The sequence below is a fragment of the Rhizobium sp. AN80A genome (genome assembly GCF_030053015.1).
Taxonomy (GTDB): Bacteria; Pseudomonadota; Alphaproteobacteria; order Rhizobiales; family Rhizobiaceae; genus Rhizobium; species Rhizobium metallidurans.
The window spans coordinates 396,066-510,165 of the sequence record NZ_JASJPX010000003.1; the positions used below are offsets into that span (position 1 = coordinate 396,066).

Consider the following 114,100-nt stretch of genomic DNA (forward strand, 5'->3'; position numbering starts at 1 on the left):
TGCATCATCCACCGGTTCCTGAGCGGTACGAGCGCAACGCCGTGGGAGTTCGACCGGAATGGCGAGACGCTGATGATCACGCCGACGGGGCAGGTGTCGGCCAATGCGATCGAGATCGAGGTTGGCGCGGCCGTCGCCGGTCTCGGCGTCATGCGCACCTTCGAGGAGTTGCTGATGCCCGAAGTCGAGGCCGGGCGGCTGCAGCTCATTCTGGAAGAGTGGGTGACGGAATTCTCCGGGCCCTTCCTCTATTACGCCAGCCGCCGCCACATGCCGGCGGCCTTGCGCGCCTTCGTCGACTTCATAAAGGCGGAGCCGCAAAAAGGGCGCTGAGTGCGCGATTTGTTCCGCTTCGCCATCAACGGAAGTCGTGAGCCTATCAAAACAATTGAAATGTTCACGTATTGTTTCGCCTGCTTGCGTGCGGTATGTAGCTTGTGCGGCGATGAGATCGTCTTTCCAGAAAACAAACCGCTGTAGAGACCTCGCATGCTCGACCCCAAATTCGTCCGCCGTGGGCTTTTTCTCGTTTTCATGATCCTGTTTCTCGACGTGATCGGGATCGCGATCATCATGCCGGTGCTGCCCGCCTATCTGGAGCAACTGACAGGCGGTTCGGTCAGCGATGCGGCGCTCGATGGCGGCTGGTTGCTGGTCGTCTATGCCGGCATGCAGTTCCTGTTCGCGCCGCTGCTCGGCAATCTCAGCGATCGCTTCGGCCGGCGGCCGATCCTGCTGCTGTCCGTTCTGACCTTCGCGATCGACAATCTGATCTGCGCGGTGGCGACCAGTTTCTGGATGCTGTTCATCGGCCGCATGCTTGCGGGGCTGAGCGGCGGCAGCTTCGCCACCTGCTCGGCCTATATCGCCGACATCAGCACCGAGGAGAACCGCGCCAAGAACTTCGGGCTGATCGGTATCGCCTTCGGCGTCGGCTTTACCGTCGGCCCGGTCATCGGCGGCTTTCTCGGCGAGTTCGGGCCGCGCGTGCCATTCTATGGCGCCGCCGCCGTCTCCTTCCTGAATTTCGTCGCCGCATGGTTTCTCCTGCCGGAAACGCTGGACGCCAAGAACCGCCGCGCATTCGAATGGAAGCGGGCCAATCCGCTCGGCGCGCTGAAGCAGATGCGGCATTATCCCGGCATCGGCTGGGTCGCCGCCGTCATGTTCCTGTTCTGGCTGGCGCACGCCGTCTATCCGGCCGTCTGGTCGTTCGTCACCAGCTACCGCTACAATTGGAGCGAGGGCGAGATCGGGCTTTCGCTCGGCATATACGGGATCGGCGCTGCCATCGTCATGGCGCTGGTGCTGCCGAGGATCGTGCCTGTTCTCGGCGAGTGGAAGACGGCGGTGGTCGGGCTCTGCTTCTCGGTCGTCGGCCTGACGGGCTATGCCTTTGCCTGGGAGGGATGGGTGGTCTATGTGGTCATCGTGCTCACGGTGATGGAAAACATCGCCGATCCGCCGCTCCGCAGCATTGCCGCCGGCAAGGTGCCGCCCTCGGCGCAGGGTGAGCTGCAGGGGGCGCTGACGAGCCTCAGCAGCATCACGACGATCATCGGGCCGCTGATCTTCACTCAGATGTTCGGCTATTTCACCAAGCCGGATGCGCCGGTCACCTTCGCGGGCGCGCCCTTCCTGATGGCGGCGGTCTTCATCCTGATCGCCACGCTGGTGTTCCTGCTGCGGGTGCGGATTTCCAAGACCGGCAAGGCGTTCGGCCAGGCGGCGGAGTGATCGATCAGAATTGATGATGTGATGATGAATATTTCATCACCTGCATGTTTTCGGGTGTCACTTCATCGGGATTTCCGCTAGAGGCTGGTGATATTGTCGCGCTTTGCGACCATTCACATCAGTTCACGGGACACCGTCATGGATACGCCGATCGACGCGCGAAAGCTGGCGCCGACAACCGATAACCGTTGGAGCGCGCATTTCCGCGCGACGCTGGCGCTCGGCGTGCCGCTGATCGGCGCGCAGCTGGCGCAGCTCGGCATCAATACCACCGACGTGATGATCGTCGGGCGGCTCGGGGCCGAGAATCTGGCGGCCATGGTGCTGGCCGGCCAATTCCTGTTCACGATCCTCGTCTTCGGCTCCGGCTTTTCGATCGCCGTCATTCCGATGGTGGCGCAGGCCTATGGCCGTGGTGACGTCGTCAGCGTGCGCCGGTCGCTGCGCATGGGCCTGTGGGTGGTTCTCGCCTATTGGGTGCTGATGCTGCCTGTTTTCCTCAACTCGGAGCAGATACTGCTTGCCGCCGGGCAGAAGCCCGAGGTGGCGGCGCTGGCGCATGGCTACATCGTCATCGGTCAGTTCGCGGTGCTGCCGGGGCTGCTCTACAACGTGTTGCGCGCGCTGGTCAGCGCCATCGGCAAGGCAGCCGTCGTCCTCAATGTCACGATCGCCATGCTGGTGCTGAACGCCGCCTTCGCCTACCCGCTGGTGCTCGGCCATTTCGGCCTGCCGGCCATGGGGCTGCGCGGGGCGGCGATCGTCTCGGTGGTGGTGCAGACGGCGGGCTTCTTCTTCATCCTGGCCTATGTCCAGCGCCGGCCGGAGACCCGGCGCTACGAGATACTAGTTCGCTTCTGGCGGCCGGACTGGAAGGCCTTCTTCGAGGTCGTGCGCCTGGGGTTGCCGATCAGCGTGACCATCCTCGCGGAGGTCAGCCTGTTCACCATGGCGTCGCTCTTGATGGGGCGGATCGGCACGATCGAGCTTGCCGCGCACGGGATCGCGCTGCAGTGGGCATCGATCGCCTTCATGATCCCGCTCGGCCTGTCGCAGGCGGCGACCGTGCGGGTCGGCGTCGCGCACGGGCAGGGGGATCGCGTGGCGCTGGTGCGCGCGGCCGTGTCGGTATCGGTGCTCGCCTGCGTCATTTCGGCGATCGGCGGGGTGCTGTTCGCGATCATGCCCGGTTTCTTCGCGGCCTGGTTCCTCGATACGCAGTCGGCGGAAGCGCCGCAGGTGCTGGCCTATGCCGGACCGCTGATCGTGATTGCCGGGCTTTTCCAGCTGGTGGACGGACTGCAGGTGATCGCCAACGGCCTGTTGCGCGGGCTGAAGGATGCGCGCGTGCCGATGATCCTGGCGCTAATCGCCTATTGGCCGATCGGTTTCTTCCTCGCCTGGGCGCTGGCGTTTCCGCTCGGCTTCGGCGGAATCGGCATCTGGCTCGGCTTCCTGATCGGCCTGCTCGCGGCGGCCGTCATGCTCTGCGCGCGGTTCTACATCCTGATGCGGCGCGAGGTCTAACGCCGTCGCTCAGACGCGGGTGTCGGGCTGCGGGTCGGCGATGACCTTCGATCCCCGTTCATGCCAGAGCGATACCAGCGCCCGGCGGGCCGGGGTCTCGATGCATTCGTAACTGATCCAGGCAATGATGAGGGTCGCGACCAGTGCCGCCGGTGCGACGACGTAGAGCGGAAGCACCGACGACAGGGCATTGCCCATCAGGAACATCACCGGCACGTGGAAGAGATAGAGCGAGAAGCTGATCTTGCCGAGGAAACGCATCGGGCGGGCGGCGAAGAAGGCTGCCGACAGCCGGTGCTCGCGCGCCACCAGCAGAACGGCCAGCGCGCCCGCGAAGGCCGGCGCCAGTCCCCAGGCGTTGTCCGCATTGGGAAACAGCTGGTTCGACACCAGGATGATGAAGGGCAGCGTGAGCGCCAGCACACCCGTGGCGAGGCCCGGCGATTGCCGGTTCAACAGCGGCTGCATCCGGCCGACGGCGGCGCCGAACAGGAAGAAGGCGAGCTTCGAGACCAGCAGGATGCCGGGGCCGGGGAAGCCGGCGAGCGCATCGAGCGCGAGAAAGCCGGCAAGCAGCACGCCGATCACCTGGTAGCGTTTCGTGTCGCTGAAGAGCAGCCAGATCAGCGGAAAAAGCAGATAAAACTGTATCTCCGGCGGCACCGACCACAGGACGCCGGTGGAGCCGAATAGCAGGACGTGGCGAAGGATTTCCCTGGCGCCCTGGATGGGGTTGATGAAATCGAGGCCGGGAATGTTCGACAGAACCACGACCACAAGCACGGCGACGAGATAGACCGGGTAGATGCGCGAGAAGCGGCTGACCAGGAAGTCGGCCACGGCCTTGCGGCTGATCGGCCGGTCGCCATAGAGATAGGCCATCAGGAAGCCGCTGAGGGCGAAGAAGATCGCCACGGCGCGGCCGCCGATCCCCGTTATCATGAAGGGGGCGAGGGGCGGGAAGATCAGGTCGAGGTGCGAGAAGACCACCGCCGCGGCGGCCATGCCGCGCAAGCCGTCGAGACTGGCTATGTGCTTCTTTTCTGGCATCGGTGGCACCTGAAGCCGGCACTGCCCGCGGGCTTGGGCGCCGATGATGAGATGGCGGCCTTAACTTGCGATTAACAGGAGACTGCAAGACCATGCCCAGGGGCCGGACATGAAAAAGCGGCGCCGGGGTGTCCGGGCGCCGCTCTCTTTCAACCTTTATATGCGCTTAGCGTTCGGCCAGCGCCGCTTCGCCCTTCTTCTCGCGCACCATGTTGATGAAGCGGCGGAAGAGATAGTGGCTGTCCTGCGGGCCGGGAGAGGCTTCCGGATGGTGCTGGACGGAGAAGATCTGCTTGCCGGAAACACGCAGGCCGCAATTGGTGCCGTCGAAGAGCGAAACGTGAGTCTCCTCAACGCCTTCAGGCAGCGACTTCGTGTCGACAGCGAAGCCGTGGTTCATCGAGACGATCTCGACCTTGCCCGTCGTATGGTCCTTGACCGGATGATTGGCGCCGTGGTGGCCCTGGTGCATCTTTTCGGTCTTGGCGCCGAGCGCCAGGCCCAGCATCTGGTGGCCAAGGCAGATGCCGAAGACGGGGATATCGGTCTTGATCAGCGACTGGATGACCGGAACGGCGTACTTTCCTGTTGCGGCCGGGTCGCCCGGGCCGTTCGACAGGAAGATGCCGTCGGGCTGCATGGCGAGCACTTCCTCGGCGCTCGTCGTTGCCGGCATCACGGTGACCTTGCAATCGAGGCCGGCAAACAGGCGCAGGATGTTGCGCTTGACGCCGTAGTCGAGGCAGACGACGTGGTACTTGGCGTCCTCGGCCTTCAGTTCGCCGTAGCCTTCGTTCCAGATCCACGGGGTCTGCGACCACTGCGACGACTGGCCGGAGGAGGCGATCTTGGCGAGGTCAAGGCCTTCGAGGCCGCTCCAGGCCTTGGCTTCGGCCTTCAGCGTGTCGATGTCGAAGACGCCGTTCGGGTCATGGGCGATGACGGCGTTCGGCGCGCCGTTCTCGCGGATCCAGGCGGTCAGCGCGCGGGTGTCGACGCCGCAAAGGCCAATGACGCCGCGGGCCTTCAGCCAGGCGTCGAGATGCTTGACGGCGCGGTAGTTGGACGGGTCGGTCATGTCGGCCTTGAAGATGACACCGACCGCGCCATGGCGTGCCGCCGGCGTCAGGTCTTCGATGTCTTCGTCATTGGTGCCGATGTTGCCGATATGCGGGAAGGTGAAGGTGACGATCTGGCCGAGGTAGGAGGGATCGGTCATGATCTCTTCATAGCCGGTCAGCGCGGTGTTGAAGACCACTTCGGCCTGGACCTTGCCGGTCGCGCCGATGCCCTTGCCTTCGATCACTGTGCCATCCGCCAGAACGAGCAGGGCGGTCGGCTTTTCGGTTGTCCAGGGTGCTGTCGCGGTCATCTTCATCCCGTTTCCGGCCGCCAGACGTCCTTGGGCAACGTTGGCCAGCCATTTTGGTTCGCAAGCGTGTACGCGCGGCAAGGCGCGCGCTCTCAGGCCTGATCACGAATTTTGGTGCAGGTGGCGGTAAATACCCACGCTATGTCTCAAGGTCAATCTTTGTACCGCAGATTCCAGGGGTTTTCTGCCGCTTTATGGCCCGCGTCTCGCAATTTATTTGATCCCATGCATTCGTCTGGTTTATGAAGCGGCATTCAATAGGAGTGTTTATGATGTTGCGCGATCAATTCGCCGCCGCCCTCAAGGATGCGATGAAATCCAAGAATGCCGAGCGTCTTTCGACGGTTCGCCTTATCCAGGCCGCGATCAAGGACCGGGATATCGCCAATCGCGGCGCCGGCAAGGAAGAGGCCAGCGACGACGAAATCCTGCAGATCCTCGCCAAGATGGTGAAGCAGCGCGACGAATCGGCGAAGATCTACGAAGAGAATTCCCGTCCGGAACTGGCCGCCAAGGAGCGCGCCGAGATCAAGGTCGTGCAGGACTTCATGCCGAAGCAGCTTTCCGATGCGGATGTGCGCGCCAACATCGCGGCGATCATCGCCGAGACGGGCGCCGCCGGTCCGAAGGACATGGGCAAGGTGATGGCGGTGCTGAAAGAGCGCTATGCCGGCCAGATGGATTTCTCCAAGGCATCGGGCGCCGTCAAGGAACTCTTGAACTGATCGATCAAGCGAGGCGCGCGGTCCTTGGGACCGCGGGCCCGAGCACGCTTTCGGTGGCCGCGTCGATCACGGCGAATTTCGCGGCCTGATAGCCCCAATATTCCCGCACGAACTTCATGGAAAGCCAGGTCTCGCCCTTGAACGAGGCTTCGGACCAGCCGATACTGTCCATCTCGGAGGCCTGCGACAGCAGCCGCTTCAGATGCGTGTTCGAGATCATGAACTGGTCGCGGATCTCCTTCAGCGACAGCCTGCCGATCGCGACGCGCTCCATCGAGATGTCAAGCGAGGTGATCCGCGTCATCAGCAGATCCATGACGAGACCGCCGGAGTTCGCCCAGTTGAAGAGATTGTAGGTCTTGCCGGGATCGCGCACCGCGTCGCTGTCGATGATGCCCTTGGCGATCAGCGGCTGCATGCGGGCGAAGATCGTCGGATCCTTCATCGCCGCCTCGAGGCGATGGCCGCCATCGAGATTGTCGAGGATCATCAGGTGAGCGGCGAGCCACTTGTGGAAGTGTTCGAACGCGGTCTCGGTGGGCTCCAGCAGTCGCGTGCGTTTGTCGGACGGGCTTTCGACCGGGCGCAGGAAGCGATAGGCGAGCATTTCCTGCATGAAGGCGGCGGCCGTGTTGCGGCTGGCGATCTTCTTTTCGATGGCGAAGGCGATGAAGCGGCCGGAATAGAGGCCGCCCTTCGGATCGTCGGGATAGCCGAAGTAGAGCGCGAATCCGAGCTGGGCCATCAACCAGCGTTGCTGGGCGGCGAATATCGATGCGATGCGCGGGCTTTCGCGGTAGATCGCGAGCATTTCGCGCGCGAATTCCAAAACCAACGCGAAAAACGCGTCACTCTCTAAAAATTCTTCAACCTTATGTGGCATTCCTGGCAACCATCCGAAGTTGCCGCCTTCATTGGACTCGAGACCAACGGCTGTCAATCAATTGCTGGTGGAATCTGCTTGAGATCGACAGATCCGGCCAAAATATAAAACGTCAGGTAGAAATTAGAGAAGGCAGGAACTGGGGGCGTTCCTGCCTTCTTGCTCTTTGCTCCGGCTGACGACGCAGGACCTGGGTCCACATCAGCGGGTATTTGCAAAGGCACCCTTGCAAGGCGGCGCCGGGGGTAGGGATGGTGCCTTGCGAGGGGATCGCTTTGTTGAGTTAGACGTTATTGCGATGCGGCATCGGATTCAAATTACAAAAATATAATAATTGGCGGGCATCGCCGCCTTAAAGCGAACACCAGTTAGGGTGTCCGGCTCGCGATCGGATTCGAGTCTCGACCGTAAGGCTTTGTTTTATTTGCGAGGCGCGCGGTTCTACATCGCGGATGACCTCGTCTGGCCTGTAAATAGGGCGCCTGCCTGCTCGCGCCGGGCTCCGACAGTCGCTCTCGGTCGAACGGATGGGATGGCCGCGTCGTCAGGCGTCGTCCGTCGAGCAAGCTGTGTATAGCGGGGCTATCGGCCGAAGTTCGTGGCATGCGCGGGATAAGCTGTTTATATGGAGGATAGCCAAGAGGTATAAATGCGCTTTTCAAATTCCTTTCTCGACGAGATACGCGACCGCGTCCTGATTTCGGACGTGATCGGCCGCCGTGTGAGCTGGGACAAGCGCAAGACCAACGTCTCGCGCGCCGATTACTGGGCGTGCTGCCCGTTCCATGGCGAGAAGTCGCCGAGCTTCCACTGCGAGGACCGCAAGGGACGCTATCATTGCTTCGGCTGCGGCGTAACCGGCGACCACTTCCGGTTCCTGACGGAGCTCGAGGGCTTGAGCTTTCCCGAGGCGGTGCAGACGATCGCCGATATGGCCGGTGTCGCGATGCCCGTCGCCGATCCCGCCATGGAGAAGCGCGAGAAGGAGCGGACCACGCTTCTCGACGTGATGGAACTGGCGACGCAGTTCTTCCAGGACCAGCTGCAGACGGCGAACGGGGCGCGAGCACGCGCCTATCTGCGCGACCGCGGGCTGACCGGCCGGACGATCGAAACCTTCCGGCTCGGCTTCGCGCCCGACAGCCGCAATGCGTTGAAGGAGCATCTGGCGGGCAAGGGGGCTTCCAAGGAGCAGATCGAGGCCTGCGGGCTGGTCGTTCACGGACCGGAGATCCCGGTTTCCTACGATCGCTTCCGCGACCGCATCATGTTTCCGATCCTATCGTCGCGCGAGAAGGTGATCGCCTTCGGCGGCCGCGCCATGTCGCCGGACGCGCCGGCCAAATATCTCAATTCCAACGAGACGGAGCTCTTCCACAAGGGCAACGTGCTCTACAATTTCGCCCGCGCGCGGCGCTCGACGCAGGGCGCCAATGGCGAAGGCACGATCATTGCCGTCGAAGGCTACATGGACGTGATCGCGCTCTATCAGGCGGGCGTCGAGAACGCGGTCGCTCCGCTCGGTACGGCGCTCACCGAAAACCAGTTGGAGCTCCTCTGGAAGATGACGCCGCAGCCGGTGCTCTGCTTCGACGGCGACGGCGCCGGCATCCGCGCCGCCAACCGCGCGGCCGATCTGGCGCTGCCGCATATCAAGCCCGGCCGCACCGTGCGTTTCGCGCTGCTGCCCGATGGCAAGGATCCCGACGATCTCGTGCGCAACGAGGGCCGGGCGCCGTTCGACAAGGTGATGAGCCAGGCCAAGCCGCTGGCCGAGATGATCTGGGGCCGCGAGCTGAAGACCGGCTCGTTCGAGACGCCGGAGGCGAAGGCCGAGCTCGAGGCGCGGCTGAGGCAGCTGGTGGCCGTCATCGCCGACGAGGATGTGCGCCGGCACTACCAGCAGGACATGCGCGATCGGCTGAACGGCTTTTTCCGGCCGCAGTTCCAGAACCGCGACGGCGGCGAGCGGCGCAATTTCGATCGCGGCGGCTTCGAACGTGGCGGTGGGCAGGGGCGGGGACGCGGCAACGATGGCCCGCGCGGCGCGCGCGTTTCCGGCGGCGGTATTTCGGATCGGCTGGCTCGCTCCGGGCTGGTGCGCGGCCATCAGGAAACGCCGGCGCTGCGCGAAAGCGTGCTGGCGCTGACCGTCGTCAACCATCCGGCGCTGATGCAGGACGAGTATGACGAGATCGCCTCGATCGATTACGACAGCCGCGAGCTACAGCGGCTCTGGTCGGGCATGCTCGGGGCCGCGGCCGCCGTCGCAGGCCCGCATCTGACGCGCGATTATCTGGTCGAGCGGCTGGAAGAGCAGGGCTTCGGCGGGCTGATCCAGACGCTGGAGCAGCAGATCCGCAATGCGCGGCTGTGGATCGCCACCGAGCAGGCGGCGATGGAGGATGCGCGCGAGGGCTATCGGCAGGCGCTTGCCTTCCACAAGCGCGCCAAGGCGCTGCGCTGGCAGAAGATCGAGCTGGAGAAAGAGATCGCCGAGGCCACCGAAAGCGGCAATGAAGAGGTGATCGACCAGCTGATGCGGGCGTTGCAGGAGGTTCACTTCGAGGGGCTGCGGCTTGAGAACCAGGAAGCGATCATCGATGGCTTCGGCGTGCTCTCGGGTCGCGTCAAAGGGGCTGCGAGCCATTGATGGACGCGGCGGATACACGGTTTTCGGCGGGTGACGCGCTGTTTGGCGCCGAGCGCACGCCGCTCGGCATCCTCAACCACGTCTACGGCTACCCGGCCTTTCGCGGCAAGCAGCAGGCGGTCGTCGAGCATGTGGTCGATGGCGGCGATGCGCTGGTGCTGTTTCCGACAGGCGCCGGCAAGTCGATCTGCTTCCAGATCCCCGCACTCTGCCGCGATGGTGTCGGCATCGTCGTCTCGCCGCTGATCGCGCTGATGCGCGATCAGGTGGAGGCGATGAAACAGCTCGGCATCCGCGCGGCCGCGCTCAACTCGTCGCTGACGCGCGAGGAATATGTCGAGGTTCGCCGGGCGATCTCGTCGGGCAATCTCGACCTGCTTTATGTCACGCCCGAGCGCATCCTGATGGAGGGGTTTCGCGATATCATCGGAAATGCCAGGATCGCCTTGTTCGCGATAGATGAAGCGCACTGCGTATCCCAATGGGGCCACGATTTCCGGCCCGAATATCGTGAGCTCGGCAAGCTCGGCGAGCTTTATCCCGGCGTTCCCCGCATCGCGCTGACGGCGACGGCCGATCCGCATACGCGCGACGATATCGCAGCCCGGCTGGGTCTCAATGGTGCGAAGATCTTCACCACCAGCTTCGACCGGCCGAACATCAGTTACGAAATCGTCGAGCGCGACCAGCCGCGCCAGCAGCTCCTGCGGTTTCTCGCCGGCCACAAGGGCAATAGCGGCATCGTCTACTGCCTGTCGCGCGCCAAGGTCGAGGACACGGCCGAGTGGCTGAACGGCCAGGGTATTCGCGCGCTCGCCTATCACGCCGGCATGGACCGCGCCGTGCGCGACGCCAACCAGGATGCCTTCCTCAAGGAAGAGGATCTCTGCCTCGTTGCGACAGTTGCCTTCGGCATGGGGATCGACAAGCCGAACGTGCGCTATGTCGCGCATCTCGACCTGCCGGGTTCCGTCGAGGCCTACTACCAGGAGACCGGCCGCGCCGGGCGCGACGGGCTGCCTTCCGAGGTCTGGATGGCCTATGGCATGGCCGACGTGATCCAGCGCGGACGGATGATCGACGAAGGCGGTGCCGCCGACGAGATCAAGCGGGTGGAACGCTCCAAGCTCAACGCGCTCTTAGCCATCTGCGAGACGGCGTCGTGCCGGCGGCAGGCTATTCTCTCGCATTTCGGCGAGAGCCATGCCGGCAATTGCGGCGGCTGCGACACCTGCCTGAAGCCGGTCGAGACCTGGGACGGGACGGATGCGGCGATCAAGGCGCTGGCGGCGATCTATCGCACGGGAGAGCGTTTTGGCACCGGGCATGTCGTCGATGTGCTTGTCGGCAATGTCAGCGAAAAGACGGAGCGTTTCGGTCACACCGAAATGCCGGTTTTCGGCGCGGGCAAGGATATCGCCGCGCGCACCTGGCAATCCGTGTTCCGGCAGCTTCTCGCCATGGGCCTGGTGCGCGTCGACCACGGCGCTTTCGGCGCGCTGAAGCTGGAGGAGGGCGCGCGCGCCGTGTTCAAGCGCGAGCGCGAGGTGTTCTTCCGCAAGGACCGCCCGGCTTCCGAACGGCGGCCGAAGAGGGCGGCGCAGGCCGAGCGGCGCTCGGTCCTGTCGGGCTCCGACGACGCGCTGTTCGAGGCGCTCCGCGCCGAGCGCACCGCGATCGCCCGCTCGCTGAGCGTCCCACCCTACGTCGTCTTCCCCGACACGACGCTGATCGCCTTCGCCACCGAGCGGCCGCGCACGCACAAGGAACTGCTCGGCATTTCCGGCGTCGGGCAATCGAAGCTGGAGCGCTATGGGGATGCGTTTCTGGAGGTGATCTTGGGGTTTGATGGGTGATCCGGTGACGGACTGGCTTTGGTCTCGCCAAGACAAACCGGTGCCGATGTGCTAGTGCGATGGCATCGGGAAGTTTCAAAGAAGGGCCACCAATGACCTCGCAGTTCCTCTCCCATTTACGCACCGAGCTTGCCGGCCTGAAGGAGGCCGGGCTTTACAAGGCGGAGCGCGTCATCACCTCGAAGCAGGCCGGTGAGATCGCGATTGCTTCAGGCGAGCGGGTGCTGAATTTCTGCGCCAACAACTATCTCGGCCTTGCCGACAACGAAGAGCTGGCGGAGGCGGGCAAGCAGGCGCTCGATCGCTATGGTTATGGCATGGCGTCCGTGCGTTTCATCTGCGGCACGCAGGAGGAGCACAAAGAGCTTGAGGCCAGGATTTCGTCGTTTCTCGGGATGGAAGACACGATCCTTTATTCCTCCTGCTTCGATGCCAATGGCGGCCTGTTCGAGACGCTGCTTGGCGAAGAGGATGCGATCATCTCCGATGCGCTGAACCATGCCTCGATCATCGATGGCGTGCGTCTCTCCAAGGCCAAGCGTTTCCGCTATGCCAACAATGACATGGCGGCGCTCGAGGAGGAGTTGAAGAAGGCCGAGGGCAGCCGCTTCAAGCTGATCGCCACCGATGGCGTGTTTTCGATGGACGGGATCATCGCCAATCTCAAGGGTGTCTGCGATCTCGCCGAGAAGTATGGCGCGATGGTCATGGTCGACGACAGCCATGCGGTCGGGTTCGTCGGCAAGCATGGTCGCGGCTCGGCCGAGCATTGCGGCGTCGAGGGGCGGGTCGATATCATCACCGGTACGCTCGGCAAGGCGCTGGGCGGTGCATCGGGCGGTTATACGTCGGCGAAGGCGGAGGTGGTGGAATGGCTGCGACAGCGGTCCCGGCCCTATCTGTTTTCCAACACGCTGGCGCCCGTCATCGCGGCGGCGTCGCTGAAGGTCTTCGACCTGATCGATCATGGCGATGCGCTGCGGGCGCGGTTGTCCGCCAACGCGGATCTGTTTCGTTCGGAGATGACGAAGCTCGGCTTCACGCTGGCGGGCGAGGGGCACCCGATCATTCCCGTCATGCTCGGCGACGCGAAGCTGGCGCAGGACATGGCGGCGCTGATGCTGAAGAAGGGCGTCTATGTCATCGGCTTCTCCTTCCCCGTGGTGCCGAAGGGGCAGGCGCGCATTCGTACGCAGATGTCGGCGGCGCATTTGCGCGAGGACGTCGAGCGAGCGATTGCGGCATTCGCCGAGGCCGGGCGGGAGTTGGGTGTGATTTGAGCCGCTGCGAGCGTTCCCCCTTCTCCCCTGTGGGAAAAGGGGGGAACGCGGCAATTGGGAGGAATTGAATGTCGAACATGATGAAGGCGTTGGTGAAGTCCAAGCCTGAAGCCGGGCTCTGGATGGAGCACGTACCGGTGCCGGAGGTCGGGCCGAACGATGTGCTGATCAAGGTCCGGAAATCGGCGATCTGCGGGACAGACGTGCATATCTGGAACTGGGACCAGTGGGCGCAGAAGACCATTCCTGTGCCGATGGTGGTGGGGCATGAGTTCTGCGGCGTGATCGCCGAGGTGGGCTCCGCCGTCACCAAGTATCATGTCGGCGAGCGGGTCTCGGGCGAGGGGCATATCGTCTGCGGAAAATGCCGCAACTGTCGCGCCGGGCGCGGGCATCTGTGCCGCAATACGCAAGGCGTCGGTGTCAATCGTCCCGGTTCCTTCGGCGAGTTCGTCTGCATTCCGGAAGCCAATGTCGTGCCGATCCCCGACGATATCCCCGATGAGATCGCGGCGATCTTCGATCCGTTCGGCAATGCCGTGCATACGGCGCTCTCCTTCGACCTCGTCGGCGAGGACGTGCTTGTGACCGGCGCCGGACCGATCGGCATCATGGGGGCGCTGGTCGCCAAGCGGTCCGGCGCGCGCAAGGTCGTGATCACCGATATCAATCCGCACCGGCTCGATCTCGCCCGCAAGCTCGGCATCGATCATGTCGTCGATGCATCGAAGGAGAACCTCTCCGACGTGATGACGTCGATTGGCATGACCGAGGGCTTCGATGTCGGGCTGGAGATGTCCGGCGCCGCACCCGCCTTTCGCGACATGATCGACAAGATGAACAATGGCGGCAAGATCGCCATTCTCGGCATCGCGCCCGCCGGCTTCGAGATCGACTGGAACAAGGTGATCTTCAAGATGCTCAATCTGAAAGGCATCTACGGCCGCGAAATGTTCGAGACCTGGTACAAGATGATCGCCTTCGTGCAGGGTGGGCTGGACCTGTCCGGCTTGATCACTCACCGCATCGGCATCGACGATTTCCGCGAGGGTTTCGAGGCAATGCGGTCGGGTAACTCAGGCAAGGTGGTGATGGACTGGTAATGGGAGGAGAATGACATGATTTATGAAGGAAGCTGCCACTGCGGCCAGATCGCCTTCGATGTCGAGGGCGATTTTACGTCGGCGATCGACTGCAACTGCTCGCTCTGCCGGCGCCGAGGCGGGTTGCTCGCTTTCGTGCCGCGCGACAAGTTCAGCCTTAAGACGCCGCGCGAGGCACTGTCGACCTACACATTCAACGCCCATGTGATCCAGCATCACTTCTGCGGCAATTGCGGCGTCGGCCCGTTCAGCGAGGGCAAGATGCCCGATGGCACGGAGATGGCCTGCATCAATCTGCGCTGCGTCCCCGCCGTCGATCTTGCGGCGATCGAGATCCAGCCATGGGACGGCAAGTCGCATTAGCTTGCTTGGAGGTGCGCGCACAGCGTGCGCAGCCGGCCGTTTCACAAGAATGGCGCACGCTCTTGTCTTCCCGTGGTGACATCCTATCTATGCTTGGCAACCGCTTTGGCGGCTTGCGGCTTGCGGCCTGTGGATAAGGCTTTTTCCAAGTTTTCTCGCGCTTTTTTGCTGGAAAAGCTTGACGAGAACTAAAATTGTGGGAATCACCGTTCGACTTGAATAGCGGTGAACTGGGTCAAGGGCAGATCGCACAACCATGGCCGGACATTTGGTGACATATGAACTCTGTCGTCCGGCGCCGGCAATCGTGGTTAATCAGGCATTAAATGTCATCCCGTTATTTGGGATCAGGTGATTCGAGACGGCCGTTTGCGGCGCGCCGGCCTTGATAGGGCCGTTTTACCGCAGCGAGTTTGAATAGCGTCAGGAAGGCGACGATATACATGGCAACGAAGGTCAAAGAGAACGAAGAAGCGGAAGTCGAACGCGACGGCGGTACCGACGGCCCTCTTCTCGATCTTTCCGATGACGCGGTCAAGAAAATGATCAAGGCCGCCAAGAAGCGCGGCTATGTGACGATGGACGAGCTCAATGCCGTTCTGCCGTCCGAGGAAGTGACGTCCGAGCAGATCGAAGACACGATGTCGATGCTGTCGGACATGGGCATCAACGTCATCGAGGATGAAGAAGCCGAAGAAGCCGGCGGCAACGACGCCGGCGACGACGATTCCGGTTCGGACGAGGAAAGCGAAGGCGGGGAGCTTGCTCCCTCCGGCGGTACCGCGCTCGCGACCGCCAAGAAGAAAGAGCCGACCGACCGTACCGACGATCCCGTGCGCATGTACCTGCGCGAAATGGGCTCGGTGGAGCTTCTGTCGCGCGAAGGCGAAATCGCCATCGCCAAGCGCATCGAGGCCGGCCGCGAAACGATGATCGGTGGTCTCTGCGAGAGCCCGCTGACCTTCCAGGCGATCATCATCTGGCGCGACGAACTCAACGAAGGCACGACGCTGCTGCGCGAGATCATCGATCTCGAAACGACCTATTCCGGTCCCGAGGCGAAGGCTGCGCCGCAGTTCCAGAGCCCCGAGAAGATCGAGGCCGACCGCAAGGCCGCCGAGGAGAAGGAAAAGACCCGCCGCACCCGTTCGGGCGACGACGACATCACCAATGTCGGCGGCGAGGGCCTGCCTCCGGAAGAGGAAGAAGAAGACGAGGACGAATCCAACCTGTCGCTGGCCGCCATGGAAGCGGAACTGCGTCCACAGGTCATGGAAACGCTCGACATCATCGCCGAGACCTACAAGAAGCTGCGCAAGCTGCAGGACCAGCAGGTCGAGCAGCGGCTGGCTGCAACCGGCACGCTGTCTTCCGCGCAGGAACGCCGCTACAAGGAGCTCAAGGATGAGCTCATCAAGGCGGTGAAGTCTCTGTCGCTGAACCAGAACCGCGTCGACGCCCTCGTCGAGCAGCTCTACGATATCTCCAAGCGACTGATGCAGAACGAAGGCCGCTTGCTGCGTCTCGCCGAATCCTACGGCGTCAAGCGTGACTCGTTCCTGGAGCAGTACCAAGGCGCCGAGCTCGATCCGAACTGGATGAAGTCGATCGCCAACCTTGCCGCACGCGGCTGGAAGGAATTCGCCAAGGGCGAGAACACCACGATCCGCGACATCCGCCAGGAGATCCAGAACCTCGCAACGGAAACCGGCATCTCCATCGCCGAATTCCGGCGTATCGTGTCGATGGTGCAGAAGGGCGAGCGCGAAGCGCGTATCGCCAAGAAGGAAATGGTCGAAGCGAACCTTCGCCTCGTCATCTCCATCGCCAAGAAGTACACGAACCGCGGCCTGCAGTTCCTCGACCTCATTCAGGAAGGCAATATCGGCCTGATGAAGGCGGTCGACAAGTTCGAATACCGCCGTGGCTACAAGTTCTCGACCTATGCGACATGGTGGATCCGTCAGGCGATCACCCGTTCGATCGCCGACCAGGCCCGTACGATCCGTATTCCTGTTCATATGATCGAAACGATCAACAAGATCGTCCGCACCTCGCGCCAGATGCTGCACGAGATCGGCCGCGAGCCGACGCCGGAGGAACTGGCCGAAAAGCTCGCCATGCCGCTCGAGAAGGTCCGCAAGGTCCTGAAGATCGCCAAGGAGCCGATCTCGCTCGAAACGCCTGTCGGTGACGAAGAAGATTCGCACCTCGGCGATTTCATCGAGGACAAGAACGCGCTTCTGCCGATCGACGCGGCCATCCAGGCGAACCTGCGCGAGACGACGACCCGTGTTCTCGCTTCGCTCACGCCGCGCGAAGAGCGCGTGCTGCGCATGCGCTTCGGCATCGGCATGAACACCGACCATACGCTCGAGGAAGTCGGCCAGCAGTTCTCGGTTACCCGCGAACGTATCCGTCAGATCGAAGCGAAGGCGCTGCGCAAGCTGAAGCATCCGAGCCGCTCGCGCAAGCTGCGCTCGTTCCTTGACAGCTAAGTCGGGGACAACGTCATTCGAAAAGCCGGGCCCTGGGTCCGGCTTTTCGCGTTCTTGACGGTCTCGGGCTGGGGATTGTGCGCCTGGTGTTCAGGTGCTTGCCAGATGATCGTGTTTTTTGCCTTTAAGGCTTGATGATGCCTTCTTGAAAGGCCACATCGACAACTTGTCGTTCAGCATCGCGTGGGTATGGCCAAGGCACCTGAAAAGCAATTGGGAGTGTTCGGCTGGGGCGTCGTCGCCTCGGTGCTGCTTCATGTTGCCATCGTCGCCGGCTTTCTCGTCAGGCTGCCGCAGCCGACGCCGCCTCCTCAGGAGGAGACGGTCAATGTCGAGATGGTGCCGCCACCGGAGGAAAAGAAGCCCGAGGAGAAGAAGCCGGAGGAACAGGCAGCGCTGAAGGTGCCGGAAGAACCGAAGCCCGAGGAGAAGAAACCCGAGCAGCCGGCGGCGGCGCAAAAGCCCGCCGCCGAGCAGAAGCCGGAAGAACAGAAGGCCGAGCAGAAGCCGCCCGAACCGCCGAAGGAGGAGGCCAAGGCAGAGCCGCCACCTCCGCCGCCGTCGCCAAAGCCGCCGGAGGAGAAACCACCGGAGGCGCCCAAGCCGCCTGAAGAGAAGCCGGCTGAAGAGAAGCCGCCGGAGCCAAAGCCACCCGAGCCGCCGCCGCCTGAAAAGCCTCCAGAAGAAAAGCCGCCCGAGGAGCAGAAGGCCGAGGAGCCGCCGAAGCCCGACCCCGCCGAACAGGCAAAGGCCGACCAGCAGCCGAAGGGACCCGACGGCAAGCCGCAGCCGATCCGTCCGCTGCGCCCCGTCTTCGAATTCGGTGACAAGGCGAGCGGTCCGAGGAAGGCGGAGGATGGCGACGCATCGAGCGAAGCGGGCAAGCCCGCCGGCGCGCCAGATGCGGAAAAGCCCACCGACGATCCCGTATCGGCCGGAAAGCCCGAGGCCGACGACAAGCCGCCGGCCAAGCCGATACCCGACGATATCAACCTGCCGCAGGTCGATGTCGCCAACACGCTTCAGCAAAACAACGGGCCGCCCGCCGAGGCGACAGGCGTTGTGACGACCGATATCATGCAGGCCAAGCCGACCGAGACCGCCAAACCGGACCCCGCCGCCACGGCCACGCCGGCGGCCGATCAACTGACCAAGGTCAAGAAGCTCTATTCGCAGAACGACACGGGCGGTGCCGTGGCGAGGACGGCGATCGACGGCATGCCGCGGGGTATGCGGATCGCCGAGCTCTGCACGACGGAACTGCGCGAACAGTTGAGGCGCTCGCCGCAGGGGTTCCGGCCGGAGCTTCTGCCATCCTATCGCCTGCAGCAGGGCAATGTGCTGGAGATCAAGCGCGGCGCGTTCCGCGCGAGTTCGCGCTGGTACGATATGAGCTTCCGCTGCGAGGTCGATACCGAAGGCACCAAGGTTGTGTCCTTCGCCTATGATGTCGGCGCCGCGATCCCGAAGTCGCAGTGGCGCAGCCGTGGGTTCCCGGAATTCTGACGGGTACGTTTCGACCAGGCTTCGCACGAAATGATGAGGCAGGATGTTAGGGAAATAACGGAAGTTTTGCTTAACGGTCTGGAAGCGTTTTCGAAATGCGCTAGATTGGTTGTGTCGAAGTGAAACGGAATCGTTGATCCGCTCCGCTCCAGTCCGACGCAAGCATGACCGCTTAGCTTTGTCCCATCGCCGGATGTTAGCGGCACAAGAGGGGACAATGACATGTCGAACGAAATCGAGCGCTTTTTCGAGCAGCAGGACGAAGCCACCAAGGTGGCGATCATCGAAAGCCGTGGCGACGAGTTGACCGACATTCTGGTGTCAGCGCTGGAAGACGCGCTTTCCATCCTCTACGGCGAAATGCAGCCCGAAACAGTACACTGATCGCCGCGGCCTCGATCGAGGCGGGCCAACCGTGTGAGACCTCGCTTGGCTCATCCCGCTGCACTGGACAGCTTCATCGCGGGTTATTCCTGGGATCGTGATTCTATCGGGCGGTCGACCTCCGAGGTGTTTCGCCTCGAGCGTACGGGCGCACCGACGTTCTATCTGAAGCGCGAGGCTCGCAGTGCACATGGCGAGTTGGCGGACGAGGCGGCGCGTCTGCTGTGGTTGTCGAACCAGCGGCTGCCGTGCCCCGATATCATCGCGTCCGTCACCGAGGATGGCTGTGAGTGGCTGCTGATGAGTGCCTTGCCTGGCCGCGATCTTGCGTCCGCCTCGACGTTTTCGGTCGAGGCGCGGGTGGTGATGCTGGCTTCGGCGTTGCGCGCGCTGCATTCCCTCGACATCGCTTCATGCCCCTTCGATCACCGATGGTCGAAACGGCTTGCTGCCGCCGAGCGGCGTATGCGGGCCGGGTTGGTCGACGAGGGGGATTTCGATGGCGAGCGGCTGGGGCGAAGCGCTCACGATCTGTTTTCGGAGCTTCGCCGGATGCCTGCCGGCGATGAGGACCTTGTCGTCACGCATGGCGATGCCTGCCTGCCGAATTTCGTCGCGTCCGATGAGAGCTTCGCCGGTTATATCGATTGCGGTCGGCTTGGCGTGGCCGACCGCTACCAGGATATCGCGCTTGCCTGCCGCAGCATCGTTGGGAATTTCGGCGAGGCGTTCGTCGAGCCGTTTTGCCGACACTATGGGCTCGTCTCGCTGGATGCCGTTAAAATGAAGCGCTATCAGATCCTTGACGAATTCTTCTGAGCGGTTGATTCAAGCCGGTCTCGGCGTCCGGCCGATCGATCACCGCATCGTTATGCCATCCGTCCTGCAAACAGCCGTCGTGCGCTCCATATTGATGCCTTCAGCATCATGGGAGTTGCCGATGTCCGCTCAACCGATGAAGATACCCGGCCCGGATCATCCGATCACGATTACGCCAAACCCGAAGCGTGTGGTCGTCACATGGAATGGCCGCGTCGTTGCCGATAGCCGCAAGGCGCTGACGCTGAAAGAGGCGCGCTATCCCGCCGTCTCCTATATTCCTCGCGGCGATGTGGATGTGGCGCTGCTGGCGCGCAGTCCTCACAAGAGCCACTGCCCGTACAAGGGCGAGGCGTCCTACTACACAATCGTGTCGGATGGAAAGCGTTCGGAGAACGCGATCTGGAGCTATGAGGATCCCTCGGATGCCGTCGGCGAGATCAAGGGCTATGTCGCCTTTTATCCCGATCGGGTCGACTCCATCGAGGAGCTGACGATCCAGGGAAGGCGAGACGCCGACGGCGCTTGATAAGAGCTGGATTCGGCGATCGATCGCGGCAAATCCGTCCTTGAATGGCAAGGATTGGTCCAGCAGGGAAACCGGACCAATCCCCGTAACTGATCGGAGGTCAATCGGATCAGAAAACGCAAACTTGTGAGAGGTGCCCCGGCCTAAACCGGGGCGCCGATAGTCAGATTAGAAAGCGCGCTGCAGGCGGAAGAAGCCCTTGGTTACGCCATCTTCGTCATCGACGTCCGTGTAGTCGACAGTTGCCTTAGCGTAGAGGTTGTCTACGATCTGGTAGTCAACCGTCAGACCTGCGCGCCAAGCGTCGTTGGACGAGAAGTCGGTGTCGGTTGCGTTGTGGCCGTAGTTGCCGAAGTACTGAACGGTCGGGGTGACCGTGAACTTTTCAGTTGCCTTCAGAGCGTATTCAGCAGCAACGGTCCACTCGGACTCGTCGTAGTAGCTGTTGATGCCGGTTGCATAAGCAGCGGCCAGGCCGAGCGTGCCAGGTCCGATGTCAGCGAAGAGCATGCCGCGAATTGCGCCGTCTTCGGTGTCGGTGTCGTAGCCGCCGATCAACTGATAGGAGAAGCCGCCGACCTTGCCGCCAATCGCAGCAGCTACGCCCAGGGCGTTGCCGTTGTTGGTGCCGCGGTCCGCGCCAGCGCCGTCTTCCAGTTCGTCAAGCGAAACGCCAGCGTAGAAGTCGCCGGATTCGTACTGGTAGCGAATGGAGTTGTGGAGGGTCTGGTAGCTGGACAGGAGTCCGGCTCGCCGCTCAGATCGTCATCCCACCAGCTGTAGAACAGACCAGCGCGGACGCCGGCGATGTCGATGTAGGCGGAGTCCAGCGTGGACGTCGTGGAAGCGTTGTCGCCGTTGTTACGGAGAACGATAACGCCGGTCAGAGGACCATACTCGGTGTCGCTCTTTGCGGTGAACTGAACCTGGGCGCGCGTACGAGCGTTCCAGTCCGAGTTACCCTTCTGGTTGGAACCGCCGTATACTTCAAAACGGAGGTAACCGCCGATCTTGAGGCAGGTTTCGGTGCCCGGGATGTAGAAGTAGCCAGTGCCGTAAGCGTCGCAGACGCGAACGTATTCTACTGCTTCAGGCTCGGCTGCAACGATCGCGTCAGCAGCGAAGACTGGGGACGCGGCGGCAGCCATGGCTGCTGCAGACGTCAACAAGACCATCCGAATGTTCATTTGAAATCCATTTCCTTTTAGAAGAGACCGTCACCACACACTTGAAAATGATGGCAACCGTTCCGGTAAACAGCCTTTCGGCACGCGGATCAGCGAACCGCTGACTCTTCTTTCTCATCCCTTAGTAAATCTATCAATTCAGATGGTGGCTAAATCGTTGTTTGTGAAACTTGTTAGGCAGATCATGTGGCGAATTTGCCACAATATCAATGACTTACGCAAAGCGCGCAATGCCCCGGCAGCTGCGGAGCAACACAATTCAGCGATCATTTCGGGTGCTCCGGGGAGCAACAGGGCACCGTCAAGATACGCGGTGACGGCAATGTCGGCGAGATAGTACCGCGTTGCAGCAAAATGAAGGGGGCTCACTGGAACGCTATGTTCCAAATTTGGAACGAAAAGTTTGAAGTCGCAGTTGGCATATTCGATTTCGCGGCGTATGCGACTGGCCGGGGGGAGTGTTTTAGGACCTTGTTGTCGAGGAGGTGGCTAGTGCCAGCGTCTGAAACTATTTTCCCGGATATGAACGACTTTGCTTATTTTGCAGCGGTTGTACGCCATGGCGGCTTCTCCGCGGCGGGTCGCGTGCTGGGTCTTCCGAAGTCGAAACTCAGCCGGCACATCACGGCGCTCGAGGATCGGCTCGGTGTCCGATTGATCGAAAGAACGGTGCATCGGTTCCGTGTCACCGAGCTCGGTCAATCACTATATGTTTACTGTGAGAACATGCTCCGTGAAGCGGAACGGGCGACGAAAGCGGTGAATGACGCCAATGGCGAACCGCAGGGAACGATCAGGCTCAGCGTTCCGACCGGCCTGCTCGAGGGTTCGCTCGGCGCGATCTTTCCGGAATTCCTGCTGCTCCACCCGAAGATCCAGCTGCAGATTCTCGCCACCGACCAGCGGGTGGACATCATCAACGACCGACTCGACCTTGCCATCCGGGCGCAGCTGACCGAGGAAACCGATGCCGAGCTGACGATGCGTGTCCTCAGCAAGGTCGATCTCATCCTTGTGGCCAACAAGGAGATGGCGGCGCGGCTGCCCAAGGGGGAGGGTATCGAGATCGCTGACCGACGTGCCGACGGTTTCGTTTACCAGCGGCCTGATCGACTGGCGCGAGGTCGACGTCTGGGATTTCACCGGGCCGGATGGCGCGCTATACCGGCACGAGCATCGACCGCGCATGAGCTGTCGCAGCGTGCCCGCCGTTCTGGAAGCGATCCATGCGGGCGTCGGCGTCGGGCTGCTTCCCGATATCGTCTGCGCGGAAGGCTTGCGCCATGGAACGCTGGTCCGCCTGCTTCCCGATTATCAGATGTCGCAGGCGACGATCTATCTGGTGTTCACGGCATCGCGCGGCCTGCCGACGGCGGTGCGCACGCTCGTCGATTTCCTCGTCGAGCGTTTCCGCACCTTCAACGCCGCGATCGAGGGTGATCGCGCGGACGCGGTCTGACGCGGTCAATCCACCGTCTTGCAGAATCCGGCATTTCGCCTATCTTCAAAGGTGTGTCGGTTCAGGCCCGCCTTGTTCGTCCTTGAAGCGATGCCAACGTTCAAGGGAGAGACATCATGTCCTATGTCGACGGCTTTATCGTTGCCGTGCCGAAGAAGAATATCGAGGCCTACAAGGCGCTCTCGGCCAAGGCCGGTGCCATCTGGAAATCATACGGTGCCAGGGATTATGTCGAATGCGTCGCGGACGACGTGCCCTATGGCGAGCTGACGTCGTTTCCACGGGCGGTCCAGGCGACCGATGACGAGGTCGTGGTGTTTTCGTGGATTACCTATGATTCGCGCGAACAACGCGACGAGATCAATGCGAAGGTCATGGCCGATCCTGAACTGCAGGTCACCGAATGCCTTGATATCTTCGATGGCAAGCGGATGATCTATGGTGGCTTCGTTCCGCTGCTTTGGTTTTGACGCGGACCGATTACCGGCATTGACAGGACGGCGGGTGCGCGCGACCTCTGGGCGGAGTTCATGTCCGGAGGTGCTGCCATGCCACAAAAGATTCTAAGCCTGCAGACGCGCGGGCAGGGCCTTTATGAGTTTACCGATCAGATCGCTGCGTTCGTGCGTTCCGCAGACATCGAATCCGGGCTGCTCACTGTTTTCGTGCGGCATACATCGTGCTCGCTGCTGATCCAGGAGAATGCCGATCCCGATGTTCGGACCGATCTCAACGGTTTCTTTCGCCGTCTGGTGCCGCCGTCGTCCGACCCGTCGATGCGCTGGATCGTGCATACGATGGAGGGTCCCGACGATATGCCCGCGCATATCAAGGCCGCGCTGACGCAGGTTTCAATCGGGATTCCGGTCATGGACGGAAGGCTCGTACTGGGCACCTGGCAGGGGATCTATCTGTTCGAACATCGCGAAAGCCCGCATCGGCGCGAGGTCGTGCTGCATCTCGGCAACTGAACCAGATGTGAACGGCCGGTTCGAACATCGTTCATTTTCAGGCGTTTATCGTTTGTCCAATCCCGCAAGGGAGACCATCGACAAGCAATGAGAGTATGATCATGAACCGTTTTATCGCCAAAGCTTCGTTTGCCGCCATTCTCGCGCTCGCGTCCATTCCCGCGACGACTTCGGTTGCCGCCGCCGCCGGTCCCGAGCGTGCATCGATCATCGACGTTCAGTACCGCCCGGCGCCCGCTCGCGCATGCTCGCCGGTTCGGGCTGTCGAGAAGGCCCGCTACGCCGGTCTGCGCAATGCGCGCGTTACCGATATCACGCCCCGCCGGGTCATCGTTTCCGGCCGCGGCTATCGCGGCTATTGGGACCGCATGTACTTCGCGAATGTTCGCGGTTGCCCGGAAATTCGCCGTTGATCCATCCTTGATGAGCCCGGCGAACTCAAGCGATGACATCGCCTTGGGAGTGCCATTTTCAGCCTGCTTTGTGCAGAATCGCATAACAATGCGTTTATCCGGCAGGTCGTTCTTCCTACCGGCCGAGAGAATCGAAAAAGGAGCGCGGTCGCAACCGCGCGATATGGAGATTTCGATGATGCAGTTTCTGACCAAGGCGGGTATTGCCCTGGTACTGGGCGCCGGCACGCTTGCCGGCGCCACGGTCCCGGCATCCGCTCAGGTGGACATCTATATAGACGGCGGTCGCCCGCCACCACATCCGGGCTATGGACGCCCACCACCGCCTCCGGGCTACGGCCGGCCGCCACCGCCGCCGGTTTACGGCCGCCCGCCGCCTCCGCCGCCGTATTATGGCGGCCGGCCGCGCGGTTGCGATCCGCGTCTGGCAGAGGACAAGGCGAGCGACTACGGTTTCCGCCGCGCGCGTGTCGTGGATATCACGCCGCGCCGGGTGATCGTGCAGGGCTTCACGCGTCGTGGACCCGACGAGATCACCTTCGGCAACGTTCGCGGTTGCCCTGTCCTGCGCTGACGGACCGGCCTTCCATCGTCTGAAATGAAACCACCCCTGCCTGCGTGGAGACGCGGGCAGGGGTGGTTGCGTTTTGGGGTGATGTCCGGTGCGCGACGACGCCGGTCAGGCGTTCGGCACGGTTGCGCTCTCGCCGGCAGCGGAGGTCGCGAGCGGCGCCTGGCTGTCGGAGGAGACGACGGATGTCGGCAACGGCGTGCCGCGCTTGCGTTCGCGGGCAAGCGTGAGAAGGCCGGAGCAGATGATCAGGAGAATGCCGCCCGCCATCGGCAGGTCGATCGTGTCGTCGAAGATCAGGTAGCCGAAGGCGATCGCCCACAGCATCTGGCTATACTGCGGCGGCGCGACGAGGTTGGCGGGGGCGATGCGCGCGGCGGTCATCAAGAGCACGTTGCCGGCGGCGCCGAGCAGGCCGTAGCTTGCGATGAACAGCCACTGCCGCGGTGTCGGCACGACGAATTGCGGGATCATCAGCACGCCGCTGACGATGATGGTGCCAAGCAGTGCGGCTCCATAAAGCGACAGGCGCTTTTCGGCCGGTCCCATCTTTCTCAAGACAACGATCGAGATCGCCGCCGACAGACCGCCGATCGCCGCGGCGAGATGGCCGATCGACAGTTCGCGGAAGCCGGGACGCAAGACCACCAGCACCCCCAGGAAGCCGACGATAACGGCGGCCCAGCGCTGCCAGCGAACGTCTTCCTTGAGGAAGATGACGGAGAGGATGGTGACGAAGGAGGGCAGCAGGAACAGCAGGCAGAAGGCTTCGGCCATCGGCAGCAGCGTGAAGGTGATGATCGAGGCAATGGCGCCGACCGCGCCGCAGACGAAGCGCAGAAGCCAGAGCGGGCGGTTCGTGGTGCGCACGATATCAAGCCAGGAATCCTCCTTGGCCTTGATGAAGGGCAGGGCGGCGGTGCCGAAGAGCGCGCCTATGAAGGCGATCTCGTAGGAAGGGATGCTGCCGTGGAGGATCTTGATGGATGCGTCGCTGAACGCGAAAACGGCATAGGCGGCGAACGCGATGAGAACGCCGCGCGCTGGCGAATGGAGAGCAGTCATGGGAGCGGTTTCGATTTGAAGAGAGCTTGGGGCGTCGGAAGCATCGTTGCCGACCAGAGGCGGTATAGTTCAGAATGCTGCCCCGCACAATTGCGCAGCACGTCGCGCCGGTCTTAAAGCCAATGGTGTGATTGCCGCGCCACGCCATCTCTCGCGTGGCGGCGATCCGCCACCACGCTTCATTATCCGATCAGCTCAGTTGGAGCCGCGTCGGAGCGCCGGTCCGTAATCGCGATAGATGCTGAGGCAATCGGTGTAGCTCAGCGATTCGTTGGCGCCGTAGATCACGTGCGCGCTCGATGCATTGGTGGAGGCTTCCTCGGATACGAAAAGGATGGCTTCGCCAAGCGACTTGCCCGTTATCGGCGCATCGGTGCCATCATCGAGCGTTATTCCCTTAATGACCGCGGCAATCTCGCGATGGCTGAAAACGGCCTGTCTGTCTTCCGGTGTCATTGTCTTTACCTCGAACTGAAAATGGATGGTTCTATCGTTGCCGGTCAATTACGGCGCTGGCGTTGTGCGATGGCATAACCTCGCAACAGCCTTGCAAGCCCGTTGGCTAGCACGGCCTTTTCGCGTCTGCATTCGCCGGACGGATGCCGCTGGCGGCCGCCAGCGCCGGATAATCCGATCGACATATTATGGACATATGGCCCGATCGCCGGTGGACAAGATCGCGTCCGTCAATCCGCCGTGAATTTGAAGAGGCCGCCGTGAATTCGCGACGGGGGATGCCCGCGACACCTGCACGGCGGTGGAATTGGCAAGTGCCGGGCGGATCGCTATATCAGGCCTGACGAGCGCTACGCATTGCTGGAAGGTGAACGGACATGTTTCAAACGGCGAAAATCGATCAGGCCGACAAGGCGGAATTCTATCGCGAGCTCGGCCAGCAGCTGGCGGGGCTGCTTCACGGCGAGCGTGACGTGATCGCCAACGCGGCCAATACCTCGGCCTTGATGTTCGAGATGATGCCGGAGCTGAACTGGGCCGGCTTCTACTTCCTGAAGTCGAAGGAGGAGTTGGTGCTCGGGCCGTTCCAGGGACGCACCGCCTGCGTGCGGATCGCGGTCGGGCGCGGGGTCTGCGGAACGGCGGTCGCAAAGGGCCAGTCGATCCTCGTCGAGGACGTTCATGCCTTTCCCGGCCATATTGCCTGCGACGCCGCCTCGCGCTCGGAGCTCGTCGTGCCGCTGCGCCACGACGGCGAGATTTTAGGCGTCATCGATCTCGACAGCCCTGTTGCCTCGCGCTTCGATGCCGACGATCAGGCGGGGATCGAGGCGCTGGCCGATATCTTCGTCAAGGCGAGCTACTGACGGTCATTTCGATGCATGAAAAGAAAGAGGCTGCGCCCGGATCGAGCGCAGCCTCTTTTCGTTATCCTGTCATTCAGGACTTCTTCTTTTTCTTGGTTTCATCGTCGACCAGCTCGTACCACATGGCGTTGAGGACGGCGAAGGCGGCCGCGAGCGGCAGACCAAGGATCCATGCGAAATACCACATGCCATTTCTCCTTTAATACGCGTGACCGCTTTTGTCGGTGACCTGCTTCTCGTCGACCTTGCCCCAGAGCACCTTGTAGACCCAGGCGGTGTAGGCGACGATGAGCGGCAGGAAGATCGCCGTGACGACAAGCATGATGAACAGTGTCAGATGGCTCGATGACGCATCCCACACCGTCAGGCTCGACTTCGGGTCGATCGAGGAGGGCAGGATGAAGGGGAACATCGAGACGCCGACGGTCGAGATGATGCCGAAGATCGACAATTTGCTGAACAGCAGCGTTCCGATTTCCAGTCTGGCGCGGATGGCGATCAGGGTGGCGATCGCTCCGAGGAAGCCGGCGACAGGTGCGATCAGCATCCAGGGATAGGTGGCGTAGTTGGCCAGCCACGAGCCGTCCTGCGCCGCCGTCTTCAACAGCGGGTTCGAGGGGCCATCGGTGACGATGGCGCTCGAGATCGTGTAGCCGCTGACGCCGAAGGCCAGGAAGACGCCGCCGAGCGCGAAGAGCACGATGACGAGGAGGGCAGCGACGCTGCCATAGCCGCGGGCGCGCTCCGCCACCGGACCGCTCGACTTCAGCACCAGCCAGGCGGCGCCGTGCATGGTCAGCATGGCGACGGACAGCAGGCCGCAGAGCAGGGCGTAGGGGTTGAGCAGGCCGAAGAAGGTGCCTTCATAGAAGATGCGCATGTCGGCCGGATCGAAGCGGAAGGGCACGCCCTGCAGCACGTTGCCGACGGCGACGCCGAAGATCAGCGACGGGACGAAGCCGCCGATGAACAGCGCGATGTCCCAATTGCCGCGCCAGCGGGCGCTTTCACGCTTCGAGCGGTACTTGAAGGCGACCGGCCGCAGGATGAGCGCCAGGAGAACGGCGAACATGGCGAGGTAGAAGCCCGAGAAGGAGACCGCGTAGAGTGGTGGCCAGGCGGCGAAGACGGCGCCGCCCCCGAGGATCAGCCACACCTGGTTTCCTTCCCAGACCGGGCCGATCGTGTTGATGGCGACGCGCCGCTCCGTATCCTTCCTGGCGACGAAGGGGAGCAGCATGCCGACGCCGAGGTCGAAGCCATCGGTGACGGCGAAGCCGATCAGCAGGACGCCGAGGATCAGCCACCAGATCAGGCGCAGGGTTTGATAGTCGATGAGTTCGTGCAGGATCATGATCGATCACTCCGCGGCAGGAACGAGGGTTTCGGAAATAAGCTCGGCTTCCGGCTCGTTGTCCGGTTCCGGGCCCTTCTTGATGGCCTTCACCATCAGCGTCATCTCGATGATGATGAGCACCGTGTAGAGGGCGGCAAAGCCGATGATGGTCATGAGCACGGTGCTGGCCCCGAGGCTGGAGACGGCCGCCGCCGTCGGCAGCACGCCCTCGATGATCCAGGGCTGGCGTCCGACCTCGGCAACCACCCAACCCATTTCGATGGCGATGAACGGCAGCGGTATCGAAAAGACCGCGATACGCAAAAGCCAAGGATGAGCATCGAGACGTCGGCGGGCGGACAGCCAGAAGAAGGTCGCCGTCAGCAGAATGAAGAAGACGCCGAGCCCGACCATGATGCGGAACGACCAGAAGAGGACCGGCACGTTCGGGATGGTGTCGCGGGCGGCCTGTTCGATCTGCTGATCGGTGGCGGTGCGGGGATCGTCGACATAACGCTTCAGGAGAAGGGCATAGCCGAGCTGGTGGCCGAGCGTCTCGAACGTGGTCCTGTTTTCAGGCGTGATCTTGTCGGGCGAGCCGGCGGCGCGGATTTGCATCAGCGCGTCGTAGGCCTTGATGCCTTCCCGAATCCGGGTCTTCGCGCCTTCCTCGAGTTCGTTGATCCCCGGAATGGCGGTATCCAGCGAGCGGGTGCCGATCAGGCCCATGAGCCACGGGATCTGGACGGCGAAGTGCGTTTCGCGCGCTTCCTGGTCGGGGAAGCCGATGGCGGTGAAGGCCGCCGGCGCCGGCTCCGTTTCCCACATGGCTTCGATGGCAGCGAGCTTCATCTTCTGGTTTTCGGTTGCACGGTAGCCGCTTTCGTCGCCGAGAACGACGACCGACAGCGCCGAGGCCAGGCCGAAGGACGCCGCGACCGTCATCGAGCGCTTGGCGATCTCGATGTGCCGGCCCTTGAGCAGGTACCAGGCCGAGACGCCCAGCACGAAGAGGGAGGCACAGACGTAACCGGCCGAGACGGTGTGGACGAACTTCGCCTGGGCGACCGGGTTGAAGACGACGTCGAAGAAGCTGGTCACTTCCATGCGCATGGTCTGCGGGTTGAGCGCCGATCCGGCCGGGTTCTGCATCCAGCCGTTGGCGACGAGGATCCAGAGCGCGGAGAAGTTCGATCCGATCGCCACGCACCATGTCGCGATCAGGTGCCCGACCTTGGAGAGCTTGTCCCAGCCGAAGAAGAACAGGCCGACGAAGGTGGCTTCGAGGAAGAAGGCCATCAGCCCTTCGATCGCCAGCGGCGCACCGAAGATATCGCCGACATAGTAGCTGTAGTAGCTCCAGTTCATGCCGAACTGGAATTCCATGACGATGCCGGTGGCGACGCCGATGGCGAAGTTGATACCGAACAGCACGCCCCAGAATTTCGTCATCTGCCGCCAGATCTGGCGGCCGGTCATGACGTAGACGGTCTCCATGATGGCCAGCAGCACGGAGAGGCCAAGCGTCAGCGGCACGAATAAAAAGTGGTAGAGCGCTGTCAGCGCGAATTGAAAACGCGATAAATCGACGATGTCTAGTTCCATTGTCTTTCTCCCAGCCCCATGGGGGTACGAAGATTCTCCGCCGGCCCGATTGCCTGGCGGTCATGCATTGCTCAGTCCGGTCTCAGCCGGTTCAGAGCGTCTTCGAACGCCGTCTCTCCGCGGCGCGAAATGCTTGCGATGCGGCCGCCATCGAGCGTGGCGATCACATCCGTGATCTCCGCCTCGCGGCGGATATGCGTGGCGATGACAAGCGTGCGGCCTTCCGCCTTCTCCGACAACCGGGCCATGACATCTCGCGCGGTGGCGCGGTCGAGGCCTTCCGTCGGTTCGTCGAGCAGCCAGAGCCGCGTGTCGCGCAGGAAGAGGCGGGCGAGCGCAAGCCGGCGTGCCTGGCCGCCCGAAAGGCCCATGCCGCCTTCGCCGAGCCGGGTGCCGAGATTGGCGGGGAGCGCGACTATATCGGCCAGCAGGCCAGCGGCGGCGAGCGCCGCCTTGAGGTCGTCGACAGTCGCCCGCGGATGGGCCAGACGCAGATTGCCGCCGACCGTGTCTTGGAAAAGCTCGGTGCGCTGGGTCATCAGCGTTCCCGCGTCGTTGGCGATCATGCCGTGAAGCGGTGCGATCTCGCCGGCGAGCAGGGCCAGCAGCGTGGACTTCCCGGCGCCGCTGGCGCCGATCAGCGCCAGCTTCTCGCCTGCTTTCAAGGTGAGGTTGATATCGACGAGGACGGGGGTCGCGGCCGCGTCATAGGCGGCGCTGACACCGGCGAGTTCGATCGCGAATTCGGTGGAAGGGGCTGCGTGCCGGCCCGCCGGCTGCTCATCGGTGAGGCGCGGACCGATGCGCTTGGCCGCCAGAAGCGTGCGTCCGAGTTCGAGCGCGCCGCGACGAAGCGCGCCGAAGGGCTCGACGGCGGCGAAGGCGATCAGGATGCCGAGGGCGGCAACCGGGGCGGTGATCGTACCGGCGCCCGCGAGTGCTGATACGGCCAGCAACGCGCCGGTGAGCAGGAGCGTCGAGGCGGCGCCGAAGCCGAGGGTGACGATGCTCTCGATGCGGTTCAGCCGGTCGTCGGCATCGGCCGCATAGCGGTCGGCTGCCGATATGGCTGTCGCCTGCTCGTCGATCCGTCCGGCCATCAGCAGGTCCGACTGGCCGGCCACGAGGTCGATGGTGCGCGCGCGCAGCGCCTCGATGCCATAGGCGCGGCGCCGGGCGTGGGCGGCGGCAAGTCTGCCGGCGCAAAGGGGGATGCCGAGGCCGGCGGCGAAAAGAAGCAGCGCCGCCGAGAGGCCGAAGAGAGGATGCATCAGGCCGAGCGCGATGCCGGTGGCGAGCGCGGCCAGGATGGCGACGCCCGCCGGCACCAGCACGCGCAGATAGAGGGAATCGAGCGCATCGATATCGCCGGTCAGGCGAAACAGCAGGCGGGCCGGGCGTCTGGCGAGATCGCGGGCGGCGCCGGCCTTCGCCCAGCCGCGAAACAGGCGTTCGCGCAAGGCGGCGAGAACGCTCAGCGTCGCGTCATGCGTCGTCAGCCGCTCGCCATAGCGCGAGGCCGTGCGGCCGATCGCCAGCAGGCGGATGCCGGCCGAGGGAGCGAAGACATCGAAGGTGATGGCGGTCGCTGCCGCCGTGCCCGCAATGGCGGTTGCCGTGATGAACCAGCCGGAGAGACCGAGCAGCGCGACGCCGGCGGCGGCCGTTGTCGCCGACATGACGGCGCCGAGGAGCAGGCCGCGTTTCTTCTCGCGGACGAAGAGCTTGAGGATCGGTTTCAGATCGGTCAGCGACGCGCTCATTCCGCGGCCTCCCTTGCGGGTTCCGGATTGATATGGATGGTCCTGCCCATGCGCGCGGCAAGGCGGGGATCGTGGGTGGCGACGAGCAGGGTCCTGCCCTTGGCAAGGATCAGCAGGCTCTCGGTGATGTCGTCGGCCGTCGCGATATCGAGATGGGCGGTGGGTTCGTCGGCAAGGACGATCAGCGCTCGCGGGTCGGCGGCGGCGCGCGCGATGGCAAGCCGCAGGGCCTCGCCGCCCGAAAGGCCGGCTCCGCCGTCGCCCAGCGGACGGTTGCGGTAGGCGCTCGCGAGGTTGCCGAGGTGGGCGGCATCGAGAGCGGCCGCGGCCTGTTGAGCGGAGACGTGCGGCCGGCCGAGCGAGACGTTGCGGGTGATGCTGCCGGCGAAGATATGCGGCTTCTGACCGATCCAGGCGATCCGCGACCGCGACGCCTGGCCGGCCGGTTGCCCGCCGATCTCGATCTGACCGGTTTCACAGGGAGCGAGACCGGCGGCGAGCGCCAGCAAGGTCGACTTGCCGGAGCCGCTCGGGCCCAGCAGGGCGACGTGCTCGCCGGCGCGGATGTGAAGGTCGAAATTCTCGACGGCGGATATGTCGCTGCCGGGATAGCGAAAGCCGACCGCATGGAAGAGGATGTCGGCGCCAAGCGTGCCGGGAGCCGGTTCGGCTTGCGGCAGCGGCATGCCGTCCTCGCTCAGCGCATCGAGCGCCTTCATCGCCGCTTCGCCCGAGGCGCGGTCGTGCCAGACGGCCGAGAGTTCGCGCAGCGGCTCGAAGAAGGCGGGCGCGAGCAAGAGCACGAAGAGGCCCGATGTGAGGTCGAGACCGCTGGCCCAGGCGCCGAACCTGATCTGGCCGAGCAGCGAGAAGCCGACGTAGACGGCCAGCATGGCGACGCCCAGGGCGGCGAAGAGCTCGAGAACCGCCGACGACAGGAAGGCGATGCGCAGCACGGCCATGGTGCGGGTTTTCAGGTCCTCGGCATCGGCGCGCAGACGCGTCGCCGTGGCATCGACGGCGCCAAGGGCGCGGATGGTGGCGAGGCCGCGCAGGCGGTCGAGCAGGAAGCCGTTGAGGCCGCCAGTCGCCTGGAGCTGCCTTTCACTGGCCGCCTGCGCGCGCCAGCCGATCAACGCCATGAACACGGGAACGAGCGGCATGGTGAAGAGCAGCACGAGGGCCGCGATCCACGAGATGGGGAAGACGCAGGCGAGAATGAAGAGCGGCACGGCGCTGGCCTTGAAGCGGCCGGGCTGGAAACGCGCGAGATAGGGCACGATCAGTTCGGCCTGCTCGCCGACGATGCTGGCGGCCTCGCCGGATGTGTGGCGGGTGCTGTCGACGGGCGAGCGGCGCGCCAGGGCCTCGACGGCGCGGACCCGCCTTTTCGTCAGTTCAACCCGCGCGGCGCGAAAGGCAAGCCGGCCCCCGGCCGCGTCGAGACAGCTCTTCGCGACGCCGAGCAAGGCAATGGCGACCGCCGGCCAGATTGCGGCATCGAGGCCGCCGCCATCGGCGATGCGGCCGACCGCGATCGACAGCAGGCCGGCCTGCGGAATCCAGAGGAGGGCGGCGAGCGTCTGGATCAGGGCCGCGGTTCGAAGGCCCGCGGGCTGACGGGCACGCCTGCGCCGTGCCTTCCTGGTCTTGTCATGCGTGGCATCGAGATAGGCACTGGTCATGGCGCTAACTCTTGTTCGCAGGATTGGGACGGCGGCCACGGCCGAGCGAGATGACCCGGTCCTTGGCCTCGAGCAGCTTCGTCACTTTCGCGCCTAGCGAGAGTAGCGTCGCCAGTCTTTCGGTTTCAAGTTGTTTCACATCGTCATACCAATGTGTCAGCTGTTCAATCAGTGCATGCATTTCGCCCATGCGTTGCTGGGCGTGGCGCTCGGCTTCGCTGGCCGGCTTCTGCATGAGGATCTCGCGCAGCATCGAGAGGGTCGGATCGACCTCGCGCTTCTTGCGCTCCTCGGCGAGCGTGCGCAGGATCAGCCAGACATCGTCCGGCGTGGTGAAAAAGTCGCGGCGATCGTCCGGCCGGTGTCTCAGCAGCACCAGGTTCCAAGTCTGCAACTCGCGCAGGCTCATCGAGACGTTCGAGCGCGAAATGCCGAGCGCGTCGGCGATCTCCTCGGCGCAGAGCGGCTGGGGCGAGACGTAGAGCAGCGCGTAGATCTGGCTCACCGTACGGTTGATACCCCAGCGCGAGCCCATTTCACCGAAGTGCAGGACGAAGGATTGGACGAGCGGCACAAGATTCATGATCGGGCTTTCGTTATGACTGTGATTTCAGAAATTTCTGAAATTACTATAACTGGCAGTAGACGACTGACAATCGGCGAGCCGGGGCTGCGACAATTGGTGCCGGAACTGACGATAATCAGGTTTTCGGCCGGGCTTATTGATTCAGATCAAATCGCGGAAGAATGTTTGCCCTTGCCCCGATCGAGGTAGCGATCAAACCTGGCGGCGATGGTGCGCACGAATGGGCGGCCTTCCTCGGTGATGGAGAACCTGTCGCCGTCGAAGGAGACGAAGCCGTCCTCGTTGAAGCTCGCATGCAGGGCGTCGTTGCAGGCATCGTCGGCGGCTCCGCCGAAGCGCGCGCGCAGCTCCGCGACGGAGAAGGCGTATTGGCACATCAGCGCCTCGATCGCGCAAGCGCTGGCGCGGTCGGCATCCGAGAGCGCGAAGCCTCTTGCGACGGGAAGGCGGCCTTCCATGACCGACCGGCAATATTGTCCCGTCGCGACGATGTTCTGGACATAGCCCTGTGGAAGCTTGCCGATCGAGGAGGCGCCAAGGCCGATCAGCGTATCGGCGCCATCCGTCGTGTAGCCCTGGAAATTGCGCCTGAGCGCGCCGTCGCGCAGCTTGCGGGCCATGCTGTCGTCGGGTCTCGCGAAGTGGTCGATGCCGACGGCGTCGTAACCGGCGGCGAGGATGGCGCCAGCGCCGGCCGCGGCCATCGTGAAGCGGTCGACCGGGCCGGCAAGCGTGGCGGTGTCGATCACCGACTGGTGTTTCTTGACCCAGGGGACGTGGGCGTAGCCGAACATGGCGATGCGATCGGGCTGCATCGACAGCGACAGCTCGATCGTTCGCAGCAGCATGTCGCGGTCCTGATGGGGGAGGCCGTAGACGATGTCGAGATTGATCGAGCCGATGCCGAGATCGCGCAACGTCCGCACCACCATCGCCGTCTCGTCAAAGCTCTGCGGCCGGTTGATCGATGCCTGGACGACGGGTGCGAAGTCCTGCACGCCGACGCTTGCCCGCGTCATGCCGAGATCGCGCCATGCCCTGAGCTTGTCGGCATCCACATGCGTTGGATCGATCTCGACGCTGATCTCGCACTCCGGACCGATCTCGAAATGGGCATCGAGCGTGGCGCGCAGGCGGCCGAGGTCATCGGGGCTAACGATCGTCGGCGAACCACCGCCGAAATGGATGGCTGCGACCTTTCGCCGTAGCGGGAGATGTTTTGCAACGAGCGCGATCTCGCTATTCAAGGCTTCCAGGTAGGTCGCGATGGGGTCGTAGCGGCGCACCTGCCTGGTATGGCAGCCGCAGTAGAAACAGAGCCGGTCGCAGAACGGGATATGCACGTAAAGCGATAGTGCGCCTTGTGAACTTGCTTCGAGCCACCGCCTGTAATCCACCTCGCCGATGCCCTCGTGAAAGTGCGGCGCGGTCGGGTAGCTGGTGTAGCGGGGGACGGGGGCGGAATAGCGGGCGATGAGATCGGCGGTCATGGGGGTGTCCTTTCCAGGACGGGGAATAATGGGGGTTTTCGATGACTGCCTTGATCTCGATCAAGAAACCGCTGTTCTCCGACGATGGCCTTGGCTATGGTCCGGGTGGAGCCGGGTCTATGCGAAAAGATATCCATAATTCTAATATTCCAGTACGTTGCGTCAGCTGCGAGGTCCGCCACAAGGGGATGTGCGGGGCGCTGACGGCCGACGAACTCCTGTCTCTTTCCGCCCATACGCGGCTTGTCACCCATGACGCCGGGGAGGAGCTGGCCGGCGAGAAGATGCCCGTCGAATCCTACGCCACCGTCATCAGCGGCGTGGTGAAGCTGACGAAGACGCTCGAAGACGGCCGCCAGCAGATCGTCGGCCTGCAGTTCGCGCCCGATTTCCTCGGGAGGTTGCATGCCGATGAAAACGGCGTCTCGGCGGAGGCCGCGTCCGACGTTCATCTCTGCCGTGTTCCGAAGGCCGCCATGGAGCGGCTGGTCAAGAGCACGCCGGCGCTCGCCGAACGGCTGATGAACCAGACGATGCGCGAGCTCGACGAAGCCCGCGACTGGATGGTGACGCTGGGGCGCAAGACGGCGGCGGAGAAGGTCGCGAGCTTCCTGCTTCTGATCGCGACGCATCTCGATCCCGAAGCCGCCGGCCAGAGCCGCCGCTTCGACCTGCCGCTGTCACGCGCCGATATCGCCGATTTCCTCGGGCTGACGATCGAGACGGTGTCGCGGCAGATGTCGAAGCTCAAGGCGGATGGGGTGATTTCCATCGTCGCCAACCGGCATATCGAGGTGCCGAAGCTTGCAAGGCTCAAAGCCTGCTGCGGCGCCTGACGTCGCGCTGTCTTGTTTTGACGCCTGACGGCGTGCTGGCGCGCGTTCAGCGAATGCGTGTTGCCGAGGCGGGGTGTTTTGTGCAGGAGTGATGGTTTCCATCATCGATTTGAGAGCCTCCATGCCCGCCGCTGAAGCCAATCTCCTCGTATCCCGCCTCTCACCGCCGCCCATCCCCTCGGTGCTTGCCTGGGCACGCGAATACAAGGGAAACAAGGGGCCGCTGGTCGATCTCTCGCAGGCGGTTCCGGGCTACCCGGCGCATCCGGAGATGCTGCGGCTGCTGGGCGAGGCGGCGGCATCGCCGGCGACGACGGGCTACGGGCCGATCGAGGGCGAGGGCGTGCTGCGCGAGGCCTATGCCCGGCAGATGTCCGAGGTCTACGGCGCGCCGGTCGCCGCCCATAACATCCACATCACCGCCGGCTGCAACCAGGCCTTCATGGCGGCGGCCATCGCGCTTGCCGGGGCGGGGGACAGCGTGGCGCTGACCAATCCCTTCTACTTCAACCAGGAAACGACCCTGTCGATGCTCGGGATCAACAGGGTGCTGGTCGAATGCGACGCCGGGAACGGCTTCCTGCCGGATATCGCCTCGGCCGAAAAGGCGCTGGCCTCGGGCGCCAAGGTGCTGGCGATCGTGACGCCGAACAATCCGACGGGCGCGATCTATCCGCCGGATCTGTTGCGCGCCCTCTTCGATCTCTGCCGCGACCATGGGGCGTGGCTGATCGTCGACGAGACCTATCGCGACTTTCTGCCGGAGACCTACGGCGCGCCGCATCCGCTGCTTGCTATCCCCGGCTGGGAGGAGACGCTGATCCTGCTCTACAGCTTCTCCAAATCCTTCTGCATTCCCGGCCACCGGCTGGGCGCGATCACGGCGGGGCAGGGCGTCATCGCCGAGATCACCAAGGTGATGGACAACATGCAGATCTGCGCGCCACGGGCGGCGCAGGTGGCAGTCGCCGATGCGATGCCCGTTCTCGCCGGCTGGCGGGCCGAAAACCGCCTTGAGATCGCGCGCCGGGCTGATGCGCTGCGGGCGGTGATGGCTGAGCTGCCGGGCTGGGAGATCGGCGCGCTCGGCGCCTATTTCGCCTTCATCCGGCATCCGTGCGAAGACATGAGCTCGTCCGCCGTTGCCGAGCGGCTGGCCAGGGAGGCCGGCGTTGTCTGCCTGCCGGGGAGCTATTTCGGGGTGGGGCAGGAGCGGTATCTGCGGTTAGCGTTTGCCAATGCGGATGCGGTGTCGATCGGGCGGTTGGTGGAGCGGTTGCGCTAGGGTTGTTTTTGGGGTGGGGCGCCTGAGATTGGACGCGGCGCCCTGGGATACCCCCCTCTGCCCTGCCGGGCATCTCCCCCACAGGTGGGGAGATTGGCTGGGCGCATCCGCTCGCTCAAGGCTCATTGTTTGGTTGGGGAGCAGGCCACGAGTCGATCTCCCCACCTGTGGGGGAGATGCCCGGCAGGGCAGAGGGGGGCGCCACACCGCAAAACCTCTCTTTAGGCACCTCACAGCCGTATGCTATGTTCGAGCACACGACGCGTCATCACACAGGTCCACCATGCCCCGATTTCTTGCCGTCTACACCATGAAACACGAGGATTTCGATGCTTTCCGGCGCCTTCCGAAAGCCGGGCAAGATGCCATCGATGCCAAAGGTGTGCCGCAGTGGATGGCATGGGAGGAGCGGAATGCTGCGGTTATCCTTGATCGCGGCGGCATGGTGGGGAAGACGACGCGGGTCAACAAGGACGGCATCTCGGAGGCTTCCAATGCGCTCTGCGGCTATCTGGTGGTCGAGGCGGAGAATGCCGAGGCCGCGGCACGGCTTTTCCTCGATCATCCCCATATCACCGTCTTTCCCGGCGATGGCGTGGATATCATGCCGTTCGTGACGTGATAGCCAAGCGCGGGTTGATCTAGGCGATCATCGCCCGGTCATCCGGAAAGTCACGCGGCGTCGGCGTCCTGTTGATCGCGCCACGGGTGCGATTGCGGCCCGCGCTCTTGGCTTCGTAGAGCAGCTTGTCGGCCCGTTCATAAAGGGTCGCGAAATCCTCGTCACCGAGAATACCCGTCACGCCCATGCTTGCGGTCACCGTCCGTTTGAAGCCGGGCACCGTGCGGGCGACGATGGCGGGAATGGCCTGGCGGCGGAGTTCGGCCTGGGTGTCGGCGTCGTCGCCACGCAGGAGAAGCACGAATTCCTCGCCGCCGAGGCGGTAGGCGCGCACGCTCGGGCCTGGCTGCAGCGCATTGGCGACGGCCTTCAGGACCTCGTCGCCGATGCTATGGCCGTTGATATCGTTGATCGCCTTGAAATGATCGATGTCAATGACGGCAAGGGCTGCGAAGCCTTCTGTTCGCAATTGCTCGAATTGTTGTTCGATCGCACGCCGGTTGAGCAATCCCGTCAGCGGATCCGTTTCGGACAGACGTTCAAGCAGCTCGGCGTCGTTGCGGGCGCCGTCGCGCTCGCGTTTCATGGTGACGAAGCGCTCGGCCACGCCGAGCGTGGTGAACACGACCTCCCACATGCAGCCGATGTAGAAGAGCAGGGTGGCGTCGGTGCTTTGCAGCCAGGGAACGACGCCCGTCACCAGACGGATCAATCCAACCACGACCATCGGCGCGTAGCCGATCGCCTGGAAACGGGCGGCGCGGCTTCCCCGGCGCAGCGCATCGATCATCGACAGGATGAATATGGCGAGCACCGGCGCGAAGGCGGCCGTATATGCGCTCGACTGGATGGGGCGGGCGACGAAGGGGAAGGCGGCGTGAGAAACGCTCAGCAACATCGCCCATGCCGCGCAATAGGGGAGCGCGCGGCGTAGGAGCGGATGCATCAGGCCGGGCTCGACGAAGCTATAGGTGAACATCGCTCCCGATGCGATGGTCATGCCGAAGATCACCGTCGTCATCCAGCTCAAGGTCATCGCCGGCGGATCGAAGAGCATGACCGAAAGGCCGGATGTCACCAGAATGGTCATCAGCAGCGAGAATGTCAGCGCCGAATGCCAGAGAACGAAAGGTTCGCGCAGCGCCCGGTAGAAGGCCGCATTGAAGATCAGCGGCATGACGAGCATGCCGGCAAGCCCTGCCAGAACAAGCAGGAAGCGCATGTCGCCGATGCCGCTGGCGGCATCCGTCGGCGCGAGATAGGCGCGCTCCAGCGTCATCCGGTGGCACGGGAGGTCGATCGCGGCGATCACCTGCCGCGTCTCACTGGTCACATCGGGCAAGGGCGCCTTGAAGTAGCCGCCGGCCAAGGAGCTTTGGAGGGCCGCGGCGGGAATGCTGTTCTGGCGCACCGTGCCATCCCGGTCGATTGCAAACAGATGGATCGCCTGAAGTGCCGCGCGCCTGGAGAGCAGATATCGGGGAAGAGGTTGGTCGACGCTGATATCGAAGCGAAGCAGCACGCGCTCGGCATCGATGGAGCGGGCCTGATCGCCGCAGGACCATCGGTCCGGGCTCCTGGCGATCGCCACCGCGTCCTCCGACAGGTTGGCGGACGCCCAGCAGGAACTGCGTGTCTCGAAGGAATCCGCCGGGGCAGCCGATGCGGCGCTGAATTGCACCAGCATCACCAGGAACAGAAGGGCCGCCGGAAGGCTATTTCGAAGTCCACTCGAAGTCATGGCTTCAGGCTAGGACGGAAAGCTTTTGATGCCGTTAATCGGGGCAGGTGAAAGTCCGTAAGCGGCTTGTTTTAGAAGGCGCTTGCGTTGTCGCGAAGGGCAGCGCAGCCGGTCATTCACCCTGGCCCACGAATGGCCTCGCCCGGATCGCCCGGCAATGTCACAATCCTGTGCGATTCGATGGTTAGAGCGCAGGAATCGGTACAGAGGATCGTCGGATGGCAGAAGAAAAGCCCCTGGATTTCGCGGGCGGGATCGTGGATTTCGATGCCGGACACGGCGGCGAGGCGGCCACCGTCGAGATGAAGGACTATAGCGACAGCCTGGCGCGGGCCAAGGCGAAGTCCGTGCGCCTCGTTGATGCGATCACCGGCACCGCCCTGAAGAAAAAGGACGCCATCCACTTCGACGACCTTCGCCCTTCGCTTGCCGATTTCATGCGGCAGAAGCACCCGGGTCTGCATTCCGACGATTACATCAACCGCAAGGTGGTGGACGATTATCGCGGCCAGTACATCGCCGAACTGCTGCGCGACGAACGCGGCGAGCTCTCCAACCTCGAGGACGAGGTGGTGGAGAGCCTGAAGAGCCACGACACGCTGGCCGAAAACATCGAAGAGGATTACGAGGAGCATCGCTCGATCGGCGACCGCGTCGCCGACGTCGTCGCCACCTTCGGCGGCAGCTGGCCGTTCATCATCTCCTTCTGCCTGTTTCTCGCGGTCTGGATGGGCATCAATCTCCTGATGGGCGAGCGAGAGGCGTTCGACGCCTATCCCTTCATCCTGCTCAACCTCATCCTGTCGACCATCGCCGCCCTGCAGGCGCCGATCATCATGATGAGCCAGCGCCGCCAGGAATCGAAGGACCGCCTGCGCGCGCTCAACGACTACAAGGTCAACCTCAAGGCCGAACTGGAAATCCGCCACCTGCACGAAAAGGTCGACCATCTGCTCAACCGGCAGTGGGAGCGGCTGACCGAAATCCAGCAGATCCAGATCGAGATGATGCTGGAACAGGCCAAGGCCGCCAACCGGGCGCTGAAGCTCAGCAAGGCGCAGAAGACCAAGACCAGCGCCTTGAAAAACCTCTTCAGCGCCCCGCCGAAGACGGACGAGACGGACAGCTAGGGCAGGGTGGCGCCGCCGGGGGCGAATTGCGCTCGGACCGCCGCCGTCGAACGGGATCTTCTTCGTGGGACAGCGATGCTGAAAAGGTTGATCATAACCGGCCCCAACGGAGCTGGCAAAAGCCACCTGGCCGCGCGGCTGGCGGCGGTACGCCCGGATGTGCCGGTTATTTCCTTTGATGCCATGAAGTTGACGAGCCATTGGCGGCAGCGTTCCCGGGCTCTGATCGAGGCCGATCTGTCACGCGCCGTCCAGGCCGACAGCTGGATTATCGAGGGTGGCCCCAGTCTGCTTCCTTTCGCGATCAATCGTGCCGATAGCGTCATGTGGATGGATCCTCCCGAGTGGCTAAGAGCCTGGCGGCTCATTGCAAGACCGCTGCGCAACATCGGACGAACGCGTAAAGAATTGCCGCAAGGCAATGTCGATTGGCCATGGCAGCAATACAAATTCGCCATGCGCAGCATCAGGAACCGCACCAATTTTCGAACGAAGATTTCGGCACAGCTTGCCGCGAACCCGGGACTGCGTGTTTGGCGTATCCGGAATTCGGCCGATGTTTCCTCGGCTATCGATGAATGGCGCGGCGTGGTGGATGGAGTTGATCCCTGGGCATTGTCGTAGAGACGCGTGGGGGCATCGCGGTCAGCCCAGAAGTAGGATCAGTCGCCAGTTGAGGACGCCGACAATCAACCCGGCAAGAGCGCCGAGCGGAACGAACACCACAACGCCAATCGGACCAGCGAGTTGATAGCCCAACCAGCCGCCGAGGATGAGCCCCACGATACTCAGAATGCATATGAGCGCATTCGGATTTTTTCCATGAGCTGAATTTGGGCATCGGTTGCCCCAGGTTCAATGACCGAACGGGCCAGCTGGCATCACTGCTGGATGATCTCGCGGCTATCGTAGTTGTTGTGTCGCAAATCATCGGTAACCATTCCTGGTACGAGTCCGTCTACAGCCATCGAGGACAGAATGAGCGCGACATTCAGGGAGTTGAGTGACCGGATCGGGCAGGTCGGCGAGCTTTATGCGCGGGTCCATAAGATCGAGCGTAACGCGGACTGGTATCTTCTGAAGCTGACGGAGGAACTGGGCGAACTGACGGCCGAACATCTTTTGATTGCCGGCAGGGCGAAGCCAAATGCGGATGGTTCAGGCGGCAGCCGCGAAGCACTGGAAAACGAAGCGGCAGACCTGTTTGGCCAGTTCGTTCTCTATCTGCGCGCCAACGAAATCGACATCGAAACTGCTATCGAACGCAAATGGCTCAGGCATCTCGATAAATATGTCAGCCTCGACGTCGACAAGGTGGCTGGTGACGGCTGATTTCTGCCGTGTGCTTCGGGCCATCGCCGTCATCGGGTGTTTGCCGCCACCCAATAGCAAGGCCCGCTTTCGCGGGCCCCGCATCATCAATCTACCCCTACACCACCACCGTCAGCGGCGGGATGCGCTTGTCGGGGGGTGCTGTCCTGTTGCTGTGCGGCCAGAAGGTTGAGTTCGCGGCGTTCGCGTTCGGAGACGATCGCAAGGTCGATGACCTTCTGCAGGTTGGCGGCGTGGCGGAAGGTGGGGTCGTCCTGCCTGCCGGTCTTCACGGCTTCGGCGAAGCGCTGATAGTTGGTCAAGACCGGCGGCACCTCGATGTCGCGCCAGGTGGCGCTTTCGATGTCGTCGCCGAAGCAGCCGCGCAGGTCGGAGCCATCGGGGCGATGGGTAACCTCGAGGCTGCCCTTTTCGCCGTAGATGCGTAGCTTCAGCTCGTTGAGGTGGCCCGTCGCCCAGCGCGTCGCATGGATGACGCCAAGCGCGCCGTTGGTGAAATCCACCGACATGGTGAAGCTGTCGTTGGCATCCAGCAGGTACTCGCCGATCTGGCCGCCCGGCGCCTTGTTGAAGGTCTTCAGGCGGGCGAAGACGTGGTCGATATCGGTCGCCGCGCCATAGGCCGCGAAGTCGAGGATGTGGATGCCGACGTCGCCGAGCACGCCGTTCGAACCGTGGCCGGTCGATAGACGCCACAGCCAGCGCGATTCCGTGCGCCAGTCGCCCCAGGCGCGGGAGACGAGCCAGCTCTGGAGATAGGAGGCCTCGACGTGCCTGATGGTGCCGAGTTCGCCGGCCAGAACCATCTCGCGGGCGCGCTGCAGGGGCGCGACGTTGCGGTAGGTCAGGTTGACCATGTTGATGACGCCGGCGGCTTCGGCGGCTTCCGTCATCTCCAGGGCGTGGTCGTAATGTTCGGCCAGCGGCTTTTCGCAGAAGACGTGCTTGCCGGCCGCGATCAGCGCCAGGCTGGTCGCGTAGTGGATGCGATCAGGCGTGACGTTGGTGGCGCTGTCGAACTCACCCCAGTCGATCGCTTCTTCCAGCGTGCGGAAGCGCTTTTCGATATGGAAGTGATCGGCGAATTCGGTCAGCCGTGCGAGATCCGTATCGACGGCGCCGACAACCTCGACGCCATCGATCGCGAGAAAGTTGGCGACCTGGTTTTTGGCCATGACGCCCGTGCCAAGAACGAGTAGACGCATTGCTCTTCTCCTCAGCGGTAACCGGCTTCGCCGGCCTGGTGCAGTCTCGGGCCGCGTTCGGTGATCGGCTCCAGCGCCTTCTCGACCGGGACATTCGGGGCATCGGTGATGCTTTTCAGGTCGCCCTCAGGATTATAGGCCCATTTGACGCCGTTGATCAGCACCTTCTGGACGTTGGCGTCGTGGTAGGTCGGATAGGTCTCGTGGCCCGGGCGGAAGTAGAAGATGTTGCCGGCGCCGCGGCGCCAGGTCAGCCCCGAGCGGAAGACTTCGCCGCCCTGGAACCAGGAGATGAAGACGGTCTCGAGCGGCTCCGGAACGGAGAACTGCTCGCCGTACATCTCTTCATTCTCGAGCACGAAGTTCTCGCCGATGCCGGCCGCGATCGGGTGGCGCTGGTTGATGGTCCACAGGCGCTCGCGCTCGCCGGCCTCGCGCCATTTCAGCGCGCAGGGCGTGCCCATCAGGCGCTTGAAGATCTTCGAGAAGTGGCCGGAATGCAGGACGAGCAGGCCCATGCCCTCCCAGACGCGCTTGGCGACGCGCTCGACGACGACGTCGGAGACGGCGCCGTGATCCTTGTGGCCCCACCAGTTCAGCACGTCGGTTTCGGCGAGGCGGGCTTCGGTGAGGCCGTGTTCCGGCTCCTGCAGCGTCGCCGTCGTGGCGCTGATATCAGGATCGGTGTTCAGCGCGTTGGCGATCGTCGTGTGCATGCCATCGGGATAGATGCCGCGGACGATCTCGTTGGTGTTTTCATGGATGTTTTCACCCCATACGATGGTGCGAATAGCCAAGGTCATGCTCCTTCATGCGCGTGGTGGATCGAAACCGGTGGGAAGCGGTCGCGATCCGGGTTGTTTGGGTTGGGTTCAGGCGGCGCCCTTCAAGGGGACCCTTTCGAGCGCGCGTCCGGATGGGTCGAAACGGTGGATGGCGCCGGCAACAGGCGAGACGCCGATATTGTCGCCGGGCTGGTGGCGCGAAACGCCGGTTTCGCGAACGACCAGCGGTTCCGGCGTGCCGATGTCGAGATAGACGAAGCTGTCGGAACCGAGGATTTCGGAGTGGATCACCGTGCCCTTCCAGGCGGGCTCCCGGTTGGTGATCTCGATGTGTTCGGCGCGCACCCCGATGGTGTGGGCGTCATGGGGCGCGGAGAACGCGCCGGTGAGGAAGTTCATCTTCGGCGAGCCGATGAAGCCGGCGACGAAGACGGAATTCGGGGTTTCGTAGAGCTCGAGCGGCGTGCCGATCTGCTCGACGACACCATCGCGCAACACGCAGATACGGTCGGCGAGTGTCATCGCCTCGACCTGGTCGTGGGTGACGTAGATCATCGTCGTGTCGTGCATGCTGCGGTGAAGCTTGGCGATCTCCAGGCGTGTGGCGACGCGCAGTGCCGCGTCGAGGTTCGACAGCGGCTCGTCGAAGAGGAAGACCTTGGGATCGCGGACGATGGCGCGGCCGATCGCGACGCGCTGGCGCTGGCCGCCGGAGAGCTGGCGGGGCAGGCGCTCCAGATAGGGCGAGAGCTGCAACATGCCGGCTGCCTGCTCGACGCGGGCCTTGCACTCGTCCTTGGTGCGGCCCGACAGTTTCATGCCGAAGGCCATGTTGTCGAAGACGGTCATGTGCGGATAGAGCGCGTAGGACTGGAAGACCATGGCGATACCGCGCTTGGAGGGCGAGAGCTGGTTCACCGCCTGTCCATCGAAGGAGAGCGTGCCTTCCGATATGTCCTCCAGGCCGGAGATCAATCTCAAAAGTGTGGACTTGCCGCAGCCGGACGGGCCGACGAAGACCATGAACTCACCCTTGCGGATATCCATGGTGACGCCCTTGATGACTTCGAGAGCGCCGAAGCTCTTTCTGATATTGTCGAGTCTAATCTGTGCCATATCGTGCTTTCTTCAACCTTTGACGCCGCCGGCGGTGAGGCCGGAAATGATCCGGCGCTGGAATATGAGCACCAGGACAACGACCGGGACCGTGACGATGACGGATGCCGCCATGATGTTGCCCCACGGAATCTCGAACTGGCTGCCGCCCGATAGCAAGGCGATGGCAACCGGAACGGTCCGCTGCGCGTCCGAAGACGTAAAGGTTAGGGCGAAAAGGAATTCGTTCCAGGCCGTAATGAAGGCGAGCAGTCCCGTCGTGACCAAAGCCGGCCACATCAGCGGCATGAAAACCTGGGTAATGATGACCCATGGAGAGGCGCCGTCGACAATCGCCGCTTCCTCGATTTCGATCGGCAGATCACGCATGAAGGTGGTCAGAACCCAGACCGTGAAGGGCAGGGTGAAGATCATGTAGGAGAAGATCAGCGCGAATGGCGTGTTGAAGATGCCGATCCAGCGGATCAGCTCGAACAGGCCTGCCAGCACGGCGATCTGCGGGAACATGGAGACCGACAGGATGGTCAGCATCAGGAGCGCCCGGCCGCGGAAATGCACACGGGCGAGAGCATAGGATGCGGTGACGGCGAGCAGCAGCGAGGCGGCGACGACGCAGACGGCGATCAGCAGCGAATTGCCGAGGCTTTTGATGAAGCTGCCCGTGGTGAGCACGTTCGTGTAGTTCGCAAAGGAGATCGAGGTCGGCCAGTAGTTGATCTCGAACAGCGCCGTGCCGGCTTTGAAGCTGGTCAGGATCGCGTAGTAAAAGGGGAAGACCGCGATGAGGACGATGACGCCGACGAGGAGATAGAAGAGGGTGTTTTTCGTGGCTGTGAGAAGCATCAGCGTTCACTCCCGCCGAGGTTGACGCGGCCGAGCCACATGTAGAGCACGGTGACGGTGGCGATGAGCAGGAAGAGGACGGTCGAGGCGGTCGCGCCATAGGCGAACTTGTCGAAGTCGAAGAGGTTCTCCCTAGCCATGACCGACATGGTCTTGGTCTGCGCGTTGTTCGGCGTCAGCACGTAGATCAGGTCGAAGATGCGCATGGCGTCGAGCATGCGGAAGATGACGGCGACCATGATCGCGGGGCGGATCAGCGGCAGCGTCAGGCGCCAGAAGACCTTGATCGGGTTGATGCCGTCGATCTTGGCGGCCTCGTAGATATCGCCGGGCACCATCTGCAGGCCGGCGAGAATGAGAAGCGCCATGAAGGGCGTCGTCTTCCAGACGTCGACGATCAGGACAGCCGTCATCGCTGTCTCGGGATTGGCGGTCCAGGCGATCTTCTGGCTGATCAGGCCGAGCGCCATGAAGAGGTCGTTCAGGATGCCGAACTGGTCGTTGAGCATCCAGGCCCACATCTTGGCCGAGACGATGGTCGGGATCGCCCAGGGGATCAGGATCGCGGCGCGCACGATGCCGCGGCCGGCGAACTGGGCGTTCAGCACCAGCGCGACGATGAGGCCGAGCGCGGTTTCGATCAGCACGGAAAGCACGGTGAATTTCATCGTGTTCCACACCGCGTTCCACCAGGCGGGATCGGCGAGCAGGCCCTTGTAGACGGTGCGGCCGCTCTTCAGCGTGATCCAGGTGAGATAATTGTCGAAGCCGACGAAGCGGGCTTCGCCGAGATTGGTGAGCGAGGCGTTGGTGAAGCTGAAATATATGGTGCGGAACAATGGCCAGCCGGCGACGACGGCGAGGATAAACAGCGTCGGCGCCAGGAACATCCAGGCGGAACGGACGCGGTCGGCCTTCAGGTCCGACGAGGTGGCCCTGGCGCGCGCCGGCGCCTTCAGGCGTTCAGAAACTGCAACTTCACTCATGAGATACCCGCTTCCTGAGACGATTGACGATGGCGTCCTTCGGAGCGCCGGCAGCGGAAAGCCCGCCGCCGGCGCATCGATGGATTACCAGTTGTCGCCCTTGAGCGACGTCAGGTCGGCTTCGAGAAGCTCGAGGTTTTCAGCGGCCGTTCCGTTGCCCGACAGCGTGTTGTGGACGGCGGTCCAGAACTTGGCGGAGACCTCATTGTACTTGACCTTGGCCGAAGCCGAGGGGCGCGGCACGGCGTTTTCGAAGATCGGCTTCCAGTTCGGCATGAAGGGTGCCGCGGCGGCGATGTCCTTGTCGTCGTAAAGTGCTGACAGCGTCGGCAGGTTGGAGAGCTCGATGGCGCGCTGCTTCTGGCTTTCCTTCGACGTCAGGAACTTGACGAGCTCGATCGCCACCTCGGGGTTCTGTGAATATTTCGAGACGGCGAGGTTCCAGCCGCCGAGCGTCGAGGATGGCTTGTCGCCTTCGGCGGCCGCCGGCAGCGTGGTGACATCGAACTTGCCCTTGACGGCGCTGTCAGGGCCGTTGCCGAGCGCATAGGCGTAAGGCCAGTTGCGCATGAAGACGGCGTTGCCGGTCTGCCAGACGCCGCGCGATTCTTCTTCCTGGTAGGCGAGCACGCCGCCCGGCGAGATGGTGCCGACCCAGCCCTTGGCGCGCTCGATGGCGGCCGCGGCCTTCTCGTTGTTGATCGAGATGGTGCCGTCGGTCTCGATGATCTGGCCGCCGCCTGACGACTTGATCCATTCCAGCGCGTTGCAGGTCAGGCCTTCATAGGCGTTGCCCTGGAAGACGTAGCCCCAGAGGTCCTTCTGGCCGGCTTCGCGCTCTTTGTCCTGGATTTCCTTGGCGGTCGCCGCCATCTCGTCCCAGGTCTTCGGCGGCTGCTTGCCGTATTTGTCGAGCAGGTCCTTGCGGTAGAAGAGGGCGGGCGCGTCGGTATAGAGCGGCATGGCGACGAGGCGGCCGTTGACGGTTTGCGACTGGATGATCGAGGGGAAGAAATCGCCCGCGACGTCCTTGGCGGCGTCCTTGAGATCGAGGAACTGGTCGGCCAGCTGCGGCGCCCAGATCACGTCGGTCTGGTAGACGTCGACGTCCTTGTTGCCGGCGGCGAGCCACAGGCGGTACTGCGAGAACTGCTCGGTCGACGAGGACGGCATGGTGACGATGCTGACCTTGTTGCCGGTCGCCTTTTCGAAGGCGTCGAGCTGCTTGCGGAACAGGTCGAGGTTTTTGCCGGTGGAGCTTGCAGAGATGCTGATGTTGGCGGCCAGCGACGGCAGGGCCGTGCCGATGAGCGCGGCCGCGATGACGGCCGTCGTAAGACGAAACTTCATGATCTTCCTCCCAAAAAGAACCATAGCGTCCTCTAATTTGAAAACGATTTGGTTGGAAAAAGTTGTCAGAAGCCCGATATCAAGTCAAGCGGGTAGTTCTTCAGGTGTCCGCCTCGAACCAAAGCAGCGATTTATCTTGCAAAAACAATTGGGTGCGAGGCTCGATGGATGTGGAGAACGTCGAGCGTCAAACACGGATGGCGGTCGAAATTTGAAATCGGTTTGGCCGATATGCGGATTTTGTGCCAAATATCGACGGATTGCCTTATAGGGTGTGGGAACGATCCAATAGCGGGCGATGAAAGACGTGTCGGTGCATGAAGCTTAGAGAGTTCGCAAAACAGCTCGGATTGTCGCCGACGACGGTCAGTCGCGCGCTGAGCGGCTATCCCGAAGTCAGCGAAGTGACCCGGGCGCGCGTGGCGGAAGAGGCCGTTCGGCTCGGCTATCGGCCGAACGTCAATGCCGTCAGGTTGAAGACCGGGCGGGCAGGTGCCATCGGCGTGGTGATGGGGCGGGCGGGCGAGTTTCACTTCGCCGAGTTCATGGCGGGGATGGCCGAGAGGCTGGTGGCCGAGGACACCGACATTCTCGTCATTCCCATGGCCGACCCCGATCATAACGACGAGATGCAGCTCTACCGGCGGCTGGTGGAAAGCCAGCGGGTCGACGCGATCATCGTGCATTCGCCGCGCCCCAACGACGAGCGCATCGCGCTGCTGCACAGGCTCGGCATGCCGTTTCTGGTCCACGGCCGATCCGATATCGACGTGCCGCATGCCTGGCTCGACATCGACAACGAGGGCGCGGTGCGCCGCGCGACCTCGCATCTCATCGATCTCGGCCATACCAGGATCGCCATGATCAACGGCCGCCCGGGCGCGACCTATGCGCTGCATCGCGACAAGGGCTATCGCGACGCGCTGCAGAGCCGTGGGGTCGAACTCGATCCACAGTTGATCGCCAGCGGCAATTTTACCGACGAGCTCGGCTTTCGCTTCGCCCGCTCGCTGCTCGAGCAGGCCAATCCGCCGACGGCGATCGTCGCGGGCTCGATGATGACGGCGTTAGGGGTCTATCGCGCGGTTCGCTCGCTCGGGTTGCAGGTCGGCCGCGAGGTCTCCGTCATCGCCCATGACGACGTGTTTCCCTATCTGACGGCCGACAACATGGCGCCCTCCTTGTCGGCGACGCGGTCATCGATGCGCGCGGCGGGCACGCGCTGCGCGGATTTGGTCCTGCAGCTGGTATCCGGCCGATCGCCGCTGGAGATCCACGAGCTCTGGCCGGTCGAGCTGATCCTGCGCGAATCAACCGCCCTGGTGCAGCGCTGATGTCGATGGGTTCAGGGGGGTTGCAACCTGAAAGTGGTAAATTATCCCCCGTTTTGGGGCGGATCTGGAAATATGATTTACGTCCCTCGATAAATTCAGCCGCCAATTGATTGAATTTTTACGATAGGGGGCTACTATTACCTATAGTTGCTTATGCAGTCGGCTGGCCTCGCTGGTCGATGACGCAACTGTTCCCCTCTGGAGGTTTTTAAGAACCTTCATGACTACGGCCACCGTCACGAGCGGTGGCTTTTTTTTTGGCCGCGCGGTGGCGCTCCGTCTTGCACTGCCGGTGGGGCGGGTCTCGCGGAACTTTGTCGGATGGCCGCCGTTGTCTCCTCAAATGTGCAAAGGAGACATTTCATGCAGGTCATCGGCACGCAGGTCATTCCGGAGCAGGGCGGGAGACGAGGATTTACGGTCGAGTTCGTCGGAAAGGGCGGCGAGGTCGTGTCCGTGCAGTTGCGCAAGGATATGGATCGGACGTTGACGTCGAACAACGCGATCGACCGGGCCAAGGCCGTCATGGGCGAACTGGCATCCTTCGACGAGACCACCGCGCTCTCGAGCGTGGAAGCCGGCGAGGCACAGCCAAGCGCTCGCGCCGCCGGCGACATGGACGAGATGGAGGATCAGCTGGCGCAGGGGCTGGAGGACAGCTTCCCGGCGAGCGATCCGGTTTCGGTCACCTCTTCGGCCATTCCGACGGGCAAGGTGCGCAAGCACTAGACAACTCTCTGCACGCCCGGGATCGCGCAGGCCTCGCCACCGCCGAACATGCGCGAGCGGGTGAGGAAGCGCTTTTCTCGGCCGTTATCCAGCGAGAACATTCCACCGCGTCCGGCCACCACGTCGATGATCAGCTGCGTGTGCTTCCAAGCTTCGAACTGGCTGGCGCTGATGTAGACGGGGACGCCCGATATTTCGCCAAGCTTGACGTCATGGTCGCCGACGATGAAATCGTCGGCCGGATAGCACATGGGCGAAGACCCATCGCAGCAGCCGCCGGACTGATGGAAGAGGATGTCGGGATAATCGCGCCTGATCTCGTCGATCAGGGCAACGGCGGCGTCGGTTGCGAGAACGCGGGGTTCTCCGTTGACTGTGGTGTCCATTGCGTTCTCCTCCGTATGCGGTGCTTTTCTCTCCTCCAGATGCGTTCGTGGCCCCCTCATCCGGCTGCCGCCACGCTTCTCCCCGAGGGGAGAAGGGGAATGCCGCGTCGGCCATGAGTCTCTTCTCCCCAGCGGGGAGAAGGTGCCGGCAGGTCAGGTGCAACGCGTTGCACCGGAGATGAGGGGGCCACACGCACGACTTCAAATAGAGCCCATTTTCGCTCGTGGAAGACTTGTGGAGAAAGAGGCAGGGAGGGGTGTTGCGGATGCCCTCCCTGCTGTCGAAAAGGCTCAGAAGAAACCGAGCTTCTTTTCGCTGTAGCTGACCAGCATGTTCTTGGTCTGCTGGTAGTGGTCGAGCATCATTTTGTGGGTCTCGCGGCCGATACCCGATTGCTTGTAGCCGCCAAAGGCCGCATGGGCCGGGTAGGCGTGGTAGCAATTGGTCCAGACGCGGCCGGCCTGGATTTCGCGGCCGAAGCGATAGGCGCGGTTGCCGTTGCGGGTCCAGACACCGGCGCCGAGGCCATAGAGCGTATCGTTGGCGATCGACAGCGCTTCGGCTTCGTCCTTGAAGGTCGTGACCGACACGACCGGGCCGAAGATCTCTTCCTGGAACACGCGCATCTTGTTGTGGCCCTTGAAGATCGTCGGCTTGATGTAGTAGCCGCTCGCCAGTTCGCCGCCGAGGTCGTTGCGGGAGCCGCCGGTCAAGACTTCGGCGCCTTCCTGCTTGCCGATGTCGAGATAGGCGAGGATCTTTTCCATCTGCTCGTTGGAAGCCTGGGCGCCGATCATCGTGGCACTGTCGAGCGGGTTGCCTTGGACGATGGCTTCGACGCGCTTGACGGCGCGTTCCATGAAGCGGTCGTAGATCTTTTCATGCACCAGCGCGCGGCTCGGGCATGTGCAGACTTCGCCCTGGTTCAGCGCGAACATCGCAAAGCCTTCCAGCGCCTTGTCGAAGAAGTCGTCGTCCTCGTCGGCCACGTCGGAAAAGAAGATGTTCGGCGACTTGCCGCCGAGTTCGAGCGTGACGGGGATGAGGTTCTGGCTGGCATATTGCATGATCAGCCGGCCCGTCGTGGTTTCGCCGGTGAAGGCTATCTTGGCGATGCGCGGGCTCGACGCCAGCGGCTTGCCGGCCTCGAGGCCGAAACCGTTGACGATGTTGAGAACGCCTGGGGGTAGCAGGTCGCCGATGATCTCGGCCCAGACGAGCAGCGAGGCAGGCGTCTGTTCAGCTGGCTTGATGACGACGCAGTTGCCGGCGGCAAGAGCGGGCGCCAGCTTCCAGGCGGCCATCAGGATCGGGAAGTTCCAGGGAATGATCTGGCCCACGACGCCGAGCGGTTCATGGAAGTGATAGGCGACGGTGTCGTTGTCGATTTCGCCGATAGAGCCTTCCTGGGCGCGTACACAGGAGGCGAAGTAGCGGAAGTGGTCGATTGCGAGTGGAATGTCGGCGGCCATGGTTTCGCGGATCGGCTTGCCGTTGTCCCAGGTCTCGGCCTGGGCCAGAACTTCCAGCTTGTCCTCCATCCGCTGGGCGATCTTCATCAGGATATTGGCGCGCTCGGCGACCGAGGTGCGCGCCCACTTGTCCTTGGCGGCATGGGCGGCATCGAGCGCCGCGTTGATGTCCTTTTCGCTGGAGCGCGGAATTTCACAGAGCTTGCCGCCGGTGACCGGGGTGATGTTGTCGAAATACTTGCCTTCGATCGGCTCGCGCCATTCGCCGCCGATATAATTCCCGTATTTCAGCTTGAACGGCGACTCGACGATTTTCTGATGCAGCATGTCATCCTCCCTTGAGATGAGCCAGGTTCGGACGCGAACCCGTGGGAGGAAATCTGCGCGTCTTTTGTGTCGGGATATAGCGGCACCCGGCGATACCGCAGCGCACAGTGTCGCATCGCTGCTACATCAGTGCCGCCTACAACAGGATTAGGGTCAAAACTCAATCAGGATAGGGGTCCTGTTGACGATGACGGGATTGGATGGAAGCAAACAAGCGCAAGGCAAGACCTTCTGGTCTTGTCGAGCATTGGTTGCGATCAGGCGGCCCGTCATCGCCAACCCTGCGGGCAAGCTGTATTTTGTGCCTGCGGGCGTCGGAAAGGTTTGAAAATGATGGGCATTTCCCGCACCTCTCCTCCTACTCAGACACAAAATACAGCTTGCAGAACCCCTATCCTGATTGAGTTTTGACCCTAGTGCAGATTGAGCTTCTTCATCTTGCGATGCAGCGTGGCACGGCTCATGCCGAGCGCGATCGCCGCCTGCGAGACGTTGCCGCTGGAGCGGGTCAGAGCCCTCAGCAATGCCGCGCGTTCGGCCTCGACGAGATCCTCGTCGTCGGACATGCGGGTCTCGTGCAGGGCATCGGCCGCCGGAATGCCGGCGGCGATGCTGCGGTCGTCGAGCTTCAGCGCCAGGCGCGCGGCGCGGGTGGCGCCGAGCACGAGGTCGTGGCGATCGACGGCCAGAAGCGCCGCGGTCGGGTTGGTGCCCGAGGGCACCATCACGAAGCGGGCGCCGGCATAGGCGCTGCGGAAGAGATTGATCTCGATGCGCATGGCGGCATCGCGCACCATCTGCGCGAGAATGCCGAGCGTCATCTCGTTGACGTCGTCGCGGCAGGTCGAGATGTCGAGCGCGGCCGCCAGCTGCCCGCGATGATCGCGGATCGGAGAGGTCGTGCAGCTGAGCTTGATGTTGGAGCAGAAGAAGTGCTGGTCGCGGAAGATCGAAACCGAGCGCTCGTCGGCCAGCGCCGTGCCGATGCCGTTGGTGCCGATGCTGGCTTCGGTCCAGACCGAGCCGGTCCAGAGGCCGAGATCGTGGAACTCCTTGTCGTCGCCGATCGCGCCGCGGCGCTCGAGCGCGATGCCATCGCGGTCGGTCAGAAGCAGGCAGCAGCCGGCTTTGCCCGCTGTGGTGAACAGGCGGTCGAGTTCGTCGGTGGCGTTGGCGATCAGCTGTTCGGATTGTTCGCGGGCCTGCCTGAACTCCTGATCCATGAGGCGGAGCGGCGCGCGCCGCTCTTCCGGCGCCAGCTGGTGCATGGCGATGCAGCGGCGCCAGGAGGCGACCACGGAAGAACTTGCCGCGGCTGAATCGCGCTGCGTGCACGTGTAGACATGCTCCGCATGCGCAGAGTGTTCGTGCATCGGGGTTCCTCCCATCAAGAGCTGCAGCTCCTACCACCACAGATCATCGACAGGAGTGTGACGAAAATACACGTCCTTGGCAACTCGCCGCAATGTAAGCCGCCGTTTGGGCATCAAGGCGGTGACCGGACCTGTCTCAGATCTGCGACAGTTGGACATGTGAGGGATGCGCGGAACTTTCCGGCCGCTGGCCGGTTACTGCTCCAACCGGCAAGGGAGGCAGGTTTCGATGGCGCATGTCCGCAAAACCGATGAGAAACGCGGCCACTTCGATGCACGCGACCGGCTGATCATCGCGCTCTACGCGCAGCTGAAGGCCGAGCGTGAGACCCGCGAAACGCTGGAGTGGGCGATCCGCCATGGCGCGCTGTCGAGCGACGTGCTGGAGGCGATCGCCGGCGATCCGGTTCCTTTCGTGACCAGCGACGACATCGCCTCGGTGGAGAAGATCGTGACGCTTGATCAGCGCCGGCGGCGCAACACGGGGCGGGAGAAATAGACATGGCCGCGCGGGCAAGCTGGAAGGGGCATCTGAAGGTGGGCGATCTCGTCTGCGCGGTGGGGCTCTACACCGCGGTATCGGTCGCCGACCGCATCTCCTTCAACATCATCAATCGCAAGACCGGCCATCGCGTCGAGCGGCAGTTCGTCGACAGCGAGACGGGAAAGCCGGTGGAACGCGACGACCAGGTGAAGGGCTATCGGCTGGATAGCGGCGACTACGTCATGATCGAGGGCGAGGAGCTTGCCGCCTTCGCCCCCGAGAGCGACAAGCTCCTGACCGTGCAGGGGTTTGTTCCCTACGACGAGATCAACAAGCTCTATTTCGACCGGCCCTATTATCTGGCGCCGGTCAGCGAGGACGACGAGGAGGCGCTGGCGCTGATCGCGCGGGCGATGGGGGACCGGAAGGTCGCCGCGCTCGGTGAGGCTGTTCTGTTCCGCAAGACGCGCACCGTGCTGATCAGGCCGCAGGACGATTGCATCGTCGCGACGACGCTGAACTACGATTACGAGGTGCGCAACGCCGAGACGGTTTTCAAGGATATTCCCGATATCAAGTTCGACAAGGAAATGATCGAACTCGCCGGCCATATCATCGGCACCAAGAAAGGCAGCTTCAATCCCAGGGACTACGAGGATCGCTACGAGGCGGCGCTTGCCGAACTGGTGCAGGCGAAGATCGAGGGCAGGGCTCTGCCCAAGCGCACGGCCGAGCCGAAGGGCAAGGTGATCGACCTCATGGAAGCGTTGCGCGAGAGCGCGAAGATGAGCGGCAAGGCGAGTGGGAAGACGAGTGGCAAGACGGCGGGCAAGGCATCCGCCAGGAGTGCCGCGCGCGGTAACGGCGGCTCGAAGAGGGCGAGCTGACCATGGCGCTCGAGACCTATCACGCCAAGCGCGATTTCAAGCGGACGCCGGAGCCGCGCGGAGGAAAACGTGCCTCTACGGCGCGCGACAGCAACGCGCTGAGCTTCGTGATCCAGAAACACGACGCGACGCGGCTGCATTACGACTTCCGGCTGGAAATGGACGGAGTGCTGAAGAGCTGGGCGGTGACGCGCGGGCCGAGCCTCAATCCCGACGACAAGCGTCTGGCCGTGCATGTGGAGGACCACCCGCTCGACTATGGCGACTTCGAGGGCATCATCCCGAAGGGCGAGTATGGCGGCGGCACCGTCATCGTCTGGGATCGCGGCACATGGGCGCCGTATGGTGACATGCGCAAGGCCTACAAGAAGGGCCACATGGAATTCGACCTCGATGGCGACAAGCTGAAGGGTCGCTGGCATCTGGTGCGGATGCACGGCAAGCCCGGCGAAACCCGGGAGAACTGGCTGCTGATCAAGGCCGAGGACGAGGAAGCGCGCGTCAAGGGCGATATCCTGAAGCTGCGGCCTGAATCGGCAAAGACCGGCCGCAAGATCGAGGAAGTGGCCAAGAACCCGGATGCCGCCTGGCACTCGCGGCCCAAGGGGACGGACAGCAGTGAGGCCGGGAAGGGGCGCACCAAGTCGTCGGATCCCAAGCCGAGGGCGACCAAGACCAAGGCCGAACCGCGCCAATGGCCCGACGGTGCGGTCAAGGCCGGCCTCCCTGACTTCGTCGAGCCGGCGCTCGCCAAGCTGAAGCCGAAACCGCCTGTTGGCGACGAGTGGGTGCACGAGATCAAGTTCGATGGCTACAGGCTGCAGATCAGGATCGACCACGGCAAGGTGACGATGCTGACGCGCACGGGCCTGGACTGGACGGAGCGGTTTGGCGAGACGCTTGCGAAAGCTTTTTCGGACCTGCCGGTGCAATCTGCTCTGATCGACGGCGAGGTGGTGGTCGAGCGCGACAATGGCGCTTCGGATTTTTCCGCGCTGCAGAGCGATCTCAGCGAAGGGCGCAAGGACCGCTTCGTGTTCTACGCCTTCGATCTCCTGCATCTCGACGGGCACGACATGCGCGAGGTGTCGCTGCTTTCCCGCAAGGCATTGCTGGAAACGCTTCTGGCTCCTGATAACCCGACACTGCGCTACAGCAGCCATTTCACCGAGAAGGGTTCGCTCGTGCTCGACCATGCCTGCGGCCTGGGGCTGGAGGGGTGATTTCCAAGCGCGGCGACAGCGCCTATAGCTCGGGGCGCACGGGCGAGTGGATCAAGTCCAAGTGCTCGAAACGGCAGGAGTTCGTCATCGGCGGCTTCGTGCCCTCGACGGCGACGAAGAATGCCATCGGTTCGCTCGCCATGGGCTATTACAAGGGCGGCAAGCTTCACTATGTCGGACGCGTCGGCACCGGATTCTCGGTTTCGACCGCCAGAATGCTGCATGACCGTCTTTCGCAGGACCGGCAGGCGAAAACCGCCTTCGACGACGCTCTGTCGGCCGAGGCGCGGCGCGGGCTTGTCCACGTCAAGCCCAGGCTTGTGGCGGATGTGGAGTTTCAGGCATGGTCGGCGGACGGCAATCTGCGGCATGCGGCGTTTCGCGGGCTGCGCGAGGACAAGGCGGCGGGGGATGTGATGCGCGAGACCGAAAAAGGCAAGGCCGATCCGGCGCCGCAATCGAACGTCGCGCTCACCCACCCCGATCGCATCTACTGGCCGGATCAGGGCATCACCAAGCAGGGACTTGCGGATTATTACGCGCAGGTCTGGCGCTTCATGGAGCCCTTCGTGGTCAACCGCCCGCTGGCGCTGCTGCGCTGCCCTGACGGTATTGCCGGGCGCCAGCGCTTCTTCCAGAAGCATGCCTGGAAGGGAATGAACGCCCATATCGAGGAGATCGCGGACCCGAAGGACAGGGGTGGCGAAAAGTTGCTGCGTATCGCTGATTTCGATGGGCTCGTGGCGCTCGTGCAATCCGCCGTTCTCGAGATCCACCCCTGGGGGCGACGACCGCGAGCTTCGAGAAGCCCGACATGATCACCATGGATCTCGATCCGGCCGACGATGTCGCCTGGGCCGAGGTGATCGCTGCGGCCCACGAGTTGAAGCAGCGGCTCGAGGCGGCGGGGCTGGCTGCCTTCGTGAAGACCTCCGGCGGCAAAGGTCTCCATGTGGTGACGCCGCTGAAGCCGAAGGCCGGATGGGTGCAGGTCAAGGCCTTCGCGAAGGCGCTGGCGGACGCGATGACGAAAGATCAGCCGGACAAATATCTGGCGACCGCCACCAAGGCGAAACGCAACGGCAAGATCTTCATCGATTATCTCCGCAACGGCCGCGGCAACACCGCCGTCGCCGCCTATTCGACCCGCGCCCGGCCGGGTGCCGCCGTGTCGATGCCGCTCGACTGGAAGGAGCTGACGGGAGAGATCGGCCCGGGCTATTTCACGGTCGACAACACGCCGTCGCGGATGAATTCGCTGGCAAGCGATCCCTGGGCCGATTTCTTCAAGGCCGCCGCGCCGCTTGAAAAGCGCAAGTGACGATCGCCTGAAATATGTGCCGAGCTAGTGCTTCGACCGTCCGCCATCCTTGGCGATGCTCTTCTTCAGCGCGTCCATGATGTTGACGACGTTGCCGGTGGATTTGACGGGCGGGCGCTTTGTTGCCGCCACGGGCTTCGGCAGGCTCTTCTGTTTGGCACGGATCATCGCCCGGATGCGTTTCTGCACGGGATCGGTGACCATCGAGGGTTTCCATTCCTCGGTGCGGTCCTTCACCAGCTTGCTCATCAGCGCCAGCACCTTCTGGTCGGTCTTGGCAGCAAGATCGACGGTCCCGGCCGGCTCGCGGACCTCGTCGCCGAAATGCAGCGTCCAGAGCACGATGCCCTTGCCCTGCGGCTCCAGCAGCACGGCGCGTTCGCGGCGGTAGAGAACGAGACGGGCGATGCCGACGACATCGTTTGCCTTCATCGCCTCGCGGATGACGCAGAAAGCCTCGACGCCGACCTTGTCTTCCGGCGCCAGGAAATGCGGCTTGTCGTACCAGATCCAATCGATCGAGCCGCGCGGCACGAAGCTCGATATGTCGATCGTGCGGGTGCTCTCCAGCCCGACCTCGCTGATCTCGTCGTCCTCGAGGATGACATAGTCGTCCTCGCCGCGGGGATAGCCCTTGGCCTGATCCTTGTCCGAGATCGGCTTATGGGTGACGCTGTCGACATAGCGGCTTTCTACGCGATTTCTGGTCTTGCGGTTCAGCACATGAAACCGCAGCTGGTTGCTATCCGTGGTCGCCGGCGTCAGCGATACCGACGCGGTTACGAGCGACAGCTTGAGATAACCCTTCCAATAGGTCTGACGCGCCATCCGATGCCGGCGCCTCCGCGCCCCTCCAAGCCGCAATACGGCGATGCCGTTTCAACGGCCGGAGCGCGGATTTTGTTCCCTCGTGTCAGGCGCCACATCCATTTGATGTCGGGCAGCACATGAAGGTCAGACGATGCTAGCGCCAGCGAAACGTCGCATTGCCGCGTCGATCCACCTTGCCGAGTTCGATGGAGGCCCATCCTCCGTTCGCCGTGTCGGCGAGGCGCACGCTTGGCTTCCCGAAGATCATTCCGAGAAAGCGCGGACAGCCGCGGATTTTACCGCCACCGTCATCGGCCGTGAAAATGCACTGGTGGGACATGGATGTCCCGGATACCGCTATTATTCCCGTTTTAGGCACGTGTGGTTCCCGTCACTATCATGCTTAGACGGTGATACTCGCGCGGGCGTTTGCCGATGGCAAGCGTAAAATTCACCGTTTCGTGATATTCAGGATGTCCGCATGAAAGCAAACCTTAACCTTCGGCCGGGTTCAAGGACATGGCCTGCGACGTGCGGCAATCCATCCGATTGCATGATGCAGTGCAGCATCAGTGCATGAAAATGCGCCTCGCGCGGGTTGAGGTCGTATGCGCCAACGGCTATCTGGTGCCATATGCGGATGATCCGCAGACAAGAGGGCGCCGCCGCATGAAACCTGAATTTCTCGTCACGCATTCCGGTGGCTTCCATGCCGACGAACTGCTCTCCACCGTCATTCTGACGAAGCTCTTTCCCGAGGCGCGCATCATGCGCAGCCGTGCGCCGGAATGGATCACACCGGGGCCCGACCGGATCATTTACGATGTCGGCGGCGCCTACGACGCCGCGGCGCGCATCTTCGACCACCACCAGCGTGGCGCGCCGCTGCGCGAAGACGGCCAGCCCTACAGCTCGTTCGGCCTGATCTGGAAGCACTACGGGCGCGATTATCTGGCCGCATCCGATATTCCCGAGGCCGATATCGACGATATCCACGCCTCTTTCGACGGCAGCTTCGTGCTGCCGATCGATCTTACCGACAATGGCGCGCTCAGCCCCTCCGGGCCGCTTGCCGGGCTGACGCTGCCGGCACTCCTGGAAACGCTGAAGCCGGTCTTCGACGAGACCGATCCCGGCGCCGACGACCGCGCCTTTCACGAAACACTCGCCATCGCGCGCAGCTTCGTCGAGGCGCGGATATCAAAGAGTGCTGCGAAGCGCAGGGCGGAGGCGCTGGTGCACAAGGCGATCATCGCTGCCGGCGAAAGCCGTGTGCTGGAACTACCGATGGGCATGCCCTTCCGCCCCGCCATCGTCAAGGCCGGCGCCGACCACCTGCTCTTCGTCGTCCACCCGCGCGACAAGGACTGGTGCGTGACCGGCATCCGCCGCGAGGAGGAGGGCTTTACGCTGCGCGCCGACCTGCCGGCCGCCTGGGCGGGCCTCACCAACGGCGACCTCGAAGCCGTAAGCGGCGTTGAAGGCGCCAGCTTCTGCCACAACGGCCGCTTCATCGCCGCCGCCAGGAGCCGCGAAGCGGCGCTGAAGATGGCGGAGATTGCGGTGGCCGAGGCGGTGGGGGGCGTGTGACGCATAAAGGGGTGCTCGGGCATTGAAAGGTGACGCAGGGCTCAACCCCGATCGTGCGCGCCACCGGACAATCCGAGCATCTTACAGCGCTAGCCGCGATCGAACGATGAGCCCGTTGCGCTATCAGCCATGCTTTGTTCGAGCAGGCCACTAATTGCAGAGATTCACTCCATCCTTGACAATCACCGCCCATTTGGGGCCAAGGATGTCACGAGCGGATATAGCCTGGCTGCTGCCTGGTTCGCCATCCTTGAACATTACGATCCCAATGGACTGGTCGTGCGAACCGCCGTAGATGATCGGCCCTGGCGTATAGGTTGTCGTCGCATTGACCGTGCCGTATCCGCCATAGGAGTTGATGGTGCCATAGGTATTGTAGTTTCCTGGCATCTGGGTTGCGGTGACGTTGTTCGCCGCTGCTGCTGACGTGATGATGTAGCGATCGTAGCCCGCCTTGATGGTCTCGACGGCAGCCTGTTTCTGTGCCGCCTTAGCCGCGCCAACACTGCCGCACATCGGCTCCGCGCTCGTCTGGATGATCATTTGGTTTCTCGAGACCCGCATGGTGCTGGACTGGACGCAGGAACTTAGCAGCACGGCGAGGGCCGATGCCGCGATAGTTGTTTTATGCATAAAAGATTCCCCAACCTTGACGCGAGCCACATTGCGAACAAAGCGTCCTCTGTCAATCGGCTTGAAAGCCATTCAGCGCAGCTTTTAATTATCACAGCGCTGCCTCACTCGGCTGCAATTGGTCGAGCATCACGCTCGATGCCGCGAATTCTGAAGCACCTGGTCTGGCAAACGCTGTTGTAACCGCAGCCCAAAACGCAAAAGGGCTTAGCGGAACTGCGTAAATTCCTGCTAAGCCTTTGGAAATAGATGGTGGGCCCGGAGGGACTCGAACCCCCAACCAAGCGGTTATGAGCCGCCGGCTCTAACCATTGAGCTACAGGCCCTGGCGACTGTGACGGCGCCTGGCAGCGGCGCAATGGTTCGCCGGTGCTCGTTGCGTCTAACGCAATTTCAGAGCGGTCACAAGTCATTGCCGCAATAGCTTCACAATCAAACGGCAAGAGGGATCGGTAAGTCACAATCGCGGAGTGAAACAATGCCATTGCCGAATACCAAAAGCTTTGCCGCCGGTCTCCTTCTCAGCCTGCCCGTGCTTGTCGCGGCCTCTGTGCCGGCGTTCGCGGCCGATGCGCCGCGCCAGGCGGTCATCAGCGTGATCGGCGAGGGGCGGGCGACGATGGCGCCCGACATGGCTGTCCTGACCTTCTCCGTCGTCAAGCAGGAGAAGACCGCGCGCGAGGCGCTCGACGGCAACAACAAGGCGATGAGCGACGTGCTCGCCGCGCTGAAGAAGGCCGGCATCGCCGAGCGCGACCTGCAGACATCGGGCTTTTCCGTGCAGCCGCAATATCGCTATCCGCAGGGGACCGACGGGCAGCAGCTGCCGCCCGAACTCATCGGCTACCAGGTCTCCAACACGCTGACGGTCCGGGTGCGCGATCTCTCGAAGCTCGGTGGGATCATCGACCAGTCGGTGACGCTCGGCGTCAACCAGGGTGGTGATATCCAGTTCACCAACGACAAGCCGGACAGCGCCATGGAAGAAGCGCGCAAGAACGCGGTGGCCGACGCCGTCGCGCGGGCCAAGACGCTTGCGTCCGCCGCCGGCGTCAAGCTCGGCAACGTCATCGAGATCAACGAAAACGGGCCGCGGCCGCAGCCGATGCCCGTCATGCGGGCGGCGATGATGAAGACGGAGGCCGATGCAGCCGTGCCGATCCAGGGTGGCGAAAGCAGCTACAACATCAGCGTCAACGTTACATTCGCGATCGCGCAGTAGCGCGGCGCCCATATCCGTTAATTTAAGTTACCAAAAGATTGCCGTTGATATTCCTTTGAATATCAACGGCTTATCTTTGCGGCCGCCGCGCTCGCCAGGCCGGGGCAGAAAAAGCGCTTTATCACGCGTATATTACACTATAACATCGATCGTGTTATTCGGTCCGGTCGGGAACCTGAGTTCTGCTTCCGGCGTTAGTGCGGACCGATGAGGAGGAATTGGCTTTATCCCTGCAAAGAGGAGACAGACATGTCGAATGCCTTGCCGCCACTTCACAATGGGCACGCCCCGTTCACCCTTCAAGAGCTCTTTCGCGATGCTCTTTATGCGTTTGAAGAGTGGGATACGGAACTGACCGAACCGATCGTCACGTTCGAAGGCCGGGTTGTTCCGATCAGTAGCGTCTTCGAGGCCATGCGCCAGTGCGACGACATCGTGCCGATGAATATCGTCGGCGCCGTGACCGAGCGACTGACGAAACCCTGGGAGGGCGAAGGCCCGCTCGACCAGATGACGTTTTCGACCGCCGCCCGCGTCATGGGCGTGCTGGTGCGCAAGCGCCTGCATGCGACCGGAACGCCCGATATCGTGGCCGTTGCCGCCGTTCCCGACGAACGCCGCTCGCGCGGTTGATTTTCGATGACGCGGCCGCTACGGCGGTCGCGTCTCGCCCGAGCCCCGATCGAGGTCGCGGGTTTTACACGATCTTGCGGGCGCGCCCTTGATGCCCCGCGCGCGGTCTAAAGATCGAACGCTTCCTTCAATCCCTGTCCCTTGCGTTCTCGCAGATCGAGGTCGGCCTCGATATGCGCGATGTGGTGAAGCATGAGGTGACAGGCGTGGTCGAGATCCTTGTTTTCAATCGCCGATACGATGTCGCCATGCTCGTTGTGGCCGCAGCTCGATATGGTCGACTGGCCGTAGAGCGCGATGACAAGGGAGGAGCGGGCCACGAGCTCCTCCATGAAGCGCTGCATGATCGTATTGCCGGAGATCGCGGCGAGCGTCAGGTGAAAATCGCCGGATGCCTTGATTTCGGCGCGCCGGGCCGTCTGTCCACGCTCGCCGATCAAGCGGCTCTCCTCCAGCAGCAGCTGCCGCAGGTGCTGAATCTGCGACTGCGTGATCCTGGCCGCTGCCTCGCGCAGGATGCCGGGCTCGATCAGCCGGCGGGCGGCGAAGATCTGGCGCGCTTCGTCGGGCGAGGGGTATGCCACGAAGGCGCCGCGGTTCTTTTCGACGCTGACGAGACCCTCATAGGAGAGCGCCTGCAGGGCCGCGCGCGCCAGTGTGCGGCTGACGTTGAAGAGGTTGCCGACATCGCTTTCCGACAGCTTGGTCCCCGGTGACAGGCGACGTTCGACGATCGCGTCCCGAATGGCGTCGCGGATCTGCTGCGTGCCGGTTTCTGTCGGCTCGTCGGGCGTCGGAAGCGCGCTGGAGGTCGGGTTCATGAGGCTGGATGTCCTGTGGCCGGTCGATGATAGCCACAATCGGCCGGAAAGTTAAACGGAATTTGCAATCAATCGAGCCGTCAAATCGTATACGATTTTTTGCGTAAATTGCAGACGAAAGCCTATTTGATGTGCAGGCATACGCGGAGGTCTATTTTTGGTCATTCGTGTGTTTTGGGCGAAAACTCAATCTTCCTAGAGGCTTGATACCCCCTCGCGGAAACTGGCACGGCGAATGCATCGTCTTCCTCGAACAGGGGAAGACACGATGTCGAAAGCGGCAGAGATCGATATAGCATCCGTTTCGAAGGTGTATGGCGCAACCACCGCCGTGCATGCGATCAGCCTGAAGATACCGGCTGGCTCCTATTGCTGCTTCCTGGGACCATCGGGCTGCGGCAAGACCTCGACGCTGCGGATGATTGCCGGGCACGAGAGCATTTCATCGGGCGATATTCGCCTCGGCAACACCGTCGTCACCGATTTTCCGCCGGCCAAGCGCGGCACGGCGATGATGTTCCAGTCCTACGCGCTCTTCCCGCATCTCGACCTGATCGACAACGTCGCCTTCAGCTTGAAGATGAAGGGCGTGGAGAAGCAGGAGCGGCGGGCCAAGGCGCTGGAGATGCTGAAGCTGATGCAGATGGAGGCCTATGCCAACAGGCGTCCGGCGCAGCTTTCCGGCGGCCAGCAGCAGCGCGTGGCGCTTGCCCGGGCGCTGATCACCGACCCGGAGGCGCTGCTACTCGATGAGCCGCTCTCGGCGCTCGATCCGTTCCTGAAGATCCGCATGCGTGCCGAGCTCAAGAAGCTGCAGAAGACGCTGGGGATCACCTTCGTGCATGTGACGCACAGCCAGGAAGAGGCGATGGCGCTCGCCGATATCATCGTCATCATGAACGACGGCAAGATCGAGCAGGCGGCGACCCCACGCAAGGTGTTCGAGGAGCCTGCCACCGCCTTCGTGGCGCGGTTCATGGGCGATCACAACGTGCTGACGGGTCGCGTGAGATCCGTTGGCGACGGCGTTTTGACGCTCGAGGTGCCTGAGGGGCAGACGTTTTCGGTGCGGGGCGAGGGCAGGCTTGCGGGCGAGGTCGTCGATATCGGCATCCGCACCGACCGTGTTCGCCTCGCCAGCGCCACCGACAAGACGCTCGGCTTCAACGGTATCGTCTCCAACATCGAATATCGCGGCGCCTCGGTGAAGATCACCGTGGTCGGCGCGGGCAGCGATGACTTCACGGTCATCGCCAGCGATGGCGACTATTTCGCCAACCCCGCATCGGTCGGCGATGCGGTGTCCCTGAGTTGGGCACTGGAGGACGCCGTTCTCCTGGGCCGCGTTTCGGCATGACTATCAATTACCACAAAAACCAGAGGGAACTGACATGACTGATACAACGAAAACCACCGGGAAGGGTCTGATGGACAAGGGCGTGTCGCGCCGCGGCCTGCTGAAGACCGGCGCCGCAGCGCTTGGCGCTGCCGCCGGCTCCGGGCTCATTACCGGCTTCCCGACGATCTGGGCGCAGTCGAACATCACGCTTCGCCAGTTCGGCACCGGCGTTTCCAACATCAACGCCGTCGCCGAACAGTGCAAGAAGGACCTCGGCATCACGCTCGAGATGACGGCGACCGATTCCGACGCCGCCGCCCAGCGTGCCGTCACCCAGCCCGACAGCTACGACATCGCCGACATCGAATACTGGATCCTCAAGAAGGTCTATCCGACCGGCGTCATCCAGCCGATGGATGTGAAGAAGCTGAAATATTACGACAAGGTCGTTCCGTTGTTCAAGAACGGCAAGCTGAAACCGGACAGCGTGATCGCGCAGGGTACCGCGCCGCATACCGTCGGCTATGTCGAGAGCGCCGATGCCAAGACCTTCGCCAAGGGCGAAACCGAACTCTTCACCATGATGCCGACGATCTACAATGCCGATACGCTCGGCATTCGCCCCGACCTCGTCGGCCGCGATATCACCAGCTGGGCCGATATCATGGACCCGAAGTTCAAGGGCAAGACCTCGATCATCAACATTCCGTCGATCGGCATCATGGATGCCGCGATGATCATGGAAGCGCTGGGCAACATCAAGTACGCCGACAAGGGCAACATGACCAAGGAAGAGATCGACAAGACGATCGAGTTCCTGATCAAGACCAAGCAGGACGGCCAGTTCCGCGCCTTCTGGAAGTCGTTCGACGAGTCGGTCAACCTGATGGCGTCGGGCGAGGTCGTCATCCAGTCCATGTGGTCGCCCGCCGTCGCCGCCGTCCGCTCCAAGGGGATCGCCTGCAAGTATCAGCCGCTCAAGGAAGGCTACCGCTCATGGGGCGGTGGTCTCGGTCTTGCCTCGCACCTCAAGGGCGCGCAGCTCGACGCCGCCTACGAGTACATCAACTGGTACACATCCGGCTGGGTCGGCGGCTACCTCAACCGCCAAGGCTACTACTCTGCCTGCATGGATACCGCCAAGAATTTCATGACGGCGGACGAGTGGGGCTACTGGATCGAAGGCAAGGCCGCCCAGGGCGATATCCTTTCGCCCGAGGGCAAGGTCATGGAGAAGGCCGGCGCGGTGCGCGACGGTGGTTCGTTCGAAGAGCGCATGGGCAACGTCGCGTGCTGGAACTCCGTCATGGACGAGGACCGCTACATGGTTCGCCGCTGGAACGAGTTCATCGCGGCTTAGGGCGATCTGGGGTCTCCCCTTCCAATCGCGGGAGGGGAGGTTCTGCCGTGGGTTACCCCCCTCTGTCCTGCCGGACATCTCCCCCCACAAGGGGGGAGATCGACCCGTGGCCTGCTCCCCACGCAAGCAATGAGCGTGGAGCGAGCGGTTGCACCCAGCCAATCTCCCCACCTGTGGGGGAGATGCCCGGCAGGGCAGAGGGGGCGTCACGCAACGCAATGCCAACTGGAAAAGGGATCAGCGATGGCGACGATCGCTTCAGCAGAGACAAACGAGACGACCGAGCGGGTGCGCAGCCCGGGCTTTCGGCTGGCGCCGTGGGCCGCCTCCTATCTGCAGGCGGTGCCGCTGATCCTGATCCTCGGCTTCTTCTTCATCCTGCCGATCGCAATGATCGCCGTCGTCAGTTTCTGGGATTACGACTTCGCCGGTCTCTATCCCGATTTCCTGACGATGAACTATACCGAAACGCTCGGCTCGTGGGTGACGTGGAAGACCTATCTCAACACGCTGAAATTCACCGTCATCGTCTGGGCGCTCACCGTCTTCATCGGTTTCTGGGTCGCCTATTTCCTCGCCTTCCACATCCGCCGCACATCGACGCAGATGATCCTGTTTCTCGTCTGCACCGTGCCGTTCATGACATCAAACATCATCCGCATGATTTCGTGGATTCCCGTGCTCGGCCGCAACGGGCTGGTCAACTCGGCGCTGATTGAGATGGGGATCATCCCGCAGCCGATCGAATGGCTGCTCTATTCCGATTTCGCCGTGGTGCTCGCCATGGTGCACCTCTACACGCTGTTCATGGTGACGCCGATCTTCAACACGCTGATGCGCATCGATCGCTCGCTGTTCGAGGCGGCGCGCGATGCCGGCGCCAGTGGCTGGCAGATCCTCTGGAACGTCGTCATCCCGCTCGCCAAGCCCGGCATCGCCATCGGTTCGATCTTCGTCGTCACGCTCGTCATGGCCGATTTTTCGACGGTGCAGGTCATGTCCGGCGGGCAGAGCGCCTCGGTGGCGCTGATGATGAAGAACCAGATGTCGCTGCTGCAATATCCGGCCGCCGCCGCCAATGCCGTCGTGCTTCTGATCGTCGTGCTGATGATGGTCGCGGCCATCCTGCGCGTCGTCGATATCCGCAAGGAGCTTTAAGATGAGCCACGAAAAGCGCACGCTCGAATTCTACGTGCTCGCCGCCTTCTTCATCCTGTTCGTGCTGTTCCTCTACGGCCCGCTGTCGGCGATCCTGATCCTGTCCTTCCAGGGGCCGGATGGCGGCCTGACATTCCCGCTCAACGGCGTTTCCGTCCACTGGTTCTACAACCTGTTCGAAAAGCAGGCGGTGGGCGATTTCGGGGCTTCCTTCCGCCGCTCCTTCTCGCTCGGCCTGATGGTCATGGTGGTCACCGTCGTGGTGTCGCTGCTGGCCGGCCTTGCCTTCCGCCGTCGCTTCCGTGGCGCGACCTTGCTGTTCTACGCGACGGTCGCCAGCCTCGTGGTGCCGTCGATCATCATCTCGCTCGGCATCGGTGTCGTGTTCCAGCAGGGCGGGCTGAAGCCGGCCTGGTATTCGTCGGCCTTCGGCGCGCATCTGACTTGGACGCTGCCCTTCGGCGTGCTGATCATGTTCGCCGTCTTCAACCGCTTCTCGCCGGCCTATGAAGAGGCGGCGCGCGATCTCGGGGCGAGTTCGTGGCAGACCTTCGTGCATGTCGTGCTGCCGATGATCGCGCCGAGCCTGATCGGCGTCGGCCTGTTCGGCTTCACGCTCTCCTATGACGAATTCGCCCGCACGCTGATGACCTCAGGCAGCTACAACACGCTGCCGCTCGAGATCTACGGGATGACGACCAACGTGACGACGCCGGTGCTCTACGCGCTCGGTACGGTGACGACGCTGTTTTCCTTCACCATCATTCTGGTCGCGCTCGGCATCATGATGCTGCTGCGCGGGCGCCAGGCAAAGACAAGCTGATCCCATGCGTATTCTCATCGTCAATCCGAACACGACATCAAGCATGACCGAGAAGGCGGCGACCGCCGCACGGCTCGTCGCCGCCTCCGGCACCGAGATCATCGCCGCCACCTCGAGAATGGGGCCGGTGTCGATCGAGGGGCATTATGACGGGGCGCTCGCCATCCCCGGGCTGCTGATGGAGCTGAAGGAGCGGGCAGGGACCTATGATGCGGCCGTGATCGCCTGCTTCGACGATACGGGGCTCGAGGCAGCCCGCAGCTTCGCCGACGTGCCGGTGCTCGGGCTTTGCGGATCCGCCGTCGCCACCGCCGGCTTCCTGGCGCAGCGCTTTACCGTGGTGACGACGCTGGAGCGGTCGCGGGTGCTGATCGACAATCTTGTGCGCCGCTATGGCATGGGGGACCGGGCGAAGGTCCGCGCGTCTGACATTCCAGTGCTGGAGCTTGAGGATGAAGCGTCGGGCGCGATCGGCAAGCTTCGTGCCGAGATCGAGCGGGCGCTCAGGGAGGATGGCGCGGAAGCGATCGTGCTCGGCTGCGCCGGTATGACCGATCTGGCGCGCGACCTGCGGGAGATCTACGGCGTGCCCGTGGTCGACGGCGTTGCGGCGGCCGTCAAGCAGGCAGAGGCGCTGGTGTCGCTTGGTCTTTCGACCAGCAAGCGCGGCTCCTACGCGGCGCCGCTTGCCAAGCCCTTTGCCGGCGAGATGAGCCGGTTCGCGCCGATGCAGGCAGCGGGGTGAGGCCGGCCGGTCGCGGTTCCGTGAAGGCGGCCCTCGGCCATTTTCCCATGTCGTGTCAGGCATCTCCGGCGCGGCCGGATCACCACGATTCCGCTTTACTTTTTCGCTCTCCTGGCGATGCTCAGCAAAAAGCATTTAAGGAGAGGAAGCAGACATGACCATGCCGGACGACGATCTTGCGCGCATTGCCGAGCAGGAGAAGGTGCTGCGCTTCGACAGTTTCGATCTGGCGACGGCGTGGCAGCTGGGCAAGTTGCTGCAGGAGCTCGGTTCGGAGCGTGGTCTGGGTATCGCGATCGATATCAACCTGCATTCGATGCCGGTCTTCTATGTGGCTCTTCCCGGGGTCACACCCGACAACGTCCAATGGGTGCGCCGCAAGCGCAATCTGGTGCTGCGCTATTTCCGCAGCAGCTATGCCATCGGCCTCGACCTGAAGGCCAAGGGAAAGACGATCGCGGATAACGGTCTGTCTGATGCCGATTACGCGCCCCACGGCGGCAGCTTCCCGATCAATGTCAAGGGCACCGGCTGCATCGGCTCGGTGACCGTTTCCGGTCTGCCGCAGCGCGACGACCACAATCTCGTCGTCGAGGCGCTGGCGCTGATGCTGGCCAAGGATCTGGACGCGCTGCGCCTGGCGTGACACCCTCACGGGAACGCGCCGGCACGTCATGCCGACCGGGCCGGAACGGCTTTACGCCTTTTCGACCAGCCAGACGCTTGGGGCGCCAAGGATGCCGCCCGTGCGCATGGCCGAGCGGAGCTCCTCCAGCTGCATGAAGGCCTTCGCGGCTTCCGGTGTTGCGAATTCATGGGTGACGGTGACGTCGTTGGGATTGTCGGCGGATTGGAAGACCGCCTCCGATATCACGCCGTTTTCCGCCTGAACGGACCGGAAGCCGTCATACACCTTGCGCCAGGCCGCATAGTCCGAAACCTCATGCCTTACGAACACTGTCGTCATGTTCCGCTCCTGCGTTGCATTCACATGTTTCGTTTGGAAGCCAGGCGTCAGCGTACCACCGATGAGGGGTTCGCGCGCGTGAAAATGCATGGCATCGCACGCCGCTGAAATTGCATGTATGGTGGCGACATCTCGATCAGGGAAGAGGGTCGATGACGCGTCGTTTGCGCATTCTTGCGGCGTTGCTCTCCCTGGCGCTGACCGGCGCCGGGCCGGCGGATGACGGGCGGTGGTATGCGGGGAGCTACTCGTTTTCCGACGAACTCGGCGGTTTCCGCATCCTGTCGATCTCAGGTTCCGGCACGCGGGAGGATCCGATCGAGATCCGAGAGGCGTTCGACAGTCTTGCGCCGGTGACGCTGGTGATCCGCTTCGCCAAACCCGCCGAGCTGAAAGCGACGGTGCCGGGCTCGTTTCATCTGCGGGTGGTGACGGTGAACCGGAGCGGTCTGGCATGGATCGGCTTCGGCTTCGAGCTGCAGGAAATCCGCGGCAAGCCGAGCGACTTCTATGACGGGCTATCCTTCGGGCAGGCCGATCCCGATCCGGCGCTGATCTCGTCCAGCCGCTTCATGCATTTCGAAAGCCGCTTCGAGAGCTTCGATCGTCTGAATTTCGACGAGGGGCATCTCGATCCCGGTGAGCAATCGAAATTCGGCTTCTTCGTTTCCGACGTCACGCCGGTCGCGGAGTTCTATCTGGTGGAGGAACCGCGTATTCCGTCGTCGTGATTGGTCGTCGGCGGGGCAGGCTTCTGGGCTTTTTCTCACGACACGCGCGGCATTACGGGTGGCTCAAGGAAGCACCATCGAAAGACCATCGCGGCCAAAGCCCCGACTGCGCATCCGTAGAACAACCTTGAAAGCAAGAGATCAGGAAGCGAGGAGGACACAAGCCAATAGAAGGTTGCAAAGATCAGCAAGGACGCCGCCACAAAGCCGATGCGCCGGTTCGCGAGAGGCCGGACGAGCGCTACTCCATGGAAGCCGATCAGAGTGCCGGTTAACCCGACAATCAGGCTAACCAACGGCGCCGTCGGCTTCTCCCAAAAGCTGTCCAGAAGGCAAAGGGCGCCAGCCAAAGCGGCGGCGCCAAGTAGCTGCAGCGCAACTGCACCAGCAAACCTGATACGCGCTGAGTATCTGGGCGTCGAGTAACGAAAGAACGCGATCAAGGTGCTCTCCCTATGCAAGGCGGTTACAGCCACTTTTTGGGCCGCAATGGTTGTCAGCTTGAAATCCGTACAACCTCAGCTAAACTTGAGGTCAAGGGGATTTTTCAATGACACGAGAACTGACTGTCGGAGAGGTTGCTGCGCGAGCGGGAGTTGCTGTGTCCACTCTGCATTTCTATGAAGCGAAGGGCCTGATCTCCAGTCACCGGACATCTGGCAATCAGCGACGCTACACGAGCGACGTTTTGCGCAGGGTTGCGGTTATTCGCGTTGCGCAAAACTTGGGGCTGCCGTTGTCGACAATCGGCAGAGCTTTGGCACGACTGCCAGACGGGCGAACACCGTCGCGCGCGGATTGGGAGTTGTTGTCTGCGGAATGGGCAGTTGAACTGGACGCGCGGATTCAGCAGCTAAAAGGGCTGAGAGACGGCTTGTCTGACTGTATAGGGTGCGGCTGTCTTTCGATCGACAAATGCGCACTCGTCAATTGGGACGACAGGCTGGCCGTGGAAGGTCCTGGCCCTCGCAGGCTCACCGCCGATCGGGAATGAAATGTGCCCCTAGGCATCCGCTTGCGGGATTGCGTCACCTTCATGCAGCGGCGCCGTGGATGCGGCGCCGCCTCGTTCCATCGTCAGATCTTGCCGCCGGCTTCCGGGATGACCTTGGTCAGGCTGCCGGTCGCCGGGAAGAGGGGGATGAGGCAGGCTTGCAGGGCGTGGTAGATGTCGCCCTTGCCGGGGAAGATGGTGTGGGCGGGGACCATGTCTTCCGTCAGTTCCTCGTGCCAGCCGCCGTTTTTGTGGTCGATGAAGCGGCGCTCGATGACGTTCCAGATCTTTCGGTAGCTTTCCTCGTGGTAGTCGCTCGGCAGGTGTTCGTTGAGGTAGTGGGCAGCGGCTACGCCTTCGCAGGCGGGCCACCACATCTTCTGGCGCTTGTCCGGGCGGTCCTCCCAGTCGAGCGTGTAGAAAAAACTGCCCTTGTCGTCGTCCCAGCCGAGCGCCATTGCCTGCGAGAACAGGCCCTTGGCGGCATCCGGCAGCCATTCCAGCGTCTTGCCGCCGAGCACCCAGAGCTGCAGCAGAAGGCGTGCCCATTCCAGCGAGTGGCCGGGCGTGGTGCCGGCCGGACGGAACATCTCGTTCGGATGATAGTAGGTCTTGTCGAGCTTCCATTCCGTGTCGAAATGCTCGGCGACGCGCCAGTCGACGGAGCCGGCGGCGCGGCGGATGACGAGGTCGGCGATGCTTTCGGCCTTGGTGAGATAGTCGCGGTTGCCGGTTGCCTCGAAGGCTGCCATCAGGGCTTCGGTCAGGTGCATGTTGGAGTTCTGGCCGCGATAGGTGCCGCCGTCGAGCGGTTGCCAGTCGGCGGTGAACTCCTCGGCGATGGCGCCGTGCTTGTCTTCCCAGAAGCGGGTGTTCAGCACCTCTGTGATGTCGGCCAACATGCCGTCGGCAAGCGGGTGGCCGATGGTCTTGGCGGAGGAGGCGGCGAGGAGCACGAAGGCGTGGCCGTAGCCCTGCTTGTTGGTGTCGACGGGGCCGTCATTGTTCAGCGACCAGAAATAGCCGCCATTCTCTAGGTCCCGGTGGTGGTTCCAGATGTACCGCATGCCGTGATCGACGACATCGGATGCGCCGGGCCGTCCCAGCAGGGTGCCGATCGAGAAGCAATGGACGGCGCGGGCGGCGATGTGGATGCCGCGCACCTGGCCCTCGGCGTCGAGCGGCTTGCCGGTGTCGTCGAGATCGTAGAACCCACCCTTGGGATTGATCGAGTCATGCTGGAAGAAATCGAACAGGCCGTTGGCCTGGGCGACCAGCCAGTCGCGGTGGTAGGCGCGCGTCGTCCAGTTGCCGAGCGCGGCGTCGCCGATTGCAGGTGCCATGATACTCCTCCGATTTCATACACAATGCTTTGAAATTGCCTATATAGGGGGCGTTCGAGTCTGTCATCCGCCGTGCGTCGGCAATGGCGAAAATGTCGCTGATATATTGACATAAAGATATCTTTATGTGATTTGGGCGGCTTGTCTTTATAATGACGTCAAGGAGTCCGCCCGTGTTCAACAATCTGTTTGGCCCCGAAGGGGAAAAGCGCGACGGCAGTGAAGTGTTCGCGGCGCTCAGGAAAGCCGCCAGCGAACGCATTCTGGTCCTTGACGGCGCCATGGGCACGCAGATCCAGGGGCTGGGTTTCGACGAGGATCATTTCCGCGGCGACCGCTTCATCGGCTGCGCCTGCCACCAGAAGGGTAACAACGACCTTCTCATCCTCTCGCAGCCGGATGCGATCGAGGAGATCCATTACAAATACGCCAAGGCCGGCGCCGACATTCTCGAGACCAACACCTTCTCCTCCACCCGCATCGCGCAGGCGGATTACGCGATGGAAGGCGAGGTTTATGCGCTGAACAAGGAAGGTGCCGAAGTCGTGCGCCGCGCCTGCATCCGCGCCGAGCGCGAGGATGGCCGCCGCCGTTTCGTGGCCGGTGCCATCGGCCCGACCAACCGCACGGCCTCGATCTCGCCTGACGTCAACAATCCGGGCTTCCGCGCCGTCACCTTCGACGACCTGCGCATCGCCTATGCCGAGCAGATCGACGGCCTGATCGACGGCGGCGCCGATATCATCCTGATCGAGACGATCTTCGACACGCTGAACGCCAAGGCTGCGATCTTTGCCTGCGAGGAGCGCTTCGAGGCCAAGGGCATCCGCCTGCCGGTCATGATCTCGGGTACGATCACCGACCTTTCCGGTCGCACGCTGTCGGGCCAGACGCCGTCGGCCTTCTGGAACTCGGTGCGCCACGCCAACCCGTTCACGATCGGGCTGAACTGCGCGCTCGGCGCCAACGCCATGCGTCCGCACCTGCAGGAACTGTCGGGCGTTGCCGACACCTTCATCTGCGCCTATCCGAATGCCGGCCTTCCCAACGAGTTCGGCCAGTATGACGAAACGCCCGAGCTGATGGCGGCGCAGATCGACGAGTTCGCCCGCGAGGGTCTCGTCAACATCGTCGGCGGCTGCTGCGGCTCGACGCCTGAACATATCAAGGCGATTGCCGAAGTTGTCGCCAAGTACAAGCCGCGCCCGATCCCCGAGCATCGCCCCTTCATGTCGCTCTCGGGCCTCGAGCCCTTCGAGCTGACCAAGGACATTCCCTTCGTCAACGTCGGCGAGCGCACCAACGTCACGGGCTCGGCGCGTTTCCGCAAGCTGATCACCAATGCCGATTACACGGCGGCGCTCGATGTCGCGCGCGACCAGGTCGAAAACGGCGCGCAGATCATCGACATCAACATGGACGAAGGCCTGATCGATTCCGAAAAGGCGATGGTCGAGTTCCTGAACCTGATCGCAGCCGAGCCGGATATCGCTCGCGTGCCCGTCATGATCGACAGCTCCAAGTTCTCGATCATCGAATCCGGTCTTAAGCGCGTCCAGGGCAAGCCGATCGTCAACTCGATCTCGCTGAAAGAGGGCGAAGAGAATTTCCTCGCGCAGGCGAGGCTGCTGCACGCCTATGGCGCGGCTGTCGTCGTCATGGCCTTCGACGAGACCGGGCAGGCGGATACCTATGACCGCAAGGTCGAGATCTGCACGCGCGCCTACAAGCTCTTGACCGAAAAGGCCGGCTTCCCGCCCGAGGACATCATCTTCGATCCGAACGTCTTCGCGGTCGCGACCGGCATCGAGGAGCACAACAATTACGGCGTCGACTTCATCGAGGCGACGCGGACGATCCGCAAGACGATGCCGCTGGTGCACATATCGGGCGGCGTTTCGAACCTCTCCTTCTCGTTCCGCGGCAACGAGCCGGTGCGCGAGGCGATGCACGCCGTGTTCCTCTACCACGCCATCCAGGCGGGCATGGACATGGGCATCGTCAATGCCGGCCAGCTGGCGGTCTACGACCAGATCGACGCCGAGCTGCGCGAGGCCTGCGAGGACGTGGTGCTGAACCGCCGCAGCGACGCGACCGAACGCCTGCTCGAAGTGGCCGAGAAGTTCCGTGGCGGTGCTGCGCGCGAGGGACGCGTGCAGGATCTCTCCTGGCGCGAATGGTCGGTCGAGAAGCGTCTTGAACACGCTTTGGTCAACGGCATTACCGAATACATCGATGCCGATACCGAAGAGGCACGCCTTGCCGCCGCCCGTCCGCTGCACGTCATCGAGGGCCCGCTGATGGCGGGCATGAACGTGGTCGGCGACCTGTTCGGCTCTGGCAAGATGTTCCTGCCGCAGGTCGTCAAGTCGGCGCGCGTGATGAAGCAGGCCGTGGCCGTGCTCCTTCCCTACATGGAAGAAGAGAAGCGGCTGAACGGCGGCGACGACCGCAAGTCGGCCGGCAAGATCCTGATGGCGACCGTCAAGGGCGACGTCCACGATATCGGCAAGAACATCGTCGGCGTCGTGCTCGCCTGCAACAATTACGAGATCATCGACCTCGGCGTCATGGTGCCGGCGACGAAGATCCTGGAGACGGCGGTGGCCGAGAAGGTCGACGTCATCGGCCTGTCTGGCCTGATCACGCCGTCGCTCGACGAGATGGTGCATGTGGCGGCCGAAATGGAGCGCCAGGGTCTGGATCTGCCGCTTCTGATCGGCGGCGCCACGACCAGCCGCGTCCATACGGCCGTGAAGATCCATCCCGGCTATAACAAGGGCCAGACGGTTTACGTGACCGACGCCAGCCGCGCGGTCGGCGTGGTCTCGTCGCTGCTCTCGCCCGAGAACCGTGACGGCTACATCACCGATATCCGCGCCGAGTACGCCAAGGTTGCGGCAGCGCACGCCCGCAGCGAGGCCGAGAAGGTGCGTCTGCCGCTGTCGCGTGCTCGCGAGAACGCGCAGAAGGTCGATTGGTCGGCGCACGCGCCTGCCAAGCCGAGTTTCCTCGGGACCAAGGTGTTCGAGGACTACGATCTGGCGACGCTCGCCGAATATATCGACTGGACGCCGTTCTTCCAGACCTGGGAGCTGAAGGGCCGCTATCCCGCCATTCTCGAGGACGAGAAGCAGGGCGAGGCGGCACGCGCGCTCTGGGCGGATGCGCAGGCGATGCTGAAGAAGATCATCGACGAGAAATGGTTCCGGCCGCGCGCCGTCATCGGCTTCTGGCCGGCCGGCACCGTCGGCGACGATATCCGCCTCTACAAGGACGACAGCCGGAAGGAAGAGCTCGCGACCTTCTACACGCTGCGCCAGCAGCTCTCGAAGCGCGATGGCCGGCCGAACGTGGCGCTGTCGGACTTCGTGGCGCCGGTCGACAGCGGTGTACAGGATTATGTCGGCGGCTTCGTCGTTACCGCCGGTATCGAGGAAGTGGCGATCGCCGAGCGCTTCGAGCGCGCCAATGACGATTACTCGTCGATCCTCGTCAAGGCGCTGGCCGACCGTTTCGCGGAAGCCTTCGCCGAGCGGATGCACGAAGAGGTTCGCCGCGAGTATTGGGGCTATGCCAAGGGCGAGGCGCTCAACAAGGAGCAGCTGATCACCGAGGAATATGCCGGTATCCGCCCGGCGCCCGGTTATCCGGCGCAGCCCGATCATACGGAGAAGAAGACGCTGTTCGCGCTCCTCGATGCCGAGAACGCCGCCGGCGTGAAGCTCACCGAGAGCTACGCCATGTGGCCGGGCTCGTCAGTGTCCGGCATCTATATCGGCCATCCCGACGCCTATTACTTCGGCGTCGCCAAGGTGGAGCGCGATCAGGTCGAGGATTATGCCGGCCGCAAGGGCATGGAGATCTCCGAGGTCGAGCGCTGGCTCGGGCCGGTGCTCAACTACGTGCCTTCGAAGCCGCGCGACGAAGTGGAAGACGCGGCCTGATCGGGCGCGTCTTCAGGAACTGATTCAACTGCCGGAGAAAATGATTCAGGATCACCCGCCAAGGGCCTGATCCTGAATCGGAAATCGCTGTTTCGTCGGTCTGATGTCAGGCGGTGAGTTCGACCAGGATCGCGGTCGTGTCGTCGCTCTGCTTGAAGCGGGGATAGCGTAGGCCCTCGGGATCGGTCTCGCGCTCGAAGCGGCGGAGTTCCTCGATCATCGGGGCGAGGCCCTTGTCGAGCGCCGTGCGCACCAGACTTGCGGCGTCGTAGGCTTCGTAGAGCACGACCAGATCGGCGAGGCCGTCGCTGCAGATGATGGCGTGGGCGCGGCCGTTGATCTTCAATTCTTCCGACACGAGATGATCGGCCGATTCCGGCACGAGCCCCAAGGTCCAGATGCCGCCCGCGGTGTTCTGGCTTTCGCGGTGGCGGCGCAGGGCCGCCAGCGTTTCCGCATTGGCGAGCGCGCCGCCATCCCTGGTGATGCCGCCGGTGCGGGCGATATGGCTTTGCGCGTGTGCCTGCTCCCTGACATAGGCGTCGGGAATGGCCATGTGAAAGCGCGCCGATCCATCTTCCTGCAAGAGAAAGACGCAGGAATCGCCGAGACCGTAGAAGGTCAAAGCGTTGTCGGTGGCATGGATCATCGAGAAGGCGGAAAGCGGCCAGGCGTAGCGCGGCACATCGGGATTGTCGCCGAGGAACGTTGCCCTGGCCTCCTGCGACACAGCGCGCGCGACATCGGAAACCGGTGTCTCACGCGTGATCCGTTGCCTGAAGCCATCCGCGAAGCGTGCAGCGACCCAGGCGGCGTCGCTGCCCGACGCGTCCATGTATTGGCGGTCGCCAAGGCCCGTCGCGCCATCGACCACGAAGGCGCAGGCCTCGTTATAGCCGAAGCGGTCGTCGTTCGGCTTGGCCGGGTTGCCAGGTAGGGAGAGGGCGTCGAGGATCTTGATCTGAGGTGCCGGCATCGTTCTTCAGTGCCTCGTCATGGGTGCCAATGCAAGGCCGAGCGGGTCGGCCTTCGCTGATGTGGTGACGTCTCGGTCAGCCGAGAACGGGGCGCATGAAGCTGCGCTCATAGCTGATGATGCTGCGGTTGCGCTTGTCCAGATCATATGCCGCCTGGCACTCGGGATCGACGGCCATGCGCGTGCGGTAGTCTTCGTAGGCAGCGAGGCTCGGGAAGGAGAACAAGGCGACCGCGATGTTGTTGGCGCCTTCGGAGGGCAGGAAATAGCCGTGGTGGTTGCCGCCCATGCGGTTGACGATGGGGATCCAGAGCCTGGCGTACTCCTCGAATTCGGCGAGCTTGTAGGGATCGATGACATAACGCAGATGGCAGGTAATCATTGACATACTCGTATTGGGGAGCCGGTAGAAACGCCCGCCGGCCGTTATCCGCTTGGTGTGTTGTTGTCCGGCGTCGGCGGCAAGCCGCTGGTTTGGGCGACATGGTGCGGGCCGACGTTGTCGAGATGACTTCGTCTGGCCGTCGTCGCGCAATGGGGTGGGGATTTCAAGCGTTTTCTGGTGTTTTGGGGACACGATCGCTGACCAGTCGGTCGCGTGTGGCAAAGCGAACAATTCAGCGGGCAAGATCGAGCACTCGCGCAAACCCAAACACCCTCATCCCTGTGCTCGTCACAGGGATCCAGCAGCGTCGCGTCTGCGACGCGGAGGAGTCTTTCCAGCCCAAGGACTTGGGCTGACTGGATTCCTGTGACGAGCACAGGAATGAGGGTGGAAACGGTGAAATGGCGCTGAATGCATGCAGCGCCGCCGATCTCAGTCCCTGATAACCAGCAGATCGGCCGCCATGAAGCGCAGCGTGACCGTTTCGCCGGTGGCCGGCGGCCTGACGCCGGGGCTGTTGAACATGTCGAAGGAGATGATGTTGCCGCCGACGTTCATGCGGGTGCGGATGACGGAGCCGAGGAAGTGGGCGGAGACGACTTCGCCTGTCAGCTTCGTGTCGCTCGGGGTGCTCTCGGCGAGCGAACCCGCTTCCGGGCGCAGCGCCAGCGAGACGGTGTCGCCGGCCTTGTAGGTGGCGACCGACTGCTTCAGCGTGACGCCCTGGTCGCCGATCTGGATGCGGTTGATGGCGGGATCGACCACCTTGGCCTCGATGATATTCAGCGTGCCGACGAAGGATGCGACGAAGCGCGTGGCCGGCGTGTTGTAGATCTCGAAGGGGGTGCCGATCTGGTCGGCGCGGCCGCCGTTCATGACGACGATGCGATCGGAGATCGACAGCGCCTCTTCCTGGTCGTGGGTGACGAAGATGGTGGTGATGCCGAGCGACTGCTGGATCTGGCGGATTTCCTCGCGCAGCGAGACGCGGATCTTGGCGTCGAGCGCCGACAGCGGCTCGTCGAGCAAAAGCACCTGCGGCTTGGCGGCGAGGGCGCGGGCGAGCGCCACGCGCTGCTGCTGGCCGCCCGACATCTGGTAGGGGTAGCGATCGGCGAGGTGGCCGAGATGGATCAGCGCCAGCATCTCCTTGACGCGGGCGTCGATCTCGGTCTTCGGCTTGCCGGCGATCTTCAGGCCGAAGGCGACGTTGTCATGCACCGTCATGTTGGGGAAAAGCGCGTAGGCCTGGAAGACCATGCCGATGTTGCGCTGGTTGGGCTTCAGCGGCGCGATGTCCTTGCCGGCGATGCTGAGATTGCCGCCGGTCGGATTTTCGAAGCCGGCGATCATGCGCAGAACCGTGGTCTTGCCGCAGCCCGACGGACCGAGGAAGGAGACGAATTCTCCCTTCTCGATGTTCATGTTGAAGTTCTTGACGACCTGAACCTGGCCGAAGGATTTCTGAATGTTGGTCAGCGAGAGAAAAGACATGTCGAAATACCTTAAGCCTTGGCCGGACGGGATCTGCCGAAGCGCGAAACGAGATTGAGCAGGCCCATGCTGAGCCAGGTGATGGAGAAGGCGATCACGGCGAGCGCCGAGGGCTCGTAGGCCCGGTTGGCGCCGACCAGCTGCAGGTAGGGGCCGAAGGCCGGGCGGCTCAGAAGCGCCGCGAACGTGAATTCACCCATGACGATCGCAAGCGTGATGAAGGCGCCCGAGAGAACGCCGCTCATCACGTTCGGGAAGATGCACTTGAACATGATCGTCCACCAGCTGGCGCCCAGACTCTGGGCGGCTTCGGTCAGCGTTCTGACGTCGATGGCGCGCATGGCGGTGTCGACGGAGCGATACATGTAGGGCAGCGAGAGCGTGATATAGGAGAACACGAGCAGGATGTTGGTGCCCATCGTCGTCGCGGTCATCGGCAGGAAGGACGAGGAGTTGTACATCCTCAGATAGCCGAAGACGATGACGATGGCCGGGATGACCAGCGGCAGCAGCGTGATGAACTCGACCACCTGGCGCATCTGCGGCATGCGCAGGCGCACCCAATAGGCCGTCGGCACGATCAGGAGCATGCCGAAGACGATGGTCAGGAGCGCCATCAGCATCGAATAGCCGAAGGTGGCGCGGAAGCGCTCGTCGGAAAAGACCGACAGGTAGGCGTCGAAACTGTAGGCGTCGCGCCGCATGCGCAGCGAGAACTCGATGGTTCCGAGGAGCGGCACGATGAAATAGGTCGCGCCGATGATGATGGCGATCCAGGCGCCGAGCTTTTGAGCCTTCATTTCTGCCACCGTTCAGCGCGCATGCGCAGCATGAGATAGAGGACGTTGGACACGCCGGTGATGACGATCATGCCGAGCGCGATCGCATAGCCGAGGTTGGCGTTGTGAAGAACGTCGCCGCGGATCTGCGCGTAGAGCAGGATGGGAACGATGTTGAGCGAGGAGCCCGTCAGCGCATAGGCGGTGGCGATCGCGCCGAAGGCGTTGGCGAAGAGCAGCAGCGTGGTGCCGAGAAGGCTCGGCCAGAGGATCGGCAGGGCGACCTTGGTCCAATACTGGAAATTGCTGGCGCCGAGGATTTCGGCCGCCTCGCGCCATTCCTTCTTCATGCCGTCGAGTGCCGGCGTCAGGATCAGCACCATCAGCGGGATCTGGAAATACATGTAGGTGATGGTCAGGCCGAAGAAGGACAGCAGGTTGAAGCCGGTGCCGTAGAGGTTGAAGCCGAACCAGTCGCGCAGGAAAACGGTCACCAGGCCGGTACGGCCAAGGGTCGCCAGGAACGAGAAGGCGAGCGGGATGCCGGCAAAGTTCGAGGCGACGCCGGAGAAGGTGAGAAGCGTCGAGCGCACCGATGTCGGCAGGCCGCCGAGCACCACCGCCCAGGCCAGGAAGAAGCCGATCAGCGCGCCGCCGAGCGCGGAGGCGACCGAGACGCGGATACTGATCCAGTAGGCGCTGAGGATCGTCGGCGTGAAGAGGTCACCGATATTCTTCAGCGTGAAGTTGCCCTCGGGCGTCAGAAAGGCGCCGACCACAAGGTAGAGCGTGGGAACAATGAGAAAAAGCAGCGCGAAAATAATGAAGGGTGCGATGCCCAGCCAGTCGATCACGCGGTCCTTGGTGATCAGCGGGGCCGTGCTCACCGCGGGCGTCGTCGAAACAGTGCTCATTGAAAAAGCTCTTCTTGCGGCGTCGGAGGGGCAAAAGCCTCCCCGCCGGTGACGGCGGGGAGGCCAGATTCAAGCAGTCTTACTGGACGTTGGCGCCGACGACGCTGTCCCACTTGCCGGTGATGGCGGTCTTGCCAGCAGCCTGCTCTTCGAGCGTCGGGAAGACAGCCTTTTCATAGGCGGCCGCCGGCGGCAGCTTGTCGAGAAGGTCCTGCGGGATCTTGTTGTTCTTGGCAAGATCGTTGAAGCGGATCGGGTGGCAATAGCCCTTCAGCCAGCCGAGCTGACCTTCGTCCGAATAGAGGTATTCCATCCAGAGCTTGGCGGCGTTCGGGTGCGGAGCGTAGGCGGAGATCGCCTGGACGTAAACGCCGGCGTTGACGCCCGATGCCGGAACGACGACTTCAACCGGCGGGTTGCCCTTCAGCGTATCGCGCCAGGAAAGACCGTTGTAGTCCCAGGCGATGACGATCGGGGTCGAGCCCTGTGCCAGCGAAGCGGACTTGCCGATGACAGGAACGAGGTTGCCTGCCTTGTTGAGTTCGCCGAAGAAGTTGAGACCGGCTTCGCCAGCCTTGGTCGCGTCCTTTTCACCAGCCGCGATGCCGGCGGCGTAAACAGCCTGAACGGCCTGGTTGGAGGCGCGCGGGTCACCGGCGAGAGCAACGCTGTTGGCGTATTCCGACTTCTTCAGGTCGGCCCAGTCCTTCGGCACGTTCTTGACGATGTCGGTGTTCACGACGAAGGAGAGAACGCCGTAATAGTCGCCATACCAGTAGCCTTCCGGATCCTTGGCGCTGTCGGGGATCAGATCCCAGGTCGAAACCTTGTAAGGCTGGATCAGGCCTTCGGCCTTGGCGGTCGGGCCGAAGGAGAGGCCGACGTCGATAACGTCGGGAGCCTGCGGACCCTTGTTGCCCTTGTTGGCCTTGATGGCTTCGATTTCATCGCCAGAACCGGCATCCGGGTTCAGTTCGTTGACTTCGATGCCGTACTTCGCCTTGAAACCAGCGATGAGGTTGCCATAGCCGCACCAGTCGTTCGGAAGAGCGATGGTGGTCAGCGTGCCTTCCTTCTTGGCGGCGGCGATGAGTTCAGCGCTTGGCTCTGCGGCAGCAATTGCGGTTGAAGCCACAACAATTGCTGTAGAGAGCGAGAGCAGTCGAGAAAGATTAGAGATCACTGTTGTTCTCCTTCGGGTTTCAGTGTCCGACGATGCTGTTACTGACGTTACGTGAAGCTTGTGTGACAGTTGGATGACGCTATTTTTTCTTTGTATCGTGGGCGTTTGGCAAGGATGTTTCGATTGCGACATGTCCTTGTTTCCACCTGTTTCATCCGCGCTGTCGTAATTGTCCCTCCTAACCGAGCCTGCGGAAGAGCCGGGTCTGCTCGAACAGGCCCTCCAGTGTTTTCATGCGCTCCTTCGTCTCGTCCCATGTCGAATTCTGAACGGCCTCGATCAGAGCCTCGACGATGAAAAGAGTAACCACCGAGCTGTCCCATGCCGACGGCGCCTCGATCTGCACGCGAAACGTATGGCGTGCCAGCTTGGTCGCGGGGGAGGCCCACTGGTCGGTGAAGATGATGATCTCGGCGCCGCTGTTTCTGGCGGCGGTGGCGAGGCTGACGAGTTCCTGCTCGTAGCGCCGGATGTCGAAGATGATCAGCAGGTCGCCTGGGTTCATGTTCAGCACATATTGCGGCCAGCTGCTCGAATTGGCCGACAGAAGCGCCGTATTGGGGCGAATGACCTGCATATGCGTGAAGAAATATTCGGCGAGCGCGCCGGTGATGCGGCCGCCGACGAAATAGAGATTGCGCTTGCGGTCCGACAGAAGGGTCGCGACGCTGTCGAAGGTCGCGGTGTCGAGGCCGGTCAGCGTCTGGCGCAGATTGTCGATGATGGCATCGGCGAAGCGGTTGAGAATATGGGTTCCGGGCGCGTTCGATGCCCAGCGGTCGTGCTTGGCGATCGGGTTGGAGATCGTTGCCTCGACTTCCTGATGCAGATGCGCCTGGAAATCGGGATAACCCTTGAAGCCGAGCTTCTGCACCATGCGCACGACCGTCGGCGTCGACACGCCGGCGTTCTCGGCAATCGTGGTGATGCTTCCCAGTCCGGAGACCGGGTAGTTGTCCAACAGACTTTCAGCCAGCTGCTTCTCGGCGCGCGTGAGCACGCCGAAATGCGAGTGGATTACGTCTGAAACTGTCTTCGACGCAACGGTCACGCGATCTTGCTCCCCGGGATTGGTCTTGTGCCACTTTCCCACTCAAAGTTAACAACGCTGTCACAATCCATGTCAACCACTGTCATGAAAAGATTTTTTCAGTACGCGCTTGACACTCGTGGAAAGCTGAAGAATTCTTTTCTTATAAGTATTTTATTAACAGTTGTGGTGGAGCGACTGTGGTGCTTGCTCGGTTGGAAGTGCTCGGAAAAGGGGAAGGGGCGTGCGTTGCGGTCGAGAGACCTGATGGCGCCAGCCCGGTGCTTCTCGTCTGCGAACATGCATCGCGGCTCTTGCCCGCCCGCTTCGGGACGCTCGGTCTTTCCGAGGACGCGCTCGACAGCCACATCGCCTGGGATCCCGGCGCTCTCGCGGTCGCCAGCGCCATGTCCGAGGCGCTCGATGCGACGCTGGTTCACCAGCGGTTTTCGCGCCTGATCTACGATTGCAACAGGCCGCCGGAATCGGCCGGCGCGATGCCTGAGAAAAGCGAGGTCTACGACATTCCGGGAAATGCGGGCCTGAGCGCTGAAGAAAAGACGGCGCGCACCGAAGCCTTGTATATCCCGTTTCATGACGCCATTCGCGCACTCATTCGTGATCGCAAGGCGCGGGGGCAGGAGACGATTATCGTCACCGTCCACAGTTTCACGCCTGTCTTCCACGGCAAGACGCGCGCCGTCGAGGTCGGTGTCCTGCATGACGACGATAGCCGGTTGGCGGACGCGATGCTTGCCGCGGTGGCGGGGACGACGCACTATCGAGTTGAGCGCAACCAGCCTTACGGCCCCTCGGACGGCGTGACGCACACGCTGGTCCTGCACGGGCTGTCGAACGGATTGCGCAATGTAATGATCGAGGTCCGCAACGACCTCATCGCAGACCCGGCTGGCCAAGGGGTCATGGCCAGCTATCTGACAAGGCTGCTCCAGCAGAGCCTGGACGCCTGACGACAAAAGATAAGACCCCAGGGAGCAGTCTAACTGCGATCCGCCCGCAGGCGAAAACGCCGCGGGCACTTTGGCACTGGATAATCAGCCGCAATTCCGCGGTTGATGGCTAAACAGGGGGACGTCATGTCCGATTATTCGGAACTCGACAAGAAGCAGGATGTGCACATCCTGCATTCCATGGGCTATGCCCAGGAACTCGAACGGCGCATGAGCTCGTTTTCGAATTTCGCCGTTTCATTCTCGATCATCTGCATTCTGTCCGGCGGCATCAACTCGCTGGCGCAAGCGACATCGGGTGCCGGCGGTGCCGCCATCGGCATCGGTTGGCTGATCGGTTGCTTCGTTTCGCTGGTATTCGCCGTCGCCATGGCGCAGATCAGCTCGGCCTATCCGACGGCCGGCGGCCTCTATCACTGGGGGTCCATTCTCGGCAACCGCTTCACCGGCTGGCTGACGGCATGGTTCAACCTGCTCGGCCTCGTCACCGTTCTCGGCGCCATCAACGTCGGCACCTATTACTTCTTCATGGGCTCTTTCGGCACGACCTATCTCGGCCTGGAAGACACGACGACAGTCCGTATCCTGTTCCTGGTGATCATCACCGGCGCCCAGGCGCTTGTGAACCACATGGGTATCGGCCTGACCGCGAAGCTCACCGACTTCTCGGGCTACCTGATCTTCGCGACGGCGATCGTCCTGTCGGCGGTATGCCTCATCGCCGCCCCGTCCTTCGACTTCGCTCGTCTCTTCACCTTCGCCAACTATTCCGGCGAAGCGGGCGGCAATGTCTGGCCGCAGACCTCTGGAACCTGGGTGTTCCTGCTGGGTCTCCTGCTGCCGATCTACACGATCACCGGCTACGATGCATCGGCGCATACGTCCGAAGAGACGGTCAAGGCGGCGCATTCGGTCCCGCGCGGCATGGTCTCCTCCGTGCTGTGGTCGGCGCTGTTCGGCTACATCATGCTGTGCTCGTTCGTGCTGATGCTGCCGAACATGGACGACGCCGCCAAGCAGGGCTGGAACGTGTTCTTCTGGGCGATGAACGCGCAGGTCAATCCCATCGTCAAGGATCTGCTCTATTTCGCCATCCTCGTCAGCCAGTGGCTGTGCGGCCTTGCGACCGTGACGTCCGTGTCGCGCATGATCTTCGCCTTCTCGCGTGACGGCGGCCTGCCTGCTTCCAAGACGCTCGCAAAGGTCAGCCCGAAGTACCGCACGCCGGTCTCGGCGATCTGGACGGGCTCCATCTTGTCGGTGCTCTTCGTCTGGGGCTCGTCGCTGGTGTCGATCGGCGATACGCCGGTTTACACGATCGTCGTGTCCTGCACGGTCATCTTCCTGTTCTTCTCCTTCGCGATCCCGATCACGCTCGGCCTCTTCGCCTGGGGCACGTCGAAGTGGGACAAGATGGGTCCGTGGAATATCGGCGAGGGCATGTACAAGCTGTTCTCGGTGCTGACCATCATGGCGATGATCCTGATCTTCGTTCTCGGCGTGCAGCCGCCGAACGAGTGGGCGCTCTACATCACCGTCGGCTTCCTGGTGCTGACCGCGATCGTGTGGTTCGGCTTCGAGAGCCGCCGCTTCAAGGGACCGCCGATCGGCGAGGAAGTGGCGCGCCGCCAGGCGGAGATCGCGGCCGCCGAAAAGGCTGTCGGCGAAAGCTGAGGCATTCCTGCAAAACAGCGGGGCCGCGTCCGGCGACCCCGCATTCCGGTTGACCGACAATAGACCAGGCGCAGTCCGGCGCGGCATCGCCGCACGGCGCATGCCGTTTCGTTGGCCCGATTTCAGTCTAAATTTATGGGGAGGTCCATATGAGCATCTATACTCTCGACGATCTGAAGCAGGACGTTGCCGACGGACGCATCGATACCGTGCTGGCATGCCAGGTCGACATGCAGGGGCGGCTTATGGGCAAGCGTTTCCAGGCCGAGTACTTCGTCGAAAGTGCCTGGAAGGAAACACACAGCTGCAACTATCTGGTGGCCACCGACATGGAGATGGAGACCGTCTCCGGCTACAAGGCGACCAGCTGGGAAAAGGGCTACGGCGACTACACGATGAAGCCGGATCTCTCGACGCTCCGGCGCATTCCATGGCTCGAGGGAACGGCACTCGTGCTCTGCGACCTGCTCGATCATCACACCCACGAGGAAGTGCCGCATTCGCCGCGCGCGATCCTGAAGAAGCAGGTCAAGCGGCTCGAAGACATGGGCATGAAGGCCTTCATGGCCTCGGAACTCGAGTTCTTCCTGTTCGACCAGACCTACAGATCCGCTCAGGCATCCGGCTATCGCAACCTCAAGCTCGCCAGCGCCTATAACGAGGACTACCACATCTTCCAGACCACCAAGGAGGAAGAGGTGATGCGGGCGATCCGCACCGGGCTGCAGGGCGCCGGCATTCCCGTGGAGAACTCCAAGGGCGAAGCTTCGGCGGGCCAAGAGGAGATCAACGTGCGCTACGCCGATGCGCTCGCCATGGCCGACCGCCATTCGATCATCAAGAACGGCTGCAAGGAAATCGCCTGGGCCAAGGGCAAGGCCATCACCTTCCTCGCCAAGTGGCACTACAACGCCGCCGGCAGCTCGTCGCATATCCACCAGTCGTTGTGGAGCGCGGATGGCAAGACGCCGCTGTTCGCCGACGACAAGGGCAAGTACGGGATGTCCAGCCTGATGGAAAACTATATCGCCGGGCTGCTCGCGCATGCCAGCGAGATCACCTATTTCCTGGCGCCCTACATCAATTCCTACAAGCGCTTCATGGCCGGCACTTTCGCGCCGACCAAGGCGATCTGGAGCAAGGACAACCGCACGGCCGGCTATCGCCTGTGCGGCGACGGCACCAAGGCGATCCGCATCGAATGCCGCGTCGGCGGTTCCGACCTCAACCCCTATCTCGCCTTCGCCGCATTGCTGGCGGCGGGGATCGACGGGATCGAGAACAAGATGGAGCTGGAAGCGTCCTTCGTCGGCGACGCCTATGGCGCGCGCAAGGTGCGAGAGATCCCGCGCACGCTGAGGGCCGCGACCACGGCCATGACAAAGTCCAAGATGCTGCGCAATGCCTTCGGCGACGACGTTATCGACCACTATACCCGTGCGGCGGAGTGGGAGCAGGAAGAGTATGACCGGCGGATCACGGACTGGGAGGTGGCGCGCGGATTCGAGCGGGCATGAGATAATCGCAACACTCGCTCTGATTGTTGCGCTGGTCGCATTGTGCTAATGTAGTCCGGCGTTTCCAGAGGAGATCGACATGGGTGTGATCGACAGCGCATGGTTCTACGAGAAGCTTTCCGAACGCGACGCGTCGCTTCGCGACATGGCCCGCTTCATGGGGCTTGATCCGAGCGCGGTGTCGCGCATGCTGAGCGGCGAGCGGAAGATGAGCGCCGACGAGCAGGACCAGATCGCCGATTATCTCGGCGTTGCGCTGGAGGAAGTGGCGGCGCATCGACGTGGTGTCGTCGCCGGCTTCGCCGAGAAGAAGCAGGCGGGCTATGAGAGCGGCAACACCGGTCCGGTCGCGCCGGACGAGCCGCCCGTCAAGATGTTTACGGAGGACGACGTCATCTACAAGGATGGCAAGCGCTGGATGGAACTGGAGGATGGCACGCTGCTCGAGGTGCACCCGGCCTGGGGGTGCATGAAGGGGACGCTGACCATCATGCCGGGGGTCGATCTGACCGCGCCTGCCGATCCGGATTGGGGTAAAGTCTACGACGATGACTGAACGCTTCCTCATCGATACCTGCGCGGTTCTCTGGCTGGTTGAGGGAGCGCCACTGAGCAGAGATGCGAACGTTGCGCTTAGTAGTGGACGTGAGAAGCGCAGCCTGTTTGTTTCGTCGATGTCGGCGTGGGAGATTGGGATTTTGATAAGCAAGGGGAGGCTGCCAACGACGAAGGATGCGATGGCTTGGTTTGAGGACGCTATCAACATTATCGGTGCGCAGACCGCCGACGTTTCTCTGCAGGCGCTTGTCGCGTCATCGTTTCTACCGCAGCCCGTTCACAACGATCCCGCAGACCGCATTCTCATCGCCACGGCGCGGGAGAACGACCTGACGATCATCACGCGCGACCGCGCGATCCTTTCCTACGGCGTCGCGGGACATGTCCGCACGCTGGCCTGTTAATGACTGGAGCTTGGAAATGACTGTAATTCAATGCATATCGCCGATCGACGGATCGGTTTACGCCGAGCGTCCGGCGCTGCCGCTGGAGGCGGCCAAGGACGTCGTGGCGCGGGCGCGCAAGGCGCAGAAGGCCTGGGCAAGGCGGCCGCTGGAAGACCGTGTCCAGCTGGTGCTGAAGGGTGTCGCGCGGCTGAACGAGATGTCCGACGTCGTCGTTCCCGAGCTTGCCTGGCAGATGGGCCGACCGATCCGCTATGGCGGCGAGTACAAGGGCTTCAACGAGCGCTCCAACTACGTCGCCTCGATCGCCGCCGATGCGCTGGCACCGCTGGTCGTGGAAGAAAGCGACAAGTTCGAGCGCCGCATCGAGCGCGAGGCGCATGGCGTCGTCTTCGTCGTGGCGCCGTGGAACTATCCCTACATGACCGCGATCAACACGATCGCGCCGGCTCTGATGGCGGGCAATACGGTTGTGCTGAAGCATGCGTCGCAGACGCTTGTCGTCGGCGAGCGGCTGGTGCAGGCCTTCGTCGAGGCCGGCGTTCCCGAGGACGTGTTCCAGAACGTGGTTCTCGACCATGAGACGACGTCGGCGCTGATCGCCGCCGGCAGCTTCAACTTCGTGAACTTCACCGGTTCGGTCGAAGGCGGGCGTTCGATGGAGCGCGCGGCGGCCGGAACCTTCACCGGTCTCGGCCTCGAACTCGGCGGCAAGGACCCCGGCTATGTCATGGAGGACGCCGATCTCGATGCGGCGGTCGATACGCTGATGGACGGCGCGACCTACAATTCCGGGCAGTGCTGCTGCGGGATCGAGCGCATTTATGTGCATGAAAAGCTCTATGACAGCTTCGTCGAGAAGTCCGTCGCCTGGGTGTCGAACTACAAGCTCGGCAATCCCCTTGATCCGGAAACGTCGCTCGGCCCGATGGCCAACAAGCGTTTCGCCAAGGTCGTGCGCGAGCAGATCGCCGATGCGGTCGGGAAGGGCGCCAAGGCTCTGGTCGATCCGAAGCTCTTCCCGCAGGATGACGGCGACGCCTATCTCGCGCCGCAGATCCTCGTCAATGTCGATCACTCCATGGCCTTCATGCGCGAGGAGACTTTCGGTCCCGCCGTCGGCATCATGAAGGTGAAGAGCGACGACGAGGCGCTTGAACTGATGAACGACAGCCAGTACGGGCTGACGGCCTCGCTCTGGACCAGGGACGCGGAGCGGGCAGGGCGGCTTGGCCGCGAGATCGAAACCGGCACCGTGTTCATGAACCGCGCCGATTATCTGGATCCGGCGCTTTGCTGGACCGGCGTTAAGGAAACCGGCCGTGGCGGCTCGCTGTCGATCATCGGCTTCCAGAACCTGACGCGTCCGAAATCCTACCATCTGAAGAAAGTCACAGCATGAGCGCGCATATCACAGCCAACTGGAGCTACCCGACTTCATTCAAGCTCGGCCGCGGCCGCATCAAGGAGCTGGCGGACGCCGCCAAGAGCCTCGGCATGAAGAAGCCGCTCCTGATCACCGATCGCGGCCTGGCCTCGATGGCGATCACGTCGAACGCGCTCGACATCCTCGAAGAGGCCGGGCTCGGTCGTGCGATCTTCGCCGATGTCGATCCGAACCCGAACGAGAAGAACCTCGCGGCCGGCGTCAAGGCGTTCAAGGATGGCGGCCATGACGGCGTCATCGCCTTTGGCGGCGGCTCGGGCCTCGATCTCGGCAAGTGCGTGGCCTTCATGGCCGGCCAGACGCGTCCGGTCTGGGATTTCGAGGATATCGGCGACTGGTGGACGCGCGCTTCCATCGAGGGGATCGCGCCCATCGTGGCCGTGCCGACCACGGCGGGTACCGGTTCGGAGGTCGGGCGCGCCAGCGTCATCACCAATTCCGATACGCATGTGAAGAAGATCATCTTCCATCCGAAGTTCCTGCCCGGCGTCGTCATCGCCGATCCGGAACTGACGGTCGGGATGCCGAAGATCATCACCGCCGGAACCGGCATGGATGCCTTCGCGCATTGCCTGGAGGCCTATTCCTCGCCCTTCTATCACCCGATGTCGGCCGGCATCGCGCTTGAGGGCATGCGGCTGGTGAAGGAGTTCCTGCCGCGCGCCTACAAGGAGGGTACGGATCTCGAAGCGCGCGCGAACATGATGTCGGCCGCGCCATGGGCGCGGTCGCGTTCCAGAAAGGGCTGGGTGCCATCCACGCGCTGTCGCATCCGATCGGCGCCGTCTACAACACCCATCACGGCATGACCAACGCCGTCGTTATGCCGGCGGTGCTGCGGTTCAACCGCGCTGTCATCGAAGACAAGATCGCGCGCGCGGCGGCCTATCTCGGCATCGCCGGGGGCTTCGACGGGTTCTACGACTACGTGCTGAAGCTGCGTTCCGACCTCGGCGTGCCGGAGAGCCTTTCGGCGATGGGCATCAAGCCGGATCGAGATCGACGAACTATCGGCCATGGCGATCGAGGACCCGAGCGCCGGCGGAAACCCTGTCGCGATGACGCTCGAAAACACCAAGGCGCTGTTCAAGGACTGCTTCTGATAGAAAATGCGGACCTGAGACCTAGCCCGGAAAGCACGTCGCTTCCCGGGCCTTTTTCGTTCTGGGGCAGGGCGTTCAGGGTGAATGCGCGCGGCGGCTGCAAGAAATGCGGACCCGGATTTCGAATGCCTTGTTTAGCAATTGTTAACCATGTTTGGAAAGGATGCAGTAACCGCACGATGCATCCCGATGTGCGCAAGAGAGCGATTCCGGCTCACGATATTTCCCCTCGAGGACCGAACATGGCAGTCATCACGTTTGCAAACACCAAGGGCGGAGCCGGAAAGACCACCGCTGTTCTTCTTCTTGCCACGGAGCTTGCCCGCAAGGGCTACCGCGTAACCGTCCTCGACGCCGATCCGCAGCACTGGATTTCGCGCTGGCATGAAATCTCCGGCCACGTTCCCAACGTCTCCGTGATCGATTTCGTGACCTCGGCGTCGCTGCCGCAGCATATCGCCGAGAACAAGCACAACACCGATTACTTCATCGTCGACCTGCCGGGCGCCCGCAATCCGATGCTGGCAACGGCGATCGGTCTTTCCGACCACGTGCTGATCCCGATCCAGGGCTGCGCCATGGATGCGCGCGGCGGCGCGCAGGTGCTGGAGCTGCTGCAGTATCTCGACGAGAAGGCGGGTATCCGCATCGGTCACTCCGTCGTGCTGACGCGCGTCAACTCGATGGTGACGACGCGGGCGCTCGGTATCGTCAAGTCGCTGCTCAACGAACGGCAGGTGCCGGTGCTCGACACCGCGATCATCGAGCGCTCCGCCTTCCGCGATATCTTCGATTGCGGCGGCACGCTGCATACGCTCGACCCGGCCCGCGCCAGCAACCTCGACAAGGCACGCGAAAACGCGCTCTGTTTCGCCGAGGAGATCATGCGCAAGCTGCCGGTGCGGTTGCCCGCGGCGGCGCGCATCACCGGCCCGCTGATCCGCTCGGCTGCCTGAGCGCTCATTTTGTGATTGAAAATGCGCCCCGGTCCGCTGGGGCGCATTTTCATTGGCGCAGGATCGGTCCCCCGTGTCGATGCGATCGCGCACATGCGCATCACTGCCCGTTTTCGGGCCAGGTGGGTATCACCCGAAAAGGGTAATTTTCGTTGTTTCCGGAAGGTTTACACTGGTATCCTCGCCTGCGGTGCGGGCGTTTGCCGGGGAACAATGATCGTCGCCGAAGATACCTATGACAGCCTGGTCGACACCATCTACGGTGTCATTTTCGGCGAGGCGACCTGGGACATGTTTCTGGGCCGGTGGAACGAGATCGTTCCCGGCGGGCGGACGACGCTCTTCTGCCATGACCCGATGCGGGCGCAGGGCGCTTCGCAGATCGACAAGGGTTTCAGTGAGGAATGGGTGGAAAGCTACGCCGATCACTTCGCGGCCGTGAACCCATGGTCGCCGGCGATGAGCGTCATGCCGATGTGGCGCGGCTTCCTGTCGGAGGAACTGCTGCCGCGCGAGGCGTTCGTCCGCACCGAATTCTACAACGATTTCTGGAAGCAGTGCGGCGAAACCGCCATCGGGATGGCGCTGGTGAAGCGCGGTGGCCAGATGTTCAACATCTCGAGTTCGATCGCCGGCGGCGAGCCGGATGACAACCGCGTCTACGCCGACACGCTGACCCGGCTCGCGCCGCACCTCCACAGGGCGGTGCGTTACTTCGAGGCCGGGCGGAGTGAGAAGAGCATCGACGAGATGGGCGGGCGATTGTTCGATGCGATCGGGGTCGGCGTCCTGCTCGTCGGCGACGGAGGCAGGCTGGATTCGGCCAACGAGGTCGGGGAACGGCTGCTGGCCGAGGGCCATGCTGTGCGTCTTGACCTGCAGGGCAGGGTCTGCCTTGCCGAAACGGACGCGGATGACTGCCTCGCCAGGCTGTTGTCGCGGTGGCGCGATGGCGAGCGGCAGCAGGTCGTCATGGTCGATGGCGAGAGGCTGACGCTCATCCGGCTCCAGAAGAGCGCCCGCATCCAGTTCTTCGACGCGCCGAGCCTGGCGATCATCATCGAGCCGTCATCCAAGCCCGTTTCGATGGACGTCCCGCGGCTCGGCGGCCAATTCGGGCTGACCAGGGCGGAGATCAAGATCATGCAGGGGTTGCTGCACGGATCGTCGATCACCGATATCGCCATCGAGAGCAACCGGTCGCGCGAGACGATCCGCAGTCAGCTGAAGTCGGTGTTCGCGAAGACGGGCGTCAATTCGCAATCCGAATTGTTGCGGCTCGTCTATTTCAGCGAACAGGCGCGCCGCAACAACTAATTCGGATCAGTCGAGGAACTCGACGACGACGCCGGGCTTGACCATCTTGGCCAATTCGGTCGCGTCCCAGTTGGTCAGGCGGACGCAGCCGTGGCTCTGGGTGCGGCCGATCTTCGACGGATCGGGCGTGCCGTGGATACCATAGGTCGGCTTCGACAGGGCGATCCAGATGGTGCCGACGGGGCCGTTCGGGCCCGGCGGGATGTTGAGGACCTTGTCGTTGGCACCCTGCTGGAAGTTGATCTTCGGATTGTATGTATAGCCGGGATTGAAGGCGACGCGATCGACCTTCATGGTGCCGGATGGCGAGGGCGTATCGTTGGAGCCGATCGATGCCGGGTAGGCGGAGATCAGGTTCCCCGATGCGTCATAGGCGAAGACTTGCTTCTTGGCCTTGTCGGCAACGATGCGCGCGACGCTGCTGGTCTTTGGTTCGCCGGGATTGATGACCTTGATGATCGTGCCGGGAACGGTGAAATCGACGCCGGGATTGAGTTCCTTGAGGAATGCCTCGTCCATGTGGAAACGTTCGGCCAGCGCCTCGCTGGTGGAGGTGAAGCTGAGCGAGGTCATCTGCGCCTTGACGGCGTAGTCCTCGGGGATTTCGGCGACGTAGGGGCCGGCAGCGTCGGCGGGGGTGATGGTGTAGGTCCCGACAGGCAGGCCGCCGGACATGCGCAGCTGCTCGAGGATCGCATCGGTATTGTTCGGGTCGAGCTTCTCGCCGGTCATCTGCTCGTAGGCGTAGATGGCCTTGGTGACGTTGGCGCCCATGCGCCCGTCGATGGCGCCCGGCGACGTGCCGGCGCGGTCAAGGAACACCTGCAGCGCGACGATTTCGGATTTCGACTTGTTCTTGAGCGTGATGACGGGCTCGGCCGGACGGGTCGGCTGCGTGACCTGGGGCTGCTGCTGATCAGGCTCGATCGATGCGTAGTTGCCCTCGTTCTCAGGATAGGGCTGGTTGTCCAGCGGCTGGCGATCGATCGAGGCGTCGCGCGGGATGGAGCCCGTGACCGCGCCGCGCTCGGAATAGCGCGTGTCGCCGTAGGGGTCTTCGCTGTAATAGGGATCGTTGTTGTAGGCGTCCCGGCCGTAGACCTGGCGCGAAGGCGGCGGGGGATAATAGCCGCGCGCACGCGCTTCCGTGGCGATGATGTTGCCGTAGCCATCGACCAACACGCGGTTGCCGCTGCGGTCGCGCGTGTAGCCGCTGCCTTGAGGCATGTAGTCGAGGATCTCGCCGTTCGGCGTGACGAAGACGACGCTGCCCTGACGGCGATACTGTTGCGCGGATGCATTGTCCATCGCGGCCGACATGGCCAGCACGATAACGGTCCCAGATAATGCCGATTTCAGAAAGCGATTCACGTCTTCGTATCCTTCAGTGACTTGGCGACACACACCCGCGAATTTTGACGCTAGTGTGGAATTTATGAAATCGTGCTGAACAAAAGATAAAAAAACGCATGAATTTCCCTTTACTCATAAACATTTGAGAGAGCCAGCTGGTTCCAATCAAATTCTCGTTGGCGGCAACAATAGCCAAGATTGACGAAAGCAGGCGCGACACCTAACCCTAACGTCGTGCAGAGGAGGGAGACGAGATCATGATGGAATTTTCCGCCGCGACGGGGCCGAAGCTGATGCTGGACGAGACGTCGCTGATGGATATCGGCGGCTGCGTGGTCGAGGGCATCGATATCGCGCCGAAGGCAGCCGTGCCCGATGACGGCGATGCGCGTATATCGCATTCGGTTCAGGGTTTCCTGTTTACCTGCGGGCCCGACCACATCCGCCATCGCGAGCCGATCCCCGGCCGGTCCGACAACAAGGTCTTTCCGCTGCACGGCTCGGCCGCCGGCCATGCCGCCAAGGTGCTTTGGACGAAGTTCGAAAACGGCAATGCGGAATGCCGCGCCGATATCGATATCGTCACCGTGGAGGGGCTGCCTGCGCGGATTGAGCGCCACTGGTTCATGGATGGCAAGACCGGCGAGGCGCATCTGAAAGACAGGGTGGTCAACACCAGCGACCAGACCGTGCCGACGTTCCTGATGTATCATATGAACATCGGCGGCAAATGGTTCGACGAGGGCACGCGGTTAGAAGGCGCGATGCTTGAGAATGGCGGCTTCCCCTGGCGTTTCGGCAAGGATGGCGGCGATATCTTCTGCGTCGAAGCGCCCGCAACGCGCGATGGGCTGGCGGAAGTGCGTCTCGGGCCGATGGTTGCAGTCGGCGGCAAGACGCTGCGGGTGCGCGTGAAAGCCGACACGCTGCCGCATCTGCAGGTCTGGCGCAACCAGACGGCGCCGGCCGACGTGCTCGGCATCGAACCGGTCTCGCACCGCTGGGTGCCGCGCGCCGAACTCGAGGAGGCAGGCGAATTCGTCATGCTGAAGCCCGGCGAAAGCTGCGAGTACGGGCTCAACTTCGCTTTCGTTTGACAGGCAATTCAACAGGCCGATTCAACCGTGTTGTGCGGTTGACGGCATTGATCGGGCGGCGTAGTCATTCAGCCCACGATTTCAGGAGTATTTGCGATGGACATCCGCCAGATCGACGACGAATATTCGGTTTCCGGCCAGATCACGGTCGATGAGCTCGACGAGATCAAGGCCATGGGCTTCAAGTCCATCGTCTGCCATCGTCCGGACCAGGAAAGCATGGACCAGACGCCGTTCGCCGATATCGCGGCGCGGGCCAAGGAACTCGGTCTCGAGATCGCCCACGTTCCCGTCGGCCCGATGGGCGTGACGGAAGAGGCGGTCGCCGGCATGGTCGATGCGCTTGACGAGTTTCCGCGCCCGATGCTCGGCTATTGCCGCTCCGGCGCCCGCTCGACGGCGATCTACCAGAAGACCCACCACATCCGCACCTGATTCAAGGCGCGGAATGCCAGTCCGGCGCCAGCGCTTGCGCGGCGCCTTTTCAGCCATGACAAGGAGAATATCATGAGCATCAAGCGTATCGACGTTGGCGCCCGCATGAGCGGCGCGGTCATCCACGGCAACACCGTTTACCTCGCCGGCCAGGTTGGCGAAGGCGCAACCGTGACCGAGCAGTGCAAGGACGCGCTTGCCGAAGTCGATCGCCTGCTGGCCGCTGCCGGCTCCGACAAGTCGAAGATCCTGCAGACGCTGATCTACCTCTCCGACATCTCGGACTTCGCTGAAATGAACGCCGCCTGGGAAGCCTGGGTCGATCCGGCCAACACGCCGGCTCGCGCCACCAGCGAAGCCAAGCTGGCCGCGCCGAAGTACAAGGTCGAATTCATCGTCACGGCCGCGATCTAAGATCGTTCCTATCGCGATTTGAAAAGCCGGTGAGCATGTGAACTGCTCACCGGCTTTTTGTTTGCGCGATGTCCGAAAGCGTGCGCGTCGGCGTGATCGCCTCGGGGTCGAGCTTGATCTCGATGATCGCGGGCAGGCCGCTTTGGCGCGCGCGCTCGAAGGCGGGGGCGAAGTCCCCGGTTTTCTCCACGGTTTCGCCATGGCCGCCATAGGCGCGGGCAAGCGCTGCGAAATCGGGGTTGGTAAGGCCGGTGCCGCTGACGCGGCCCGGATATTCGCGCTCCTGGTGCATGCGGATCGTGCCGTACATGCCGTTGTTGATCACGAGCACGATGATCGGCAGCCGGTAGCGGATGGCGGTGGCGAATTCCTGGCCGTGCATCAGGAAGCAGCCATCGCCGGCAAAGCAGATCACCTCGCGATCGGGAAACAGGTGCCCAGCCGCGACGGCGGCGGGCAGGCCGTAGCCCATCGAGCCCGAGGTCGGCGCCGCCTGGGTGTTGAACTGCCGGAAGCGGTGGTAGCGGTGCAGCCAGGTCGCGTAGTTGCCGGCGCCGTTGGTGAAAACGGTGTCCGGCCGCGTATTCTCCTCGAGCCACGCCATGATCGGGCCCATATGGACCTCGCCCGGTCCTGTACGCGGCGGTGTCGACCATGCGAGATAGGATTGATGCATGCGCTGGGTGCGATCGGCCCATCGCGCTTCGGCGGGGGCTTCGAGATCGGCGAGCGCGGCGACGAAATCCTGCGGGCTGGCCGTAATCGCAAGATCCGGGCGGTAGATGCGACCGAGCTCCGACGGATCGGGATGGATGTGGGCGAGCTGTTGCTGCGGGTAGGGGATATCAATCAGCGTATAGCCCGAGGACGGCATTTCCGACATGCGGCAGCCGAGCAGGATCAGCAGGTCGCTTTCCCTGATCTCGCGCGCCAGTTCGGGATTGATGCCGATGCCGACATCGCCGGCATAGCTTTCGTGCAGATTGTCGAACAGCATCTGGCGGCGGAAGGAGCAGCCGACGGGAAGTCTGAAGCGCTCGGCGAAGGTCCTGAAGTCGGCCACCGCATCGGCATCCCAGCGCGAACCGCCGAGAATGATCATGGGGCGCTCGGCCTTGAGCAGGCGGAGATAGACGTCGTCGACCTGGCTGCGGCCCGGATGGGCTTCGACGCGGGCGTAGCGCTTGGCGCGGGGTGCCTCGACCATGTCGCGCAGCATGTCCTCGGGCAGTGACAGGACGACGGGGCCGGGGCGTCCGGAGGTGGCGAGCGCGAAGGCGCGGGTGACGAATTCGGGAATGCGGGCCGCGTCGTCGATCTCGCCCACCCATTTCGCGTATTCGGTCAGCGCGCGGCGGAACTCGACCTCCTGGAAGGCTTCGCGTTCGCGGGCGTCGCGCTGGACCTGGCCGATGAAGAGGATCATCGGGACCGAATCCTGCCTTGATATGTGCAGGCCCGCGGTGGCGTTGGCGGCACCGGGACCACGGGTGACCATGCAGATACCGGGCTCGCCGGTGAGGCGCCCCCAGGCATCGGCCATCATCGCGGCGCCACCCTCCTGGCGGCAGACGACGACCTCGATGTCGCTGTCGTGGAGCGCGTCGAGGACGGCGAGGAAACTCTCGCCGGGAACGCAGGAGAGGCGTTTCACCCCGTTTGCCTTCAATGCCTCGACGATCAGTTCTCCGCCCGTCCGTTTCATTTTTTCCCCTCCCATTGGATGAGTTCGGCCAGCACCTCCTCCTGGTGCTCGCCCAGTCTTGGACTGGGTCTTTCGTAGCGCAGCGGCGTCCGCGACAGGACGACCGGCGTTCGGACGCCGGGAATGACAGTGCCGGCGCTATCTTCGAGATCGACGCGCAGGCCGCGCGCGACGATCTGCGGATCGTTGAACATGTCCTCGATGGTGTTGATCGCGCCCGACGGGACCGCGTTCGCTTCGCAGGCTTTCAAGAGATCAACCTTCGCCCATTTGAGCGTCTCGGTCGAGACCAGCCGCCGGACCTCGTCGCGATTGGCGACGCGTGCCTTGTTGGTGGCGAAGCGCTCGTCGTCGGCGATACCTGTAAGCCCAAGGATGGCTGAGAGCCGGCGGAACTGGCCGTCATTGCCGATGGCAAGGATCAGGTAGCCGTCGGCGGTCGGGACGACTTCGTAGGGCGAGATGTTGGGGTGGGCGTTGCCGAGGCGTGTCGGCGGGCGGCCGGATACCAGGTAGTTCATGTTCTGGTTGGCGAGCACGGCCGACTGCACGTCGAGAAGCGCCATGTCGACCAGCTGGCCTTCACCGGTCTTCAGCGCGTGGATGAGGGCCGCCTCTATCGCCGAGACCGCGTAGATGCCCGTGAAGATGTCGGCGATGGCAACGCCCGCCTTCATCGGCTGTCCGTCGGGTTCGCCTGTTATCGACATGAAACCCGACATGCCCTGGACGATGTAGTCGTAGCCGGCGAGGCTCGCATAGGGTCCCGTCTGGCCGAAGCCGGTGATCGAGCAGTAGACGAGCTTCGGATTGATCTTGCGCAGGCTCTCGTAATCGAGCCCGTATTTGACGAGGCCGCCGAGCTTGAAGTTCTCGATGACGACATCGGCGGTCGCGACCAGCCGGCGGACCAGCGCCTGGCCTTCGTCGCTGCGCAGATCGGCTGTGATCGAGCGCTTGCCGCGATTGGCGGAATGGTAGTAGGCGGCCGAGAGGTTCTCGCCATCGGCGCCTTCGACGAAGGGGGGACCCCAGTGCCTTGTATCGTCGCCGCCCTCGGGGTTTTCGACCTTGATCACGTCGGCGCCGAGATCGGCCAGCATCTGGCCTGCCCAGGGACCGGCAAGCACGCGCGCGAGCTCGATGACACGGATGCCCGCGAGCGGCGCTTTGTTAGGCTGGGTCTGCGTCATGTTCCTCCCACGATCAGATCAGGGTGCCCGCGTCTCCCCAGATGTATCGGATACGGGCCTGGATGCAAAGCTCCGCTCGCGCCAGATGATGTAGAAGCCGGAGCCCATGATGATGGATATGCCGAGCCATTTCAGCGCGTTCGGGAAATCGCCGAAGACCAGCCAGGCGAAGGCGGTGGCAGAGACGATCTCGAAATATTGCAGCGGGGCCAGCGTCGAGGCGGGCGCCGCGCGATAGGCGTAGACGCCGAAGATGCCGGCGATCGCGGCGGTGACGCCGACGCCCAGCAGATAGAGCCAGGCGCGGGCATCCGGCATGACGGGATCGAGCACGTCGGAGCCGCTGCCGTGGCCGAGATGGAGAAGGATGGCGCAGATCAGCAGGCCCCAGAGGCCCATGTGGAACTGCATGACCCAGGGGTCCTCGCGCTGCGCCAGCGCCCGGTTCATCATCGCCGATATGGCGATGCAGACGGCGCTGACGACGGGCAGCAGCGCGACGTAACCGACCTCCTGGAAGCTCGGCTGGATGATCAGGATCGCGCCGAAGAAGCCGACGCCGCAGGCGGTATAGCGGCGCCAGCCGATCTTTTCCTTGAGGAAGATGCTGCTGAGGATCGTCAGGATGATCGGCTCGACGAAGAAAATGGCGATGGCATCGGCGACCGCCATGTATTTCAGCGTGGTGACGAAGGAGATCATCGAGACGGTGATGATGGCGCCACGGATGGCGTGGAAAAAGCTCTGCCTCCAGGTGATGTCGGTGAGGTTGCGACGCCACAGAACGATGGGCAACATGCATAGCGCCTGCACGGCGAAGCGCGCGGCGGTGATCTCGGCGGACGGGATCGTGGTGATCGCGAGCTTGGAGAAAATGTCGATGAGGGGCGACAGGAGCACCGAAACGAACATCAGGATCAGCCCCATCATCACTTCCGATGACGTGTTGCCGGTGCCGGTTGCCGCGTTGCTGCTCATGACGGAATTCTCTGATTTCAAGGTAGAGGCGGGGGATGCCGCTCAAGCGGCGGTGGTGACCCGGTCGCACCAGTCGGCGAATGCCGATATGGCGGCGTCGGCGCCGACCTCGTTCAAGGTCTCGTGGCGCATGTCCGGATATATTTCGGTGCTGATACGGGAGAAGCCATGCGTCTTCAGATGATCCGACAGCCAGAGGATGGCCTTGCCGTTTTCCGTCGCCGGGTCCTGGCCGCCACCGACCAGATGCATCGGCGTCTCGGTCGGCAGGCGTGCGAGATATTCCCTTCGCGGGGCCCGGAATGTCAACTCGAAAATGTCCAGCCAGAGCGAAACGGATGCGCCGAAGCCGCACAGCGGATCGGCCACGTATTTGTCGACCTCCTCGGGGTCGCGCGACAGCCAGTCGAAATCCGTGCGGCGGTTGGGGACCGATTTCGCCCAGGTCGCGAAGGTCAGCTTCGGCAGCAGGTCGCTCGGGACGTCTGAGCCTTTCAGCGCGCGCTCGGTCAAGAGGATCGCCTGCGCGGCGCGGCCGGCGAGGCCGGGGTTGAAATTCGAGTTCCAGACGGCGACGGCATCGAATTTTCGCGGATAGGTGACCGCGGCATTGAGCGCGATCAGCCCGCCCATGGAATGGCCGAAGAGAATGACCGGCAGACCGGGGTGCTCGGTCGCGGCTTCGTCGCGCATCGCCTCGATATCGTCGATGACGCGGCTGGCGCCATCGCGCCTTGCGAAGAGGCCGATCGGCGCGTCCGGCGCGGTGGTCTCGCCGTGTCCGCGGTGGTCATGCGCATAGACGTGGTAGCCGCGTGCGGCAATCGCTTGCGCAAAGCGCTGGTAGCGTTTCGAATGCTCGGCCAATCCGTGGCTGACCAGCAGGATGCCGCGCTCGGTGCCTTCGGCCGGCTGATAATGATAGGCCAGTGAAGCGCCCGCATGGTCGAGGCGCCTTGTGTCTGAAAACATGATTTCCTCCGTGGCGGGAGAAGACCAGAACAGCGGTCAAATGCAACAGGCGCGGCGGGTTGTGCCGGAGATTTTCGCGCGTCGCGTTTTGCCGCTTGCCGGAACAGGCGCCGCATGCTTTGATGTTCATGAATTGTTCTTTCTGGGGATGGATATGGGCAAGTCTCTTTCGCGTGTCGTTGCATTGTTCTTCCTGACGATCATGGCCGGTGGGGCGCTTGCCCAGGAGGGCTTGGGGCGCACGCGCTTCATCCTCGCGGCGAGCTGGCAGCCGGCCTTCTGCCAGACCAACCAGCGCAAGCCGGAATGCGCCAGCCAGGGCGGCGACCGTTACGACGCCAGCAATTTCGCACTGCACGGCCTCTGGCCGATGCGCAAGAATTACTGCGGCGTGCCCGATGCGCAGCAATCGGCCGACAAGAATGGCGGCTGGAAGCAGCTGCCGGAAGTGACGCTTTCACCCGAGACGAGGGCGTCGCTCGACAGGGTCATGCCGGGGACGCAATCGGCGCTGGAGCGGCATGAATGGATAAAGCACGGCACCTGCAGCGGCATGAGCGCCGACGCCTATTTCGCCGATGCCGTCAGGCTGATCGAGGACCTGAACGGATCGGCGGTCCAGCAGCTGTTCGCCGCCAATATCGGAAAGTCACTGACCGGGGACGCGATCAGGGCGGCGTTCGACAAGAGCTTCGGTCCCGGCGCCGGCGACCGGGTGAAGATGAGCTGCCGCAGGTCCGGCGGCAGCCGCGTCATCAGCGAACTGACGATCGGCCTTTCCGCCGATACGACGGATGGCAAGGCCAGGGATCTCGGCGATCTCATCCAGGGAGCAGGCAAGACATCGTTCGGTTGCAACGAGGGGATCGTCGACGCTGCGGGGTTTTGAGGCCGTAGCATAATCTCAATTTTTGGCGTCTATCATGGGGGCTGACGGTGACAAACAGCATGAGTGACGACCGATGTCCGATGTGGTTGCATGTGAAAGCGATCAGGCTGCTGCAGGCGAGATGACATTGTGGCGAATGTTTCTGGTCGTTTATGCCACCGCCTTGGCGATCGTGTTGGTCGATCTCGCTGATGGCATAAGGTTCGTCGGCGATATCGACGATCAGTTGCGCGAACTCCAGATCCGGCACCTGATGTCCGCGCAGGGGAGTTGGTTCGATCTTTCGCTGCCATTCATCTCGATGCCGGCGACCTACGTGTCGCCCTGGTCGCGCCTGGTCGATCTCCCTTATGTGGCGATTGCCTGGCTGCTGCAGCCTTTCATGGCCCCTTCGCAGGGGCTTTCCGTTGCCTTTCAGCTGTGGCCGCCGATGCTGCTCGCGGTCTGCTGTCTGCTGGTGGCTGCGACAGCACGGCGTCTGCTTGCGGGGTTTTCGCTGACGGGAACGGCACTCACGGTATCGCTGATGCTTGCGACCGTGCTGATGAGCATGGGTGTGCTGGAGTTTTCACCTGGTCGCATCGATCATCATAACATGCAGATCGTTGCGCTCATGATGATCATCGCCGGGCTCGTGCGATGGGATCGGGCTGGCGGGCTGATGATTGGAGCGGGCGCGGCGATCTCGACGGTGGTCGGCCTTGAATGCCTGCCTTTCATCGCCATCGCCTATGGCGGGCTCGTCCTTTGCTACATCGGCAATGTCGCGGGGGTTCGCACTGTCATCATTGCGTCGTCCGTCTCCATGGCGACCGTGACGCTTGTGTCCGCCATCGCCTTCCTCGGGCCTGCCGCTGCCGTTTCGACGCAGTGCGATGCCTTCTCGGCTCCCTATATTTTCCTGCTGTCAGGATTTTCCGCCATTCTCGGCGCATGTGTGGCGATCCAGAGTGATCGTGCTGGCCCTGTCATGCGGCTACTGACATTGGCGGTTCCGGCCGGCGCCGTTCTGATCGCGGCCGCCTTCCTCTTCCCATCCTGCATTTCGGGGCCGTACGGCATCATCGACCCGCTGTCGCGCGAGCTGTGGTTCAACCGTGTTTGGCAGGAAAAGAGCATCCGCTATTTCTACGAGAACGGCCAATATGATCTGTTGCTGCTTCTCGCATTGACGGCTGCCGTTGGCGCCTATGCCGGTCCGCTGGTCCGGTTCAGGATGCAGACGCGGTCGTTTGGACCTCTCATCGGCTATCTGATGGCGTTGGGCGCCCTCATCCTCACCGCTTTCGTGACGCGCAACATTCGCTTTCCGATCGCGCTGATGCCGGTTTTCCTGCCCGCCGCCATTGCGACGATGACGATGAAGTTGCCGGCTTTCGACAAGGCCTATCGGCTTTCCGCGGTCGCGACGACCGCTGTTGCCGCCGCGCTTTGTCTCTTCTTCGTGCTGTTGCCGCCAGTTGCGCACAAGTTCGACGAGGTCGACTACATGACGGCGAGCGAATGCGAGCGACAGGATTTCTCCGTGCTCCAAGCCGTCCCGCCGGGGCGCGTTGCGACACCGCAGGGGATTGCAATGCCTCTTCTCCTGGCGGCGCCAACGGGCTTTTCGGTTGGTGCGATTCCGTTCCATCGGGCGTCACCCGGCATGAAGCGGATGTTCCAGGCGTTCATGACCTCGGACCCGCAGTTGCGCCGAGAAGCGCTCGCACCGTTCGATTATGTTGCCGTCTGCCGCTTTCCCCTGGAAGCTGATCCGGCGCAGGCGCCGCTTTATGCCGCGCTGGCGCGCGGGGATGGCTGGCCGGGACTGGAGCGGATCAATCCACCCACGCGCAGCGATTTTCAGCTTTTCCGGATCGATCATGCCGCCTTGCGGTAACGCGGGCTGATTTTCAGCTGCAAAGGGCGGGTGATATGCGACAAAGCGATTGGATTTTGCCATAGGCGCGTTGCTCCCGGGCGCCAATTCGCCTACATAGCGGCAAACCAATTTCCCCCGGAGCAGAATTACCGATGGCACGTCAGTTCATCTACCACATGTCGGGACTGAACAAGTCCTACGGCGCCAAGAAGATCCTCGAAAACGTCAACCTGTCGTTCTACCCCGATGCCAAGATCGGTATCCTCGGCCCGAACGGCGCCGGTAAGTCGACCGTGCTGCGCATCATCGCCGGCCAGGACAAGGAGTTCACCGGGGAAGCGTGGCTCGCCGAAGGTGCTACCGTCGGCTATCTCGAGCAGGAGCCGCATCTCGATCCGTCCAAGAACGCCTTCGAAAACGTTATGGAAGGCGTGGCCGACAAGCAGGCCGTGCTCGACCGCTACAACGAACTGATGATGAACTATTCGGACGAGACCGCCGACGAAGGCGCCAAGCTCCAGGACATCATCGACAGCCAGAACCTCTGGGACCTCGAACAGCAGGTCGAGATGGCGATGGAAGCACTGCGCTGCCCGCCGAAGGATGCCGACGTCACGCTGCTTTCGGGTGGTGAGCGTCGCCGTATCGCGCTCTGCCGCCTGCTGCTTTCGCAGCCGGACCTGCTGCTGCTCGACGAACCGACCAACCACCTCGACGCCGAAACGATCGCCTGGCTTGAAAAGCACCTGCGCGATTATCCGGGCGCCGTGATGATGATTACCCACGATCGCTACTTCCTCGACAACGTCACGGGCTGGATTCTCGAGCTCGACCGCGGCCGCGGCATTCCTTACGAGGGCAACTACTCCGCCTATCTGCAGGCGAAGGCCAAGCGCATGCAGCAGGAAGCCCGTGAAGAAGCCGGCCGCCAGAAGGCGCTGTCGCGCGAGCAGGAATGGATCGCCTCCAGCCCGAAGGCGCGTCAGGCCAAGTCGAAGGCCCGTATCAAGGCCTACGAACAGCTGGTCGATGCGGCCGAAAACATCCGCCCCGGCGATGCGCAGATCATCATCCCGGTTTCCGAGCGTCTCGGCCAGGTGGTCATCGAGCTCGAAGGCATCAACAAGGGCTTCGAAGGCCGCACGCTGATCAACGATCTGTCGATCAAGCTGCCGCCGGGCGGTATCGTCGGCATCATCGGCCCCAACGGCGCCGGCAAGTCGACGCTGTTCAAGATGATCACCGGCCAGGAAAAGCCGGATGCCGGTTCGATCCGCATCGGTGATACCGTTCATCTTGGCTATGTCGACCAGAGCCGCGATGCGCTCGACGGCAACAAGACCGTGTGGGAAGAAATCTCGGGCGGCGCCGAAGTCATCAAGCTCGGCAAGTTCGACATGAACTCCAGAGCCTATTGCGGCGCCTTCAACTTCAAGGGCGGCGACCAGCAGCAGAAGGTCGGCAATCTCTCGGGTGGTCAGCGCAACCGCGTTCACCTCGCCAAGATGCTGAAGGCCGGCGGCAACGGTTCTCCTCCTCGACGAACCGACCAACGACCTCGATACGGAAACGCTGGGTGCGCTGGAAAGCGCGCTCGAAGCCTTCGCCGGCTGCGCCATCATCATCAGCCACGATCGCATGTTCCTCGACCGTCTGGCGACGCATATCCTCGCGTTTGAAGGCGACGGCCATGTCGAATGGTTCGAAGGCAACTTCGAGGACTACGAAGAAGACAAGGTTCGCCGCCTCGGTCCCGACGCGCTGAACCCGGGCAGCCAGGCCTACAAGCGCCTGACGCGCTAAGGTTTGCTCAAGAAGAGTGACCAGTGAAAAAGCCCCGGTTCGCCGGGGCTTTTTTGTGGGACCCTCATGTCGCGATTTGCCTAGTGAATTTCGTGAACCGATCGAAATCGCGCTTGCACGACCAAATCATTTCACATAAAGATATCTTTATATGTTGATTGGATCGGATATGGGTGAACCCGTCAGGCTAGGTTTGGATGCGTTGGTGGACGTGCTGCGGGCGGCGGGCGAGCCGACGCGCTTACGTCTTCTGGCGCTGCTGGCCGCCGGCGACGTGACCGTGACCGATCTTACCGAAATTCTCGGCCAATCCCAACCGCGTATCTCGCGTCATCTCAAGCTGCTTGGCGAAGCCGATCTCATCGATCGTTACCAGGAGGGCGCCTGGGCCTATTTCCGGCTGCGGCAGGAGGGGAAGGCGGCGAGCTTCGTGCGCAATCTTCTGGCGCATGCATCCGAGAACGATCCTGTCATCCTGCGCGACGGCGAGCGGCTCGATGCGGTCAAGCGGCAGCGCTCGGAGCGGGCGCAGGCCTATTTCAGCCGCAACGCCGCCGAGTGGGACGAGCTTCGCCGCCTGCATGCGGCCGACGAGGAGGTCGACGCCGCCGTCATCCGCCTGCTCGGCAACCAGCCGATCGATTCGCTGCTCGATCTTGGAACCGGCACCGGCCGCATCCTCGAGCTTCTGTCGGGGCTCTACCGCCGCGCGATCGGCGTCGATGCCAGCCGCGACATGCTGAGCGTGGCGCGCGCCAATCTCGACCGTACGGGCATCACCAAGGCATCGGTGCGCCATGCCGATATCCTGAACCTGCCTTTCGAGGCGCAGGATTTCGACCTGGTGACGATCCATCAGGTGCTGCACTTCTTCGACCAGCCGGAAATCGCCATTGGGGAAGCGGCACGCATGCTGCGCCCGGGCGGACGGCTCGTCATCATCGATCTGGCGCCTCACACGCTGGAATATCTTCGTGACGACCACGCGCATGTGCGCCTCGGCTTCTCGCACCAGTCGATGACCGACTGGCTGCGCAAGGCGGGGCTCGATATCGAGCAGGTCGTCGATCTTCATCCGGGGCACGGGAGCGGGCAGGGGCTTACGGTCACCATCTGGCTCGCGCGCGACCCCAGGCGCCTGATGGCCTCCGCCGAGAGCGATCACGCCGTACCCACATTTGCCGGGAGAGACTGACATGGCTTTGAACCAGGACGCGCGCAACAGGATCGGCATCTCGTTCGAGTTCTTTCCGCCCAAGTCGGAAGAGGCCGAGGGCCAGCTGTGGAAGGCGGTCAGCGAGCTGCAGGACTGGAACCCCGACTTCGTGTCGGTGACCTACGGCGCCGGCGGTACGACCAAGGCGCCGACGCTGGCGACCGTGTCGCGCTTCATCAGCTCCACGCCGCTTGCCACCGCCTCGCACCTCACCTGCGTGGGCGCCACCAAGGAAGAGACGCACAGCGTCGTCGAGAGCTTCCGCAAGGCCGGCGTGAAGCACTTCGTGGCGCTGCGCGGCGACACACCCGATGGCGTCGGCGCGCCCTATACGCCGCATCCTAGCGGATACGCCAACGCTTCCGAGCTGGTCGCCGGGCTGCGCGAACTCGGCGATTTCGAGATCTCGGTTTCGGCCTATCCGGAAAAGCATCCGGAAAGCCGCGACGTGGCGGCCGATATCGACATGCTGAAGCGCAAGGCCGACAACGGCGCCGATCGGGCGCTGACGCAGTTCTTCTTCGACAACGACAATTTCGAGCGCTACCTGGAAAAGGTCAGGGCGGCCGGGATCACCATCCCCGTCGTGCCCGGCATCATGCCGATCATGAACCTCACGCAGCTGAAGCGCTTCGCCGGTGCCTGCGGCACTGTCATTCCGGCGTTTCTCGATGAGCGGTTCGAGGGTTACGACGACAAGCCGGAAGAGCGCGCCAAGGTGGCGGCCGATGTCGCCGCCGCGCAGATCGAGGATCTGGCCCGCCGCGGCATCTCGGATTTCCATCTCTACACGATGAACCGCTCGCCGCTGGTCTCGGCGGTCCTGACGAACCTCGGCTTCAAGCGCAACGAAGCCAAGAGCGCCGGTGCTGCCGCCTGATCAAGGCGACGTTGCCAGTCCTTAGAACTGAAAAAGCGCATGCCGTGGTTGGCATGCGCTTTCTCTATTTCATGAACTCTTCGCTATCTAGGAGTATCGGCATAGTCCGTTTGAAGCGGCATCCAGTGTCAGATGAAAAGCATCGACAGCACGAAAAGAAACGCCGCACCGATCAAAAGGACATTCAAGGATCGTGTCAGTCCCATGTCTGTCTCCTCGCGTTAACGGGGCGATAATATGTCGGGACTGTGGCGGTTGGAAAGCGATTTTTTTGCTGCGATGCGGCGAAAATGTCACATCTCCTGCCGGTGACAAAAGCTACTTCGCTGAATCTCAACGAGAAAATCGGTCGGAAAAATATTCACACATTTTAACGGAACGTAAAATAGGGCGACTGCCCGTTTACGCCTGTGGCGGTTTGTCGGCGTCGCGCAGGCCGCTGAAAACGCTTGCGAAATCGCGAAACGAAAAAGCCGGGCGCTTGGCCCGGCTCGTGTCGTGGTCTTTGGCTCTCTCGCCAGCGCTCAGAGCGCGTTCAGCAGGGCCGGCGTCGCCCAGCCGTCGGCCGGCATCCCGAGCCGCTGCTGCTGCTTCTGGATGGCGACGCGGGTGCCGGAGCCAAGAATGCCGTCGATGGCGCCGACGTCGTGGCCCATCGTGTCGAGCTTGGTCTGCAGTTCCTTCATCTGGTCGTTGGTGAGGCCCTGTTCCGGCGTGCCCTTCAGATAGGGCTCGGCGCCGGAAAGGCGGGTCGCGAAATAGGCCGCCGAGGTCGTGTAGATGAAGGACTTGTTCCACTCGAGATAGATGGCGAAGTTCGGGTAGGCGATGAAGGCCGGTCCGAGGCGCCCCTGCGGCAGGACGAGATCGCCGCGCAGCGTGCCGAAGCTCGTGTCACCGTTGCGCGGCTTGACGCCGAGCGCGAACCAGTCGCCCGCGGTCATCGTGCCGCCGAGGCCCGACTTCTCGAAGGGCAGGTCCTGCGGGATGGTGACTTCCTGCAGCCAGGGCTGGCCCTTCTGGAAGCCGAGTTTCTGGATGAACTTGGCGGCGGTCAGGATGGCGTCGGGGCCGCTCTGCTTCAGGCGCACATGGCCGTCGCCATCGCCGTCCATGCCGTAGGCGATGATGTCGCGCGGCAGCATCTGCACCTGGCCGATTTCGCCGGCCCATGCGCCGGTGTTGGTCTGCGGGTCGAGGTCGCCGCGCTGGACCATCTCGATCAGCGCGATCAGCTGCGGCCGGAAAAGCTCCGGACGGCGGCAATCGCGGGCGAGCGTGACGAGCGCGTTGCGGGTGTTGAAATCGCCCTGCACGGCGCCGAAATCGGTCTCCATCGCCCAGAAGGCGGTGATGACGCCCGCCGGTACGCCGAACTCCTGCTCGGCGCGGGCGAAGACGTCGGCCAGATCCTTCATCTTCTGGCGGCCGATGTCGAGGCGCGCCTGGCTGACGGTGCGCTGCGAGAATTCGAGGAAGGTCTGCCTGAAGACGCCCTGGGCGCGGTCGCGGCTCAGCACCTTCGGGTCGATCTCGGCACCCGCGAGCGCCTGGTCGGCGGCTTCGGCGGCGGCGCCGGCGGCGATCGCCTCAGCCTTGACGCCGGCAAGGAAGGTCGAGAGATCGCCGTCGCAGGCGGCGGCGGGTGCTGCTGCCGTCGCCGGGGCCTGCGCCGCCGGTGCGGCCGGGGCCGGTGTTTGCGCTGCCGCGCCGGTCGCCAGACCGGCGGCAAGGAGGAGAGCGAGCGCAGAACGGCTTGCAGGCGTGCGGTGCATGGAGTGTATCCTCGTCAGTGCTTGAATTGCTGTCGATGTCCCAAATGATTGTGACAGAAGCAAGAAAGAAAACGGGACGTTACTAAGAATTCCTATCCTTGGATACAGACGCGACCCAGTTATTCCAGTTCTTCTCTGAACCGGAGAACACGTTAATGTCAGCGGGACCCTTGATGCCGGGGATGACGCCGGTCGAGGTGTACTGCCAGAAGGTCCAGCGACGGTTGGCGTAGGTGACTTCCGGGTGCTTCGCCGTGGAACGGACCCAGAAATTATAGTCCTGGAAATAGCCGTCGAGATTTTCGCGATGGAAATCGACCGAGGTGTAGATGATCGGCCGCTTGCCGTAATAGGCCTCGATCCTGTCCATGAAGCGCTTCATCTCCGAGCGCACGGTCTGCGCATCGGGCCGGGTACGGCAGGTCTTCGATTCACCGTTCCACTCGACGTCGATGACAGGCGGAAGCCGGCTGGCTTCCTTCGGCACGTTGTTGATGAACCAGTCCGCCTGTTCGTCGGCCGACGAGCAGAAATAGTAGAAATGATAGGGAGCGTAGGGAATGCCGACCTGGCGGGCCTGCTGCCAGTATTCGTTGAAACGCGGATCGATGCGATCCTTGCCCTCGGTCGCCTTGATGAAGGCGAAGGCGACCCCGGACTTGCGCACCGCCTGCCAATCGATGTCGCCCTGCCACTTGGAGATGTCGATGCCGTGAATGGCGTTCATCTGCGGCTTCTTCGGACCGAAATCCTGCGGATCGGTGTCCTGGAAACGCATCTTCGGATTTATGGAGGCGGTAGTGAGATAGTCGTAGGACGAGGTGCAGCCGGCGAGCATGAGGGCCAGGGGCAATAGGCAAAGCAGGAGCCGGCGCATAGGTGTTCCGTCGTGAACCGAATGATCTTCTTGCCCCACAGCGTGACCTTCGAATTGACGTGCCAGCGGTTAGATGCGCTCTCCGTTTACCATATCAACGTAAAAAATCGGTTAGTTTCAAGCCAAATATTAGCTGGCCTTAATTATTACCGCGCGCCAGGCATAGCCGCGGCCGATCGTCTTGAAGATCAGCCGGGCGTTTTGGCGGTCCGCCCGGGCCTGCAGGACGTCGCGCAGCGTCGCGCGCGGCGTGACGTGGAACTTGGCGAGCCAGGAGCGCAGGAGCGACCGAAACCAGGCCGGAAGCCCTTCCTGCTGGCCGAAATCGACGATGTGCAGCTGGCCGCCGGGGGCAAGTGCCGCGAGCGAGGCATCGATCGCGCGCTCCCAATCGGGGATCATCGACAGCGCATAGGAGATCATCACGCGGTCGAAACCGTCGACGCCGAAATCGCGGGCGTCGAAGGCGGTGGCGTCGGCGACACGGAAATCGGCCGATGTCTTCAGACCGGCGAAGGTCTTGCGGGCGGAGATCAGCATTTCCTGGGAGATGTCGAGGCCGTAGAGCCTGGCCTGCGGGTAGTGCCGGTGGGCAAGGGCCAGGTTGCGACCGGTGCCGCAGCCGACTTCGAGCAGCGTGGCGCCCTTGCCGATGTCGAGATTGCGGATCGTCTGGTCGCGGCCGAGGAGATAGTATTTGCGCGTCAGGTCGTAGATATGCCGCTGGTAACGATACATGCCGTCCATGAGCTCGGCATGGTCATGCGCGGGGGCGGTCGACTGGTTCATATCCATTGGGCTCATGTCCGTCGGCCTCAAGGCTTTTTCACATAGATGTGGAAGCCGCCGTAGATCGCCGAGCGGTCGAGCGCGGTCAATTCGAGCGAGCGATCCTCGAGATAGGTCCACTGGTCGCGGATGGCCGACGACAGGCGACCTTCGATGATGCTCTTTTCGGCCGCGGTGCGGAAGATGACGCGGGCGCCGTCGCGGGCGGTGCGCGTTATTTCCGACCAGACGTCGTTCAGCTGCTGGTCGGTCATCCAGTCCTGCGCGTCGAGCAGGATGTAGCGGTCACGCGAGGCGGCCGGTTCGCCGGCCAGGAGCTCGGTGAAGCTTGCGTGATGGACGCTGACGCGATCGACATTGGCGCGGATCGCCTCGTAGTGCTCGGCCTTCAGGTAGGTCGGCAGCGGACCTTCGCCTTCATCGGCATAGCGGCGGGCGAAGGCCTGCCAGGCGAAGTAGTTTTCCTGCATCGGGAAATGGCAGGTGAGCTTTTCCAGGCGATGGCGCAGGACCGGCGCGATCGAGTTGTCGGGGGCGAGGCTGGCGAGCTCGTCATATTGCTGCGGCGGGATGCCGAGGCCGAAGAGCGAGCTCTTGCGGCCGGTGATCCAGCGCACCACCGGCTTTTCGAACAGGGGGGCGATCCTTGTGTCGAAGAGCCGGCGCTGCTCTTCGAGCGTCTTCGCCCTGGCGATGTCCGTGAGGTCGATGCCGTGGACGCGGGCGAGAAGATGGGCCGCGCCGATGAAGCGGCCGAGCAGGCCGGTCTTGTAGATGTTGCGGTCGAAGACGGTGACGCGGCGGCGGCCGAACTTGCGGCCGTTCCAGTAACTGCTCGTCGCCTCGTCCAGATTGGTCGACAGGAAGCGGTCGAAGGCCTGGCTGTTGGTCGTCTGGTTCGGCCTTGCCAGGAAGCGCACGAGATCGGCATGGGCGGGAAGGTGCCTGAAGGCGGCGAGCTTCAGCCTGTTGAGCGCGATGTGGTGCGGGTTGAGATCGACGACGTCGATCGAAGCCGGGCTCTGCGAGAGATAGGCCAGCATGTTGCAGCCGCCGGAACCGATCGTGACGATGCGGTGATGGGGCTGAAGTTCCATCGCCTGCATGTCGAGATCGGGGTCTTCCCAGATCTGCGGATAGACGAGGCCGGAAAAGAGCAGTCCGAAAAGGCGCTCGGACAGTCCGTCTTTGGAAAAGGCCTTGTGGCGGAGAAGAGCTGCCTTGAGTTTCCGGTTCTTGCGGAAGCCGGCATCCGGTGCAAATTCCGTCATAAGTGAGTCTCTCAACATTTGGCGTTCAGGGCGTTTAACGCGGCGCCAATACAGTTTGATGACGTCGCCTGTGGGCGGCCACGGCGGTAGCCGCCCACAGGAATTGGACAGGCAGAGGACTTGACGCGGCTTTCCCGGCGGCAATTTTCTTCCTTCTGTGAAAGGTTGGGAGGGGTGCTCATGGGACGCGTTCTGCGCATCTTGAAGCCGTTGGCGGCCGGGATTGCCGTGATCGTCGTCGCCGGCGCGGGCTGGTTGT

Annotated in this window: 104 protein-coding genes, 1 tRNA gene and 5 pseudogenes (2 of these 110 only partly in view); 63 read left to right on the plus strand and 47 right to left on the minus strand. The window is 62.8% G+C overall.

The genetic code is table 11. The features are described from left to right. From P3R82_RS13500 to P3R82_RS13510, 3 genes are all read left to right on the plus strand, one after another. A protein-coding gene (locus P3R82_RS13500) for a LysR family transcriptional regulator (protein WP_283194210.1) crosses the window boundary here: on the plus strand, positions 1-333 show its 3' portion. The gene continues 576 nt to the left of window position 1, outside the view; only the last 333 of its 909 coding nucleotides appear in the window; the start codon falls outside the window, past its left edge; it ends in the stop codon at positions 331-333. Between the two features lie 156 nt (positions 334-489). Then, on the plus strand, positions 490-1,737 hold the full coding sequence (locus tag P3R82_RS13505; protein ID WP_283194211.1) for a TCR/Tet family MFS transporter: 1,248 nt from the start codon (positions 490-492) through the stop codon (positions 1,735-1,737). 138 nt (positions 1,738-1,875) lie between these two features. Beyond that, complete coding sequence (locus P3R82_RS13510; RefSeq protein ID WP_283194212.1) at positions 1,876-3,264, plus strand: MATE family efflux transporter; 1,389 nt, start codon at positions 1,876-1,878, stop codon at positions 3,262-3,264. A gap of 9 nt (positions 3,265-3,273) precedes the next feature. Here the strand turns inward: P3R82_RS13510 and P3R82_RS13515 are convergent, their stop codons facing one another. Together P3R82_RS13515 and carA are read right to left on the minus strand one after the other, a co-directional pair. Then, positions 3,274-4,314, minus strand: coding sequence for an acyltransferase (locus tag P3R82_RS13515; protein WP_283194213.1), 1,041 nt, complete (start codon positions 4,312-4,314; stop codon positions 3,274-3,276). A 166-nt stretch (positions 4,315-4,480) separates the two neighbouring features. Next, positions 4,481-5,686: a glutamine-hydrolyzing carbamoyl-phosphate synthase small subunit gene (gene carA, locus P3R82_RS13520; protein ID WP_283194214.1), complete on the minus strand. Its 1,206-nt coding sequence runs from the start codon at positions 5,684-5,686 to the stop codon at positions 4,481-4,483. A gap of 272 nt (positions 5,687-5,958) precedes the next feature. Here carA and P3R82_RS13525 point away from each other — a divergent pair, with 272 nt between their 5' ends. After that, positions 5,959-6,411, plus strand: a complete 453-nt coding sequence (locus P3R82_RS13525) for a GatB/YqeY domain-containing protein (protein ID WP_283194215.1) — start codon at positions 5,959-5,961, stop codon at positions 6,409-6,411. 4 nt (positions 6,412-6,415) lie between these two features. Here P3R82_RS13525 and P3R82_RS13530 read toward each other — a convergent pair whose 3' ends face one another. Beyond that, entirely contained in the window at positions 6,416-7,294 is an 879-nt protein-coding gene (locus P3R82_RS13530) for a hypothetical protein (protein WP_283194216.1), read from the minus strand. A gap of 649 nt (positions 7,295-7,943) precedes the next feature. Between P3R82_RS13530 and dnaG the strand changes: the two genes are divergently transcribed. The 10 genes from dnaG (at position 7,944) to P3R82_RS13580 (ending at position 20,285) form a co-directional block, all read left to right on the plus strand. Then, positions 7,944-9,947 (plus strand): DNA primase, encoded by a 2,004-nt coding sequence (gene dnaG, locus P3R82_RS13535; protein ID WP_283194217.1) that lies wholly within the window; start codon positions 7,944-7,946, stop codon positions 9,945-9,947. After that, positions 9,947-11,803 carry a DNA helicase RecQ gene (recQ, locus tag P3R82_RS13540; protein WP_283194218.1) on the plus strand — a complete coding sequence of 619 codons (1,857 nt, stop codon included), beginning with the start codon at positions 9,947-9,949 and terminating at the stop codon, positions 11,801-11,803. The genes dnaG and recQ overlap by 1 nt, the downstream gene beginning before the upstream one ends. A gap of 92 nt (positions 11,804-11,895) precedes the next feature. Continuing rightward, a complete protein-coding gene (locus P3R82_RS13545; RefSeq protein ID WP_283194219.1) occupies positions 11,896-13,083 on the plus strand; it encodes a glycine C-acetyltransferase in 1,188 nt (395 codons plus the stop codon). Between the two features lie 68 nt (positions 13,084-13,151). Continuing rightward, complete coding sequence (tdh, locus tag P3R82_RS13550; RefSeq protein ID WP_283194220.1) at positions 13,152-14,186, plus strand: L-threonine 3-dehydrogenase; 1,035 nt, start codon at positions 13,152-13,154, stop codon at positions 14,184-14,186. 15 nt (positions 14,187-14,201) lie between these two features. Further along, entirely contained in the window at positions 14,202-14,549 is a 348-nt protein-coding gene (locus P3R82_RS13555; protein ID WP_283194221.1) for a GFA family protein, read from the plus strand. Positions 14,550-14,992: 443 nt separating this feature from the next. Continuing rightward, positions 14,993-17,047: an RNA polymerase sigma factor RpoD gene (rpoD, locus tag P3R82_RS13560; RefSeq protein ID WP_183899270.1), complete on the plus strand. Its 2,055-nt coding sequence runs from the start codon at positions 14,993-14,995 to the stop codon at positions 17,045-17,047. A gap of 189 nt (positions 17,048-17,236) precedes the next feature. Further along, positions 17,237-18,553 (plus strand): DUF930 domain-containing protein, encoded by a 1,317-nt coding sequence (locus P3R82_RS13565; RefSeq protein WP_283194222.1) that lies wholly within the window; start codon positions 17,237-17,239, stop codon positions 18,551-18,553. 222 nt (positions 18,554-18,775) lie between these two features. Continuing rightward, entirely contained in the window at positions 18,776-18,937 is a 162-nt protein-coding gene (locus tag P3R82_RS13570) for a hypothetical protein (RefSeq protein ID WP_183899268.1), read from the plus strand. Positions 18,938-18,982: 45 nt separating this feature from the next. Continuing rightward, positions 18,983-19,756 carry an APH(3') family aminoglycoside O-phosphotransferase gene (locus P3R82_RS13575; RefSeq protein WP_283194223.1) on the plus strand — a complete coding sequence of 258 codons (774 nt, stop codon included), beginning with the start codon at positions 18,983-18,985 and terminating at the stop codon, positions 19,754-19,756. 121 nt (positions 19,757-19,877) lie between these two features. Further along, entirely contained in the window at positions 19,878-20,285 is a 408-nt protein-coding gene (locus P3R82_RS13580) for a DUF427 domain-containing protein (RefSeq protein ID WP_283194224.1), read from the plus strand. Between the two features lie 168 nt (positions 20,286-20,453). On the opposite strand, the pseudogene P3R82_RS13585 reads toward P3R82_RS13580, so the two are convergent. After that, positions 20,454-21,472: pseudogene (locus P3R82_RS13585) on the minus strand (porin). 522 nt (positions 21,473-21,994) lie between these two features. Between P3R82_RS13585 and P3R82_RS13590 the strand changes: the two are divergent. After that, positions 21,995-22,114, plus strand: a pseudogene (locus tag P3R82_RS13590) (LysR family transcriptional regulator); the annotation flags it as partial. A 63-nt stretch (positions 22,115-22,177) separates the two neighbouring features. On the opposite strand, the gene P3R82_RS13595 reads toward P3R82_RS13590, so the two are convergent. Next, the gene (locus tag P3R82_RS13595) at positions 22,178-22,615 is read right to left on the minus strand and encodes a hypothetical protein (RefSeq protein WP_283194225.1); all 438 of its coding nucleotides are present in this window, start codon (positions 22,613-22,615) and stop codon (positions 22,178-22,180) included. A 43-nt stretch (positions 22,616-22,658) separates the two neighbouring features. Between P3R82_RS13595 and P3R82_RS13600 the strand changes: the two genes are divergently transcribed. The 5 genes from P3R82_RS13600 to P3R82_RS13620 all read left to right on the plus strand — a co-directional run bounded on the left by P3R82_RS13600 (position 22,659) and on the right by P3R82_RS13620 (position 24,889). Next, positions 22,659-22,931: a LysR substrate-binding domain-containing protein gene (locus P3R82_RS13600; RefSeq protein WP_283194226.1), complete on the plus strand. Its 273-nt coding sequence runs from the start codon at positions 22,659-22,661 to the stop codon at positions 22,929-22,931. A gap of 116 nt (positions 22,932-23,047) precedes the next feature. Then, positions 23,048-23,401, plus strand: coding sequence for a DUF1428 family protein (locus tag P3R82_RS13605; RefSeq protein WP_283194227.1), 354 nt, complete (start codon positions 23,048-23,050; stop codon positions 23,399-23,401). 78 nt (positions 23,402-23,479) lie between these two features. Then, positions 23,480-23,902 carry a secondary thiamine-phosphate synthase enzyme YjbQ gene (locus tag P3R82_RS13610; protein ID WP_283194228.1) on the plus strand — a complete coding sequence of 141 codons (423 nt, stop codon included), beginning with the start codon at positions 23,480-23,482 and terminating at the stop codon, positions 23,900-23,902. A 101-nt stretch (positions 23,903-24,003) separates the two neighbouring features. Further along, on the plus strand, positions 24,004-24,315 hold the full coding sequence (locus P3R82_RS13615) for a hypothetical protein (RefSeq protein ID WP_283194229.1): 312 nt from the start codon (positions 24,004-24,006) through the stop codon (positions 24,313-24,315). Between the two features lie 175 nt (positions 24,316-24,490). Next, positions 24,491-24,889 (plus strand): hypothetical protein, encoded by a 399-nt coding sequence (locus P3R82_RS13620; RefSeq protein ID WP_283194230.1) that lies wholly within the window; start codon positions 24,491-24,493, stop codon positions 24,887-24,889. A 105-nt stretch (positions 24,890-24,994) separates the two neighbouring features. On the opposite strand, the gene P3R82_RS13625 is transcribed toward P3R82_RS13620, so the two are convergent. Beyond that, the gene (locus P3R82_RS13625) at positions 24,995-25,951 is read right to left on the minus strand and encodes a DMT family transporter (protein ID WP_183899261.1); all 957 of its coding nucleotides are present in this window, start codon (positions 25,949-25,951) and stop codon (positions 24,995-24,997) included. Positions 25,952-26,146: 195 nt separating this feature from the next. Then, positions 26,147-26,407 (minus strand): hypothetical protein, encoded by a 261-nt coding sequence (locus P3R82_RS13630; RefSeq protein ID WP_111562265.1) that lies wholly within the window; start codon positions 26,405-26,407, stop codon positions 26,147-26,149. A gap of 377 nt (positions 26,408-26,784) precedes the next feature. Here P3R82_RS13630 and P3R82_RS13635 point away from each other — a divergent pair, with 377 nt between their 5' ends. Beyond that, complete coding sequence (locus tag P3R82_RS13635) at positions 26,785-27,273, plus strand: GAF domain-containing protein (protein ID WP_283194231.1); 489 nt, start codon at positions 26,785-26,787, stop codon at positions 27,271-27,273. A 73-nt stretch (positions 27,274-27,346) separates the two neighbouring features. On the opposite strand, the gene cydX is transcribed toward P3R82_RS13635, so the two are convergent. From cydX to hemN, 7 genes are all read right to left on the minus strand, one after another. Further along, a complete protein-coding gene (cydX, locus tag P3R82_RS13640; RefSeq protein ID WP_183899259.1) occupies positions 27,347-27,460 on the minus strand; it encodes a cytochrome bd-I oxidase subunit CydX in 114 nt (37 codons plus the stop codon). A 12-nt stretch (positions 27,461-27,472) separates the two neighbouring features. After that, positions 27,473-28,627, minus strand: coding sequence for a cytochrome d ubiquinol oxidase subunit II (gene cydB / locus P3R82_RS13645; protein WP_283194232.1), 1,155 nt, complete (start codon positions 28,625-28,627; stop codon positions 27,473-27,475). A 6-nt stretch (positions 28,628-28,633) separates the two neighbouring features. Continuing rightward, on the minus strand, positions 28,634-30,214 hold the full coding sequence (locus P3R82_RS13650; RefSeq protein ID WP_183899257.1) for a cytochrome ubiquinol oxidase subunit I: 1,581 nt from the start codon (positions 30,212-30,214) through the stop codon (positions 28,634-28,636). Positions 30,215-30,285: 71 nt separating this feature from the next. Beyond that, complete coding sequence (cydC, locus tag P3R82_RS13655; RefSeq protein ID WP_283194233.1) at positions 30,286-31,977, minus strand: thiol reductant ABC exporter subunit CydC; 1,692 nt, start codon at positions 31,975-31,977, stop codon at positions 30,286-30,288. Next, positions 31,974-33,662: a thiol reductant ABC exporter subunit CydD gene (gene cydD / locus P3R82_RS13660; RefSeq protein WP_283194234.1), complete on the minus strand. Its 1,689-nt coding sequence runs from the start codon at positions 33,660-33,662 to the stop codon at positions 31,974-31,976. The genes cydC and cydD overlap by 4 nt, the downstream gene beginning before the upstream one ends. 4 nt (positions 33,663-33,666) lie before the next feature. Next, positions 33,667-34,245 (minus strand): GbsR/MarR family transcriptional regulator, encoded by a 579-nt coding sequence (locus P3R82_RS13665; protein WP_283194235.1) that lies wholly within the window; start codon positions 34,243-34,245, stop codon positions 33,667-33,669. Positions 34,246-34,394: 149 nt separating this feature from the next. Next, complete coding sequence (gene hemN, locus P3R82_RS13670; RefSeq protein WP_283194236.1) at positions 34,395-35,738, minus strand: oxygen-independent coproporphyrinogen III oxidase; 1,344 nt, start codon at positions 35,736-35,738, stop codon at positions 34,395-34,397. A gap of 188 nt (positions 35,739-35,926) precedes the next feature. Here hemN and P3R82_RS13675 point away from each other — a divergent pair, with 188 nt between their 5' ends. From P3R82_RS13675 to P3R82_RS13690, 3 genes are all read left to right on the plus strand, one after another. Then, on the plus strand, positions 35,927-36,574 hold the full coding sequence (locus P3R82_RS13675) for a Crp/Fnr family transcriptional regulator (RefSeq protein WP_283196340.1): 648 nt from the start codon (positions 35,927-35,929) through the stop codon (positions 36,572-36,574). A gap of 121 nt (positions 36,575-36,695) precedes the next feature. After that, on the plus strand, positions 36,696-37,859 hold the full coding sequence (locus P3R82_RS13680) for an aminotransferase (RefSeq protein ID WP_283194237.1): 1,164 nt from the start codon (positions 36,696-36,698) through the stop codon (positions 37,857-37,859). Between the two features lie 283 nt (positions 37,860-38,142). Next, positions 38,143-38,481 carry a hypothetical protein gene (locus tag P3R82_RS13690; protein WP_283194238.1) on the plus strand — a complete coding sequence of 113 codons (339 nt, stop codon included), beginning with the start codon at positions 38,143-38,145 and terminating at the stop codon, positions 38,479-38,481. Between the two features lie 19 nt (positions 38,482-38,500). Here P3R82_RS13690 and P3R82_RS13695 read toward each other — a convergent pair whose 3' ends face one another. Further along, entirely contained in the window at positions 38,501-40,222 is a 1,722-nt protein-coding gene (locus tag P3R82_RS13695; protein ID WP_283194239.1) for a diguanylate cyclase, read from the minus strand. Positions 40,223-40,440: 218 nt separating this feature from the next. Between P3R82_RS13695 and P3R82_RS13700 the strand changes: the two genes are divergently transcribed. The 3 genes from P3R82_RS13700 (at position 40,441) to P3R82_RS13710 (ending at position 42,684) form a co-directional block, all read left to right on the plus strand. Beyond that, entirely contained in the window at positions 40,441-41,352 is a 912-nt protein-coding gene (locus tag P3R82_RS13700) for a DUF1003 domain-containing protein (RefSeq protein WP_283194240.1), read from the plus strand. Between the two features lie 75 nt (positions 41,353-41,427). Next, complete coding sequence (locus P3R82_RS13705; RefSeq protein ID WP_283194241.1) at positions 41,428-41,976, plus strand: DNA topology modulation protein FlaR; 549 nt, start codon at positions 41,428-41,430, stop codon at positions 41,974-41,976. A 354-nt stretch (positions 41,977-42,330) separates the two neighbouring features. Further along, positions 42,331-42,684, plus strand: coding sequence for a phosphoribosyl-ATP pyrophosphohydrolase (locus P3R82_RS13710; RefSeq protein WP_283194242.1), 354 nt, complete (start codon positions 42,331-42,333; stop codon positions 42,682-42,684). A gap of 86 nt (positions 42,685-42,770) precedes the next feature. Here P3R82_RS13710 and P3R82_RS13715 read toward each other — a convergent pair whose 3' ends face one another. From P3R82_RS13715 to P3R82_RS13740, 6 genes are all read right to left on the minus strand, one after another. Further along, on the minus strand, positions 42,771-43,889 hold the full coding sequence (locus P3R82_RS13715; protein ID WP_283194243.1) for a Gfo/Idh/MocA family oxidoreductase: 1,119 nt from the start codon (positions 43,887-43,889) through the stop codon (positions 42,771-42,773). Between the two features lie 11 nt (positions 43,890-43,900). Then, positions 43,901-44,686, minus strand: coding sequence for a ThuA domain-containing protein (locus P3R82_RS13720; RefSeq protein ID WP_283194244.1), 786 nt, complete (start codon positions 44,684-44,686; stop codon positions 43,901-43,903). Positions 44,687-44,761: 75 nt separating this feature from the next. Beyond that, positions 44,762-45,790 carry an ATP-binding cassette domain-containing protein gene (locus tag P3R82_RS13725; protein WP_283194245.1) on the minus strand — a complete coding sequence of 343 codons (1,029 nt, stop codon included), beginning with the start codon at positions 45,788-45,790 and terminating at the stop codon, positions 44,762-44,764. 12 nt (positions 45,791-45,802) lie between these two features. Further along, positions 45,803-46,633, minus strand: coding sequence for a carbohydrate ABC transporter permease (locus P3R82_RS13730; protein ID WP_283194246.1), 831 nt, complete (start codon positions 46,631-46,633; stop codon positions 45,803-45,805). Continuing rightward, positions 46,633-47,619, minus strand: coding sequence for a sugar ABC transporter permease (locus P3R82_RS13735; RefSeq protein ID WP_283194247.1), 987 nt, complete (start codon positions 47,617-47,619; stop codon positions 46,633-46,635). The genes P3R82_RS13730 and P3R82_RS13735 overlap by 1 nt, the downstream gene beginning before the upstream one ends. 84 nt (positions 47,620-47,703) lie before the next feature. Next, positions 47,704-48,969 carry an ABC transporter substrate-binding protein gene (locus P3R82_RS13740; RefSeq protein WP_283194248.1) on the minus strand — a complete coding sequence of 422 codons (1,266 nt, stop codon included), beginning with the start codon at positions 48,967-48,969 and terminating at the stop codon, positions 47,704-47,706. A gap of 317 nt (positions 48,970-49,286) precedes the next feature. Here P3R82_RS13740 and P3R82_RS13745 point away from each other — a divergent pair, with 317 nt between their 5' ends. Then, the gene (locus P3R82_RS13745) at positions 49,287-50,303 is read left to right on the plus strand and encodes a substrate-binding domain-containing protein (protein ID WP_283194249.1); all 1,017 of its coding nucleotides are present in this window, start codon (positions 49,287-49,289) and stop codon (positions 50,301-50,303) included. A 363-nt stretch (positions 50,304-50,666) separates the two neighbouring features. Further along, complete coding sequence (locus tag P3R82_RS13750; RefSeq protein ID WP_283194250.1) at positions 50,667-51,032, plus strand: hypothetical protein; 366 nt, start codon at positions 50,667-50,669, stop codon at positions 51,030-51,032. Here P3R82_RS13750 and P3R82_RS13755 read toward each other — a convergent pair. Beyond that, positions 51,029-51,418 carry a DUF779 domain-containing protein gene (locus P3R82_RS13755; RefSeq protein ID WP_283194251.1) on the minus strand — a complete coding sequence of 130 codons (390 nt, stop codon included), beginning with the start codon at positions 51,416-51,418 and terminating at the stop codon, positions 51,029-51,031. The genes P3R82_RS13750 and P3R82_RS13755 overlap by 4 nt on opposite strands. 291 nt (positions 51,419-51,709) lie before the next feature. Continuing rightward, positions 51,710-53,218: an aldehyde dehydrogenase gene (gene adh, locus P3R82_RS13760; RefSeq protein ID WP_283194252.1), complete on the minus strand. Its 1,509-nt coding sequence runs from the start codon at positions 53,216-53,218 to the stop codon at positions 51,710-51,712. A gap of 181 nt (positions 53,219-53,399) precedes the next feature. Here adh and P3R82_RS13765 point away from each other — a divergent pair, with 181 nt between their 5' ends. Beyond that, positions 53,400-53,546 (plus strand): hypothetical protein, encoded by a 147-nt coding sequence (locus P3R82_RS13765; RefSeq protein WP_283194253.1) that lies wholly within the window; start codon positions 53,400-53,402, stop codon positions 53,544-53,546. 85 nt (positions 53,547-53,631) lie between these two features. Here the strand turns inward: P3R82_RS13765 and P3R82_RS13770 are convergent, their stop codons facing one another. Continuing rightward, complete coding sequence (locus tag P3R82_RS13770) at positions 53,632-54,591, minus strand: helix-turn-helix domain-containing protein (protein WP_183899240.1); 960 nt, start codon at positions 54,589-54,591, stop codon at positions 53,632-53,634. 229 nt (positions 54,592-54,820) lie between these two features. On the opposite strand from P3R82_RS13770, the gene P3R82_RS13775 reads away from it, so the two are divergent. The 3 genes and pseudogenes from P3R82_RS13775 to ligD all read left to right on the plus strand — a co-directional run bounded on the left by P3R82_RS13775 (position 54,821) and on the right by ligD (position 58,506). Continuing rightward, the gene (locus P3R82_RS13775) at positions 54,821-55,090 is read left to right on the plus strand and encodes a hypothetical protein (protein ID WP_283196341.1); all 270 of its coding nucleotides are present in this window, start codon (positions 54,821-54,823) and stop codon (positions 55,088-55,090) included. A gap of 2 nt (positions 55,091-55,092) precedes the next feature. Beyond that, complete coding sequence (locus P3R82_RS13780) at positions 55,093-55,962, plus strand: Ku protein (protein WP_283194254.1); 870 nt, start codon at positions 55,093-55,095, stop codon at positions 55,960-55,962. A 2-nt stretch (positions 55,963-55,964) separates the two neighbouring features. Beyond that, positions 55,965-58,506 (plus strand): annotated as a pseudogene (gene ligD / locus P3R82_RS13785) (DNA ligase D). 24 nt (positions 58,507-58,530) lie between these two features. Here the strand turns inward: ligD and P3R82_RS13790 are convergent. Then, positions 58,531-59,334, minus strand: a complete 804-nt coding sequence (locus P3R82_RS13790) for a Ku protein (protein WP_283194255.1) — start codon at positions 59,332-59,334, stop codon at positions 58,531-58,533. A 651-nt stretch (positions 59,335-59,985) separates the two neighbouring features. Here P3R82_RS13790 and P3R82_RS13795 point away from each other — a divergent pair. Next, positions 59,986-60,906 (plus strand): MYG1 family protein, encoded by a 921-nt coding sequence (locus tag P3R82_RS13795; RefSeq protein WP_283194256.1) that lies wholly within the window; start codon positions 59,986-59,988, stop codon positions 60,904-60,906. Between the two features lie 150 nt (positions 60,907-61,056). Here the strand turns inward: P3R82_RS13795 and P3R82_RS13800 are convergent, their stop codons facing one another. Together P3R82_RS13800 and P3R82_RS13805 are read right to left on the minus strand one after the other, a co-directional pair. Then, complete coding sequence (locus P3R82_RS13800) at positions 61,057-61,611, minus strand: hypothetical protein (protein ID WP_283194257.1); 555 nt, start codon at positions 61,609-61,611, stop codon at positions 61,057-61,059. A gap of 178 nt (positions 61,612-61,789) precedes the next feature. Next, a tRNA-Ile gene (locus P3R82_RS13805) sits at positions 61,790-61,865 on the minus strand. 152 nt (positions 61,866-62,017) lie between these two features. Between P3R82_RS13805 and P3R82_RS13810 the strand changes: the two genes are divergently transcribed. Together P3R82_RS13810 and P3R82_RS13815 are read left to right on the plus strand one after the other, a co-directional pair. Next, a complete protein-coding gene (locus P3R82_RS13810; protein ID WP_283194258.1) occupies positions 62,018-62,761 on the plus strand; it encodes an SIMPL domain-containing protein in 744 nt (247 codons plus the stop codon). 249 nt (positions 62,762-63,010) lie between these two features. After that, positions 63,011-63,394 carry a hypothetical protein gene (locus P3R82_RS13815; RefSeq protein WP_183899181.1) on the plus strand — a complete coding sequence of 128 codons (384 nt, stop codon included), beginning with the start codon at positions 63,011-63,013 and terminating at the stop codon, positions 63,392-63,394. A gap of 107 nt (positions 63,395-63,501) precedes the next feature. On the opposite strand, the gene P3R82_RS13820 is transcribed toward P3R82_RS13815, so the two are convergent. After that, on the minus strand, positions 63,502-64,215 hold the full coding sequence (locus tag P3R82_RS13820) for a GntR family transcriptional regulator (RefSeq protein ID WP_283194259.1): 714 nt from the start codon (positions 64,213-64,215) through the stop codon (positions 63,502-63,504). Between the two features lie 268 nt (positions 64,216-64,483). Here P3R82_RS13820 and P3R82_RS13825 point away from each other — a divergent pair, with 268 nt between their 5' ends. The 6 genes from P3R82_RS13825 (at position 64,484) to P3R82_RS13850 (ending at position 70,286) form a co-directional block, all read left to right on the plus strand. After that, complete coding sequence (locus P3R82_RS13825; RefSeq protein ID WP_283194260.1) at positions 64,484-65,572, plus strand: ABC transporter ATP-binding protein; 1,089 nt, start codon at positions 64,484-64,486, stop codon at positions 65,570-65,572. 34 nt (positions 65,573-65,606) lie between these two features. Next, entirely contained in the window at positions 65,607-66,914 is a 1,308-nt protein-coding gene (locus P3R82_RS13830; protein ID WP_283194261.1) for a PotD/PotF family extracellular solute-binding protein, read from the plus strand. A gap of 243 nt (positions 66,915-67,157) precedes the next feature. Continuing rightward, positions 67,158-68,072 carry an ABC transporter permease gene (locus tag P3R82_RS13835; protein ID WP_283194262.1) on the plus strand — a complete coding sequence of 305 codons (915 nt, stop codon included), beginning with the start codon at positions 67,158-67,160 and terminating at the stop codon, positions 68,070-68,072. A 1-nt stretch (position 68,073) separates the two neighbouring features. Further along, positions 68,074-68,895, plus strand: coding sequence for an ABC transporter permease (locus P3R82_RS13840; protein WP_283194263.1), 822 nt, complete (start codon positions 68,074-68,076; stop codon positions 68,893-68,895). A 4-nt stretch (positions 68,896-68,899) separates the two neighbouring features. Further along, positions 68,900-69,640: an aspartate/glutamate racemase family protein gene (locus P3R82_RS13845; protein WP_283194264.1), complete on the plus strand. Its 741-nt coding sequence runs from the start codon at positions 68,900-68,902 to the stop codon at positions 69,638-69,640. A gap of 154 nt (positions 69,641-69,794) precedes the next feature. Further along, positions 69,795-70,286, plus strand: coding sequence for a heme-degrading domain-containing protein (locus tag P3R82_RS13850; RefSeq protein ID WP_283194265.1), 492 nt, complete (start codon positions 69,795-69,797; stop codon positions 70,284-70,286). A gap of 51 nt (positions 70,287-70,337) precedes the next feature. On the opposite strand, the gene P3R82_RS13855 is transcribed toward P3R82_RS13850, so the two are convergent. Continuing rightward, complete coding sequence (locus P3R82_RS13855; protein ID WP_283194266.1) at positions 70,338-70,607, minus strand: antibiotic biosynthesis monooxygenase; 270 nt, start codon at positions 70,605-70,607, stop codon at positions 70,338-70,340. A gap of 152 nt (positions 70,608-70,759) precedes the next feature. Between P3R82_RS13855 and P3R82_RS13860 the strand changes: the two genes are divergently transcribed. Beyond that, a complete protein-coding gene (locus P3R82_RS13860) occupies positions 70,760-71,338 on the plus strand; it encodes a hypothetical protein (RefSeq protein WP_283194267.1) in 579 nt (192 codons plus the stop codon). 35 nt (positions 71,339-71,373) lie between these two features. On the opposite strand, the gene P3R82_RS13865 is transcribed toward P3R82_RS13860, so the two are convergent. Then, positions 71,374-71,781 carry a hypothetical protein gene (locus P3R82_RS13865; RefSeq protein WP_283194268.1) on the minus strand — a complete coding sequence of 136 codons (408 nt, stop codon included), beginning with the start codon at positions 71,779-71,781 and terminating at the stop codon, positions 71,374-71,376. 107 nt (positions 71,782-71,888) lie between these two features. Here P3R82_RS13865 and soxR point away from each other — a divergent pair, with 107 nt between their 5' ends. Beyond that, positions 71,889-72,332, plus strand: a complete 444-nt coding sequence (gene soxR, locus P3R82_RS13870) for a redox-sensitive transcriptional activator SoxR (RefSeq protein WP_283194269.1) — start codon at positions 71,889-71,891, stop codon at positions 72,330-72,332. Between the two features lie 83 nt (positions 72,333-72,415). Here the strand turns inward: soxR and P3R82_RS13875 are convergent, their stop codons facing one another. Next, positions 72,416-73,675: an AGE family epimerase/isomerase gene (locus P3R82_RS13875; protein WP_283194270.1), complete on the minus strand. Its 1,260-nt coding sequence runs from the start codon at positions 73,673-73,675 to the stop codon at positions 72,416-72,418. A gap of 173 nt (positions 73,676-73,848) precedes the next feature. Between P3R82_RS13875 and metH the strand changes: the two genes are divergently transcribed. Continuing rightward, entirely contained in the window at positions 73,849-77,622 is a 3,774-nt protein-coding gene (gene metH / locus P3R82_RS13880; protein ID WP_283194271.1) for a methionine synthase, read from the plus strand. Positions 77,623-77,728: 106 nt separating this feature from the next. Here metH and P3R82_RS13885 read toward each other — a convergent pair whose 3' ends face one another. The 7 genes from P3R82_RS13885 to P3R82_RS13915 all read right to left on the minus strand — a co-directional run bounded on the left by P3R82_RS13885 (position 77,729) and on the right by P3R82_RS13915 (position 84,404). Continuing rightward, the gene (locus P3R82_RS13885; protein ID WP_283194272.1) at positions 77,729-78,598 is read right to left on the minus strand and encodes a hypothetical protein; all 870 of its coding nucleotides are present in this window, start codon (positions 78,596-78,598) and stop codon (positions 77,729-77,731) included. A 76-nt stretch (positions 78,599-78,674) separates the two neighbouring features. Next, positions 78,675-78,980 (minus strand): NIPSNAP family protein, encoded by a 306-nt coding sequence (locus tag P3R82_RS13890; RefSeq protein ID WP_283194273.1) that lies wholly within the window; start codon positions 78,978-78,980, stop codon positions 78,675-78,677. Positions 78,981-79,415: 435 nt separating this feature from the next. Next, positions 79,416-80,477: an ABC transporter ATP-binding protein gene (locus P3R82_RS13895; protein WP_283194274.1), complete on the minus strand. Its 1,062-nt coding sequence runs from the start codon at positions 80,475-80,477 to the stop codon at positions 79,416-79,418. Between the two features lie 11 nt (positions 80,478-80,488). Next, complete coding sequence (locus tag P3R82_RS13900; RefSeq protein WP_183899167.1) at positions 80,489-81,277, minus strand: ABC transporter permease; 789 nt, start codon at positions 81,275-81,277, stop codon at positions 80,489-80,491. Beyond that, positions 81,274-82,170, minus strand: coding sequence for an ABC transporter permease subunit (locus P3R82_RS13905; RefSeq protein ID WP_283194275.1), 897 nt, complete (start codon positions 82,168-82,170; stop codon positions 81,274-81,276). The genes P3R82_RS13900 and P3R82_RS13905 overlap by 4 nt, the downstream gene beginning before the upstream one ends. 79 nt (positions 82,171-82,249) lie before the next feature. Further along, complete coding sequence (locus tag P3R82_RS13910; protein ID WP_283194276.1) at positions 82,250-83,353, minus strand: ABC transporter substrate-binding protein; 1,104 nt, start codon at positions 83,351-83,353, stop codon at positions 82,250-82,252. 178 nt (positions 83,354-83,531) lie between these two features. Next, complete coding sequence (locus P3R82_RS13915; RefSeq protein WP_283194277.1) at positions 83,532-84,404, minus strand: MurR/RpiR family transcriptional regulator; 873 nt, start codon at positions 84,402-84,404, stop codon at positions 83,532-83,534. Positions 84,405-84,583: 179 nt separating this feature from the next. Here P3R82_RS13915 and P3R82_RS13920 point away from each other — a divergent pair, with 179 nt between their 5' ends. From P3R82_RS13920 to P3R82_RS13960, 9 genes and pseudogenes are all read left to right on the plus strand, one after another. Next, entirely contained in the window at positions 84,584-85,354 is a 771-nt protein-coding gene (locus P3R82_RS13920; protein WP_283194278.1) for an N-formylglutamate amidohydrolase, read from the plus strand. A gap of 126 nt (positions 85,355-85,480) precedes the next feature. Next, entirely contained in the window at positions 85,481-87,028 is a 1,548-nt protein-coding gene (locus P3R82_RS13925) for an amino acid permease (RefSeq protein ID WP_183899162.1), read from the plus strand. Between the two features lie 149 nt (positions 87,029-87,177). Then, positions 87,178-88,545, plus strand: a complete 1,368-nt coding sequence (locus tag P3R82_RS13930) for a glutamine synthetase family protein (protein WP_283194279.1) — start codon at positions 87,178-87,180, stop codon at positions 88,543-88,545. 79 nt (positions 88,546-88,624) lie between these two features. Then, on the plus strand, positions 88,625-89,101 hold the full coding sequence (locus tag P3R82_RS13935; RefSeq protein ID WP_283194280.1) for a helix-turn-helix transcriptional regulator: 477 nt from the start codon (positions 88,625-88,627) through the stop codon (positions 89,099-89,101). Continuing rightward, entirely contained in the window at positions 89,094-89,507 is a 414-nt protein-coding gene (locus P3R82_RS13940; protein WP_283194281.1) for a type II toxin-antitoxin system VapC family toxin, read from the plus strand. The genes P3R82_RS13935 and P3R82_RS13940 overlap by 8 nt, the downstream gene beginning before the upstream one ends. 16 nt (positions 89,508-89,523) lie before the next feature. Further along, the gene (locus P3R82_RS13945) at positions 89,524-90,909 is read left to right on the plus strand and encodes an aldehyde dehydrogenase family protein (protein ID WP_283194282.1); all 1,386 of its coding nucleotides are present in this window, start codon (positions 89,524-89,526) and stop codon (positions 90,907-90,909) included. Further along, positions 90,906-92,057, plus strand: a pseudogene (locus P3R82_RS13950) (iron-containing alcohol dehydrogenase). Before P3R82_RS13945 ends, P3R82_RS13950 begins: the two are co-directional and overlap by 4 nt. 242 nt (positions 92,058-92,299) lie before the next feature. Beyond that, complete coding sequence (locus P3R82_RS13955; RefSeq protein WP_183899156.1) at positions 92,300-93,013, plus strand: ParA family protein; 714 nt, start codon at positions 92,300-92,302, stop codon at positions 93,011-93,013. A 213-nt stretch (positions 93,014-93,226) separates the two neighbouring features. Next, positions 93,227-94,330, plus strand: a complete 1,104-nt coding sequence (locus P3R82_RS13960) for a LuxR C-terminal-related transcriptional regulator (RefSeq protein WP_283194283.1) — start codon at positions 93,227-93,229, stop codon at positions 94,328-94,330. Between the two features lie 6 nt (positions 94,331-94,336). Here P3R82_RS13960 and P3R82_RS13965 read toward each other — a convergent pair whose 3' ends face one another. Next, positions 94,337-95,701 (minus strand): L,D-transpeptidase family protein, encoded by a 1,365-nt coding sequence (locus P3R82_RS13965; RefSeq protein ID WP_283194284.1) that lies wholly within the window; start codon positions 95,699-95,701, stop codon positions 94,337-94,339. A 239-nt stretch (positions 95,702-95,940) separates the two neighbouring features. On the opposite strand from P3R82_RS13965, the gene P3R82_RS13970 reads away from it, so the two are divergent. The 3 genes from P3R82_RS13970 to P3R82_RS13980 all read left to right on the plus strand — a co-directional run bounded on the left by P3R82_RS13970 (position 95,941) and on the right by P3R82_RS13980 (position 97,629). Continuing rightward, positions 95,941-96,780 carry a DUF4432 family protein gene (locus tag P3R82_RS13970; protein ID WP_283194285.1) on the plus strand — a complete coding sequence of 280 codons (840 nt, stop codon included), beginning with the start codon at positions 95,941-95,943 and terminating at the stop codon, positions 96,778-96,780. 96 nt (positions 96,781-96,876) lie between these two features. Then, on the plus strand, positions 96,877-97,215 hold the full coding sequence (locus P3R82_RS13975) for a TIGR01244 family sulfur transferase (RefSeq protein WP_018897535.1): 339 nt from the start codon (positions 96,877-96,879) through the stop codon (positions 97,213-97,215). 72 nt (positions 97,216-97,287) lie between these two features. Then, positions 97,288-97,629 carry a RidA family protein gene (locus tag P3R82_RS13980; RefSeq protein ID WP_283194286.1) on the plus strand — a complete coding sequence of 114 codons (342 nt, stop codon included), beginning with the start codon at positions 97,288-97,290 and terminating at the stop codon, positions 97,627-97,629. 46 nt (positions 97,630-97,675) lie between these two features. Here P3R82_RS13980 and P3R82_RS13985 read toward each other — a convergent pair whose 3' ends face one another. The 4 genes from P3R82_RS13985 to P3R82_RS14000 are packed head-to-tail and all read right to left on the minus strand — an operon-like array spanning position 97,676 to position 102,477. Beyond that, positions 97,676-99,334 (minus strand): thiamine pyrophosphate-binding protein, encoded by a 1,659-nt coding sequence (locus P3R82_RS13985; RefSeq protein ID WP_283194287.1) that lies wholly within the window; start codon positions 99,332-99,334, stop codon positions 97,676-97,678. Continuing rightward, positions 99,331-100,527 (minus strand): CaiB/BaiF CoA-transferase family protein, encoded by a 1,197-nt coding sequence (locus tag P3R82_RS13990; protein ID WP_283194288.1) that lies wholly within the window; start codon positions 100,525-100,527, stop codon positions 99,331-99,333. The genes P3R82_RS13985 and P3R82_RS13990 overlap by 4 nt, the downstream gene beginning before the upstream one ends. Before the next feature lie 18 nt (positions 100,528-100,545). Continuing rightward, positions 100,546-101,505: a DMT family transporter gene (locus P3R82_RS13995; protein WP_183899149.1), complete on the minus strand. Its 960-nt coding sequence runs from the start codon at positions 101,503-101,505 to the stop codon at positions 100,546-100,548. A 42-nt stretch (positions 101,506-101,547) separates the two neighbouring features. Continuing rightward, the gene (locus P3R82_RS14000) at positions 101,548-102,477 is read right to left on the minus strand and encodes an alpha/beta hydrolase (RefSeq protein ID WP_283194289.1); all 930 of its coding nucleotides are present in this window, start codon (positions 102,475-102,477) and stop codon (positions 101,548-101,550) included. Positions 102,478-102,631: 154 nt separating this feature from the next. Between P3R82_RS14000 and P3R82_RS14005 the strand changes: the two genes are divergently transcribed. From P3R82_RS14005 to metF, 5 genes and pseudogenes are all read left to right on the plus strand, one after another. Further along, a complete protein-coding gene (locus P3R82_RS14005) occupies positions 102,632-103,366 on the plus strand; it encodes a ribonuclease (RefSeq protein WP_283194290.1) in 735 nt (244 codons plus the stop codon). Between the two features lie 73 nt (positions 103,367-103,439). Beyond that, on the plus strand, positions 103,440-105,248 hold the full coding sequence (locus tag P3R82_RS14010) for a hypothetical protein (RefSeq protein ID WP_283194291.1): 1,809 nt from the start codon (positions 103,440-103,442) through the stop codon (positions 105,246-105,248). Positions 105,249-105,382: 134 nt separating this feature from the next. Then, a pseudogene (gene ettA, locus P3R82_RS14015) lies at positions 105,383-107,033 on the plus strand (energy-dependent translational throttle protein EttA). 169 nt (positions 107,034-107,202) lie between these two features. Beyond that, a complete protein-coding gene (locus tag P3R82_RS14020; RefSeq protein ID WP_283194292.1) occupies positions 107,203-108,228 on the plus strand; it encodes a metalloregulator ArsR/SmtB family transcription factor in 1,026 nt (341 codons plus the stop codon). 1 nt (position 108,229) lies between these two features. After that, a complete protein-coding gene (gene metF / locus P3R82_RS14025; protein ID WP_283194293.1) occupies positions 108,230-109,129 on the plus strand; it encodes a methylenetetrahydrofolate reductase [NAD(P)H] in 900 nt (299 codons plus the stop codon). 524 nt (positions 109,130-109,653) lie between these two features. On the opposite strand, the gene P3R82_RS14030 is transcribed toward metF, so the two are convergent. The 4 genes from P3R82_RS14030 to P3R82_RS14045 all read right to left on the minus strand — a co-directional run bounded on the left by P3R82_RS14030 (position 109,654) and on the right by P3R82_RS14045 (position 113,841). Then, positions 109,654-110,904: a lytic murein transglycosylase gene (locus tag P3R82_RS14030; protein WP_283194294.1), complete on the minus strand. Its 1,251-nt coding sequence runs from the start codon at positions 110,902-110,904 to the stop codon at positions 109,654-109,656. 82 nt (positions 110,905-110,986) lie between these two features. Next, positions 110,987-111,781: a GH25 family lysozyme gene (locus P3R82_RS14035; protein ID WP_183899141.1), complete on the minus strand. Its 795-nt coding sequence runs from the start codon at positions 111,779-111,781 to the stop codon at positions 110,987-110,989. Positions 111,782-111,910: 129 nt separating this feature from the next. Continuing rightward, entirely contained in the window at positions 111,911-112,576 is a 666-nt protein-coding gene (locus tag P3R82_RS14040) for a class I SAM-dependent methyltransferase (RefSeq protein ID WP_283196342.1), read from the minus strand. 20 nt (positions 112,577-112,596) lie between these two features. Further along, positions 112,597-113,841 carry a DUF3419 family protein gene (locus P3R82_RS14045; RefSeq protein ID WP_283194295.1) on the minus strand — a complete coding sequence of 415 codons (1,245 nt, stop codon included), beginning with the start codon at positions 113,839-113,841 and terminating at the stop codon, positions 112,597-112,599. A 180-nt stretch (positions 113,842-114,021) separates the two neighbouring features. Between P3R82_RS14045 and P3R82_RS14050 the strand changes: the two genes are divergently transcribed. Then, a protein-coding gene (locus tag P3R82_RS14050) for a serine hydrolase (RefSeq protein ID WP_283194296.1) crosses the window boundary here: on the plus strand, positions 114,022-114,100 show its start. It continues 1,313 nt past the right edge of the window; only the first 79 of its 1,392 coding nucleotides appear in the window; the start codon lies at positions 114,022-114,024; the stop codon falls past the right edge of the window.

Coding starts and splice junctions, on each gene's coding strand:
- P3R82_RS13505 (WP_283194211.1), top strand. CDS start 490: ATGCTCGACCCCAAATTCGTCCGCCGTGGGCTTTTTCTCGTTTTCATG.
- P3R82_RS13510 (WP_283194212.1), top strand. CDS start 1,876: ATGGATACGCCGATCGACGCGCGAAAGCTGGCGCCGACAACCGATAAC.
- P3R82_RS13515 (WP_283194213.1), bottom strand. CDS start 4,314: ATGCCAGAAAAGAAGCACATAGCCAGTCTCGACGGCTTGCGCGGCATG.
- carA (WP_283194214.1), bottom strand. CDS start 5,686: ATGACCGCGACAGCACCCTGGACAACCGAAAAGCCGACCGCCCTGCTC.
- P3R82_RS13525 (WP_283194215.1), top strand. CDS start 5,959: ATGTTGCGCGATCAATTCGCCGCCGCCCTCAAGGATGCGATGAAATCC.
- P3R82_RS13530 (WP_283194216.1), bottom strand. CDS start 7,294: ATGCCACATAAGGTTGAAGAATTTTTAGAGAGTGACGCGTTTTTCGCG.
- dnaG (WP_283194217.1), top strand. CDS start 7,944: ATGCGCTTTTCAAATTCCTTTCTCGACGAGATACGCGACCGCGTCCTG.
- recQ (WP_283194218.1), top strand. CDS start 9,947: ATGGACGCGGCGGATACACGGTTTTCGGCGGGTGACGCGCTGTTTGGC.
- P3R82_RS13545 (WP_283194219.1), top strand. CDS start 11,896: ATGACCTCGCAGTTCCTCTCCCATTTACGCACCGAGCTTGCCGGCCTG.
- tdh (WP_283194220.1), top strand. CDS start 13,152: ATGTCGAACATGATGAAGGCGTTGGTGAAGTCCAAGCCTGAAGCCGGG.
- P3R82_RS13555 (WP_283194221.1), top strand. CDS start 14,202: ATGATTTATGAAGGAAGCTGCCACTGCGGCCAGATCGCCTTCGATGTC.
- rpoD (WP_183899270.1), top strand. CDS start 14,993: ATGGCAACGAAGGTCAAAGAGAACGAAGAAGCGGAAGTCGAACGCGAC.
- P3R82_RS13565 (WP_283194222.1), top strand. CDS start 17,237: ATGGCCAAGGCACCTGAAAAGCAATTGGGAGTGTTCGGCTGGGGCGTC.
- P3R82_RS13570 (WP_183899268.1), top strand. CDS start 18,776: ATGTCGAACGAAATCGAGCGCTTTTTCGAGCAGCAGGACGAAGCCACC.
- P3R82_RS13580 (WP_283194224.1), top strand. CDS start 19,878: ATGTCCGCTCAACCGATGAAGATACCCGGCCCGGATCATCCGATCACG.
- P3R82_RS13600 (WP_283194226.1), top strand. CDS start 22,659: ATGAGCTGTCGCAGCGTGCCCGCCGTTCTGGAAGCGATCCATGCGGGC.
- P3R82_RS13605 (WP_283194227.1), top strand. CDS start 23,048: ATGTCCTATGTCGACGGCTTTATCGTTGCCGTGCCGAAGAAGAATATC.
- P3R82_RS13610 (WP_283194228.1), top strand. CDS start 23,480: ATGCCACAAAAGATTCTAAGCCTGCAGACGCGCGGGCAGGGCCTTTAT.
- P3R82_RS13615 (WP_283194229.1), top strand. CDS start 24,004: ATGAACCGTTTTATCGCCAAAGCTTCGTTTGCCGCCATTCTCGCGCTC.
- P3R82_RS13620 (WP_283194230.1), top strand. CDS start 24,491: ATGATGCAGTTTCTGACCAAGGCGGGTATTGCCCTGGTACTGGGCGCC.
- P3R82_RS13625 (WP_183899261.1), bottom strand. CDS start 25,951: ATGACTGCTCTCCATTCGCCAGCGCGCGGCGTTCTCATCGCGTTCGCC.
- P3R82_RS13630 (WP_111562265.1), bottom strand. CDS start 26,407: ATGACACCGGAAGACAGACAGGCCGTTTTCAGCCATCGCGAGATTGCC.
- P3R82_RS13635 (WP_283194231.1), top strand. CDS start 26,785: ATGTTTCAAACGGCGAAAATCGATCAGGCCGACAAGGCGGAATTCTAT.
- cydX (WP_183899259.1), bottom strand. CDS start 27,460: ATGTGGTATTTCGCATGGATCCTTGGTCTGCCGCTCGCGGCCGCCTTC.
- cydB (WP_283194232.1), bottom strand. CDS start 28,627: ATGATCCTGCACGAACTCATCGACTATCAAACCCTGCGCCTGATCTGG.
- P3R82_RS13650 (WP_183899257.1), bottom strand. CDS start 30,214: ATGGAACTAGACATCGTCGATTTATCGCGTTTTCAATTCGCGCTGACA.
- cydC (WP_283194233.1), bottom strand. CDS start 31,977: ATGAGCGCGTCGCTGACCGATCTGAAACCGATCCTCAAGCTCTTCGTC.
- cydD (WP_283194234.1), bottom strand. CDS start 33,662: ATGACCAGTGCCTATCTCGATGCCACGCATGACAAGACCAGGAAGGCA.
- P3R82_RS13665 (WP_283194235.1), bottom strand. CDS start 34,245: ATGAATCTTGTGCCGCTCGTCCAATCCTTCGTCCTGCACTTCGGTGAA.
- hemN (WP_283194236.1), bottom strand. CDS start 35,738: ATGACCGCCGATCTCATCGCCCGCTATTCCGCCCCCGTCCCCCGCTAC.
- P3R82_RS13675 (WP_283196340.1), top strand. CDS start 35,927: ATGTGCGGGGCGCTGACGGCCGACGAACTCCTGTCTCTTTCCGCCCAT.
- P3R82_RS13680 (WP_283194237.1), top strand. CDS start 36,696: ATGCCCGCCGCTGAAGCCAATCTCCTCGTATCCCGCCTCTCACCGCCG.
- P3R82_RS13690 (WP_283194238.1), top strand. CDS start 38,143: ATGCCCCGATTTCTTGCCGTCTACACCATGAAACACGAGGATTTCGAT.
- P3R82_RS13695 (WP_283194239.1), bottom strand. CDS start 40,222: ATGACTTCGAGTGGACTTCGAAATAGCCTTCCGGCGGCCCTTCTGTTC.
- P3R82_RS13700 (WP_283194240.1), top strand. CDS start 40,441: ATGGCAGAAGAAAAGCCCCTGGATTTCGCGGGCGGGATCGTGGATTTC.
- P3R82_RS13705 (WP_283194241.1), top strand. CDS start 41,428: ATGCTGAAAAGGTTGATCATAACCGGCCCCAACGGAGCTGGCAAAAGC.
- P3R82_RS13710 (WP_283194242.1), top strand. CDS start 42,331: ATGAGCGCGACATTCAGGGAGTTGAGTGACCGGATCGGGCAGGTCGGC.
- P3R82_RS13715 (WP_283194243.1), bottom strand. CDS start 43,889: ATGCGTCTACTCGTTCTTGGCACGGGCGTCATGGCCAAAAACCAGGTC.
- P3R82_RS13725 (WP_283194245.1), bottom strand. CDS start 45,790: ATGGCACAGATTAGACTCGACAATATCAGAAAGAGCTTCGGCGCTCTC.
- P3R82_RS13730 (WP_283194246.1), bottom strand. CDS start 46,633: ATGCTTCTCACAGCCACGAAAAACACCCTCTTCTATCTCCTCGTCGGC.
- P3R82_RS13735 (WP_283194247.1), bottom strand. CDS start 47,619: ATGAGTGAAGTTGCAGTTTCTGAACGCCTGAAGGCGCCGGCGCGCGCC.
- P3R82_RS13740 (WP_283194248.1), bottom strand. CDS start 48,969: ATGAAGTTTCGTCTTACGACGGCCGTCATCGCGGCCGCGCTCATCGGC.
- P3R82_RS13745 (WP_283194249.1), top strand. CDS start 49,287: ATGAAGCTTAGAGAGTTCGCAAAACAGCTCGGATTGTCGCCGACGACG.
- P3R82_RS13750 (WP_283194250.1), top strand. CDS start 50,667: ATGCAGGTCATCGGCACGCAGGTCATTCCGGAGCAGGGCGGGAGACGA.
- P3R82_RS13755 (WP_283194251.1), bottom strand. CDS start 51,418: ATGGACACCACAGTCAACGGAGAACCCCGCGTTCTCGCAACCGACGCC.
- adh (WP_283194252.1), bottom strand. CDS start 53,218: ATGCTGCATCAGAAAATCGTCGAGTCGCCGTTCAAGCTGAAATACGGG.
- P3R82_RS13770 (WP_183899240.1), bottom strand. CDS start 54,591: ATGCACGAACACTCTGCGCATGCGGAGCATGTCTACACGTGCACGCAG.
- P3R82_RS13775 (WP_283196341.1), top strand. CDS start 54,821: ATGGCGCATGTCCGCAAAACCGATGAGAAACGCGGCCACTTCGATGCA.
- P3R82_RS13780 (WP_283194254.1), top strand. CDS start 55,093: ATGGCCGCGCGGGCAAGCTGGAAGGGGCATCTGAAGGTGGGCGATCTC.
- P3R82_RS13790 (WP_283194255.1), bottom strand. CDS start 59,334: ATGGCGCGTCAGACCTATTGGAAGGGTTATCTCAAGCTGTCGCTCGTA.
- P3R82_RS13795 (WP_283194256.1), top strand. CDS start 59,986: ATGAAACCTGAATTTCTCGTCACGCATTCCGGTGGCTTCCATGCCGAC.
- P3R82_RS13800 (WP_283194257.1), bottom strand. CDS start 61,611: ATGGCTTTCAAGCCGATTGACAGAGGACGCTTTGTTCGCAATGTGGCT.
- P3R82_RS13810 (WP_283194258.1), top strand. CDS start 62,018: ATGCCATTGCCGAATACCAAAAGCTTTGCCGCCGGTCTCCTTCTCAGC.
- P3R82_RS13815 (WP_183899181.1), top strand. CDS start 63,011: ATGTCGAATGCCTTGCCGCCACTTCACAATGGGCACGCCCCGTTCACC.
- P3R82_RS13820 (WP_283194259.1), bottom strand. CDS start 64,215: ATGAACCCGACCTCCAGCGCGCTTCCGACGCCCGACGAGCCGACAGAA.
- P3R82_RS13825 (WP_283194260.1), top strand. CDS start 64,484: ATGTCGAAAGCGGCAGAGATCGATATAGCATCCGTTTCGAAGGTGTAT.
- P3R82_RS13830 (WP_283194261.1), top strand. CDS start 65,607: ATGACTGATACAACGAAAACCACCGGGAAGGGTCTGATGGACAAGGGC.
- P3R82_RS13835 (WP_283194262.1), top strand. CDS start 67,158: ATGGCGACGATCGCTTCAGCAGAGACAAACGAGACGACCGAGCGGGTG.
- P3R82_RS13840 (WP_283194263.1), top strand. CDS start 68,074: ATGAGCCACGAAAAGCGCACGCTCGAATTCTACGTGCTCGCCGCCTTC.
- P3R82_RS13845 (WP_283194264.1), top strand. CDS start 68,900: ATGCGTATTCTCATCGTCAATCCGAACACGACATCAAGCATGACCGAG.
- P3R82_RS13850 (WP_283194265.1), top strand. CDS start 69,795: ATGACCATGCCGGACGACGATCTTGCGCGCATTGCCGAGCAGGAGAAG.
- P3R82_RS13855 (WP_283194266.1), bottom strand. CDS start 70,607: ATGACGACAGTGTTCGTAAGGCATGAGGTTTCGGACTATGCGGCCTGG.
- P3R82_RS13860 (WP_283194267.1), top strand. CDS start 70,760: ATGACGCGTCGTTTGCGCATTCTTGCGGCGTTGCTCTCCCTGGCGCTG.
- soxR (WP_283194269.1), top strand. CDS start 71,889: ATGACACGAGAACTGACTGTCGGAGAGGTTGCTGCGCGAGCGGGAGTT.
- P3R82_RS13875 (WP_283194270.1), bottom strand. CDS start 73,675: ATGGCACCTGCAATCGGCGACGCCGCGCTCGGCAACTGGACGACGCGC.
- P3R82_RS13885 (WP_283194272.1), bottom strand. CDS start 78,598: ATGCCGGCACCTCAGATCAAGATCCTCGACGCCCTCTCCCTACCTGGC.
- P3R82_RS13890 (WP_283194273.1), bottom strand. CDS start 78,980: ATGATTACCTGCCATCTGCGTTATGTCATCGATCCCTACAAGCTCGCC.
- P3R82_RS13895 (WP_283194274.1), bottom strand. CDS start 80,477: ATGTCTTTTCTCTCGCTGACCAACATTCAGAAATCCTTCGGCCAGGTT.
- P3R82_RS13900 (WP_183899167.1), bottom strand. CDS start 81,277: ATGAAGGCTCAAAAGCTCGGCGCCTGGATCGCCATCATCATCGGCGCG.
- P3R82_RS13905 (WP_283194275.1), bottom strand. CDS start 82,170: ATGAGCACTGTTTCGACGACGCCCGCGGTGAGCACGGCCCCGCTGATC.
- P3R82_RS13925 (WP_183899162.1), top strand. CDS start 85,481: ATGTCCGATTATTCGGAACTCGACAAGAAGCAGGATGTGCACATCCTG.
- P3R82_RS13930 (WP_283194279.1), top strand. CDS start 87,178: ATGAGCATCTATACTCTCGACGATCTGAAGCAGGACGTTGCCGACGGA.
- P3R82_RS13935 (WP_283194280.1), top strand. CDS start 88,625: ATGGGTGTGATCGACAGCGCATGGTTCTACGAGAAGCTTTCCGAACGC.
- P3R82_RS13940 (WP_283194281.1), top strand. CDS start 89,094: ATGACTGAACGCTTCCTCATCGATACCTGCGCGGTTCTCTGGCTGGTT.
- P3R82_RS13945 (WP_283194282.1), top strand. CDS start 89,524: ATGACTGTAATTCAATGCATATCGCCGATCGACGGATCGGTTTACGCC.
- P3R82_RS13955 (WP_183899156.1), top strand. CDS start 92,300: ATGGCAGTCATCACGTTTGCAAACACCAAGGGCGGAGCCGGAAAGACC.
- P3R82_RS13960 (WP_283194283.1), top strand. CDS start 93,227: ATGATCGTCGCCGAAGATACCTATGACAGCCTGGTCGACACCATCTAC.
- P3R82_RS13970 (WP_283194285.1), top strand. CDS start 95,941: ATGATGGAATTTTCCGCCGCGACGGGGCCGAAGCTGATGCTGGACGAG.
- P3R82_RS13975 (WP_018897535.1), top strand. CDS start 96,877: ATGGACATCCGCCAGATCGACGACGAATATTCGGTTTCCGGCCAGATC.
- P3R82_RS13980 (WP_283194286.1), top strand. CDS start 97,288: ATGAGCATCAAGCGTATCGACGTTGGCGCCCGCATGAGCGGCGCGGTC.
- P3R82_RS13985 (WP_283194287.1), bottom strand. CDS start 99,334: ATGAAACGGACGGGCGGAGAACTGATCGTCGAGGCATTGAAGGCAAAC.
- P3R82_RS13990 (WP_283194288.1), bottom strand. CDS start 100,527: ATGACGCAGACCCAGCCTAACAAAGCGCCGCTCGCGGGCATCCGTGTC.
- P3R82_RS13995 (WP_183899149.1), bottom strand. CDS start 101,505: ATGAGCAGCAACGCGGCAACCGGCACCGGCAACACGTCATCGGAAGTG.
- P3R82_RS14000 (WP_283194289.1), bottom strand. CDS start 102,477: ATGTTTTCAGACACAAGGCGCCTCGACCATGCGGGCGCTTCACTGGCC.
- P3R82_RS14005 (WP_283194290.1), top strand. CDS start 102,632: ATGGGCAAGTCTCTTTCGCGTGTCGTTGCATTGTTCTTCCTGACGATC.
- P3R82_RS14010 (WP_283194291.1), top strand. CDS start 103,440: ATGTCCGATGTGGTTGCATGTGAAAGCGATCAGGCTGCTGCAGGCGAG.
- P3R82_RS14020 (WP_283194292.1), top strand. CDS start 107,203: ATGGGTGAACCCGTCAGGCTAGGTTTGGATGCGTTGGTGGACGTGCTG.
- metF (WP_283194293.1), top strand. CDS start 108,230: ATGGCTTTGAACCAGGACGCGCGCAACAGGATCGGCATCTCGTTCGAG.
- P3R82_RS14030 (WP_283194294.1), bottom strand. CDS start 110,904: ATGCACCGCACGCCTGCAAGCCGTTCTGCGCTCGCTCTCCTCCTTGCC.
- P3R82_RS14035 (WP_183899141.1), bottom strand. CDS start 111,781: ATGCGCCGGCTCCTGCTTTGCCTATTGCCCCTGGCCCTCATGCTCGCC.
- P3R82_RS14040 (WP_283196342.1), bottom strand. CDS start 112,576: ATGGATATGAACCAGTCGACCGCCCCCGCGCATGACCATGCCGAGCTC.
- P3R82_RS14045 (WP_283194295.1), bottom strand. CDS start 113,841: ATGACGGAATTTGCACCGGATGCCGGCTTCCGCAAGAACCGGAAACTC.